Origin of the sequence: Sphingomonas populi (assembly GCF_004208535.1) — a bacterium.
Taxonomy (GTDB): domain Bacteria; phylum Pseudomonadota; class Alphaproteobacteria; order Sphingomonadales; family Sphingomonadaceae; genus Sphingomonas; species Sphingomonas populi.
Genome location: NZ_SGIS01000011.1, coordinates 1 through 113,099 on the forward strand (window position 1 = coordinate 1; position 113,099 = coordinate 113,099).

The following is a 113,099-nucleotide window of genomic DNA, read 5'->3' on the forward strand; positions in this document are numbered from 1 at the left end:
CGCTGCTGGCGAATGACCAACGCTATCTGCTCAGCTCGCGCGAGCGCATTTTCGGCTATGGCTATACCGACTCCGCCGAACTGTTGGGGGATGTTCTGGCAGGCAGGGCAGATTTCCTGCGCCGCCTCACAGTGCCGTCCGGCGAGGGGCTGGCGGGGCGTTGGGACAATGTGACGGGGGGGCTGACGATAGCGCTGGTTCCGGGTGGCAAGCTCGAAGTCCAGATCAACACCAACGAGCCGGTCACCGCGCGATGGGTTTGCGACATTCAAAGCATCGGCCGGCCGGTCGGCGGCGTGCTCGAGATCACGTCCGAGGAGGACGGCTCTACGCTCAGACTGACGCGGATCGGGCAAACGTTGAAGGTCCAGGCCGAGGCACCAGCGGGTAAAGCGACTTGGACGCCGGGATATTGCGGGCTGAACGGCTCTGTGGACGGCGATTACTTTTCGATGAAGCCGCGTCCCGGCAAGGGGTGACTGCGCGAACGTTCCACATCGGATCACCTTCTTGGATGTCAGCGCCTTATCGCCGCAGCCAAAGGCCGAGATGGTGGATAAGGCGCCACTCACCGGCTGTGCGGACGAGATAGACCTTCACCTCGTCACCCACCTGCGGGGTCAGCCGCAGCGTGTTGGTCCCGCCGAGCCAGGAATTGGGTACGACGACGTTGCGTTCACCGGTGAAGCGCAGGTTTCTCTCACCCGACGCAAGCCGGCCCTTCTCGATCGTTCCACCTGAAATTAGCGCGCGGCCGCACGATCATCGCCTGCGGGACCATGAGGAAGTGTGGGGCATCGGTAGCGAAGTAGGCGTCGGCACGCTATGCAGGGCTGGTGGCCGGTCCTACGAAATCGATCCAAATCGCCGCTGAACCGGAGGCTGCGGAGCCAGGCGCGCCCGGAGTCGTACAGGTTAAAGTCTGGCTGTTGGGGATCAGTCCGATGGTATGGCGGAGAGTGCAAATCTCCGACGGCGCCACCTTGCGCGAACTGCACGGTGTGATCCAGGTGGCGATGGGATGGGAGGGCATTCACCTTTATCAGTTTCGTCTGCGCTCCCGGTGCTGTGGCTCGTGGGAACTGTGTGCCTCTTCGCCGGACGTGACGCTGGCATCGCTGAAACAGTGGACCAGGCGCGGAGCTCATCTGTTGCTGCAAACGCGCACCCGTACCCTCGACGGCACGCTTCGACCTTTGTTCGAGCGATGGTATCCGGGCTTGGCAAATGACAATTTCAGCGACACCGCCTCTGGGCAGATCGCCGCAGCGTGAATGCCCGACTGTCCGCAGTTCGGAAGCGCAAAGAGAGCGCTGAGCTTTCATGATTAGGTCTTCAGACCGAAGCTGCCGATCGGATTCATACAGATGCAGTCGATCGATGCGAGCCCGGCCACCGTTCGGAGACAGTAGGTTTGGTCAGAAAATATGTGACCGATGCTTTTTTGAGAAAGGCGCGATGCCGCAGCGGCTACCGACGGCCCGCCTCCAAAGCGTTTCCGCGTTCGTGCTTCAAACCCGATTTACGAAAAGGGAGTGGGGCCACGGCAAGGGGCCACGAAGTTTGCTGCGGCGCAGCATCGGCAGGAAAATCAACTGGTTAGGGCGTCATTGCGATTCCCTTCACCTCGCAACTAGTGTTTACGTGAAGACTTACTCAAGTCGAAAGCGACGATTGCCGCAAGCTTCGCCTCGACTTTAATTCGCACGCCCCGCCCGGCTGGCAGTAGATTAAACGCGCTTGCGCCGCTTGCACGTTATGCTTGCTTCTGGAATTCGCCTTTAATTACCTTCCCGCCCGCCCGAAGCTGATCGAGATGGTCTGACCACCACTGCGCCATCTTCACACGCTCGGCCCAATGTGCGCCGCGGTGGTAGGCAGCCCGCACTTTGTCGCGTTCCCCGTGCGCGAGCGCGCGCTCGATCGCGTCGGGATGCCAAAGGCCACACTCGTTCAGCAGCGTGCTCGCCATTGCGCGGAACCCATGGCTGGTCATTTCATCATGCTCGTAGCCCATCCGCCTGAGCGCCGTGTTGAGGGTATTTTCGCAGATCGAACGCTTGGTCGTGTGCAACGCGGGAAACAGGAAATCGCTGGATCGACTAACCGATCGCAATTCCTGCAGCAGATAGAGCGACTGGCGCGAGAGCGGCACCGCGTGGGCCTGCTTCATCTTCATGCGTTCAGCCGGGATGCGCCAGACCTTGTCGGCAAAATCGATCTCGCTCCAGAGCGCTTGGCGCAGCTCTCCGGGCCGCAGGAAGACGTGAGGAGCCAGGCGCAGAGCAAAGAGCGTCTCCGGCCGTCCGCTGTAATCCTCAATCGCGCGCAGAAGTTCACCGACCTTGATCGGGTCGACGATCGCTGCGTGATGTTTGACGCGTGGCACGGTAAGCGCGCCGCGCAGGATGTCTGCAGGATTGCGATCGACACGAAGGGTCGCAAAGCCATACCGAAACACACGACCCGCGAAGGACCGTAGCCTCAGCGCCGTTTCGTGATGACCGCGGCGTTCGACGCGCTTCAGCACGTCAAGCAGTTCATGTGGGGTGACGGCAGCGATCGGGCGCTTTGCCAGAGCATCCAGCAACTCGAGAAACCACCGTGCCTTCTTCACGGTGGCGGGCGATTTCCCCTCCCGCTCCATCTTCTGGATGAACTCCTCGGCGACCAGCCCGAAGGTCGTCGCCGCCGCAAGTTCATCCTTGATGCGGCGCTGCCGCTTTTCCTCGACCGGATCGATCCCATCCTCAAGTTCGGCGCGCAGCGCGTCCCGCTTTTTGCGGGCATCCTTCAGCGTCACATCCGGGAAGCTGCCAAGCGACATTTTGCGCTCGACGCCGAACACCTTGTAGCGGAACCGCCACAGAAGCGCGCCAGTCGGCTGCACCAAAAGGAACAGCCCATCGGAGTCGGGAACCTTGAACGGACGCGCTGCGGGCTGCAGCGCACGAATCTGGACGGTCGTCAGCACGGTGGACCACGCCTCCTCAAAATCTCGTGGTCCACCGATTCGTGGTCCACTTTGAGTGATCCTTAGCGGAACAAAGTGAGATTTCGCGGGATCAACAGGAGGCAATATATCGCAGTTTTCTGCGGTTTTCTACAATGTTCTCAATATGTACTGGTGCCGCTTACAGGACTCGAACCTGTGACCCCCGCATTACGAATGCGATGCTCTACCAACTGAGCTAAAGCGGCATCTTCGCGGCCGGCGATAGGGATCGTCGGTCGTGAGGCCGGGCGCTTATCAGGCGGAATGTTGCGTGGCAAGCGCAGGATAGCGCAAAATCGCACGCCGCGCCGATTTACGCGGCGTTTACCAAGGCGGATGCACAACCGCTCGAGAAACGGGATTCGATGGCGAATCGCGCAAAGGGTCGAATGGCGCATGGATGATGTTTGCGGGCTCGAGGCCGACCGGAACGGAGCGGGGGATATCGACACCCGCGCTGGCGATGTCGATGAGCCGCAGTTCGATATCGGCACTGATGAGCGGCGCATGCATGTGCGTGCCTACAACCATTGGGTCTCGCTGTTGCGTGGGCGTGCCTATCCGGCGATCGCCGATCTGGACCCCGCTGGTATCGCCGATTTCGAATCGAATGGTGTGCTGCTCGATTTCTCGGCAGGTGTCGAAAATCCCGCGATTTCGTTCGTCGGCCAGGCCTTGCGCGAGGAATGCGCGATCGACGCGTCCATCACGCACATCTCGCAAGTGCCGAGCCGTTCCCTGCTGTCGCGGCTTACCGACCATTATCTCCAAATCATCGCCAATACCGCGCCGATCGGGTTCGAGGCCGAATTCGTCAACGCGCGCGGGCACAACACGCTGTACCGTGGCATCCTGATGCCGTTCTCCGCGCACGGCGAGTCGATCGACTTCATCTACGGCGTCATCAACTGGAAAGAGTTGGTCGACCACGCGACGCAGGCGAGGCTCGATACCGAACTCGCCGTAGCGGTTCGCGGTGGGCCGACGAGTGGCGCGGCGCTCGCCTGGGCCGATGGGCCGAGCGGTGCGCTCGACGCCGATCCGGTCCTGCCGATCGCTTCGAGCGCCACGACGGTGCTCGATCACCTCGCGCTTGCGCGTGAGAGCGCCGAAGCGGTGCGGGTTGCCGAGGCGAAGGCACGCGATGCGCTCTACCGTGCGCTTGATCGTGCCTATGCGTTCGCGGCCGCGGCGAATGCCGATCCGCGCGGCTATGAGGCCTTGCTGGAAGACGCTGGCGTCCCGCTTCATCTGCACGCGCCGATGGCGTCAGTGGTCCAGCTCGTCTTCGGCATCGACTATGACGGAGCCCGGCTGACCGACTATGCAGCGGTGCTCGCCTACGCACATCGCAGCGGCGTCGCCACCGAAGGGCTGCGAGCTTTTCTCGAACAGGCCAAAGATGGTATCGACGGCATCGTCAACGCGGAGCGCGGTGCGCGCGCTGATCCGTCCTGAACCATGCGACGAAATACGCGGGCAACGTGTTTGGTGAAGCGATGCCCGATATCGTTCGGGACGCACCAGACGTATCCGTGCTGCTTAATCGAGCAATCCGCCAGGCGAGTGCCCGATTTTTTCGCATAAGGTGACCCGCTATAGGGTGCCGCAACCAAATCCGCGCCCTATAGAGTTCGCACACGAACACGCATGGGACGAGGCATGGCAAAGACGATGCAGAAATCGCTGGCGGAGGCGCTCGCCGCCCGGTTGACCAAGAGCGCGCTGCCCGGCGAGTTGCAGGGATTCGACAAGGCAGCGTGCAAGGAGGCTGCGGCGTTCGTCGCGATGACGGGCGCGAAGCGGCGCCCCGGCACGCCGGTGCTCGCACTGGAGCCGCTCGCCGCGACCGATCCGCGCCGCCGCATGCGCCTCTCCATCGTCAACGACGACATGCCGTTCCTGGTCGATTCGATCGCGGCGGTGATCGGCGCGCATGACGTCGCGATTGATCGGATCATCCATCCCGTGATCGGCGCGACGCGCGATGCCGAGGGCAATCTCACCGCGATCGGCGATGCCGGAGCGGGTGGCACGTCGGAATCGATGATCTATCTCGAACTGGAACGCGCCGACGCGCGCGACCGGCGCGAGCTGATCGCCGCGCTCGAACACAGCCTCGCCGACGTGCGCGCGGCGGTGCAGGACTGGGACGCGTTACAGGCGGCAATGGCCGCCGATGCGGAAACGCTCGGCGACAGTGAGGGCGGGGCGCTGCTCCGCTGGTTCCTCGATCGCAACTTCACCTTGCTCGCGCATGAGCTGTGGCACGACGGATTGGTCTCCGCGCTCGGCATCGCGCGTAATGGCCATGCCGTGCCGATTCTCGCGGAAACCTCGCGCGACCTGGCGATGGCGTGGTTCGCGAAGGGCGGCGAGGCGCCGCTGCTGCTCAAGTCCAACCAGATTTCGGCGGTCCATCGGCAGGTGCCGCTGGATCTCGCGCTGGTGCCGGTTGTGAGCGATGGCAAGGTGGTCGGCCTCTCGATCCATGCCGGGTTGTGGACGAGCGGCGCGGTTGCATCGTCGCCGCAGGACGTGCCGGTGCTGCGCACGCGCCTGGCCGCGCTGGAGAAGAAGTTCGGCTTCGATCCCAGGGGCCATGCCGGCAAGGCGCTGACCCATGCGCTCGCCTCGTTGCCGCACGACCTCGCGACCGGGTTCGCGCCCGAGGCGCTTGAGGAGCTCGCGCTCACCGCCATGTCGCTCGCCGACCGGCCGCGGCCCAAGCTGGTGCTGGTGCGCAGCATCCTCGGCCGGCATCTGTTCGCGTTCGTATGGCTGCCGCGTGACGACCTCACCACCGGGCGGCGCGTCGCGATTGGCGAACTGCTGATCGAGGCGGCGAACGGCAGCCTGCTCAACTGGGCGATCGCGATGGACGGCGTGACCGCGCTGATGCGCTATACGCTCGATCTGCGCGGCGCGGGGGTGATGCCCGATGCCGCCGCGCTCGACGCACGGATCGCGCGGATGGTGCGCGGCTGGGCGCCGGCGGTCGAGGCTGCGCTCGGCGAACAGGTCGAGCCGGCACGCGCGACTCGGCTGGCGCTGCGCTATGCGGCGAGCTTCCCGCAAGGGTATCGCAACGCCAAACCGCCCGAGGAAGCGGCGAGCGATATCGTCCGCCTTGCGCGACTGGAAACGCCCGACGCGCGATCGGTCCGGCTGTACCGCGATGCCGCCGGCGCGCTTCGGCTCAACATCTACCGGCAGGGCGGTGCGCTGGCCTTGTCCGACGCGGTGCCGGTGCTGGAGAATTTCGGCTTCCGTGTGATCGAGGAGCAGCCCACCGCACTCACCGACGAGGGGCGGAGCTTCGTTCACGAGTTCCTCGTCGAGACGGCGGGCGATCCGCTGGCCGGGGATGTCGCGGTGCTGGAGGAGGCGATCCGCGCCGTGCTGGAGGGCGCGGCCGAGAATGACGCGTTCAACCGACTGATCGTCGAGGCGGGTGTCGCGCCGCGCTCGGTGGTGCTGCTGCGAGCCTGGTTCCGCTATCTGCGCCAGGCCGGGCTGACCTATGGCCTCGCCACCGTGTCGGATGCGCTGCGGCGCGCGCCCAAGGTCGCGGCGGCGCTGATCGAACGCTTCGACGCCGCGCATGACCCCGCGCGCAAGCGGCGCGACGTTGCCGCCGCCGACGCCGCGATCGAGCACGGCCTTGATGCTGTCTCGGCGATCGACGACGATCGCATCCTGCGCGCGCTGCGCAGCGTGATCGCCGCGACGTTGCGTACCAACGCCTTTGCCCCCGCCGGGCAGGCGGCGCTTGCGTTCAAGCTCGACAGCCATGCCATTCCGGGCCTGCCCGCGCCGCTGCCGTGGCGCGAGATTTGGGTCTATTCGCCGCGCATCGAGGGCATTCACCTTCGCGCCGGCCCGGTCGCGCGCGGTGGTCTGCGCTGGTCCGACCGGCGGGATGACTTCCGTACCGAAATCCTTGGGCTGATGAAGGCGCAGCGCGTCAAAAATGCGGTGATCGTGCCGACTGGCGCGAAGGGCGGCTTCTACCCCAAGCAACTGCCCGCGCCATCGAACCGCGACGCGTGGCTGGCCGAGGGGACCGAGAGCTACCGCGTGTTCATCCGCGCGCTGCTCTCCGTCACCGACAATATCGTCGAGGGCGCGGTGACGCACCCCGCCGATGTCGTCGTGCATGACGGTGACGATCCCTATTTCGTCGTCGCCGCCGACAAGGGCACCGCGACCTTCTCCGACGTCGCCAATGCGATCGCGATCGAACATGGCTTCTGGCTGGGCGACGCCTTCGCCAGCGGCGGGTCGGTCGGTTACGATCACAAGGCGATGGCGATCACCGCCAAGGGCGCTTGGGTGTCGGTGCAGCGCCACTTTGCCGAGAAGGGCGTCGACGTGCAGACTCAGCCGATCCGGGTGGTCGGCTGCGGCGATATGTCGGGCGACGTGTTCGGCAACGGCATGCTGCTGTCCAAGACGCTCAAGATCGTCGCGGCGTTCGACCACCGCCACATCTTCCTCGATCCCGATCCCGATCCGGCGGCAAGCTGGGACGAGCGCGCGCGCATGTTCGCGTTGCCGCGCTCGTCCTGGGCGGATTATGACGCGAAGCTGATATCCAAGGGCGGCGGCGTTTTCCCGCGCACCGACAAGGTCATCAAGCTCTCCAAGCAGGTGCGCGCGGTGCTGGGCATCGACGCGGCGGAGATGGAGCCGGGGGCGCTGATTTCCGCGATCCTGAAAGCGCCGGTTGATCTGCTCTGGTTCGGCGGCATCGGCACCTATGTGAAGGCCGCCGCTGAGAACAACATCCAGGTCGGCGATCCCGCCAACGACCGGCTGCGCGTCGATGCCGAACAGGTCCGCGCGACGGCGATCGGCGAGGGTGCCAACCTCGGCGTGACGCAAGCCGCGCGCATCGCCTTCGCGCTGAAAGGCGGGCGGATCAACACCGACTTCATCGACAATTCGGCGGGGGTCGATTGCTCGGATAATGAGGTCAACATCAAGATCGCGCTCAACCGCGAGATGATCGCGGGGCGGCTCGCCTATGAGAAGCGCAATACTTTGCTCGCCTCGATGACCGACGATGTCGCGCATATCGTGCTGGAGGATAACCGCCTCCAGACGCTGGCGCTGTCGATCGCGGAAGGTGCGGGGCCGCGCGACGTGCCGAGCTATGTGCGGCTGATCGAGATTTTCGAGGCCGGCGGCACCCTCGATCGCGCGGTCGAGGGGCTGGCGGCGAACGACATCCTCCTGCGCCGTGCGCAGGAAGGGCTTGGGCTGGCCCGGCCCGAACTGGCGGTGCTGCTGGCGACCGCCAAGCTCGCGCTGCAAGCGGCGATCGAACATGGCACGCTCGGCCAGGATGCTGATCTCGCGCCCGATCTCCACGCCGCCTTCCCGCCGGCGATGCGCAAGAAGTACAAGGCCGCGATCGACCAGCACCGGCTGCGTGGCGAGATCGTCGCGACCAAGCTCGCCAATCGCATCATTAACCGGCTCGGCATGCTTCATCCGTTCGAACTGGCCGAGGAGGAGGGCGCGGCGCTCGCCGACATCGCCGCGATGTTCGTGGTTGCCGAGCGGCTGTTCGACCTGCCGACGTTGTGGGCGGAGATCGAGACGGCAGTGATGCCTGAGGCGGCCCGCATCGCCTTGTTCGACGAGGTTGCGGTGGCGACGCGCTCGCACATCGCCGATCTGCTCCGCGTGACGAAGAGCGGCACTGGACCTGGCGCGGTGATGGCGCGGATCGGCGCGGGGATCGTCCAGCTCGATCGCGAGACCAAGGCGCTGTTGCTGGAGGAAGCGAGTAGCCAGAGCGCGCGCATCGCCGCCAATCTCGAAGCGGTCGGCGCGCCGCGCGCGCTCGCGCAGAAGGTGGTGCGGCTGTTCGAACTCGATGGCGCGGTCGGGCTTGCCGATCTCGGCCAGCGCGTCGGACTCGACGAGATCGTGCTGACGCGCGCGTTCACCCGGCTCGGGCAGGCGCTCGGACTCGACTGGGCACAGGCCAATGCCGCGCGCATCGCGTCGAGCGATCCGTGGGAGCGGCTGCTGATCGCGGGCCTCGCGCGCGATTTCCAGCAATTGCGGCTGGAGTTCCTCGCACGCGGTGCCGAAGGCGCCAAGGCGGCTGATCCGCAGGCACGCGTCGAGAGCTGGCTTGCGGACAACGCCAGCCGGGTCGCACAATTCCGTGCCGGCATCGATCGTGCGCGCAGCACGCCCGCGCCGAGCGCGGCGATGCTCGCGCAGATCGCCGGGCAGGCGCGGGTGTTGCTCGGGCGGTAGGCGGGGGCGGGCGCGCGCGCCGCCCTGCCGATCACTCCCACCGTTCGCACTGAGCTTGTCGAAGTGCGTGTCAGGAGCGGAACGTTTGCGGCACGCACTCGACAAGCTCAGGACGAACGGTGGAAGTAGATAATCTTCCCAATCCGTCCGCGCACAAAAAGGGCGCCCGGATCGCTCCGGGCGCCCTTTCTTATCTCAAGCGCGCCGCGGGCAAAGCCCGCGTCGTCGGTCGCCGCTTGCGCGGCGCCGGCCGGGCTGAGGCGTGCGCCCTTGGGGCGCACCGGCGCGGAGCGTTGCTCCGCGCCTCGCCTCAGCCGCTGTAGTACATGTCGAACTCGACCGGGCTGGGTGCCATTTCCCAGCGATACACTTCCGGCCACTTCAGCTCGATATAGGCGTCGATCTGGTCCTGCGTGAACACGCCGCCCTTGAGCAGGAAATCGTGGTCGGCGATCAGGCTCTCGAGCGCTTCGCGCAGCGAGCCGCAGACGGTCGGGACGAGCGACAGCTCGGCCGGCGGCAGATCGTACAGGTTCTTGTCCATCGCCTCGCCGGGATGGATCTTGTTCTGGATGCCGTCGATGCCGGCCATCAGCAGCGCCGAGGTGCCGAGGTACGAGTTGGCGAGCGGATCGGGGAAACGGAACTCGACGCGCTTCGCCTTGGTGCCGGCACCATACGGAATGCGGCACGATGCCGAACGGTTGCGCGCCGAATAGGCGAGCAGCACAGGGGCCTCGAAGCCCGGCACCAGCCGCTTGTAGCTGTTGGTGGTCGGGTTGGTGAAGGCGTTGATCGCCTTGGCGTGCTTGATGACGCCGCCGATGAAGTACAGGCAGGTGTCCGAGAGACCCGCATAGCCGTTGCCGGCGAAGGTGTTCTCGCCCTTGTTCCAGATCGACATGTGCGTGTGCATGCCCGAACCGTTATCAGCCTTGATCGGCTTGGGCATGAACGTTGCGGTTTTGCCGTAGGCCTGCGCGACCATTTTGACGACATACTTGTAGATCTGGATGCGGTCGCAGGTCTCGACCAGCTTGCCGAAGGTGAGGCCCAGTTCGTGCTGGCCACCGGCGACCTCGTGATGGTGCTTGTCCATCGGCAGGCCCATTTCCATCAGCGTCGAGACCATCTCGGCGCGGATGTCGGTGGTGACATCGACCGGGCCGACCGGGAAATAGCCGCCCTTGGCGCGCGGACGGTGGCCGAGGTTGCCGCTCTCATAGGTCGTGCCGGTGTTGGTCGGCAGTTCGACGTCGTCGAGCTTGTAGTAGCTCGAAGCATAGGTGTTATCGAATTCGACGCTGTCGAACATGAAGAATTCGGGTTCGGGGCCGACATAGATGGTGTCGCCGAGGCCGGTTTCCTTGAGATACGCTTCGGCGCGCTTGGCGGTCGAACGCGGATCACGCGTGTAGAGCGAACCGTCCGAAGGCTCGACGATGTCGCAAACGATGATGAGCATCGGCGTCGCGCTGAACGGGTCGACATAGACTGCATCGAGATCCGGCTTGAGGATCATGTCGGACTCGTTGATTTCCTTCCAGCCCTCGATCGAGGAGCCGTCGAACATCAGGCCGTCGGTCAGTTCATTCTCGCCGATCACGTTCGCGCACATCGTCAGGTGATGCCACGCGCCCTTGGTATCGGTGAAGCGGACATCGACCCACTCGATCTCCTGGTCCTTGATCATCTTCAGGACGTCGTTTGCGGAATTTGCCATATGCCCCAACCCTTTCTGGTTCGCTCAAAGTCCGGCTCGGCCGGAGAATCACTGTTGCTCCCGGAAGAGCATTGCCTGTCACATTATGCTGCGGCGCGTCAAACCGCGTTCGTCACACCGCATCCTCGTTGCGTTCGCCGGTGCGGATGCGCAGCACCGTTTCGACGGGAATCACGAAGATCTTGCCGTCGCCGATCCGGCCGGTCTGCGCTGCGGCGGCGATCGCCTCGACCACGCGGTCGGCGATGCCGTCTTCCACCACCACTTCGAGTTTCACTTTCGGCAGAAAATCCACGACATATTCGGCGCCGCGATACAATTCGGTATGGCCCTTCTGGCGGCCGAACCCCTTGGCCTCGGTCACGGTGATGCCCGACACGCCGACTTCGTGGAGCGCTTCCTTCACCTCATCGAGTTTGAACGGCTTGATGATCGCCTCGATCTTTTTCACGTAAACGCCCCCGGTTTGTAAACGGCACAACACCCGCGCCGCGCCTTACAACAAACGTGCCATCCGCACGCGCGGCCTGCAACCTCACAAAGCGGCGGTGAGATGCGTTGCGAATGCCTAACGCACGCGCAGTAGGGCGAGAGGTGCCGTATTTTGTGGCAGCCAAGATATGCCGCGAGCGGCCCAACACCGATCGTCACCCCAGCGCATGCTGGGCGACGAATATTGCGACGTTGCGGAAAAGCGGTAGTCGTCGGGACGCCTCAATAGGGCGGGCGATCAAAGCCTTTGGGGCTGCCGGTGAAGATTTCGCAGCCGTCCTCGGTGATGCCGATCGAATGCTCGAACTGCGCCGACAGCGAGCGGTCGCGCGTCACCGCCGTCCAGCCGTCGTCGAGCAGTTTCACGTCGGGGCGGCCGATGTTGATCATCGGTTCGATCGTGAAGATCATGCCCGGCTTCAACTCCGGCCCGGTGCCGGGGCGACCGACATGGACGACCTCGGGCGCATCGTGGAACATCTTGCCGACGCCGTGGCCGCAGAAATCGCGCACCACGCCGTAGCGGTGGCTCTCGGCATGGCGCTGGATGACATGACCGATGTCGCCGAGATACTTGCCCGGCTTGGCCTGCTCGATGCCGAGCATCAGGCATTCATAAGTGACATCGACGAGCCGCTTGGCTTTGATCGGCACGTCGCCGATCAGGTACATGCGGCTGGTGTCGCCGTGCCAGCCATCGACCAGCGGCGTCACATCGACGTTGACGATGTCGCCCGATTTGAGCGTCTTGTCGCCGGGGATGCCGTGGCAGACGACATGGTTGATCGAGATGCAGCACGAATGCGCATAGCCGCGATAGCCCAAGGTCGCCGGCACCGCGCCATGATCGAGCGTGAAGGTGCGGACCAGATCATCGATCTCGCCGGTCGTCACGCCCGGCACCATGTGCGGCACGATCAGGTCGAGCGTCTCGGCGGCGAGGCGACCAGCGCGGCGCATGCCTTCGAATGCCTCGGGGCCATGCAGCTTGATCGCGCCGGTGCGGCCGGTGTCCGAGTCGGCGGTGACGGTGATGTAGTCGGTCATCATCTTGATATAGCGACAACAGGCAGGCTTTGCGAGATCGGCCGGCACAGGCTATGCGCTTGTCCATGAACGAGCGCATCTGGACGGCCGCGCTGGCGGTGATCGGCGACGAAATCCTGTCCGGCCGGACGCAGGACAAGAATGTCGCGCAACTCGCGAGCTGGCTCAACGTGCAGGGCATCCGCCTCGCCGAGGTGCGGATCGTGCCCGACAAGACCGAGGCGATCGTCGAGGCGGTCAATATCTTGCGCGCGCGCAACGATTATCTGTTCACCACGGGCGGCATCGGCCCGACGCACGATGACATCACCGTCGATGCGATCGCCGCCGCTTTGGGGGTGGGGGTGGTGTATCATCCCGAGGCGCTTGCGGTGCTCGACGCCTATTACGCGACACGCGGCGGGCTGACCGAGCCGCGCAAGCGCATGGCGCGCGTGCCCGACGGGGCGGGGCTGATCGAGAACCGCATGTCGGGCGCGCCCGGCATCCATGTCGAGAACATCTACGTGATGGCCGGTGTACCGCACATCACTGCGGGCATGCTCGATGCGCTGACCGGCACGCTCGAAGGCGGGCGTCCGGTCGTGGCGGGGACGATCGGTTGCTGGGTGGCCGAAAGCGAGATCGCCGATCTGCTTGGCGCGACGGAGCGCGCGTTTCCGGGCGTGTCGATCGGCAGCTATCCATTCTTCCGTGATGGCCGCACCGGCGCGAATTTCGTCGTGCGCGCGACGGACGCGGTGCTGGTCGACACCTGTCTCGCCGAACTGAACGCGCGGCTGGAGGCGCTTGGGCACGCGGTGGTGGCGGGCGGCATCTAGGCAACGGCCACGCTCCCGCCACGTTGGGGCGCAAGCGCCATGTGTCGGCCTGGAGTATGCGTGTCTGTGTTCTGGCGGGTGTTCGGCGGCACGCCCAATCCGCGCAACGGCGATGGCCTTCCCGACGGGCGAATCGCCTATGCGATCTTCCCCGGCAATGGCCGCGACGCCGCGATCGACTGGCCGATCGACCATGCTGCGCTCGATCGCGAAGCGAAGGCGCGGCTCGACGCGGCGGGCGGGGCGGGGGTGCTGAGCGCCTGCGTGGGAAAGGCATCGCCGCTCCCGTCGTGGGCATCAGCGACACGCACCGGTTCGAACAGGGCCGCTGACAGTGTTCCGCCCTCAAAGGGGCAGTCGCCTGGCGCATCCGCATGCAGTGGACGCCGCGCAGCGCGAGTGCCGAGCGACGCGCGCAAACGCATTGACCTGCGCCCGAAGACGGTGCAACTGACGACGCGATGCGGGTGTAGCTCAATGGTAGAGCAGAAGCTTCCCAAGCTTACGACGAGGGTTCGATTCCCTTCACCCGCTCCATTTTCCGATCTCAGGACATCCCCCAGAGATTTGTAAACCGCAGAAATCTGCGGTATTTTTCGGGTCATCCGGCTCGTGACCGCTCGCCCCGTCCCATGAAAGCGCAAGCGCAGGTTGGGCCTTTTTTCGAGAATTTCGGGCCTTATATCAGACGGGATCTGAATAGTCAGGATCCCGCTTTCGTTCACTTGCCCGTATGCAGCGGCGCGCGAATCATGCGCATTTCCCCAAAGATACCGCAATATTCCGGCTTGAAGTCCGGCTCCGGGTTATAGAGATTGGGAAAGCGTGTGCAGACCTTGTCAAGCACGATGGCCAGAATCATCCGGGCCAGGCGGTTGCCGAGGCAAAAATGTGTGCCGGTTCCGAATGTCGTGATGTCCCGCGCCTTGCGATGAATGTCGAACTTCAACGGATCGGGATATTTGATGGGGTCGTAATTCGCGGCCTGCGGCGAGACGAGAACCGGCGTGCCCTTGGCAATCAGGGTGCCGCCCAATTCGGTATCGCAGGTGGCAAACCGGACAAAGGTATACAAGCCCGATGTCTGGTAACGAAGGCATTCCTCCACCGCGTCGGGAATCAAAGAGCGATCGGCGATGATCTCATCGAACTGGCCCCGGTGTTTGCACAGGTTGGTCAACATGGCGGCGGCGACCGCAGCCGTGGTGCCCTGTCCACCGGACAGGGTGGCCAAGAGATTAGCGACAATTTCCTCATGTGTGATCAGTCCGGCCTCGTCCATGCGCTTGACCAGTCCGGTGAACAGATCGTTCTCGCGGGGGTGGGCGCGGCGCTCTTCGAGGATCGCGTTGATCGTATTTACTACGCCGATGAAGGATTGGTTGAAATCAGGCGACCGCGCCTGCCCTGGTTTGATGTTGGAATCGACTTCCAGTTCATGCTGCAACCGACGAAAGGCAGCCTGGTGCTCAGGGTTCGTAATGCCAAGCGTACCTTCAATAAGGATTCGCTCGATCAGTCTGTACGAAAAGTCTTGATAGGCATCGAACGGACCGCCTAGCGCCTCGACTTCATCGAGCATTTTTTCGATAATCTGTTCGGCTGATTGGCGCAGTTGCTTGATCGCTTTGGGGCCGAAATATGGATCAAAGGCAGCGCGAACACGATCGTGATCTTTACCATCCTGAGCACCGATATGCATTGCGCCGTCGGCGTAGTCGAATCGCTCATATCCGGGCTGTTTGGGAATCTCCGAGGAGAAACGGGCGGCATCGATGTGGACCGTGCGAAGGTCAGCATGGCGGCCGACGACAACGTGAACGATCCCCTCGTTGACGACGTAGAACGGGCGTCGCTGGCCCCATTCGGCAAAAATGCCATCGCGAGCATGGTTTCGCAAGTAATCGCCGCCCAGGTCGATATCGACAACATTATCCGGGTCCAAGGCAATCAATTCTTTTGCGCTCGCCATAATATTATCCCCACCGTAAAGTTCTATCGAACGCGGTTTTTTATGATTTGCGCTCAGTTGTTTAGTTTAAGAAACATAATTGATCTTCCGCCAATGTGCGGGCGTGGCCTTTGTGCGGCGTCATTATGCGTGGGTTCCGCTGGCCGGACAATAAGCCGAGCGCCATTAATTCCGACAGCGCGTCAAACTTTGCGTCGGATCAGGTCGGTCCGATCATGGCGGTAGTGCCCCGGGCGAGGTGTAGGAAGCTCGTTCGTAGAGGTGAAGTGCGCGACGCTGAAGGGCGACGGCGCAATGTTGGCGCTATTCGGCCACCGCAAGGGCGCCTTCCGTGACCTGGCCGCCAGCGTGACGCGCATGGAGACTCTCTCGCCCAAGGGCCGCATCGACAGGGAATGCGTCAATGCCGAGATCGTGCGCCTGCAGCGGCTGTGGTCGGCGCAGACCGACGATGGGCGGGCATCCCTGCCGAAATCCTGGACGCAGCCGCGCTCGCCGAAATCGACCCGTTCGATCGCGTCCGGTTTGCCGAGACGGTTCACATATGCCGCGCGAATTCTTCCCCTCGCCGGTTGTGCAGGTGATCCAGAAGGACGCTTTCGAGCGCAAGGGCCTGCGCCAGATGCTGCTCGAGCCGGAGTTGCTGGCGACGATCGAAGCGGACGTGAACCTTGTCGCCGATCTCGTCGCGCTGCGCGGGGTGATGCCGGAGAAAACCAAGGAAACCGCCCGGATTGTCATCGCCAAGGTCGAGGCGGAACTGATGGAGCGGCTCGAACGCCGCACCGCCGACGCGATCCGGGGTGCGCTCGAGCGCTCGCGGCGCACCAATCGCCCGCGCTTCGCCGATATCGACTGGCCGCGTACGATCCGCGCCAACTTGCACCACTATCAGGCCGAGCACCGCACGGTGGTGCCCGAGCGGCTGATCGGCTTCCTGCGCCAGCAGCGCCGCATCGTCGATCTCGACGAGGTCGTGCTCTGTGTCGACCAGTCGGGCTCGATGGCGACCTCGGTGGTCTATGCCTCGATCTTCGCGGCGGTAATGGCGTCGCTGCCGGTGGTCACGACCAAGCTGGTGTGCTTCGACACCGCCATCGTCGACCTGACCGAAGAACTGGCCGATCCGGTCGAAGTGCTGTTCGGCGTCCAGCTCGGCAGCGGATCGCGACATCAAGCTGATCCGCTCGGACGCATAGAAGCGCCGGACGGCACCGCGCGCACGGCGTTGCGGTGCGTTTGGGTGCGGCGGTGGGCCGTGTGCCCATCGACGTTGCGCGGCTCGCGGATCGGCAGATGCCCAATTTGCATTGGTGCTGTGCCGGTTTCAGATTTGTCCTTCTCAGAACCTCTCCTACAACCCGATCAAATTAAAAAAAGAAATCGGGAGAGAATCTTGACCATGCGGAGCAAGCGCGCGCGCGGACGGCGCCACGGCCTTCTACTGCTTTCGACGGCGTGTGCGGCCGCGTTCCTGGCGGCGATGCCAGCGATGGCGCAGGAGCGGACCACCGCCCCGGCGCAGCCCGCAGCTCCCGCGGCCGACCCCGGAGCGGGGCTCGATCGCGGCCAGATCGAGGATATCATCGTCACGGCGCGCCGGCGTGAGGAAAGCGCGCAGGGCACGCCGCTGTCGATCAGCGCGATTTCCAGCGATCAACTCCAGCAGCTCAACATCGTTCGCATCGAAGGCATTAGCCAGCTCGCACCAAGCCTGCGCGTCACGCAGGCGAGCGGCAGTGGCAACGCGCCCGCTATCTATATCCGCGGCATCGGCACGCTTTCGACCGCCCTCTATGTCGAGCCCGCAGTCGGGATCTATGTCGATGGCGTGTATACGCCGCGCCCGAGCGGCAACACCTTCGACTTGCCCGACATCGCCAGTGTCGAGGTGCTGCGCGGGCCACAGGGCACGCTGTTCGGCCGCAACACCACAGGCGGCGCGATCCTGCTTTCGACGCGCAACCCGACGCCCGAATTCGGTATCAAGGCCGATTTTTCCTACGGTTCGTACAATGAGATCATCGCCTCGTCAGTCGTGCAGCTTGGTCGCATCGGCACTTCGCCCTTCATGGCCAAGGTATCGGCCCAGGTGCATTCGCGTGACGGCTGGGTGGAAGCGCCGGGCTATTCGCCGGCGAAATGGGGCGGTGCGCTCGACAGCTTCGGCGTCGGTGGCGCGATCCGGGGCGAGATGGGCGATTTCACGCTCGATCTTCGCGGCCGCTATAACGATCTGATTTCCTACACCGGCTGGGAGGCCCTGGCAGGCACCACAGTCGGGCGCGCCTATTTCGGCAATGCGGGCGTCGCCAACAATCGCCCGTTCCCGATCGGCGTCGGCCCGCGCGACTATAGCTATCGCGATCCCCGCAGCGACGGCAAATCGCAGGTCAAGACCTGGGGCGGCGTGCTGACGGCACAATATGATTTCAGCAAGGCGCTCCAGATCAAGTCGATCACGGGCTATAATAAAATCGACCAGAATCTGCGCGGCAATCTCGGCGGCGGTTCGACGCTGGGCGTCGTCGCAAATCCGGTTGTCCCCGGAAAGTTCATCGAGCCAGTGACGCCGCACGTCACGCCCAACAATCCCGGCACCCAGAAGCAGTTCACCGAAGAAGTTCAATTGCTCGGTGATGTCGGCGACTTCAACTATCTGGTCGGCCTCTATTATTACGACGAGAAGGTCGATGAGACGATCACCACGATCCTCAATTCGCCGCTCTCGGCAACCACCGCGATCCGCCTCAATCGCAGCACCAGCTATTCGATCGATTCGACCTCGCTCGCCGGCTTCGCCCAGATCGGCTGGAAGCCGTCCTTCGCGGGCGGCAAGCTCGAACTGGTCGGCGGCATCCGCTATACCGAGGACAAGAAGACGCTGGCCTCGCGGTCGGTATCGACAACCACCACCACGACGACGCTGACTCAGGCGCGCAGCGACAAATGGGACAATGTCGGTTGGATGGGATCAATCAGCTATCAAGCGTTGCCCGGAGTGCTGCTCTATGGCCGTGCCTCCTCGGCGTATCGCTCGGGCGGGTATAACGCGCCGACGGTCGGCGCACCGCCGTTCGGCCCGGAAACCGCGCGCAGTTACGAACTGGGCTTCAAGAGCGATCTGTTCGATCGGCACGTCCGCTTCAACGCCGCAGTTTACCAGACCGATTATGACGACCTCCAGGTCAATGGCTATAACATCTCGACCAACACCAACCAGCTAACCAATGCCGGCAAGGCGCGCTATCGCGGCTTCGAGGTCGAGGCGCAGGCGGGGCTGGGCGGGTTTCGGATTGACGGTAATGTCGGCTATGTCGATCCGCACTACAGCGAATACATCATCGCCGTGGGCGGGGCGCCGACCAACGTTGCGGATCAGGCGGCATTCGCCAACGTACCCAACTGGACGTATCATGTCGGCGGGCAATATGCGCTCGAGACGGCGTCAGCGGGTAAATTCACGCTGCGCGGCGATTTCACCGGCAAGGGCAATTCGCCGACCTATTCGCTGATATCGCAGGCACCCAACACCGCGCAGGTCCCGCTCTACGGCGTCGAGTCCAACGTCAGCCTGCGTCTCCTCTGGGACGGCACGGTCCGGGGCCGAAAGCTGCGGGCCCAGGTCTTCGTCGAGAATTTGACCAACAATCGCTATCTGACCTTCGTCACCGATTTCGGCGCGATCATGTCAGGCGTCTACAACCGTCCGCGCTATTTCGGAGCCTCGGTTGGGATCGATTTCTGATCGAGCTGCCAAAGCAAAAGGGTGCGTCCGGCGATCAGTCGCTGGGCGCGCTTTGGCGTCTCGACGGCAAGGTGGCGGTGGTAACGGGCGCGGCGGCAGGGATCGGCCGGGCCGTGGCCCGGCACCTCGCCGATGCCGGGGCCCGGACGATCCCGATCGATCGCCGGACGATCGAGGGCGCCGGGGCGCTAGCGATCACCGCCGACGTCTCGGACTGGGGAGGACTCGAACGCGCGGTGTCCGCGACCTTTGCCAGCATGCCGCCCGATATCCTGGTCAATGCCGCCGGCCTGTTCCCGTCGCGCGGCGTGCTCGATCTCGACGAAGCGCATTGGGACCTGCTGCTCGACGTCAATCTGAAGGGGGCGCTGCGGATGTCGCAGCTCGCCGCCCGGGCAATGATCAAGGCGGGCAAGAGCGGCGCGATCGTCAATATCGGCTCGGTCCAGGCAAACCGTCCGACCGCAGGCAAGGCCGCCTACGCCGCGTCGAAGGCCGGGCTGGAGGCGATCACCCGCGTGCTGGCGCGTGAGCTCGCCGATTCGGCGATTCGCGTCAACGCCGTCGCGCCCGGCCCGGTGCTTACCGAAGCCGCGATCGTGCGAATCGCCGAGATCGAAGCCTCCGGTGGTGCCTTTCCGCCGCGGGACAGCCGCGGCATGCCGGGCCGACCCGACGAAATCGCCCGCGTTGTCCATTTCCTCGCCAGCCCGGCTGCGTCGTTCGTGACCGGCGCGGTATGGTTGGCCGATGGCGGATCAACGCTGGATTGAGGGTGGCGCCGCTCCGGCGTCCGAACGAACCGCTTAATGATGCAGCTTCGGCACCGCAGAAATGCCCGATTGGAAACGGCCATTGCGCGAGGGCGATGCTAGCCTGCAGGATAGCTGGATAATAAAGACAGAGAGGATTGCACGTATGGCCACGATCTCGGTCTTCGCCCAGCACCCGCCGGTAACGTCGCCGGCGGCGGAATTGCCTGCGTGGCGCCGGATCCTGATCATCGTCATCCTGCTGACCGGCGGGATCAAATCGGCGCTCGCCTTCACCACGGTCGTGCCCGCGCTGCAGTTGATCGCACAGGAATATAGCGGGACCGGCGATGCGGTGCTCAGCGCGCAATTCGTCGTGACGCTCGCGCCGATCGGCATGGCGCTGGCCGGGTTGCTGGCCGGTGCGATCGTCTCCTCGACCAATTTGCGCGGCATGATGTTCGGCAGCCTTGCCGTCTGCACCATCGCCGGGCTGCTGCAGCTCATCCCGATGAACTATTATCTGCTGCTCGCCAGCCGCTTCGTGCTCGGCTTCAGCGCAGTGCTGGCCGATGTCGCGATGACGAGCATCCTCGCCGCGCAATTTGGCGGGGCGTTTCGTTCGAAGCTGATCGGTTATCGTCAGGCGATGTCGTCGATCGGCACGGTCTCGACGATGCTGCTGGCAGGCTGGCTGGCGCAGAAATATGGCTGGCGCGCGCCCGGCATCATGTTCCTGCTGCCGGGGGTCATGCTTGCGGCGGCGATCTTCGCGTTCGACAAGCCGATCACGCTCGAGCGCCAGGTTGCGGCCGCCGGCGAGCGCTTCTCGATCTGGCAGCTATGGCCGCTGCTGCTGCTGTCGCTGGTGATGTCGATCGGCCACACCATGCCCTCGTTCCAGATGCCGTTCCTGCTGCGCGAGAATGGCATCACCAGCGCGGTGCTGGTGTCGCGGGTGCCGGCATTGAGCTCGGCGATTTCGATCCTCGCGGCCTTCGCCTTCGGCTTCGTCTATGCGCGACTCGGCGCCTGGACGCTGGTGATTTCGGCGACCTTGATGGGCGCCGCCTTTATCGGCGCCGGGCTCGCGCCCAGCTACGAGTTCATCCTGTTCTGCGTGGTCATTGAGGGAATCGGCGCGGGCTGGACGATACCGTTCTTCCTCAACCGGGTTCTCGACAAGGCCAGCCCTGCGCAGCGCAATTACGGGATCGGCATCGTCCAGTCTTCGCTGTTCCTGGGCCATTTCCTCAATCCGATCCTCACCGCGCCGGTGCGCCTCAACTTCGGCATCCACGGCACGTTCGTTGCTGTCGGCGGAGCGCTGGTGCTGGTGGCGGTCCTGATCGCAGCATGGACGATCGCGATGCGCGGGGGGCGCCGCAGCATTTAAAATAGACGGCTTTTAAGGGCCAAACGGCGTGTTCGCCGCATTGACCCTTATTACGCGCAACGCTAACATATAAAAGATAGCAATGTAGGAGCTTGGATATGCCTTTAGGAAGTTCGCGGCTGATCTCGGCCGACAGCCATTTCAACGAACCCGGTGACCTGTTCATCAAGCGCGTCGCCGAGAAATTCAAAGCCCGCGCGCCGCGCATGGAGAGCTTCCCGGAAGGGGATGGCTGGATCTTCGAAGGACTCGATGGACCGCGCAATTTCGGCTGGAACGCCTGCGCCGGACTGCCGCCCGAAGAGACCAAGGCGTGGATGCGCTTCGACGATATGCGCAAGGGTGGCTGGGACCCGGCCGAGCGCCTCAAGGAGCAGGATCGCGACGGCGTCACCGCCGAGGTGATGTATCCGACTCCGTCAATCCAGGCCGCCATCGCCTTGGTCGAGGACGAGGAATTTCATCTCGCCTTGGTCCGCGCCTATAACGATTGGGTCTCCGAGTATGTCGCGCACGACCCGGCACGGTTCTGCGGGCTGGTGTTCTTGCCCAATCGCGGCGGCGTAAAGGTCGCGGTCGACGAGATGAACCGCGTGCTCGGCCGTCCCGGCATGCGCGCGGTAATGGCGCAGGCCTATCCGACCGGCACCACGGTAATGACCGACGAGCACGACTATCTGTGGGCGGCGATCCACGAGCGTGACGTCAGCTTCAACATCCATGTTGCGCTCGGCATCTACAAGCCGAGCCCGCACAAAGCGAAACTGCCCGGCTATGGCCGCTTCTTCGATGCGCCCAACCGTTGCATCGAATTCATCTTCAACGGCGTGTTCGATCGTTATCCGAACCTCAAGGTCGCCTTCGCCGAAGTCGATTTCGGGTGGGTACCCTATGTGAAGGAGCAGATCGACAACAACTACCAGCGGCTTGAGAAGGTCAACCAGTTCGGTCTCGAACGGCTGCCGTCCGAGTATATCGATGAGCATTTCTACTTCGGCTACATGACCGACAGCTTCGGGCTCAACAATCTCAACTATATGAACCCCGAGCGGGTTTTGTGGTCGACCGACTATCCGCACATCAGCGCCGATTATCCCTATAGCTGGCGCACGATTCAGGCATCGATGTCCGGCGTGCCGGGTCCGGTGAAGGCGGCGATCCTCCACGAGAATGCGGCGAAGCTGTATGGCTTCCCCGCCGTTTCGGCCCAGGTCGAAAGCCGCCCGGCGCTCGCTGCCGAGTAAGGCAATCCTGTCGATCCGTGCAGGCCGTGGGGACGGTGCTGCACGGATTGGCTTCGCGCGGTGGCGCGACTGAAGGAAGACCATGATTGACAAGAGGATGTCGGTCGACGCGATCGTCGATCAGCTCCGCGATGGCATGACCATCGCGATCGGCGGCTGGGCGACGCGGCGCAAGCCGATGGCACTGGTCCGCGCGATCGCTCGCTCCGATCTCAAGGACCTGACCGTGATCGCTTATGGCGGCCCGGACGTCGGCATGCTGGCAGCGTGCGGCAAGCTGCGCCGCGTGATCTTCGCCTTCGTCTCGATGGACCAGATTCCGATCGAGCCGCATTTCAAGGCCGCGCGTCAGGCGGGCCTGGACGTGTGGGAAATGGACGAGGGCATGCTCCATTGGGGCCTGCGCGCCGCAGCGATGCATCTGCCCTTCCTGCCGACCCGCGTCGGCATCGGCACCGCGATCGCCGAGGATCCGCGCTTCAAAACGATTACCAGCCCTTACGGCGATGGCGAGACATTGATCGCAATGCCTGCGATCAAACCGGATGTGGCGTTGCTCCACGTCCATCGCAGCGACGAGAAGGGCAATGTCCTGACCCTGTCGCCCGATCCCTTTTTCGACGAACTGATGGCGCGTGCTGCGGACAAGACCTTCGTGACGGCCGAGCAGATCGTGTCCACCGCCCAGCTCGATCTGCCCGCCAACGCCCGCTACCATCTGGTAGAGCGCCCATTGATCGCCGGTGTCGCCGAAGCGCCGTTCGGCGCGCATCCGACCAGTGCCGCGCCCGACTATCAGCTCGATCTCGCACATCTGCGTAGCTACGCCGCCGCCGAAGGCGAGGCGTGGGACGCCTATCGCGATCGCTACGTCGCCGTAGACGCGCCATCCTATCTGGCAGCGGTGGGAGGTGCCGATGCGCTCCGCGCCATTGCCGTGCCGATCTATTGAGGAGCGGCGCATGACCGACACCCAAGCCACGCTCGCCGAACTGCTGATCGCCGCCTGCGCAGACGTGTGGCGCGACGATCCCGAATGGCTCGCAACCGGCATCACCCCGATCCCGCGGCTGGGCGCGAGCCTGGCCAAGCTGACGTTCAATCCGAGGCTGATGATCACCGATGCCGAGAACATGTTTCTTGAGACGCCGGCACCGATCGGCCCGCGCGATTCTACGCCGACCGCCGAGGGCTGGGCGCCCTATGCCCGGACCTTCGACAATTTGTGGGGCGGGCGCCGGCACGCATTGGTCGCGCCGGTGCAGATCGATCGCTTCGGCCAGACCAATATCAGCGTGATCGGCGATCATGCCGCGCCCAAGGCGGCGTTGCTCGGCGCGCGCGGCTTTCCGGGCAACAGTATCTCGCATCCGAACAGCTATTTCGTGCCGCAGCACAGCAAGCGCGCCCTGGTCGCGGGCGAAGTCGATTTCGTCTGCTCGGTGGGCTATAATCCAGCGCGCTGGCCCGACGGCCGCAAGCCACACCGGCTCGAGCTGCGCCGGATCGTCACCAATTTGTGCGTGATGGACTTTGGCGGGCCGGACCATGCCATCCGATTGGTCTCGCTGCATCCCGGCGTCGGATTGGACGAAGTGCGCGACAATACCGGATTTGAGGTGCTCACCGAGGGCGAGGTGCCCGAGACGGCGCTGCCCGATGCGGAGGCTTTGGCGATCATTCGCCGGCTCGACCCGCACGATATCCGGGCGACTTTGCTGAAGGGAAATCCGTCCGCCGTTCGCGCTGCGTGATGGCTCGCGGGCCTGCGATGTCGTGAAAGCACCAGTGCCGTGTTGCGACGCTATCGCCTGCAAGGTTGACGCCCGCCAAGTTTATAATGATTGATAGTTCAAACACCGGAGAGGATCAGCAATGCGCGCGGGCACGCCGGAAGCGGCGGACATCGTCTACGAGACCGACGAACCGGTCCTCTACGAGGTTCGCGAGGGCGTCGCCTGGGTGACGATGTGCCGCGAGCGCTACAACAATGCGCAGAACAGCCAGATGACCTATGCGCTCGACGATGCCTTCCGCCGCGCGGTCGACGATCCCGAGGTCAAGGCGATCGTGCTCGGCGGCGCGGGCAAGCATTTCTCTGCCGGACACGACATCGGCACGCCCGGCCGGGATCTGGCGCGCAGCTTTCCGCGCGCGCATCTGCTGCCCGACCATGTCGGCCGGCCGGGTGCCGAACTGCTCTACACCCGTGAGCAGGAAGTCTATCTCGGCATGTGCCGGCGCTGGCGCGACATTCCCAAGCCGACCATCGCGATGGTGCAGGGCGCGTGCATTGCGGGCGGGCTGATGCTCGCCTGGGTCTGCGACCTGATCGTCGCGTCCGACGACGCCTTCTTCCAGGACCCGGTGTCGCGGATGATGGGCATTCCCGGCGTTGAATATTTCGCGCATGGCTTCGAACTGCCGCCGCGCGTCGCTAAGGAATTCCTGCTGCTCGGTGAGCGGATGCCGGCCGAACGGGCCTATAGCTTCGGCATGGTCAACAAGGTCGTGTCGCGCGCCGAACTGGCGCAGGCGACCGCCGAGATGGCCGCGAAGCTCGCGGTGCAGGCCTCGCTCGGGATGTGGCTGACCAAGCAGGCGATCCATCAAGTCGAGGACCTGCGCGGCAAGCGCAGCGCGATGGATGCCGTGTTCCACATGCACCATTTCGCCCATGCCCAGAACGATCTGATCACCGGCAATGCGCTGGGCGGTGTCACCGGCAAGAGCGCCGCCGCCGACAACAAGAAGACCGACGGATGAGCGATCCGCTCGCCACGCCGCTGACCGCCATGCTCGGATGCAGGCTGCCGGTGATCCAGACCGCGATGGGCTGGGTTGCCGAACCGGTGCTCGTCGCGGCGACGGCGGAGGCGGGCGGGTTCGGATTCCTCGGCGCAGCGGTGATGGCACCTGCCGAGGCGGCGGCGAAGATCGCCGAGGTGCGCCGGTCGACCGCGCTGCCTTTCGGGGTGAACTTTCATATGTTCCAGCCCGGCGCGCCGGAACTGGTCGATATCATCCTCGCCAATCGCGAGCAGGTGGCGGCGGTCAGTTTCGGTCGCGGGCCGGATGCGCGGATGATCGCGCGGTTCCGCGATGCCGGCATTCGCTGCGTGCCGACCGTGGGGGCGGTCAAGCATGCGCGCAAGATGGCGGGCCTAGGAGTCGACATGCTGGTGGTGCAGGGCGGCGAGGGCGGCGGGCATACCGGCTCGGTGGCGACGTCGGTGCTGCTGCCGCAGGTGCTCGACACGGTCGATCTGCCGGTCGTGGCGGCGGGCGGGTTCGCCGACGGGCGCGGGCTGGCGGCGGCGCTGGCGTATGGCGCGGCCGGTATTGCGATGGGCACGCGCTTCCTGATGACCCGCGAGAGTCCGGTGCCGGCGGCAGTGAAGCATTATTATGTCAGCGCAGGGACCGACGATATCGTCGTCACCGATGAAGTCGATGGCATGCCGCAACGCATGATCCGCAATGCCGGACTGGCGCGGATCGCCGGGCGCGGGCCGATCGGATCGTGGCTGTCGGCACTGTCTGCGGGCTTCGCGATGAAGAAGGCCACCGGGGCCTCTTGGTCGCAAGTGCTGAAGACGGCGCAGGGGATGCACAGCCACGGCGGGCTGAGCCGGTCGCAGGCGATGCGCGCCGCTGCGGCGCCGGCGCTGATCCAGCGCGCGGTGGTGGACGGCGATGCCGAGGGCGGGCTGATGGCGACTGGCCAGGTTGCCGGCCGGATCGACGATCTGCCAAGCGTCGCGGACCTGCTTGCCGCGATCGAGCGGGAGGCCCGCGCGCGGATCGCTGCACTGACCGCCGCCCCTACGCGCCAGAGAAAGATAGCCTGATGCCGGTATTGACCCGCGTCGCCGATCGCATCGGCGAGATCATCCTCGATCATCCCCCGGTCAACGCGCTCGACAGCGCCGGCTGGAACGAAGTGCCTGACATCGTCACCGCGATGGGCCGCGATCCAGAGGTGCGCTGCGTGCTGATTCGCGGCGAGGGGCGGGGCTTTTGTGGCGGCGTCGATATCAAGGAGATGCAAGCGCATCCCGAGCGGATCGTCGCGCTCAATCGCGGTAATTACCGCACCTTCCAGGCGGTCCGCGCGTGCGAGGTGCCGGTGGTGAGCGCGGTCCACGGCTTCATCATCGGCTCGGGCATCGGCATTTGCGGTGCCTCGGACGTGGTGATCGCCGCCGAGGACGCCTATTTCTCGCTGCCCGAGGTCGATCGCGGTGCAATGGGCGGGGCGAGCCATCTGATGCGGATGTTCCCGCTCCAGAAGGTGCGCGCGGCGTTCTTCACCGGGGGGCGGATCGACGCCGCCGAAGCCTATCGGCTCGGCGCTGTGGAGAAAGTGGTGCCGCGCGCGGCTTTGGTCGAGGAGGCGCGGGCGTTCTGCGCGGTGATCGCGTCGAAGAGCCGCAAGGCGCTGACCACCGCCAAGGAGGCGCTGAACGGCATCGAGCCGCGTGACGTCGATCACGGATATCGCTTCGAACAGGGCTTCACGCTCGAAATGTACCTTCACGAGGACAGCCAGCGCGCCCGCGACGCCTTCGTCCAAACCGGTAAGACGGCGGACTATTGAGCATGGACCTGCGCTACACCCCCGCCGAACGGGCCTTCCGCGCCGAAGTACGCCAATGGCTGTCCGACCATGTGCCCGCCGAGCCGTTTCCCGATTTCGATTCCTCGGTCGAAGGGTTCGAAGCGCACCGACAATGGGAACGGACGCTGCATGCCGGGGGCTGGGGCATGGTCACCTGGCCGGTCGAATATGGCGGGCGCGGGCTCGACCTGATCCGCTGGCTGATCTTCGAGGAGGAATATTACCGCGCTGGCGCGCCGCTGCGCGTCAACCAGAACGGCATCTTCCTGCTCGGCCCTACCCTGATCGACTATGGCACGCCTGAACAGAAAGCGCGCTTCCTGCCGGCCATGGCGGCGGGCGACGAGATTTGGGCGCAGGCCTGGTCCGAACCCAGCGCGGGCAGCGACCTGGCGGGCGTAAGATCGACACTGGGGCGCGATGGCGACACCTACGTGCTGTCGGGCCACAAGATCTGGTCGTCGCGGGCGGTGCATGCCGATTGGGCGTTCGGCCTGTTCCGCGAGCCCGGCTCGGAGCGCCACAAGGGGCTGTCGCTGGTGTTCTTCCCGCTCGACGCGGCGGGCGTGACGGTGCAGCCGATCGCGCGGCTCGACGGCAAGCCGGTATTCGCCGAACTCTTCCTTGATGAGGTGCGCGTGCCCGTGGCCAACCGGCTCGGCGAGGAAGGGCAGGGCTGGTCGGTGTGCATGTCCACCGCCGGCTTCGAGCGCGGGCTGATGCTGCGCAGTCCGGCACGGTTCCAGGTGGCGGCGGCGAAGCTGGTCGAACTCTATCGCGGCCGCGCCGACAGCGTCGAGCCCGAGATACGGGCGCGCGTGCTCCAGGCCTGGATGGACGCCGACGCGTATGCGCTATCGATCTATGCCACCGCCAGCCGATTGATGGCGGGCGGCACGATCGGCCCGGAGACAAGCACCAACAAGATCTTCTGGTCCGAGCTCGACCTCGACCTGCACAAGACCGCGCTGGCAATCCTCGGTGCCGAGGCCGAACTGACCGGCGCCGCGCCTGACGCTTCGGTGGATATCGGCGACTGGCTCGACGGCTATATTTTCTCGCTGGCCGGCCCGATCTATGCCGGCGCGAACGAGATCCAGCGCAACATCATCGCCGAGCGCATGCTCGGCATGCCGAGGTAGCCGCAATGGATTTCCGCCTTAGCGACGAGCAGCAAATGCTGGCCGAGATGGTCGGCCAGATGCTGGCCGAGACCTGCACCGGCGCGGACCTGCGGCGGCTCTTGGACGGCGGCGAACCGCGTGATGCGGCGCGCTGGGAGCAGATCGTGGCGCTGGGCCTGCCGGGCACGATGGCGCCGGAGACGGCGGGCGGCAGCGGGCTGGGTGCAGTCGAGATGGCGCTGATCGCCACCGCTTGCGGTTACGCCGCATTGCCCGAGCCGCTGGTCGAGCATGCCGGCGTCGCGGTGCCCCTGCTGGCGGCGGCGGGGATCGATCTTGGCCCGGCGCTATCCGGTTCGACCGTGGCGGTCGGGCATCCCGTCAATCCCTTCGTCGCGGATGCCGACACGGCGGACGCGCTGCTGCTCGCCGACCGCGACGCCGTGCATCTGGTGCCGCGCGAGCAGGTGACGCTGGTCCATCAGCCCAGCATCGATCCCTTCCGCCGGCTGTTCCGCGTCGAATGGGCGGCGTCGCCGCAAACCCGGATTGGCGTCGGCGCGCTCTGGCAGGAAACGCTCGATCGCGGCGCGCTGTCCGCAGCGGCCCAATTGCTCGGGCTGGCGCAGCGCTCTGTCGATCTCTCCGTGGCCTATGCCAGCGACCGGCAGCAGTTCGGCAAGCCGATCGGGTCGTTTCAGGCGGTCAAGCATCACCTCGCCAATGCCCAGGTCAAGATCGAGTTCGCCCGCCCGGTGATCCTCGCCGCCGCCGCGATGCCGCCGTCGCCGCTTGCCCGGGCGCGGATCAGCCACGCCAAGCTCGCCGCCACCGCCGCTGCCGAGACCGCAACCCATGCCGCAGTGCAGGTCCACGGCGCGATGGGCTATTCGTGGGAAGTCGATGTGCATTTCCTGCTCAAGCGCAGCCTTGCGCTCGCCCAGGCCTGGGGCACGCCGGCGTTCCACCGCGCCCGCGTCGCCGAGCATGTGCTGTCGGCCCCGCTCGGTGCCGACCGCACCTTCGATGCCGGCCAGATCGAGGAGATCCACCGTGAAGCCGCTTGAGGTCGCGCGCAGCCTGGGGGCCGATCCCGATGTCGCGGCGCGCTATCGTGCCAGCGGCTGGTGGAGCGAGCGGACCTTGTCCGATCGCGTTGCCGACCTCGCGGCGACGCGCGCCGAGCAGGCCGCCTGGATCACCCCGCAAGGCCGCTTTACCTGGGGCGCCTATGACCGCGCCGCGACGCGGATCGCTGCGCTGATCTCGGCCAGGGGCCTCCTGCCTGGCGCCCGGGTCGCGGTGCTGCTGCCGGATGGCCCGGCGGTGCATGCCGCATTGCTGGGGGTGGAGCGGGCCGGGATGGTCGCGGTCGGCATCGGCGCGCGCGCCGGCATCGCCGAGATCGCGCATCTGCTCAAGCGCACAGGCGCCACGCTGATCCTCGCGCACGAGGCGATGCGCGATTGCACCTTGCCCGAGCTGGTCGCGGCAGTTCGCGCGCAGGGCGCGCCGCTCGCGGACTGGCTGGTCGTCCCCGACCTGATCGCCTTTCGCAACTGGAGCGCCGGCGAGACGCCCGATCATCCGCCGTTCGCGCCTGGCGACCCTGACACGCTGTTCCTGATCAACTCGACCTCGGGCACCACCGGCATGCCCAAATGCGTGATGCACACGCAGAATCGCTGGTTCTATTTCCACCAGCTCGCTGCTCAGGCGGGCCGCTTCGGTGAGGACGAGATCTTCATGGGCGCGGTGCCGGCGCCGTTCGGCTTCGGGCTGTGGACCTCGCATTTCTCGCCGACGATCCTGGGCTGCCCGACGGTGCTGCTGCCCAAGTTCGATGCCGGCACTGCGCTCGACATGATCGAGCGCGAGCGGGTGACGGTTTTGTGCTGCGTCTCGACCCAATTCATCATGCTGCTCAACGAGCAGGCGGAGCGGCCGCGCGATCTTTCCTCGCTGCGATCGATGTTCACCGGCGGCGAGGCGGTGCCCTATCGCCGCGCCGCCGAGTTCGAGGACGTGACCGGGGCTGCGGTGCTGCAATTCTACGGCTCGAACGAGACCGGCGCTCTCAGCCGCACCACCGCATCGGACACCCGCGACCGGCGGCTGAACACGGCTGGCCGCGTCATCCCCGAAATGGAGGTCCGTTTGTTTGATCCGGCCACGGGCGTCGAGGTCGAGGGCAGGGGCCAGCCCGGCTGCCGTGGCCCGGCGACGTGCCTCGGCTATTGGGACGATGACGAGGCCAATGCCAAGCTCTTCACGTCCGATGGCTGGATGCTGATGGGCGACATCGTCGAGGTGGACGACGAGGCGTATCTGCGCGTTGTCGGCCGCACATCCGAATTCATCATCCGTGGCGGCAAAAATCTGTCGGCGCCGGCGATCGAGGCGGAGGTGGCGACGCATCCGGCGGTCGCATTGGTCGCCGCCGTGGCTGCGCCCGACGCCGTGTTCGGCGAGCGCGTCTGCGTCTACGTCTCGCCCCGGCCCAACCAGCAGGTGACGCTGGAGGGGATTACCGCCCATCTTCATGCGCGCGGCGTGTCGCGCGAATGGTTTCCCGAATATCTCGTCCTGATGGACGATCTGCCGCGCTCGTCGGGCGGCAAGGTCGCCAAGGGCGAACTCACCGCAGACGCGAAGAAGCGTTGGGCGGTGCCGGCATGACCTACCAGAACCTCAAGCTGACGTATAACGGCCGCACTGCCCGCGTAACCCTCGCGCGGGGCGACAAGCTCAACCCGCTCGACTGGTCGACGGTCAAGGACTTGAAGGCCGCCGTCGCCGAGATCGAGGCCACGCCCGGCATCGACTTCGTGCTGCTGACGGGGGAGGGGCGCAGCTTCTCAGCAGGCGGCGACCTCGACGGCTATATCCGCCTCTACCGCGAGCCGACCGAGTTCCAGGCGTTCCTAGAGGATTTCTTCGAGATGCTGACCGGCATCGAGAAGGCGCGGGCGATCTGGATCGCGGTGGTGAACGGCGTGTGCGTGGCGGGTGGCATCGAGCTGCTGCTTGCGTGCGACATGGCGATCGCCGCCGAGAGCGCGAAGATCGGCGACGGGCACCTCAATTTCGGCCAACTGCCCGGCGCTGGCGGATCGCAGCGGCTGCCGCGCGCGATCGGGCTTCTGCGCGCCAAGCATCTGATGCTGACTGGCGAATTGCTCGATGCGCGCACCAGCGAACGCTGGGGGCTGGTGACCAGGGTCGTGCCCGATGCCGAACTGATCGCTGCGGCGGAAGCCTGGATCGAGCGCATGTCCAGCAAGAGCCCGGTCGGCCTGGCCGGGGCCAAGCGGCTCGCCAATCTCACGCTCGATACGACGTATGCGGAGGGCCTGCGCGAAGAGATCGCCTTCGTCCATCGCTACGCCACCACCGAGCCGGATGCGACCGAAGGCCTTGTCGCGTTCAAAGAGAAGCGCGCTCCGCGCTTTGGCAAGGAAAACCGCGCGCCCCGCTTCGGCACGCGAAAGGAAGATTGAAACCCATGTTCAAGCTGCGCGACAAATATGCGATCGCCGGGATCGGCAACACCGATTACACCAAAGCCTCGGGCCGGACGGTGCGGAGCCTGGCGACCGAGGCGTGCCTCAAGGCGATCGAGGATGCCGGGCTGACCGTCGCCGATATCGACGGCATCGTCAGCTTCAACTTCAACGACAGCGCTCCCGCGATCGGCGTGGCGACCGAGATGGGCATCGAGAATGCGGGCTACGCAGTCGATTACGCCGCAGGCGGCAACGGCGCCAACCTGATCACGCTGGCGGCCACTGCCGCGATCGAGGCGGGGCTGGCCAAGACCGTCGTCTGCTTCCGCGCAATGAACGGCCGCTCGGGCTTCCGCTTGGGCGGCGGGCGCGATCTCTCGGCTTATGGCGTGACGCAATATACCGCGCCGCTCGGCTGGATCACCTATCCGCAGGCGATGGCGATGTGGGCACGCCGCCACATGATCGATTACGGCACCACCGAGGAGCATTGGGCGGAGATCGCCACCACCTTCCGCGACAATGCCGTGATCAACGAGCGCGCAATGCAGCGCACGCCGATGAGCAAGGACGACTATTACAATTCGCGCTTCATCGTCGATCCGTTTCGCATGTACGATATCTGTCTGGAGAGCGATGGCGCCTGCGCGGTCGTGATCACCGCGGCCGAGCACGCCCGCGATCTCAAGCAGAAGCCGGTCTATATCATGGGCGGTGCCTATGGCGGCGGGCCGACCCAGGGCGACGATCTGTTCGACGCGATCCGTTGGCCGAGCCATTCGCACAATTGTTTCAAGTACCTCGCCGACGATCTGTGGGGCAGCGCCGGCATCGGGCCCGAGGATGTCGACGTCGCCGAGATCTACGACTGCTTCACCTACAGCGTGCTGATGGCGTTGGAAGGCCTCGGCTTCTGCAAGGAAGGCGAGGGCGGTCCCTTCGTGATGGGCGGACGCATCGCCCGGGGCGGCGCGCTGCCGCTCAATACCCACGGCGGGTTGCTGTCCGAGGCGTATATCCACGGCTTCAACCATGTGATCGAGGCGGTCGAGCAACTGCGCGGCACATCCGGCGCGCGCCAGATTCAGGGCGCTGAGATCGCCCTCACCACTGCCGGCGCGATGACCTGCGGCAGCGCCATGATCCTGAGGAACTGAGATGCAATCTCCCTATAATAAGCCGCTGCCGGTTCCCGATTCCGAGAGCACGCCGTTCTGGGACGGCATGCGCGAGGGCAAGTTGGTGCTCCAGCGCTGCGCCTCGAGTGGGGATTACCTCTTCCCGCCGGTGACCTTCTGCCCCGGCTCGCTCGAACGGCCCGAATGGGTGGCGGCGAGCGGCAAAGGGACGGTGTTTAGCTGGATCACCGTCCGCCATCCGGTGCCGCGCGATATCTATGCCGGCGACGTGCCCTATGTCGTCGCGATCGTCGCGCTCGACGAAGGCTGCCGCATGACCGGCAATCTCGTCGGCTGCACGCCCGAAGCGGTGCGCGCGGGGATGCCGGTCGAGATCGTGTTCAACCGCGTCACGCCGGAGATCACCCTGCCGGCATTCCGCCCAGTCGGAGACTGAGCGATGGCGTCGCCACCGATCGCCGATCCCTTCGCGGCATCACCGCTGCTGCGCCGCTTCAGTGAGGCGACGCGCGCGGAACTGGAGGCGCATCAACTCCGCAAGGTGCAGGCGTTGTGCCATCGGCTTTATGCCAAGAGCGACTATTACCGGGCGAAGATGGACGAAGGCGGGTTGGCGAACGGCGAGGTCGATAGCCTCGATCGTTTCGCCAAGGCGTTCGGCACATCGACCAAGGCCGATTTCCTCAAGGACCAGCAGGCCGCGCCACCCTTCGGTACGCGACTGGGCGTCGATCGCGGGGAGGTCGTGCATATCAGCATGACCAGCGGCACCTCGGGCCAGGGCCAGGAAATCTACGGCCGGACCCAGCGCGACGTCCACATGCTCGGCTATCTGCATGCCTTGCCCTGGTACATGGCCGGGCTGCGCAAGGGCGATACCGCGATCAACTGCGTGCCCGCCGGCGGGATGACCACCGGCGGCTGGGGCCCGGGCGAGGCGGTCCGCGTCTTGGGTGCCACCGGCTTCCATGTCGGCGGGGCAACCTCGACCGAGTCCAAGATCGATCTGATGCTCAAGCTGGGCGGCATCCACTTCATCTACGCGTCGACCAATTATCTCCACACGCTGACCGAGGCCCTGCTGGCGCGCGGCATCGTCCCGCGCGAGGCGTTTCCGGGGATGCACGGGCTGTTCATCGCTGCGGAGGGCTACCCGCTCGAATGGGCGGCGAAGATCGAGGAGCATTGGGGCTGCCGGCTGCAGGAAGGTTATGGCAGCACACAGCTCAACGGCTTCGGCGCCTCGACCGGATCGGGGGGGGTGTTCCGCGACAATGGCGAACGCGGCCTGCTGCGATTGTTCGAGTGGGAGCATCTGGTCGAAATCCTCGACCCGGAAACCGGTGCGCCGGTGTTGCCCGGCGAGTTGGGCGAGATGGTGGTGACCAATCTCTCGGTCGAGGGCAGCCCGGCGGTGCGTTTTCGCACCGGCGACGCGGCGCGCTTCGTGCCGTGGCAGGAATGCGGCGGCGGGGCGTGGAACGCGATCGAGTGCGGCACGATCGGCCGCTTCGACGATATGATGAAGATCCGCGGCAACAATATCTGGCCGTCCATGTTCGACGCCGCCGTCTTCGCGCACCCACAGGTCGGCGAATATAAGGGCCGCGTCTACACGCGCGACGGCAAGACCGAGGTCGAGGTGAAGATCGCCGTCGCCGAGCATCAGGCCGGCCTGTCGGCAGAGGAGCGTGCGAGGCTGGTCCAGTCGGTGCGCGCGGCGATCAAGCAACGCAGCAACATGTGGGTCGAGGTCTGCGAAGTGCCGCGCGCCGAGTTCCAGGGCTTCGCCTACAAAGCGCGGCGCTGGAGCGACGAGCGGCAGGACGGATATCGGCTGTGAGGGGAACCGCGATGCCTGAAGCCGAAGGCACGATACTGGCGGAGATGCTGGCGCTGGCGGATCGGTTGGCCGAGAGCGAGGATGCGCTGATGGCGGGGCAATACGCGCACCTGCGCGCGCGCATCGCCGCGCTGATCGAAGTGCGGTCCTTCGCCGACGGGTCGGACGCGGCGTGAGCGGGGTTCAGCGCTTCGCGCTCGATGGGCAGGTCGCGGTCGTCACCGGCGGCGGCGGCGGGCTGGGTTCGGCCGGAGCGCGGGCGCTGGCCGAGGCCGGAGCGGACATCGCGTTGATCGCCCGCAATCGCGCCAAGCTGGAAGACGCGGCCGGTTTGGTCGAGGAGACCGGCCGCCGCGCGCTGATCGTCGAAGCCGATGTCTCGGACGCGGCCGGCATGGTCGCCGCTGCGGAGCAGGTCGCGGCGGCGTTCGGACGAGTCGACATACTTTTCAACAATGCCGGAATCACCAATCCGCAAACCGTGCTCGACGTCGATCCGCGAGAGTTCCTCCGCGTCCTCGAAGTCAATGTCGCCGGCGCCTTCCACGTCATCCGCGCTTTCGCGCCCAGCATGATCGAGCACGGCTATGGCCGGATCATCAACATGGGATCGATCCTGTCGGGTCGCGGCATGGCGAACCGCGCCGCGTACTGCGCGTCCAAGGCCGGTCTCGCCAATCTCGGGGCGGCCTGCGCCTTCGAGTTCGGCGGCGACGGCATCACCGTCAACACGCTCGGCGCCACCGTCATCGTCACCGATCTCAACCGCGAGCTCGTCCGCACCCAGCCTGAGCTGTATGCGCGGATCGTCCAGCGCACCCCGCTCGGCCGCCTCGGCGAGACCGAAGATGTGATGGGTGCGCTGCTCTTCCTTGCCTCTCCCGCGTCCGGCTTCATCACCGGGCAGACTCTGTTCGTGGACGGCGGCTACACCGCCGGCTGAAAGGTCGAGACCCCATGACGACATCCCTCAAGACTCTGTTCGACCTCACCGGCCGCACCGCACTTGTCACCGGCGGCTCGCGCGGGCTCGGCCTGACCATGGCCGAGGCGCTCGGCGAATTCGGCGCGAAGGTTATCGTCACCGCGCGCAAGCAGGCCGAGCTCGACGAAGCCGTGGCGCATCTCCAGGCGCTCGGCATCGATGCCAGCGCCATCGCTGCCGATGTCGGCAAGCCCGAGGAAGCCGCACGCATCGTCGAGATCGTGAAGGCGGCGGGCGGCCGCATCGACATCCTCGTCAACAACGCCGGCACCTCCTGGGGCGCCAAGACCGAGGAAATGCCGCTCGACGGCTGGAACAAGCTGATGGCGGTCAACCTGACCGGCCCATTCCTGATGGCTCAGGCGATCGCGCGCGCCTTCATGATCCCCGCCGGCTGGGGCAAGATCATCAACATCGCCTCGGTCGAGGGCCTGCTTGGCCACCACCCCCGGATGATCGGCACGATCGCCTATAACGCCAGCAAGGGCGGCCTGATCACCTTCACCCGGGCGCTCGCCGCCGAATGGGGCGGGCTGGGGATCACCGTCAATGCGCTGGCGCCGGGCTATTTCCCGTCGAAGCTGACCGGCTACGTCATCGACAAGCATGGCGACCAGCTCCGCGACGACACTCCGCGCGGCCAGCTCGGCACCGACGACGATCTCAAAGGCGCCGTGCTGCTGCTCGCATCCGACGCCGGCGCGCACATCACCGGCCAGGTGCTGGCGGTCGACGGCGGCGCTTCGATCATCTGAATCACAGGGGGGATAAAGCAGGAACGCCCCCAAGCCCTTCCATCCGCAAGTGTGCGGCTATTTTCCCGCCAGTTCGTCCAGAACCCGCGTGAACCGCGCCTCCGCTGCCTTTGTGAAGGCGGGATGCGTCAGGATCTTCGCCAATCCTGCGGTGGCCCCGGCAAAGGCGATCTCGGCAACGCGTTCCGGCGAAATCGAATCGGCGGGGGCGGTCCGGTTGGGATTGTCATGTGCAAAGATGCCGGTCGCGACTGCCCCCGGCATCAGCAGCGACGCGCCGACGCGGGTTCCGGCCAGTTCCGAAGCCAAGGCTTCGACGATCGGCCACAATGCGTATTTGGTGGCGCAATAGGCCGCGAGATCCGGCGCGGTGGTCATCGATGCGGTCGAGCCGGTCACGACGGCGCAGGCCGGTTCGCCATGCTCGATCATCGTCGGGACGAAGGCCTGGAGCGCGATGACCGTGCCGATCAGGTTGACGTCGAACAAGCCGCGCCACTGGTCCAGTGGCGTTCGCAGGACCGATCCCATGCGCAGCATCCCGGCATTGGCAAAGAGCAGCGTCACCGGCGCAAGCCGCTGCGCCGCGTCGGCAAACCCGGCCATCGCCGACGGATCGGTCACGTCCAACAGGTGCAGCGCATGCGGCACGCTCGCGGCGACCAAATCGCCGCGCAGCCGCTTCAGGCCGGCGGCGTCCCGGTCGCACGCGGCCACCGCCATGCCCTGGCGCGCGGCGTGACGCGCGAGTGCGGCCCCGATGCCCGAGGCGGCGCCGGTGATCACCGCCGTCCGCCCCGCGCGCACCGGCCCTGCCGCCGCACTCACCGGAAATGCGGGATCACATGCGTGCCAATCTTGCGCAGCGTCTCAAGCTGCGCCCATTGCGGCACGGTGCCCATGTTGGTCATGAACAGGATTTCGTCGGCGCCTGCGGCGGCGAGCTGTTCGACATAATCGATGCAGTCGGCGACGCTGCCATAAGCGTTCTTGGCGCTGAGGATGCCCGAACTCGGGCGCCGACCGCCCTCGTCGGGGCGCAGGTCCATCGTGATCGTCTCGGAGGCGAGCTTGGTGGTGATGATGGTGTCGGTGCCTGCCTCGACCAGTTCATCGCCCCAGCTATCGGGATCGGGGCGCGGGCCGCCGCCATACCAATAATTGAGCGATTCGTAGAAATAGCGCTGACCGCGAATGCCAATCTTGCGGGCCTGCTCGACATCGTCGAGCACGATCGTCGGGCACAGCGCGGCGAGATGCTGAATCGGGCGACAGCCGACCTGATCGGCGACGTCGCGCGTCGCCCAGGCGTCGCGATAGATTTTGTTCTTCTTGGCCACTTCCTCCGGCCCGCCAAAGCCAAGGACCAGCGCGCCCAGCCCGCGCTGGCCGGCGCGCCCCAGCGTGTCGAGATTGGTGCATGCCATATACATTGGCGGGTGCGGTTGCTGGTAGGGCTTGGGATGGATCGGCCGCAGCGGGATCGTGATATGCGGGCCGTTATGCTCGATCTCGTCGTTCACGAACATCTTGGGGATCAGGTACATCGCCTCGTCGATGATCGGCTGCAATTCCTTCAGGTCATAGCCATAGGCGCCGGCCTCCTGCTGGCTACCGCCCTTGCCGACGCCGAAATGGACGCGCCCCTTGGAGAGGATGTCGAGCGTGGCGACGCGCTCCGCCACCTTGATCGGGTGGTTCATCGCCGGCATCAGGCAGACTACGCCGTGGCCGATGCCGATCCGGTTGGTCTTGCCCGCGATATAGGCAAGGAATGTCTCGGGCGCGCTCATATGGGCATAATGGGTGAGCGAGGTGTGCTCGACGCTCCACACCACGTCGAAGCCGAGTTGCTCGGCGAGCAATGCCTGCTCGACCAGCTCGTCGAAGACCTGGCGCTCGCCACGCGGCGACGCATCGACGATCTGCGCCTCGAAGATCAGGGAAAAACGCATTGAAGAGAACTCTCTAGTCGGGGGCTGTTGTCGCGTTCGACCCTCGACTTGGGTGCCTCCTCTTTCAAATGCCGTTTCGCGGCGCGACCGTTTGCCTACGGGCATCGCTGCCGCCTTTTGGTGCCCGAATGTGATCGCTCGCATCGATAGTGGGCACTCGACCCCTTCGCCCGGCGAGGCATACCCGCAGCATCACACACGCTCGCAAAAGAGGAACGGGACATGGGCAGCGCGATCAAAATCGTTGGCATCGGCGGAACCGCCCGGCAGGATTCGAGCAGCGAACGGGTGGTACGCTGCGCGCTGGCGGCCGCTGCCGCGCAAGGCGCCGAGATCGAGCTGTTCGACGGGCCGTTCCTGGCGAGCCTGCCGCTTTATATTCCCGACCGCACCGAGCGGACCACGGACGAGCGGCGCTTCGTCGCGGCGGTACGGGGCTGCGATGGCATCATCGTCGGCTCGCCCGGCTATCATGGCAGCCTGTCAGGCCCGATCAAGAACGTGCTCGATCTGCTCGAAGACCTGGCCCGCGACGAGCGGCCCTATCTCGAAGGGCGCGCCTTCGGCTCGATCGTCACCGCCTATGGCTGGCAGGCGTGCGGCACCACCTTGGTGGCGATGCGATCGATCGCGCATGCGCTGCGCGCCTGGCCCACGCCGTTCGGCGCGGCGGTCAACGCGTCGGTGCCGGTGTTCGACGAGAAGGGCGATTGCCTCGATGCCAAGACCGCCGAGCAGCTCGCCATTGTCGGCAGGCAGGTAACCGAGTTCGCGCACTGGCGGCGAGCCGGCCTCGCCGCCTGATGCTGCGTGGCGACGTGGCTGATCGCCCATCGGCAATAGAGGGGGCAGGGGCGGGGCGATAGACGATCACAACCCGCGGCGCATGCGCCGGCAACCAGGAAATCCGATGCGCGAAGCCCTTATCGTCTCCACCGCCCGCACTCCGATCGGCAAGGCCTATCGCGGCGCTTATAACGATGCCGAGGCGCCCTTGCTCTCGGGCCATGCCGTTGCCGAGGCGGTGCGCCGCGCCGGCATTGATCCGGCGCGGGTCGAAGACGTCATCATCGGCTGCGCGGCGCAGCAGGGCACGCAGGGCTATAACATCGGTCGTCTGACTGCGGCGGCGGCGGGGCTGCCAGTGAGCGTTGCCGGCATGTCGGTCGACCGGCAATGCGCCTCGGGCCTGATGGCGATCGCGACCGCCGCCAAGCAGATCGTGCAGGACGGGATGGAGGTCGCGATCGGCGGCGGCGTCGAGTCGATCAGCCTCACCCAGAACGCTCACAAGAACGGCTATCGCGCCCAGTCGCGGGCGGTGACCGCGCATAGCCCGCACATGTATGTAGCGATGCTCGAAACCGCCGAACTGGTCGCCGAACGCTATGGCGTCAGCCGCGAGGCGCAGGACGCCTATGCGCTGCAGAGCCAGCAGCGCACCGCCGCAGCCTATGCTGCCGGCCGCTACGCCGCCGAGTTGGCGCCGCTGACCACCCGCATGCTCGTCACCGACAAGGCCAGCGGCGAAACCAGCGAACGAGACATCACGCTCGACCGCGACGAGGGCTTCCGCGCCGATACCACGATCGCGGGGCTGTCGAGCCTCAAGCCGGTCTGGCCCGGCGGCGATCTGGCCGGGCCGGGCAGGTTCGTGACCGCCGGCAATGCCAGCCAGTTGTCTGATGGCGCTGCCGCCTGCCTGCTGGTCGAGGCCGGGGTCGCCGCGCGCGAGGGGCTGACCCCGCTCGGCGCCTATCGCGGCATGGCGGTGGTTGGCTGCCCGCCCGAGGAAATGGGGATCGGCCCGATCTACGCGGTGCCGCGGCTGCTCGAACGAAGCGGCCTCACGGTCGACGATATCGGCCTGTGGGAATTGAACGAGGCGTTCGCCGCGCAGGTGCTGCCATGCCGTGACCGGCTCGGTATTCCCGACGATCGGCTCAACGTCGATGGCGGCGCGATCGCGATCGGGCACCCGTTCGGCATGTCGGGCGCGCGGATGGTCGGCCATGCGCTGATCGAGGGCAAGCGGCGCGGCGTCAAATATGTCGTCGTAACGATGTGCGTCGGCGGCGGCATGGGCGCCGCCGGCCTGTTCGAGGTGCTGTGATGGCCAGCCTCGCGCCAACCCCGTTGCCGCATTCGTTCCTCGCCAGCCCCGAGGAGATTATCGACGAGGCGCGCAACGGCCGCATGTTCATCCTCGTCGACGACGAGGACCGCGAGAATGAAGGCGATCTGATCATCCCCGCCCAGATGGCGACTCCGGCCGCAATCAATTTCATGGCGATGCATGGCCGCGGGCTGGTGTGCCTGGCGCTGGCGAAATCGCGCGTCGATCAGCTCGGGCTAGAATTGATGAGCCGCCACAACGGCACCCAGTTCGAGACCGCGTTCACGGTCTCGATCGAGGCGCGCGACGGGGTGACCACGGGCATCTCGGCGGGCGATCGCGCGCGGACGATCGCGGTGGCGATCGATGCCGGCAAGGGCGTCGAGCATCTCGTCACGCCCGGCCATGTCTTCCCGCTGATCGCGCGCGAGGGCGGCGTGCTGGTGCGCGCCGGGCATACCGAGGCTGCGGTCGATGTCGCGCGGCTGGCGGGCCTCAATCCGTCGGGCGTGATCTGCGAGATCTTGAACGATGATGGGACGATGGCCCGGCTGGACGATCTGATCCCCTTCGCGCGGAACCACCAGCTCAAGATCGGCACGATCCGCGATCTGATCGCCTATCGCCGCCACTACGACCATCTCGTCGAGCGCCGCGCCGAAATGCAGTTCAAAAGCCGCTGGGGCGCCGATTGGCGCATCGTCTCCTATTGCAACACGGTGACCGGCAGCGAAGTGGTCGCCTTGGTAAAGGGCGTCCTTGATCCGACCGCGCCGGTGCTGGTGCGGATGCACGTCCATTCGCCGCTCGCTGACCTGTTTGCGGAGGAGAATAGCCGCTCGGGGATGCTCGACCGGGCAATGATGGCGATCGCCGAGGCGGGCAGCGGCGTCGTCGTGGTGCTGAGCTCGCCCGCCCCGGATCTGGTCGCGTGCATCATCCGCGCCCGCAGCGACGGCCGCGAAGAGAGCGGCGGGCGCAAGGTCGCGCTGCGCGAATACGGCATTGGCGCGCAGATCCTCACTGATCTTGGCATCCATCGCATCGTTCTGCTGAGCAACAGCGACACCAATTATGTCGGCCTGGACGGTTACGGGATCGAGCTTGTCGATCAACGGCCGCTGACACACGACAACTAACCTTGCAATCTTAGATATGATGTGGCGTAATCGCCAAAAGCAAAATCAAGGAGAGGCTATGACCGACATTCTCATCCAGGGGGGCACCGTCGTCGATGGCACCGGCGCCGCCGCTTACGCCGCCGATGTGCGCGTCAAGGACGGCGTGATTGCGGAGATCGCTTCGGGCTTGGCGGCGGTGGCCGGCGAGCGGGTGGTAGACGCCGCAGGCTGCATCGTCTCGCCGGGCTTTATCGAGCCGCACACGCATATGGATGCGGTGATGTGGTGGCAGCCCAGCCTTGATCCGCTTCCCGGGTACGGCGTCAGCACGGTGGTGATCGGCAATTGCGGCTTCACCGCTGCGCCCGTCCACAAGGACCCCGAAGTGCGGATGGAGATGGTCAAGATCTTCTCCTTCTTCGAGGAAGTGGCCGAGAAGCCGTTCCTTGAGATGCTGCCCTGGGATTGGAACACCTGGTCCGAATATCGCGCCTCGATGGAGGCCAAATGCAAGACCTCGACCAACGTTGCGGGCTATGCCGGGCACATCGCCATCCGTCTCGCGGTGATGGGCATGGCCGCCTGGGAGCGCGCGGCGACGCCCGACGAGGTCCGCAAGATGTGCGCGTTGCTCGAGGATGCGATCGATGCCGGCGCGCTCGGTATGTCGTCCAATTTGATGGATCATGACAGCAAGGATCGCCCGGTCCCCAGCCTGGTCGCCGACGATGCCGAATGGTCGGCGCTGATCGGCGTCCTCGCCAGCCGCCCCGGCAGCCAACTCCAGGTTATCCTCGACACGTTCTTCAAGCTGCGCGCGCCGGAACAAATGGAACGTCTGGGCAACCTTTGCCGCGATCGCGGCGTGCGCGTCCAGATGGCCGGCGCCGGCGGGCTGCTGCGCTTCCAGGATTCGATCCGAGAGAAGATGTGGGAGATTACTGCCCAGCAGAAGGCCGAGGGCTTGGATTTCTGGCCGAGCTTCGCGCATGTGCCGCCGACCACCGCGCTCAACTTCTTCAGCAGCTCGTCCTTCGCCCAGGCCAATGAATATGTCTGGCACGAAGTCGTCCAGGCCGAGACCGAGGAAGCCAAGCTTGCAATGCTGCGCGATCCCGAGTTCCGCGCCCGCGCCCGCGAAAGCTGGGACAACAAGGCATTCAAGCAGTCGCTGGTCGCCAATCCCCACATGATGCTGCTGATGGATTCCGAGACCGGGGTCGGCCCGCTCGGCCTGAACCTCAAGGACTTGGCCGAGCAGCGCGGCGTGCATCCCTCCGATGCACTGGCCGATTGGGTGCTCGCCAACGGCGTGCAATCGATCATCAGCCGCGTACCGCATCCGATGGCCTATGAACAGACGATCGAGATGCTCAAGGACAGCAAGACCGTCGCCAACATCTCCGATGCCGGCGCGCATGGCCAGATGCTGTGCGGGGGCGGCGAGAACATCCTGTTGCTCACCCAGTTCGTCAAGAACAACGACCTGACCTTGGAAGAGGCGATCCACGTCCAGACCGGCAAGCAGGCCGAGCATTTCAACTTCGCCGATCGCGGCGTGCTCAAGCCGGGCTATCGCGCCGATATCGCCGTATTCAACCTCGACGAGATCGAGCCGCGGCCGCTGCGGCGATCGTTCGACGTCCCCGACGGGAAGGGCGGCTTCACCTGGCGCTTCACCCGCGATGCGGCCCCGATGCGCCTTACTTTGGTCAATGGCGTGCCGACCTTCGAGAATGGCGCATTCACCGGCGCATTGCCGGGCGAATTCGTCAGCCCGGTGATCACCAGGGCCGAAGCGGCGGCAGCGTGAAGGATACCGTCATGAATGAAGACGATCTGCCTTACCTTCAACGCGGGCGCCAGACGGTCGAGACGACGAGCAGCGTGCTCATCAGCTCGTCCAAATATCTGAACGACTATCGCATCCGCGAATGGGTCACGAGCCAGTCGCTTAGACGCAACGGGCGCGACTATCCGCCGACCTACGGCATTCCGATGCTGATCGAGGCAGTGCGCGAGGTGCAGGACCACGAGCGCATCGAGACCTTGTTCAACGCGGCGCGCCAGGACTGGCCCGCGTTCGACAGGTGGCTCGACGATCGTTGGCTGGCACGGCTGACGCGCGAGGACATGAAATCGTGCCCCGAAGGATCGGTTGGCGGACTCTGGTATAAGCAATTGGTCGGTGCCGGCATGCAGGTCGACATCATCCCGACCTTCGAGCCGCGCTCAAGCTTCGAATATTTCTTCCTGCGCGGCGTGCAGATCCACGACATCATGCACATTCTAAGCGGCGGCGGGTTCGACGCGCTGGGCGAAATCATGCCGGCGTTCCTGAAATACGGGAATCTCTTCAGGCATTTCACGCCCGAATTGGCGGGGCTGCTCAACGTCCAGAATACGCTGCTGACGATACCGATGTTCATGCGCGGCCCGCTCCATTATCCAGAGCTGTTCGTGCAGATGTGGGACCTGGCGCATTATGCGATGAAGCTCGGCCAGGATTCGGATGCGCTGTTCCTGCCGCGCTACGAGGAATGGCTCGATCTGCCGCTGGAAGAGGCGCGCGCCAAGTTCGGCGTTCGGGGCGCGAAGACGATCGACACCTCGCGCGAATCCGATGTCTTCGACCAGCGGATCGCATCGCTCAACCCGGAGCCACAGGCGGCGGCCGCGGAATAGATTACCCCTCGGGCGCAACCTTGGGATGGAAGGCGAGGGGCTTCGGCTCCCTCGCCTTTTTCGCGTCACCAGCCCTCGATGTCCGCCAATCCGATTTCCTCTACCGTCGCCAGCGCCTTGGCCAGCGAGTCGGGCTCGGCGGGCAGGCGTGGTGGGCGGGGATAGCCACCGGCCAGGCCGAAATGATCGAGCAACGCCTTGGTCACGCGGATGCCGCCATTGCCATAGAGCGCCATGAACAGGCGCATCAACCGGCCCCATCGATCGAGGAACAGGGCGTTATCGCCTGCCTTCGCGGCTGCGATCACGCTCATGCACAGCCGTGGCGCGATATTGCCCTCGGACGAGAGGAACCCCTGCGCGCCGAAGGCCAGCGCCATCGGCGCCTGGTGCGGGCCGCCGACGCAGATGTCGATCCGCTCGCCCAGCGCATTGGCCAGCGTTCGCAGATAGCCGGGGTCCTGGTGGCTGACGTTGAGCCCGATCAGTTGCTTGTGGCGGGCGAACAATTCGATGATCACCTGCGGCGGGATGACATAGCCGACCGACTGGTGGGTTGAGAGCACGGACGGCATATCGCTGTTCGACAGGACCTCGTCGAAATAGGCGTCGAGTTCGCGCGGTGTCGGCGCATGGCCATGGCCGACATCGAGCGAATAGACCTGCGCCGCATCGACGCCGGCGCGCGACGCGGTTTCGAGGAATTCGATCATCTGCTTTGCGGTACGCGGCTCGACCCCCATCGCCCGGATCGGGGCTTGCCCCTTCAGCTCTTCGACCGCGATCGCCAACAGCCGGGCGGTTTCGTCGTGCGTCAGCGTATAGCCTTCGCCGCTGCCCCCGCCGCCGACATAGACGCCGACCCCGGCTTCGCCCAGCTTGCGCAGGTGACGCCGTAATGCCGCCTCGTCGATCGCGCCGTCTTCGGTGAAGGGTGTAATGCTGATCGTGAAGGTCTGGTAACGCGAAACATCGGGGTTCATCCGTCTCTCCTGGCGTATTTTCTGGTCGAGTGGCTGGACTTGCAAAGATTTAGTGCGCGCCTATTGCAAAAAGGTCGAATGCGATAAGGCCGAGGGGGCGATGTGAGCGAGGTCACGAAGAAGCGGCGATTGCGCCAGCCGAGGGTGGCGGAGATCGTTGCCTCCAGCCTGCGTTCGCGCATTCTGTCGGGCGCACTGGCCGATGGCGACATGCTGCCCAAGCAGGAGGACCTGCTCGCCGAATTCGGCGTCAGCCCGCCGTGCATCCGCGAGGCGTTCCGCATTCTCGAGACCGAGGGGTTGGTCACCGTGATCCGCGGCAATGTCGGCGGCGCGGTGGTCCATGTGCCTCATCCGGGCACCGCCGCCTATATGCTGGGCCTGGTGCTGGAGGCGCGCGCGGTCTCGCTCTACGATCTGCTCAACGGGATGCGGCTGCTCGAGCCGGCCTGCGCCGCCGAGGCAGCGCTTCGTCCCGATCGCGAGACGACGGTGCTGCCCAAGCTGCGCGCCAATATCGATGCGAGCATGGCGGCGATCGACGACCCCAAGACGTTCATCGTGCTGGCCCGCGATTTTCACACCGAACTGGTCAGCAATTGCGGCAACGAGACGATGAGCCTGGTCGTCGGGGCGCTCGAGCGGCTGTGGTCGGCGCAGGTCGAAGTGCTGGCGGTCGATCGCTCGGTTCATGGCAGCTTCTCCGATCGCTCCGTGCGGCTGTCGCTGCAGCGCGAGCATGAGCGGATCTATCGCGCGATCGAAGAAGGCGATGCGCCGAGCGCCGAGCGCGCGATTCGCGAGCATTTTTCGGGCGGAATCGGCGAGCGGCGGCATGGCTTCGATACCGGCGTGACGATCAAGGCCGAGATGCTGCGGGCCTGAGCGGATCAGAGCGTCAGCCAGCGCGCGATGTCTTCCGGTTTTGCGCGCGGGCGGGGCGGGGCTGTCTCGGCAACGCTTCCAACCAGCACGACTCCGGCGACCTTCTGACCCTCGTCCAGGCCGAGCAGCGCAGTCGCTTGGGCGTCGTAGGCATGCCAGCCGGTCAACCAATTGGCGCCATAGCCCAAAGCGTGCGCGCCGTTGAGCAGGTTCATGCACACCGCCCCGGCGGACAAGATTTGCTCCCATTCGGGAACCTTGTGGCCAGGTGCAGCGGCGGAGACGACGACCACCACCAATGGCGCCGACGCCAATTTGCGCGTGCTGACGCGGACCTTGGCGGCGTCCTCCCGCGTCTCGGCCAGCGCGAGAAGCCGCTCGACCCAGCGGTCCTTGGCGTCGCCCGCGATCAGCACCAGCCGCCACGGGTTCAGCCGGCCATGATCGGGCACGCGCAGCGCGATTTCGACCAGGCGATCGATCTCGGCGCGACTCGGCCCCGGCGTCACCAACGCATCGGGCATCGGCGAACGGCGCAGTGCCAGGATATCGGCAGCGGATAGATCGGATAGGGTGGGTGCTGTCGATGCCATGCGATATTCTCCCCCGTGCGGTGCGACCCTGTCGTCGCATCCCCGTTTGACGATCGTAGCTGAATGGTCTAACATTTAAAAGATAGCACATATAACAAGTGTGCAATTTAAGGAGAGGTTTGGATGAAAGCTGCCATTCGGTTTACCGATGTGTTGCTGGGCCAGCCGGTCGAGCTTGACGAGCGCGCCGACAGCGGCGCCTCGCTGGCAGAGCGCGCCTGTTCGATGGTCCGCCAATGGTCGGGCGCTGCGACGGCGTCGCTGGTGTCGATGCATCCCCAAGACGAGCGCTTTGCTCCCGATCGGGTCGCCGGCCGGGTGATGGCGCGGCATCTCGATGGCAGCAATCGCGCCGATGTCGAAATTCTGATGCGCGCGCAGGATCGCTGCGCCAGGGCCGTCGTCCGTGTGGCGCTCGGGTGAGCGGGCCGCGCCGGAACACCGGCCTGCGGCCTCGGCAAACACCATAGCGGCGAGCATGTCTGGCTCGCTTTCCTCCTCGGTCCCGCGCGAGGTGGCGACCCTGCGCACGCTGCGCATCGCCAAGCATTTCCCGTTCTTCCTCGCCGTTGCAGAAGAGCAGAACCTTCACCGCGCCGCCGAACGCCTCAATATTGCGCAATCGGCCTTGTCGCGCCGCATCGCCGATCTCGAGCGCGAACTGGGCGGTATCGAATTGTTCGAGCGCCAGGCGCGGGGCGTGGCGATCACGCCGGCCGGCGAGACGCTGGCGCATGATGTGCGGCGTATCCTGTTGTCGATCGAGGAGGCGCGCCGCAACGTCCGCCGCATGGCCGAGGGGGATACCGGCACGTTGCGGGTTTCCTTCTCCGAGGCGATGTTGCGGCGGCCGGTGCTGCCGGCGGTGCTGCGCGAGTTCCGCACGGTGCATCCCGAAGTGGAATTGCGCGCCTATCCGTTGACCTCGGACGCGCAGCGGAGCCGTCTCCTTGCCGAAGAGATCGATGTGGCCTTCGTCATCGACGAGGCGACCGACCGCGATCAGTTCGAAACGCTCGCCGTCGGATGCGACAAGTTCGTACTGGTATTGCCTGCGGACCATCCGCTCGCGGTCAAAGAAATGGTATCGCTGCAGGACATTGCCGCCGAGCCCTTGTTGTGGCCGGCGCGGCATACCTCGCCGCGGCTGTTCGACCGGATGATCGCGGCGTTCGATGCCCAGGGGATTTCGCCCAACATCGCCGTCGAAGTTTCCGCGGTCGATATCGGTTACGAACTTACGGCAGCCGGCATCGGGCTGGGCATCGTCACCGCTGCCCGCGCGGATCGCACCCCGCCGGGCGTGGTGCTGCGCGACCTCGCCGACCTCGATCTGCCGCTGCCGCTCAGCATGCTGTGGTCGAAGAACGGCACCTCGCCGCTGATTCGGCGGTTCGTGGAGATGGTCCAGCAGCGCCTGAAGGAGACCGAGGGCTAGCGTCCCGTTAACGGGTGTCGGATGGCGCCGTGCGGGCGCTTGCGAACGCACCCGCGATCAAGCCGCCGATCGCATCGATTTCGCGGTTGGCGGCGGAGAGCAGGTCGATCAGCGTGCAGAAGCCGTGCGCCATCCCCGGATGGTCGCGCAGCCTGACCGCCACGCCTGCCGCGCGCAGCCGGGCGGCATACGCCAGCCCCTCGTCGTGCAGCGGATCGCAGCCGCCGAGCACGACGATCGCTTCGGGCAGGCCGGCCAGATCGGCTAAAAGGGGCACCGCTTCGGGATTGGCTCGGTCGGCTACGGGAACATAGTGGTTCCAGAACCAGCGCATGTCCTCGGTCGAAATCAAATAGTCGCCGCGGCCAAATTGGGCGTAGGACGGTCGTTCGAAATCGGGCGATAATACCGGATATAGCAGGACCTGGAGATCGATGTGCGGCCCCCGGTGATCGCGTGCGCGGATCGCGAGCGCGGCGGCGAGGTTCCCCCCCGCGCTGTCGCCCATCACGGCGACCGGCCCCGCGCCGGCCAGCGCCAGCAGCGCCGTCCAGGCGTCGTCCAGCGGGCCGGGAAAGGGGTGTTCGGGGGCGAGGCGATAGTCGACGCTGACCACCTCCGCGCCGGTGACAAAAGCGAGTTGGCGGCAGACGGGGTCGAAAGCGTCGAGCGTGCCGAACACCCAGCCGCCGCCGTGGAGATAGAGGATCAGGCCGTGCGCGGTGGCGCCGGCGACGTAACGGCGCGCAGGGACGGCGCCGTGCGGAGCGGGGATCGAGAAATCCTCGATCCGCGCGACCTTTGCGCCGCGGTCCGGGGGCAATGCCGCCTGCGATTGCGCGAAGGTGCGGCGCACGTCGGCCACCGTCCCCGCGCTGAAGCCGGGCAGGTTCAGCGCATTGCGGCGATCGAGCATCGCCTGCATTTCGGGATCGAGCGGTCCCATCCGGCCTCCTGACGTGACCCCGACGATGCTCGGCACATGCCCTCGCGCGCAATTGCCCAATTGCGATGCCTTCGATGAGGCCTTGGTATTCGACGCTTCGCGAGCCTGCGGCCTATGGCGTGGACCTTGGGAACGGAGTGGAATGAGCGAATATCTGATCGCGCGCGAGGAACTGGAGTTCCTCCTCTGGGACTGGCTGGACCTTGCGGAGGATTGCGGCGATGCGATCGACCGCGAGAGCGCCGACGCGATCCTCGACCTTTCCGCGCGGCTCGCCGCCAGCGCCTTCCTGCCCCATTACAAGACGGCCGACCGCATCGAGCCGTATCAGAATGAGAGCGGCGTCCTTGCGCTGCCCGAGATCGGCGCGGCGCTGCGCGAATATGCTGCGCTGGGCCTGTTCTCGGCGAGCTTTCCGCCCGAACTGCGCGGGTTGGGCCTGCCCAGCCTGCTCGCCAATGCCTCTTTTGCGCAATTCCTCGCGGCGAACGTGTCCACCGCCGCTTATGTGATGCTGACGACGGCCAATGCGCGGCTGCTGGCGGCGTTCGGCAATCCGGCGCAGATCGAGCAGTTCGCGCTGCCGCAGATCGAGGGGCGGTGGTTCGGCACCATGTGCCTGTCCGAACCGCAGGCAGGATCGAATTTGGGCGATGTCGCGACGCGCGCCGTGGCGGACGGCGAAGATGCGCTGGGCGAGCGCTATCGCTTGACCGGCAACAAGATGTGGATCTCGGGTGGCGACCATGATCTGAGCGAGAATATCGTCCACCTCGTGCTCGCCAAGGTGGCCGCGCCGGGCGCGCCGCCGGCGGAGGGGACGCGCGGGCTCTCGCTGTTCGTGGTGCCCAAGATACTGCCCTCGGGCGAGCGCAATGACGTCGCCGTGGCGGGGCTCAACCACAAGATGGGCTATCGCGGCACGACCAACTGCCTGCTCAATCTGGGCGAAGGCGAGGGGGCGATCGGCTGGATCGTCGGCCCGCCGGGGCAAGGCCTGCCGCAGATGTTCAAGATGATGAACGAGGCGCGGATCGGCGTGGCTTTGGGCGCGGCGGCGCTCGGCTATCGCGGCTATCGCCATGCGCTGGTCTATGCCCGCGAGCGGACGCAGGGACGGCCGTTTGGCGCGGGCGGCGGACCTTCGCAGGCGATCATCGGCCATCCCGATGTGCGCGATATGCTGCTTGCCGCCAAATGCTATGCCGAGGGCGCGCTGGCGTTGGTGCTCTATTGCGCCAAGCTGGTCGATCGCGCCGAAGAGGATGTCGAGGCCGAGGCGCTGCTGGGGCTGCTGACGCCGATAGCCAAGACCTGGGCGTCCGAATATGGGCTGGCGGCGAACGACATCGCGATCCAGGTTCATGGCGGCTACGGCTATACGCGCGACTTCGACGTCGAGCAGCTCTGGCGCGACAATCGGCTGAACACGATCCACGAGGGCACCACCGGCATCCAGGCGCTCGACCTGGTGGGGCGCAAGCTGCGCGACGGCGCGGCGCTGGCGCTCCTGCGCGGGCGGATCGCACAGACGGCGATTGCTGCCGCTGCGCTGCCAACGCTTGCCGGGCACGCGTTGGTGCTCGATGCCTGGTGGCAGCGGATCGCGGACGCGGTCGAAACGCTTCGCGATGCCGGGCCGGGAGGGATGGCAGCCAACGCCACCGCGCTGCTGCGCGCGTTCGGGCATGGCGTGGTGGGCTGGCAGTGGCTGGACCGGGCCTTGCTCAGCGTCGATGCGCCCGAGGATGCGTTCCGTAGCGGCAAGCTATGGGCCTGCCGCTATTTCTTCGAGCGAGAGTTGCCAAAAATCGATGCATGGCTGCGCCCGATCGCGGCGGGCAGCGATATCGGCGCTGCGGTTCCGGCCGAATTTCTGTGAGTAGGGAGAGTAAGAGAATGCGGATCGATCTGAGCGGCCGTGTGGCGATCGTGACCGGCGCGGGCGGCGGCCTGGGCCGGGCGCACGCGCTGCTGCTGGCGAAGCGCGGCGCCAAGGTGGTCGTCAACGATCTTGGCGGTGCTCGCGACGGCAGCGGCGGCAGCGCGACCATGGCCGAACGGGTGGTCGAGGAGATCCGCCAGGCCGGCGGCGAGGCGATCGCCAACGGCGCCAATGTGACCGAATTCGACGAGGTGCGCGCGATGGTCGACCAGGCGATGTCCGCCTGGGGCCGCATCGACATTCTGGTCAACAATGCCGGCATTCTGCGCGACCGCACCTTCGCCAAGCAGGATCTGAGCGATTTCCGCACCGTGATCGACGTGCATCTGATGGGAACGGTCCATTGCACCAAGGCTGTGTGGGACATCATGATCGCACAGGGCTTCGGACGGGTCCTGATGACGACCTCGTCGTCGGGGCTCTACGGCAATTTCGGCCAGTCGCAGTACGGCGCGGCCAAGATGGGGCTGGTCGGGCTGATGAAGACGCTGAGCCAGGAGGGGCGGAAATATGACATCCGCGTCAACGCGCTGGCACCGTCTGCGGCGACCCGGATGACAGCGGACATCATGAGCGAAGCGGAGCTGGTTGCGCTCGATCCGGGGCGGGTGTCACCGGGGATGCTGGCGCTGGTGTGCGACGATGCGCCGACGGGCACGATCCTGTGCGCGGGCGCGGGCAGCTTCGAAATCGCGCACATCACGCTCACCAAGGGGCTATATGTCGGCGCGGGCGAGGACGCGGCGGAGCAGGTGCTGGCCGGGCTCGACCGGATCGCCGACCGCAGCGGCGAGATGGTGCCGCCGACCGGGCCGGAGCAGCCGCGCCACGAATTGTCGCGGGTGCCCGGGTTAATGCTCGCTGCCGCCAATGGCTGAGGCGCTGGCCGGCGTCCGGGCCGAGCATCGTTTCGACGAGGCAGCGCTGCTGCGGTGGATGGAGAATCATGTTACCGGGTTCGATGGACCACTGGCGGTCGAGCAGTTCTCGGGCGGCCAATCCAACCCGACCTATCGCCTGCGCACGACCGAGCGCGATTACGTGCTGCGCCGCAAGCCGCCGGGCATCTTGCTCAAAGGCGCGCATGCAGTGGATCGCGAATATCGGGTGATCTCGGCCTTGCACGCCACCGGCTTTCCGGTGCCGCGCCCGTTCGGTCTGTGCCTGGACGAAAGCGTGATCGGCACGATCTTCTACGTGATGGAGATGGTGGAGGGCCGCAATTTCTGGGACACGGCGTTCCCCGAGGTCTCGCGCGAAGAACGGCCCGCCTATTTCGACGCGATGAACGCGACGATCGCGCGGCTACACGCGATCGATCCTTCGGCAATCGGACTCGGGGATTTCGGGCGGCCGGGTAATTATTTCGAGCGCCAGGTGGGGCGCTGGTCGCGGCAGTATCTGGAAGACGCCGACGCTGGCCGGGTGCCGGCGATGGACGCGCTGATCGAGTGGCTGCCCGCCAATATTCCGCCCGGCGACGACGTCAGCATCGTCCACGGCGATTTCCGCTGCGACAATATGCTGTTCCACCCCACCGAGCCGAGGGTGATCGCGGTGCTCGACTGGGAGCTGTCGACGCTCGGGCATCCGCTGGCCGATTTCGCCTACCATTTGATGATATACCGGATGCCGCCGGGCTTTTCGACCGGGCTGGCCGGGCTCGATTTGCCGGCACGGAACATCCCGAGCGAAGAACACTATATCGCCGATTATTGCCGCCGGACGAACCGCGACGGGATCGAGCGGCTGGATTTCCACCTCGCGTTCAGCCTGTTCCGGCTGGGCGCGATCATCCACGGCATCAAGGGGCGGATGATCCGCGGCACCGCGTCGTCGCCCAATGCCGCAGCGGCGGTGGAGCAGCTCGAACGGATCGCCGAACTCGCGCTGGCACAGACAAGAGGCTGATCGATGGATTTTACCTATTCGGAACGCCAGACGCACTGGCTGGAGCGCGTGCGCGCCTTCATGGCGGCCCACGTCACCCCTGCCGAGGCACGCTATCATGCCGAGATTGCCGAGGGTCCGACGCGGTGGCGCGTGCTGCCGGTGATCGAGGAACTCAAGGCCAAGGCGAAGGTCGAGGGGTTGTGGAACCTGTTCTTGCCACCGGCCGCGCATGACGAGGGCGGCTATCGCGGGGCGGGGCTGACCAACCTCGAATATGCGCCCTGCGCGGAGGAGATGGGTCGGATTCCCTGGGCGTCTGAGGTGTTCAACTGTTCCGCCCCCGACACCGGCAACATGGAGGTGCTCCACCGCTATGGCACCGCCGAGCAGAAGGCGCGCTGGCTCACGCCGCTGATGGCTGGCGAAATCCGCTCGGCCTTCGCGATGACCGAGCCGGGGGTGGCGAGTTCCGACGCGACCAATATCGAGACGCGGATCGATCGGCAGGGCGACGATTATGTGATCAACGGCAAGAAATGGTGGATTTCGGGCGCGGGCGATCCGCGCTGCAAGCTGCTGATCGTGCTGGGGGTCAGCAACCCCGATGCCGAGCGGCACGCGCGGCACAGCCAGATCTTCGTGCCGGTGGATGCGCCGGGGGTGACGATCGGGCGGGCGCTGCCCGTGTTCGGCTATGACGATGCGCCCCACGGCCATTGCGAGGTGATCTTCGACAATGCGCGGGTGCCTGCCGAGAACATCGTGCTGGGGGAGGGCCGGGGCTTCGAGGTTGCGCAAGGGCGGCTTGGGCCTGGCCGTATCCACCATTGCATGCGCGCGATCGGGCTTGCCGAGATGGCGCTGGACGCGATGGTCGTGCGGCTGCTGAGCCGCGAAGCGTTCGGTAAGACGATCGCCGACCAATCGATCTGGGAGCAGCGTGTCGCCGAGGCGCGAACCGAGATCGAGATGACGCGTCTGCTGTGCCTCAAGGCTGCGGACATGATGGATAAGGTCGGCAACAAGGTCGCCCAGCGCGAGATCGCGATGATCAAGGTCGCCGGCCCCCGGCTGGCGCTCAAGGTGATCGACGACGCGATCCAGGCGCATGGCGGGGCGGGGGTGTGCAGCGATTTCCCGCTTGCCGCCGCCTATGCGCTGGCGCGGACGCTGCGCCTGGCCGACGGACCGGACGAGGTCCACAACCGGGCAATCGCTCGGCTCGAATATCGGCGCTTCAAGGAGAGCGTGCGTGGCTGAGATCAAACGTCTGGCAAGCAATCCGCGGATGAGCGGCGCCGTGGTGCATGGAGGCGTGGTCTCGCTGTCGGGACAAGTGGCGATCGATCATCGCGGCGGCGCGGCGGCGGACCAGATTCGCGAAGTGCTCGAGCGGATCGACCTGTTGTTGGCGGAAGCGGGGACCGACCGATCGCGGCTGCTGACCGCCAACCTTTATCTCACCGATATCGGTTCACTGCCTGCACTCAACATCGCCTGGGACCGCTGGGTCGTACCCGGCTGCGCGCCGACGCGGACGACGATCCAGACCGCCCTGGCGTCGCCGGATTACGCGCTGGAGATCGCCGTCACCGCTGCGGTGAACTGAGCATTTCGCTTGCCAGTGCGCCGAGCCGGGCGACGCCTTGGCGCGCGGGCTCGGACGGAATCATCGAGAAGCTGAGACGCATCGTGTTGCGTTCGGCGGGGATGCCGCGCGGGTAGAAAGCGGCACCGGCGATGGCGGAGACACCGTGCTCGGCAAGGGCGCGCTGGGTAAGGCGCGTTGCGTCGAGGTGCTTGGGGAGTTCGACCCACACGTAGAGTCCGCCTTCGGGCCGGGTCCAGCGGACGCCAGCAGGCATATGCTCCGCCAGCGCTTCCAGCATCGAATCGCGGCGTCCGCGATAGGCCGCGCAGGCGGTCGCGGTCGAATCCGCCAAATGATGCTGAACCACATCGAGCAGCAGCATCTGGTTGAGCGCGCTGGTGGCGAGGTCGCTGGCCTGCTTGATCAGCACAAGCTTGCGGATCACCGCCGCAGGCCCGGCGATCCAGCCAATGCGGAGCGACGGGGCGATCGTTTTGGAGAAGGTGCCGGTGTAGAGCACGGGCACGTCCTCGATGCTACCGTGGCGGGCACAGGCCAGCGCGAGCAGCGACTGGATCGGCTGGCCGTCATAGCGGAGGCGCTCGTAGCAACCGTCCTCGAGGATCGCCATGCCGCTGGCATCGGCCATGTCGAGCAAGTCCTCGCGCTCGGCGAGCGACATGGTGGTGCCGGTGGGGTTGCGGAAATCTGGACCGGCATAGCAGAATTTCACGCCGGTCGGATCGCCGCCGGCGAGGCCGACATAGTTGGGTTCATAAGCGTCGAATGCGCGCAGCGCGCCGATGAAGCTGGGGATCTCCACCATCGCCCGGTCGACCGGGGAGAGCAGCAATTTCGCGACGAAATCGAGGCCTTGCTGCGATCCGCTGGTGATCAGGATATTCTCGACACCGCAGGGGGCGCCGATGCCTGTCATGTAGTCGGCAATCCAGGCGCGAAGCGGCCCATGCCCTTCGCTTGGCGAATATTGAAGCGCGGTGCGGGCGAGGGTGGGGTTGCTCCAGATGCGGTCCGACGCGGCGGCGACCGCAGCGTAAGGGAAGATATCGGGATCGGGCAGGCCGCCGCCGAGGTGGATGATCTCCTTTGCGGCGAGCAGCTTCATCCGCTCGCGGATGTCGGAGGCGACCACATCGCGCATTCGTGACGCATAGAGAGCGTGCCAGTCCGTCATCCAATCCTCCGTCTCAAGCGGCCAGCACCACCGGCATATGCTTGATGCCGCCGACGAAGTTGGAGCGCAGGCGATCGATCGGGCCGGCCAATTCCATGCCGGGAAAGCGCGTCAGCAATTCGCTCAGCACCGCGCGCAACTCGATCCGGGCGAGATCGTTGCCGAGGCAGCTATGACGGCCGAAGCCGAAGGTTAGGTGCCGATTGGGACGGCGCGCGAGGTCCAGCGTGAACGGGGCGTCGAACACGCTCTCGTCGCGATTGGCGGATGGGTAGAACAGGACGACCTTCTCGCCCTGGCGCACGGTCTGGCCGCCTATCTCGATGTCGCGCGTGGCGGTGCGGGCCATATAGACGATCGGGGTTACCCAGCGCAGCAATTCCTCGACCGCCGTCGGCATCAACGCCGGATCGGCGGTGAGTGCGGCCCTGGCTTCGGGATTTTCGATCAAGGCGAGCATCGCGCCGCTGGTGGCGTTGCGGGTGGTCTCGTTGCCGGCGATGGCGAGCAGGAAACAGAAGCCGAGAATCTCGCGATCGCTCAGCGGGGTCCCGTCGATCCGCGCCTCGACCAGCAGGCTGACCAAGTCCTCGCGCGGCGCGGCGCGGCGCGCGGCGATGAAGCGCGCGAAATAGCCGAACATCGCCTGCTGCGCGGCGACGATCGCCTCACGGGGGGTATCGACGTCCCCATATTCGGGGTCTTCGCTGCCGATCACGGCGTTGCTCCAGAGATACATCTGGTCGCGGTCCTCGCCTGGCACGCCGAGCAATTCGAGGATCACGTCGAGCGGCAGGCGCATCGCGATCGCCTCGACGAAATCGATCCGGCCGTCGCCCTCGGCGGTACGCACCCGCGCTGCTGCGACCTCGTCGGCGATCTCGCGGCAGCGCGCGATGATATGCGCTTCCAGCGCGCGCATCACGCTGGGCTTGAATCGGTCGCGCAGGACCATGCGGCTCTTGTGATGTTCGGGCGGGTCCATGGTGAGCAGCAACGGCACGCGCGGCGCATCCGCCGCTACGATCTGGTCCTTGCGCAGGATGGTGACCCCGGGTGCGTTGATGAAGCTGTCGCTGTCCTTTCCAATCGCGGTGATGTGCTCGTAGCGGGTGATTGCCCAGAACGGTTCGCGAATGCCGTCGTCGTGCCAGGCGACCGGCGTGTCGCGCCGCATCTTGGCCCAGATGTCGTGGGGATAGCCATGACGCGCGAAGCCATCAGGATCGAAACAGGCGTGGTCGGCCAGCGGACGCGCGGTTGCCATGCTAAGGACTCCTTAAATGAACGATCGTTTACTAGCATCGCCAACAGGAGTCTGCTAGCCGGAAATGCGATGAGAAAAGTGCGAACGCGCATGGCACCCGACGAGCGGCGGGCAGTTATCCTGGCGGCGGCGGCGGCTATGTTCCAGGAGCGTGGGTATGCGGCGTCGAGTATCGATGCCATCGCCGCAGCCGCAGGAATCAGCGGTCCGGGAATCTACCGCTATTTCGCGCGCAAGACCGAATTGCTGGTCACCCTGTTGGAAGGCGCGGCGCGGACCGCGATGGGGGAGATTGCGGATGCGGTGGCGGGGGCAGGGGAAGGCGAGCGACTGGGCGCAATGGCCGACGCGTTGGCGCGCCACGCACAGCGGGAAGGCGCTGTGATCGGGCTATTGCAATCGACCGTGGCGGAGATGGAACCGGCCGACCGCGCGCGGCTGGACGAGATCCGTTCGCGACTTGTCGCGCAGCTCGCCGAGCTGCTCCTCACCGAGCGAGCGGAGTTGAACGCCGCCGAAGCGCAACTTCATGTCGAAGCGGCTCTGGGCTTAATCGGGCAGTGGGCACGGCGACCCGACCCGCAACATACAATACGGTTCCGCCGGCTGCTTCTGGCGATCCTCGGAGCGTAACCTCGATATCAGCACGCGACATATGTCTTGCCGAACGGGTCCCGGTCGCCAAGCGGCCGGACCGCATTGCGCCCAATGCACGAAGCCGCTGCGCGCCAGTGGCATTCGGACTGCTGCGGCGAGCGTTCGACCATATCCTTGAAGGGTGCAATCAGGGTTCGGGAGCCGCCTGATGCTTATCGGGTGTGTGAATCGAGGATCGAGTTAGTCTATATCGTTGATCTTACGTCAATCACACGCTTTCCCGTGGAGGAGCGAGGATGTTCGTCCCAGTCCCTATCCTGATTCTCATCGGGCTGGTCTTCTTGCTGATGACCGCCCGAATCCTGAGCACGTCACGCCGCACCGATCCTTTGCTTGGTAGCCCGAAGTCGGTGTATCAGCCGGAGACGCCAGCCGCCCCGCTGACCACCTTGCCGCCCGAAATCGCAGAGCAGGTGCGTGCTTTGCTTGCAGCGGGCCGCAAGCTGGAGGCGGTCAAAATTGCCCGAGAAGCAACCCGTCTCGGGTTGCAGGAGTGCAAAGACCTGGTTGAGGCGCTTGCATGATCCGAAGCCGCAGCCGCATCAATCGCGACGTCGAGCTGCGGTGAATGCGACAAGCGGCCCGGAGCCGAGCCGCCGACACTAGAAAGACGTCGGTCATCTACACTCGTGAGAAAAGCTACGCGTTGAGATCCGCGAACCGGCCCCCGTCGGCGGCGAGGCGCTCGATCAGTGGGGCCGGCGCCCAGGCCCAGCCGTTGCGACGGGTGGCATAGTCGCGCAGCCGCGCGAGGAGCGGCGATGCGCCGATAAGGTCTGCCTGGAATAACGGGCCGCCGCGTTCGCGGGCAAAGCCATATCCGTTGAGGTACACGACATCGACGTCCACCGGGCGATAGGCGATGCCTTCGCCAACGATACGCGCACCCTCGTTGATGAGCGCGAGCAGGCAGCGATCGACGATCTCCTCGTCGGCAATAGCGCGCCGTTCCAATCCGATCTCGCGTGAGTATTCGACGATGAGCGCAGCAACGTGGGGATCGGGTGTCGCGGTGCGACCGTCAGGATAGGCGTAGATGCCCTTTCCGGTCTTTTGTCCGAAACGGCCGAGTGCGCAAATTCGGTCGATCACGCCCGAATAGGGCCGGTCAGGTTGCTCCACCCCACGGCGCTTGCGGATTGACCAGCCGATATCCTGACCGACCAGATCCATCGTCCGGCACGGCCCCATCGCCATGCCCCAGCGTTCCAGCGCGCCGTCGATCTGTTCGGGCAGCGCGCCTTCTTCCAGCAGCAGCCACGTCTGCCGCAGATATTCTTCGAACATGCGATTGCCGATGAAGCCGTCGCAGACACCCGAAACGACGCTGATCTTGCCGACGCGTTTGCCGAAGGCCATCGCCGTCGCCAGAACATCGGGGGCGGTGCGATCGGTTCGCACCACTTCCAGCAGCCGCATGATGTTCGCGGGCGAAAAAAAGTGGAGGCCGACCAGCCGTGACGGATCGGCGATCAGGTTCGCCATCGCATCGAGATTGAGCGTGGACGTGTTGCTGGCAAGAATCGCGTCGGGCCGGGTGATCGCGTCGAGCGCCGAAAAGACCTGCTGCTTGACGGCCATGTCCTCGAACACCGCCTCGATCACGAGATCCGCCTCGGCGAGCGCTTCGAGCGCGGTCGCGGCGGTAAAGGCGCCGATCCGTGCGTCGGCGACCGATTGTTCGATACGGCCTTTCTCCACATCACGCGTGATCGTCTTGCGGATCGTCGTTTCGGCGCGGGCAAGCGCGTCGTTGCCGCGCTCGACCATCGTGACCGGAAACCCGGCGTTAAGCAGCGCGATCGTGATCCCGGTTCCCATCAGCCCGCCGCCGACGACACCGACCTTGCCGATTGCGCGTGCCCGTACATCAGGGGTGAGGCCGGGGATGCGCGCCACCGCGCGTTCCCCGATAAAGGCGTGGCGCAACCCGCGCGATGCCTCGGACCGCATCAGCGCTCCAAATGCCGAGGCCTCCCCCGCCAGCCCGGTTTCCAGATCGTCGCTGAGCGAGGAGACGCAATCCAGGATGCGCGCTGGCGCGGCGTTCAACCCGGTGCGCTGGCCGACCCGGTGCAGGCTGACCGCATCCGCGACATCACCCGGCACCGCGAGCGAACCGGTCCGCCGCAGCGCAGGCGGTGCCGCCGCCGTCACCGCAAGCGCGGCCTCGACGATGTCACCATCGACGACCGCATCGACCAGCCCCAGTGCTTTGGCGCGCTCGGCCGTGATCGGCTTGCCGGACAGCATCATGTCGAGCGCGGGGCCTGCGCCGATCAGCCGTGGCAGGCGTTGCGTGCCGCCCCCACCGGGGAGCAGTCCCAATGTCACTTCGGGCAGGCCGAAGCGCGTGCCCCCCTGCGCGACGCGGTAATGGCCCGCGAGCGCGAGTTCCAGGCCGCCACCCAGCGCCATGCCGTGGATCGCCATAATGACCGGGGTGTCGCACGCCTCGACCATGTTCATCAGGTCGCGCAACGCATCGACCCGCTCCGGGTCGCCGTCGAAATCCGTAATATCGGCGCCACCGCAGAACATGCGACCCGCCCCCGCCACAATGATCGCAGTGCAGGCCGGGTCGGCTGCGGCGTCGCGGATCGCCGCGTCGAGGAGGCCGACGAAGCCGTTACCAATCGACAGCGCGTTCACCGCACCATTGGCGAACCGGATTACAGTCGTGGCGCCCGACCGAGACACTTCGACCGACATCCTCTCGTCTCCCTTTGCTCAGAATGCTGCGGCGTCGAGCGCCATGATCGATGTCTCACCGGCGGCGATGCTCGCGGCGAGGCCGCGCGCCTGCGGCAGCACGCGCTGCGCGAAGAAATTGGCGACGATCGGCTTCGCGCGGTGCAGAGGCGTGTCGCCCCCCGCTGCCGCCGCCGCCATGCGCGCCCACATCCAGCCAAGGCAAACCAATGCGAACAGCCGAAGATACTCAACCCCCGCCGCGCCGATCGCGTCGACGCTCGCCCCGTGCAACGTCACCGTGGATTCGCGCAGCAATTCCAACGCCTCGCGGGTTGCCTCGGCGATCTGGACCGCCTGTGCCGTTTCGCTCGCCTGATCGAGATCCGTGGCGATCAGATCGAAGAATCCGGTCGCGACCGCGCCACCGGCGAGCGCCAGCTTGCGGCCGACCAAATCCAGCGCCTGGACGCCGTTCGTGCCTTCGTAGATCTGCGCAATCCTTGCATCCCGGACATATTGCTCCATGCCCCATTCGCGGATGTAGCCGTGGCCGCCGAACACCTGCTGCGCCTGCACCGCGCTCTCGAATCCGAGATCGGTGAAGGCAGCCTTGATGACGGGCGTGAGAAGCGCAACGTGCGAATCCGCCTCGGCGCGCACGCGCGCATCGGCATGGCTGCGCGCGCGATCGGCCTGCAGGGCCGTCCAACCAGCCAAAGCGCGACCGCCCTCGACGAAGCTGCGGATGCCGAGCAGCATCCGGCGAACGTCCGCATGTTCGATGATCGCCACCGGTCCTGACGACCCTTCCGCGCCGCGACCCTGCAGGCGCTGCTGCGCGTAGGCAGCCGCTTGCTGATACGCAGCGCCGGCAAGGCCGAGCCCCTGGATGCCGACCATTAACCGCGCGGCGTTCATCATCGTGAACATGGCAGCGAGGCCGCGATTGGGCTCTCCGACCATCCAGCCGGTTGCCTCGTCATAGTTTATGACGCAGGTCGGCTGCGCGTGAATGCCCATCTTCTTTTCGAGCGCACCGACCGACAGCGTGTTGCGGACCGTGAAGCCGCCCGCCGCGTCGGGGAGGAACTTGGGCACGAGGAACAGGCTTATTCCCTTCACCCCGGGGGGGGCATCGGGCAGCCGGGCGAGGACCAGATGCACGATGTTCCCACCGAAATCGTGATCGCCCGACGAGATGAAAATCTTGGTTCCGGTCACCGCATAGCTGCGGCCGCCGGTCTCGACCGCCTTCGTCTTTAACAACGACAGATCCGTGCCGGCGCCGCTTTCGGTCAGCGCCATAACGCCGGTCCAAGCACCGCTGACCAGAGGTTCGAGGTAGATCGCCTTCAGATCATCGGATGCGTGGTGCGCGATTGCTTCCGTGGCGCTGCGCGTTAGGCCAGGGAACAGACCGAACGACACGTTGGAAGCCGAGATCATCTCGTCGAGCCAGAGCTGAAGCACGTAGGGAAGGCCTTGGCCGCCATGAGCCGGATCGGCGGACAAAGCGGTCCATCCGGCATCAGCAAAGTCGCGATATGCAAGTGCGAGGCCGGGTGGCGTATGCACCGTACCGTCAACGAGCTGGCAGCCGACCTCATCGCCATCCCGGTTGATGGGATGCAGCCGCTCGGCGCACATTCGGCCAGCCTCTTCGAGCACCGTGACGGCGAAATCGGTATCTACGGATTTGTGGAGCTCGTCCATAACCGCGTCGAAGCCGAGCACCTCGCCAAGCAGAAAGCGGTAATCTTCCGTTGGCGGTGTGTAGCCCTGCATCGCAAACCTCGGCGTTGATGGTGACAAGAAGATACACCAAACATCTGTTACAGTCAAATGCGTACGGCGGGCCGGCATGCCACCGACGCTCAGTCGTGTTTGAAAATAGCCAGGATCTGCGTCGCGATTTCGTCGCGTGACAGCCGCCCCGGTCGATACCAATCGGAGACAGAATTTAACTGCGAAAGCAATAGGTTGCGATAAATTGCGCGGTCGAATTCGGGAGCGAGGGGCAGTGCTTCGACCAGCTCTCGGAACTGGTCTTCGAAAGCGTCACGGCGGGCGATAAGCTGCTGCCGAACCGCAGGAGGCACTTCCCGAAAGTCGTTCATCATTGGCAGGGTCAAAGACTCTGGATCGAGCTGAATCTCGAGCAATGCCGCGCATGCTGCGTGCAGCTTCTCCCACGGATCGCTCCGGGTCGCGACGTGGCGCGCAATCCGCCTCGCCGCATCGTCGAGCGCGGCATTATGAAGCTCTACGAACAGCGCGTCCTTCGAGCGGATATGATGATAGAGCGACCCACCCATAACTCCGGCTTGCTCGCCGATGTCTCGCATCGATGTCCCGCGATATCCCTTCGCTGCAAACAGGCGGGCGGCAATCTCAAGTATCTGGCGACGGCGCGGACGCGTCGTTTCCTCAAGGAGAGCCGCAGGCTGATCGGAAGGTGCGTCGGTCATCCCTTATCCGCTAACACACGCGGGGGATGGTCGGAATGCCTTCCGCCGCTATGCTGGCGAGCGGCGCCTCGACCAAGCGATGGAAAGCTCTCCAAGGGCAGGCTCACTTAGGGAGACCATGAGGAAGTGTGGGGCATCGACGCTGCGGCGATCTGCCCGAAGGCCCTGTCGCTCCAATTGTCGCTTGCCAGGCTAAATCTGTAGGACCATATTTTCGCTGCAGTGCGGCATTTCTATTATGTAAACCTGTTGTAGGCGCATTGTGATTCTCTTCACTGCGGTAAATCAGCTTTTTTATCGTTGAAGATTTTTTGCTAAGAGGTTGGGATGTTCCAATCGCTTACCGCTCGGATCGCCGCACTGGGTGCTATTATCGTGGTCGCCTTGCTTACGCTGGCGTGGCTGCTTGCCGGGGCGTCGGCGGAGACTCGCGAAAATTTCCGGTGGGTTACCCATTCGGGCGACGTAATCGGATCGATGAGGACGGCGCTCATCGATTTGCGCGAAGCCGAATCGGGGCAGCGCGGCTTCGTCCTGACGGGTAACAATACTTTCGTCGGATCGTTCGAACGGCATATTTCCGATGCACACCGGGCGATCGCGCGTGTGGTGGGGACGACGACGGACAATCCCGTTCAGAATGCTCGCGCGCGTGAGTTGCTCAGGCTGATGGATCAGCGCGCGGTCGGGCTGCGGTCGATCCTCAAGATCGCCCGGCAAGGCGGTTTGGACCAAGCCCGCGCCGTAGTGGCCAGCGGGCACGGTCTCGAACTGATGAATGCGATCTCGTTGCTCGCCGACGGGTTTCTGGAGGAGGAGCGCTCGCTTCGGGATTCCCGAATCGCGGTGGCGGGCGAGCGGCTTACCCGATTGCAGAGACTGGCATTGGTCGGCGGGTCGCTACTGTCGCTGCTGGTCGTGCTGGTGTCGGCGCTGGTCATTCGCGGCATCCGCCGCCCGGTCGATGTCATCCGCGATGCGATGACCGCTCTGGGCCGGGGCGATCACGACGTGCGGATCACCGCTGCGATGGGATCTCGCGAGTTCGGACAACTTGCCGACGGCTACAACCGGATGGCCGATCGGCTCGAAGCCGCCATCGCCGATCAGGGCCGTAGCGAGCGCGACCTCAAGATCGCCAATGACGAGCTGTTGCGCAACAGTGATGCCTTGCAGGACCGCGGCGAAGCGATCGAGTTGCTCGGCGGCATGGCGCATCGCATGCAGGCGGCGCGCACCGATGATGAACTGGGGCAGGTGATCCGGGTGTTCGTTCCGCTCGTGCTGCCGGGGATCGCGGGCGCGCTCTACGCCCACAACAACTCGCGCAACATGCTGCTCCCGATCGCCGGCTGGGGCGGGCTGGCGCCAGAGCGCGAGGGCTTCGCGCCGAACCAATGCTGGGCATTACGACGCGGGCAGAGCCATTTCGTCAGCGCGCCGGGCAGCGATATCGTCTGCGCGCATGTCGCGGATGCGGAGATGATCTACCATTGCGAGCCGCTGCTGGCGGGCGGCGAGGTGATCGGAACGCTCTGTCTGCTCGGCGCGGTGACCACCGAGAATCGCTTCCGCTTGACCGTCATGGCCGAGAATATCGCCTCGGCGCTCGTCAACCATCGTCTCCAGCGCGACTTGCGCGAGCAGACGATCCGCGACCCGCTGACCGGGTTGTTCAACCGCCGCTATATGGAGGAAGCGCTCTCGCTCGAAATCGCCCGCGCGCGTCGATCAGGCGCGCCGCTCAGTGTCGTCATGTGCGACGTCGATCATTTCAAGCGCTTCAACGACGAGTTCGGGCACGACGCAGGCGACACCGTGTTGCAGGCGGTCGCCACGGAAATGCAGAGCCGCTTCCGCGATGGGGATCTCGTCTGTCGTTTCGGCGGCGAGGAGTTCACCATCATCGCGCCGGGCACCACCGCCGAGGCGCTTGCCGGGCGGGTCGAATCGGTCCGTCAGGCGATTTCCGAGATCAGCTTGCGCCAGGGTGGGCGGCTGCTCGGCAGCACCAGCATGTCCTTCGGCATCGCGACCTGGGACGCCAGCATGAACAACGACGGATCGTCGCTCGTCCAGCTCGCCGATGCCGCCCTGTATCGCGCCAAGCGCGACGGGCGTAACCGCACGGCGATAGAACCGACCGAGGAGGCGTGATTCACGCTCCGGTGCTCACCTAACCGCCATGCCGTTGGTAATAGGTCGCGAGCACGTCGAACGCCTGCTTGCGCTGCCCGGTCTCGGAGATCAGCCCCTTGCGGTTCCAGCCTTGCTGGAAATCGGGATTCTGCCGGCGGGGCGACCGAAAATCCTTCAGAATCCAGGGTGACAGGCCGCGCAGCGTCGGAACCTTGTCGGCCATTTGCAGCGTGTAGCGGTAATAATCGGCCTGAAAATCTTCGGAGAACTTTTGGCTTTTGATCGGATCGTGGAAGCCCGCCCGCGCATCCGCGCCCAGTTCGGAGAAGATCAGCGGCTTGTTCGCCGGCACCCGCCATTCGCTGGTGGGGAGATCGGTCAGCCGGTCCTGCGTGTACCAGCCGTTATAGGTGTTGATCGCCATGACATCGAGCACATCGGCCAACGGGTCGGCGAGCGTCATGACGGGATGATCCGCCGTCTTCGACCGTTCGACGAGCAACGCGGCGCTGACGAGGCGTGTGTCGTCGAGCCGGCGGACATCCGCGACCAGCGTCCGCAGGAATGCGTTGCGCGCGTCGGTAACGGGGGTTTCGTTGGCCACGCTCCAGATCGCCACCGATGCCCGGTTGCGATCGCGCCGGATGTTTTCGGCCAGCATGGTTCGCGCGCGCGCCAGCGTATCGGGGTTGGACCAGGCGACGCGCCAGTAGACGGGGATTTCGCTCCACACCAGCAGGCCCATTTCGTCCGCCAGCCGCAGCGTCACATCCGAATGCGGGTAATGCGCGAGGCGAACGAAGTTGCCGTGAAGTCCGTCCTTGATCTCGCCGAGCAAGGCGCGGGCGGCGGCGGTCGTCATCGCGCGCGTCGGATCGACCCCGAGTTCCTCTTCGTGCATCGAGATGCCACGCAGGAAAATCGGCTTGCCGTTAAGCAGGATGTCCGCGCCACGCACCGCGATCGTGCGGAAGCCGATACGGTCCTGCCAGCTATCCTCGCCCGCAACGACACCGACGTCGTACAGTTTCGGCCGGTCGGGAGACCAGCGGACGAGCGCACGCGGCGCGGTCATCGTCGCACGCCAATCGCCATTCGCGTCGGTTACGCCGGCGCGATCGAGTTTAAGCTCGGCGATGCGGAGATGCACGGGGCGGTTCGCGGCCTGTGGACCATCGAGATGGACATCGACGGCCAGCCGCCCGTCGCCCAGCAATCGCACCCAGGCGTCATCCACATAGGTATCTGGGGTCGTGATGAGGCGGATCGGCCGGGTGATGCCGCCGTAATTCTCCCAATCGGTGACGGCGGGCGGCACCGTCGTATCGCTCGCCTCGGAATCGACGCCAACGGTGATCTGGTTGTCGCCGTCGCGCAGCAACTTCGTCACGTCGAAGGCGAAGGGCGTGAAGCCGCCTTCATGGCGGCCGACCTGCTGGCCGTTGAGGTACACAATTGTCGCATAGTTCGCCGCGCCGAAGCGCAGGAAAGTGCGGCCCTGTCGCCGCGGTGGCGCGGCGAAGGTCCGTTGATACCACATCAGCCCCTGATAGTGGCGCAGCTCCGGGGCTTCCGTCAGCCAGGAGGAGGGGAGGGTCGTGATCGGCGAATGGCCGAGGTCGAACTCGTAGAGCACGCGGTTGTCGGAGGCCATCGCCGCGCGCGGATCGATGTCGCGCCAGCGTTGCTGGCCGACATCAGGCGCCTCGCCGTGAAACCCGGCGATGCCCGAGCGGAACGGATCGATCGAATAATGCCACGGCCCCGACAGGTCGGTGCCCGCCCTCAAATCGCCGGCGGCAAGCACCGGCGTGGGTGTCGGTGCGGGAGAGGCGTCCTGGGCGGCGAGCGGCGCGAAGGCTATCGCGATCGGCATCGTCAAGCCAAGCATGTGGAACAGCGGTTTCATGCGTCTCTCCCGTCCCGTCACGATGCGGGCTTGTGTTCGAACATCATGCCAGTCGCCTTGCTCGGCTGGAAGCCCTTCCAGACGGTCGCGGTCGGCGCGCCGGGGCTGAAGGCGGCGATGCGGCCGCGCGGAAGGCCGGGCCAGGTGCCGGCATCCGAAGCGGGCACCAGCCCATCGAGGAAGCCCGTCTTGGTCGCATCGTCTTTCACGTAGCGGTCGAGAAAGGCGGTGATGAAATGCGCCTGCACCGCCAGCAGCCGGTCCTTGCGCCAGACGGCATCCTCCAGCCAGTCGATGTCCCAGAAGGTGCGGCGCATCTCGGGCGGCGCGCCGCTCAACGCGATGCTGTGGCCGGCTTCCTTGAAGGTCAGCAGGTAGCGGGAGGCGTGGACCTGTTGATCGAACGCGGTGCGGACGCCGGGATCATAGCCGACGACATGATCCTGACTGCCGACGATGAACAGGGTGGGGGCGGTGATTGTCGCCACGCCCGATCCTGCCCATATCGCCTTGTCCTGAAGGCGCACCGCCGGCGCGATCGCCACCACCGCCTTGAGATGCGCGACCTTGAGCCGGTCCGCGTTCGCGCCGCCCGTCGCATAAGGCGCAAGCACTCCGCGCGTCGCGCCGCCAAGCCACGGATCGAGCGGCGCGCCCGCCGCCGTGAGGACGCCGTAGCCGCCCATCGAATAGCCGATTAACGCGGTGCGATCCGGGTCGACGGCCGCGAAGGGGGCCTGCCCGGCGCGGGCGCGCCGCTGTACCTCCGCCGCGACGAAGGCGATGTCGAGCGGCCGCCGGGCGAGCGGACCAGCGAACGCGCTCCGGTCACTGATCGGCGGGTCGCGAAAGGCGGGGGCGACGACGATATAGCCCTTGCTCGCCAGGTTCTCGCCCAGCCACGCCAACAGTTCGGGCGCGTTGCCGTAGCCATGCGCGAGGATGACGAGCGGGAAACGCCCGTTGCTGTCCGGCGCGCCCGGTGTCGCGATGCCCGGGATCGTGAACGGCACATCGGCGCCGGTCTCGCCCGAAAGCGCCGTGTGGTACATCGTACCGGGGCCGGCGCTCGTCGCAGGATACCAGATTTTGAGCGGAAGGTGCCGGTCTTCCACGAGTGGCCGGTCGGCGCCCTTGAGCGGGTTCGGCTGATCGGGCTGAACCAGTTCGAGGTCGGCGACCCCGACCGGATAGGCGCCGAGCCGGGCGAGTTCGGGCGCATCCACCCCCGGCCGCGCCGGGGGTTCGGCCCCCGGCGCGGCACCGATCAGCGCCGCTGCGGCCGCAATCGCCATCAGCGCCCTTGTTGATGTCCGCATGTCAGCCCCGGCTCAAAAGTTCAGCGCCAGCCGCACGCCGCCATAGCGACGGAAGTCGCGTGGCAGCAGCGCCTGGGTTGCGATCTGAGGGCTACCGTTAGGGCTGAAGTTGGCTGAGGTGTTGACCAGCGAGCTGTAATATTGCTGATCGAACAGGTTGTTGACGAAGCCGACGATTTCCCAGCGGCGATCCTCGTCCCGGACGCCGAGGCCGACGTTGACGATGTGGAAGGCGGGCTGGAAAGTCTCGGGATCGCGGGCGGCATAATAGAGGCTGCTTTGATACTGCCAGTTCACCTGGGCCACGCCGCGCAGGGTATCGGTCAGTCGGGGCGAATAGTCCGCGTTGACGTTGAACTTCCACTCTGGCGCCTGCGGGACGCGGGTGCCCGTGAGGTTCTGGCGCATGGGCGTGCCGGTGCAACCCAGCGCCGGCGTCTGTAGCGGATAGCACTGCGCCGCCGCGAACGAGGTGTATTTGGCGTCGAGGTATGTCACCGAGGCGCCGAGCGTGAAATCGCTGGCGAGAGTCGCCGAACCTTCGAACTCGATGCCCTTGGTGTTGAGGCCGCCGACGTTGGTAAGGCGGAAGTTCGACGTTCCGTTGATCGTCTCGATCGTCTGCGCCTGAAGGTTGTCATAATCGGTATCGAACAAGGTGACATTGAGCGTGAGCCGACGCCCGAAGAACTGCGTGCGCAGGCCAAGCTCCTTGTCGCGTGAACGCTCAGGGCGGATCGGCCCGGCCTGCGCGCGGCCCTGGTTGAAGCCGGTGGTCAGATCATAGGTCTGGCCCTTGTACCCGGTCGAATAGGTGAAGAAGCCGCTGACCGTCGGCGTGAATTCGTAGCGGACGCTGCCGCGATACGTGCCGGCGGTGTCATAGGCCTTGCCGCTGAACGCCGCATTGCCCGCCGCATGATCGACGAAGGTGTACGATACGCGCTCGTTCTGCACGCGTCCGCCGCCGGTCAGCGTCAGTCCCGGATACACCGTCCAGTCCGCCTGAACGAAGCCGGCGACCTGTCGCGACTTCGAGGAGGCGTCCCAGTTCGCGATCGAGAAATTCGGTCCGCGAACGAAGGCGCGTGAGAAGGCGTTGGTCGCCGCATAGGCGCCCACCGTATAGCGGAACGGCTTGTCGCCAGGTGACTGGAGCCGAAGTTCCTGCGTAAACTGCTCCGAATCGAACGAGCCGATCTGATTGTTGTTGCCGAACGTCGTCGTCGAAGATGTGTCATCCTGATCGAGATAATCGTCGAGGTGATAGCGATCATAAGACGAGATCGAGATGAGGTTCATGTCGCCGAACACCCCGAACTCGCCGCGCAGATAGCCGCCACCGCCCTGATATTTGGTGCGTGAGTCGAAGTTGTTGCTGATGTCCTGATTATCCGGGCTGATCGTCACACCGGGAAAGACCGTCGCCGGATCGAGCGTGGCGACCCCACGCAGCCGCGCGCCGGGCGCGACATGGATGAACGGCCGACCGACATCGGTGTTACCGTTGACGTAGTTGAGCGACAGCGTGATCGCAGCGTCGTCGGTCGGTTTCCAGCGCAGCTTGCCCCGGACGTTCACCGCTTCGCGACCGCTGACCTGCTTGTCGTTGAAGACGTTGTGGACGTTGCCATCCCAGAAATTATATGCCGCCGAGAAGACGTAGCCGACATCCGGCGACAGCGGGCCGGAGACGCTGACATTGGCGCCACGTTCCTGATCGGTCGTCACCACGGCGTTGGCGCGCACATGCAACGTGTCGGTCGGATCGCGCGTGATGAGGTTGACGAGGCCAGCCGAAGCCGACTTGCCGTATAGCGTGCTCTGCGGCCCGCGCAGCACCTCGATCCGCTCGATGTCGGGCAGGTCGGTGAACGCGCGCGCGGTGAGCGGCACCGGCACTTCATCGACCAGCACCGCGACGCTCGATTCGACGCCGATGCCGAACGCGAGCGTGCCGACGCCGCGCAGCGAGATGTTGGAATTCTGCGGCTGCTCGGCCGGGCGCACGATCAGCGACGGCGCGATCTTGCCGAGATCCGCGAAGTTCCGCACGCCCGCGACGGCGAGCTGGGCCGGCGCGATGACCGAGACGGCGAGCGGCACGCTCTGGATGTTCTCCGCGCGCTTGTTGGCGGTGACGATGATGTCGCCGACCGCAACCTCATCCACAGGTGTGGCCGGCGCAGTCGCGGTATCGGCGCGCGGGGTGGCGTCCGGCGCGGTCTGGGCGAGTGCCGGTGGCGCGCCCAGGGCCAGGATCGCGGCGATGGCGGCGCTCGAAACGTTGGTACGATAGGTCAACATAGTCCCCTCCTCATGATGCCGCGCGATTCACTGTCGGCGGCGTGGTTGTGAATGATCGATCAGGTCGTTGGGTCAGTGCGGATGGTCTCTCGGCGGTATTGTCAGGAGCACGCCATCGCGGCCGTCGATGGTCACGCGCTCGCCCTTGCCGCCGTTGACCAGCAGCGTTCGAGCCTCGCCCGGCGGAAGCAGTAGCGCCATGCGGTCATCGCCGATCGTGCCTGGACCTTCACGGCTAAGCGTCACGTCGATCTGCGTGGCGTCGGCGCTGCCGCTCAGGCACCATCGGTCGATCGGGCCGTCGCCGTCGCCGGCGTCCTCAAGCGCGTCACAGGCAAAGGCACCCGCCTGTGGCGGAAACAGCCACAGGCCGCGCCGGTAGGGCTGGGGGCGCCAGCCGCCGACCGCAAGATCGACGAGCATCGCCGAACCTTCCCGCGCGAGGAGCGGTGGCGGGCCGTCCGGCGGCGCGTCCAGCGTGATCTCTTGTCCGCCGGTGACTCTCATGCCGGTCCAGACGTCAATCCAGTCCGCGCCCGCAGGCGGCCGCACACTCCGCATCGTCACACCCGGCTCGCACACCAGCGGCACCAGCAGGGACGTCCCAAGCAGATGATCGTCGCTCTCCGCCCAGCAGCACGCGTCATCAGGAAAGGCGAGCCAGGTCGGCCGCACCATCGGCTCGTACTCGGCGTGGTAACGGTGGAGCAGATCGTACAGGAACGGCAGCAGTGTCTGGCGCAGTGCCATCAACCGCCGGATCGCGGGCAGCACTTGCGGGTGCATCCACGGCTCGTTCACGGTGCGGTCGTCGTTCCAACTGTGGATGCTGAAGCGCGGCATCAGCACGCCCGCCTGCATCCACCGCACCAGCAGTTCGGGCGAGGGCGCCGGCCCCGAAAAACCACCGATATCGTGCCCGCTGTTCGACACGCCCGACAGCGCGAGGCCGATCGACTGGCGCGCATTGTAGCGGATCGTCTTCCATTCGGTGCGGTTGTCGCCGCTCCACGTCTGGGCGTAGCGGTGCAGCCCCGCCGTCCCCGACCGCGTCACCACATAGGGGCGGCGATCGGGTCGGGCTTCCCGCTGCGCCCGGCGCGAGGCGCGAGTCATCAGCATCGGCTGGACGGGCCGCATCGCCGCCGCCGCGCGCGGCGTGCCGAAGCCGGCGAAGCGCGCGCGGGCGTCCCACAGCTCATATTCGTTATTGTCGTTCCAGCTCGCCTCGATGCCGGTGTCGAGCAGCGCGGTCGTGACTTGGTCGCGCCACCAGCGCGCCGCCTCGGGCTTGGTGAAATCGATATAACTGCCGACTTCGTCCCAGAATTGCGCCTCGACCGGCGCTCCGTCCGCATCCGAGACGAACAGGCCGGCGGCGGCGACCTCATCATAGCGCGGGTGGCTGCGCAGCAAGACGGGTTTTATGTTGGGGACGAGGCGCACCCCCGCGTCCGCATAGGACGCCACGAACGCCGCCGGATCGGGGAATTTGTCCCGGTTCCAGTGGAAGACGTAGCGTTTGTCGCCGATCGAGGTGTAGCCCGACGACAGATGGAACGAGGTGCAGCCGAGATCATGCTCGGCGCATTTTGCGAGGAAGCCCGCCATTTGCGCCGACGCATCGGGCGCGTCGGTGTACGACATCGTCGAACCCGAATAGCCGAGCGACCAAAGCGGCATCAGCGCCGGGCGGCCGGTCAGCCATGTGAACCGGCGCGTTACCGTAAGCGGATCGGGACCGGCGATCATCCACAGATCGAGGTCGCCGGTGTCGGCCACGACATGGCGGTAAAGGCCATGATAATTGTCGAGCTCGCGGCCGAGATCGACCGTCACGTCGGCGACGCTGTCATAGAACGCGCCGTGGCAGCGCCCCGCCGCGTCCGCGACCAGCAGATAGGGGATCGATTTGTAGAGCGGGTCGCCATGCTCCGCGTCGAAGCCCATCGGATCGAGATTGGTCAGCCGAAACCGTCGGCCGGCACGATCGACGTCGCCGGTGCGATCACCGAGACCAAAGAACCGGTCACCGGGTTGGCGAGCGACGTAATGATGCGCGCGACCGTCCCACCAGCCGAAGTCATAGGCCTGGGTGGGACGATCGGCGGCCATTGCCGCCCAGGCGTCGCCGTCGCGCTGTTCCCAGGTGCAATGCAGGCCGTGCAACCGGATCGTCAGCCGCAGCCGCGTCGTCTCGATCCGCAACATGCCGTCGTGATCTTCGATGTCGGCGTCCGGGCAGGAGAAATCCTCGACGCTCATCCGGTCGCGTCCCGGTTCGGCGATGTCATCGGCGCCCGGTGCTATCGCCCAGCTTGGCGGGCTGGTGACGGCGCCGGTCGGCAGCAGGAGAAGGCGCATCACATCGTCTTCGAGGACGAACAGATGGGCGATCGCTCCCGTATCGGCGGTCAGCGTGACGCGGCCGCGCGCGCGCTCGGTGAGCGAGAAGCGCGGCGGATCGGACAGGGTGGCGCGTTTCATCGCACGGTCTCCGGTAAACGAAGCTGCTTCATGCCGAGCAGCAGGACGGCGGCGCCGATCAGATCGAACACCGACAAGGCGGCGAACAGCGGGGCGTAGCCGATCGTGTCGGCAAGCTGCCCGATCAGCAGCGAGAACAGCAGACCGCCCAGCCAGCCCGCCTGACCGATGAAGCCGTTGGCGGTGCCCACCTCCTCCGGGGTGAAGACGTCGGCGGACAGCGTATTGATAAGGACGGACAGCATCTGGTGCGCAAAGCCGCCGACGCAGAACAACGCGATGGCGAGATACGGGCTAACCGCGAGGCCGATGCACCCCGGCGCGATCATCAGCACAGCGGCGAGCACCACGCCGGCGACGCGCGACGGCACCAGCCGCAACCCCGCACGGCGCATCAGGAAGGGGGAGAGATAGCCGCCCAGCACGCCGCCAAGATCGGCGGCGAGGAACGGCAGCCAGGCGAACAAGGCGATCTGCTTCAGGTCCATGCCGCGCTCGGTCGCGAGGTACAGCGGAATCCAGAAGCTGAACGTCTGCCACGCCGGCTCGGCCAGAAAACGCGGGATCGCGATGATCCAGAAGCGCGACGTGCGAACGATCTCGCCTGCGCTCGCGGGGCGCGACGGCGTTGCCGGCCGATCGGCCGCGATCAGCGCGCGTTCGTCTTCGGTGATGGCGGGATGCTGGCCGGGCGGACGATAGAACACCCACCACGCCGCCGCCCAGACCAGCCCGATCGCGCCGGTGACCGCAAACGCGACACGCCAGTTCGCCCACAGCGACACCGCGACAACGAGCGGCGGGGCGATCAGCGCGCCAAGCGACGTACCGGCGTTGAACCATCCCACCGCGACCGACCGCTCACGCGCCGGAAACCATTCGGCGATGGCCTTGATGCCCGACGGCACGGCGGCGGATTCGGCCAGGCCCAGCAGCCCGCGAAACAGCGCGAGGCTGATCCAGCCGAACGCCAGCGCGTGCAGCATGTTGGCCAATGACCAAGCCACGCCGAACAAAGCGAAGCCGGCGCGCAGACCGAAACGATCGACGATGAACCCCGCGACTGGCTGCATCACCGTATAGGCAAACTGGAACGCGCCGACGACATAGCTATATTGCTGCGTCGTCATCGCGAGACGGACCTTGAGCTCGGGCGCGAGCACGCCCAGCGAGTTGCGGGCGAGGTAATTGGCCACCGTACCTGCGCAGATCAATGCCACGATCCACCAGCGAAGATGCCGCACACGCCCCAAGTCCGTCTCCCTTTCCTTCAATCCAACCGCCGGTTCTTTTTTTGACCGGTCGTTCAGGCGCCAATGTCAGCCGGTTCAATCAACCTCTGTTTCGATCACATGCACACCCGCCGCCGCACAGGCGGCGGCAAGCTCCGCGTCGTCGAGCCGGTCGGTGACGAAGTGATCGATCGCATCCAGCCCGGCGATCCGCACCGGCGCGGCCCGGCCGAACTTGGTTCGATCGACACCCAGGATGACGCTGCGGGCCTGTGCGATGATCGTCTGTGCGACGCGCACCTCATCGACGTCGAAATCCAGCAGAGTCCCGTCGGGATCGACCGCCGACGCGCCGATCAGCGCGATATCGACCTTGAACGCGCGGACGAAATCCATCGCCAGCGCGCCGACGATCGCGCGGTCGCCCCGGCGCACCCTGCCGCCGGCCGCGATCACCTCGATCGACGGCTGATCGACCAGAATATCGACGACGTTGAAATTGTTGGTGACGACGAGCAGATCGCGATGATCGACCAGCGCGCGGGCCATCGCTTCAGTCGTCGTGCCGATGTTGATGAACAGGCTGGCGCCGTTGGGAACGATCCGCGCCACGGCTGCGGCGATCCCCGCCTTGGCGTCGGCCGCGACCTGACGTCGCGCGTCGTGATCGAGATTGTCGACCCCGGAGGTGACCACCGCCCCGCCATGTACGCGCGACAGCATCGAGCGGCTGGCGAGCATGTTGAGATCACGCCGCACTGTCTGCGGTGTCACGCCGAGTTGTGTCGCCAGCAGCTCGACCGACACGCTGCCGGTCTGGCGCGCGAGTTCGAGGATGCGGCGGTGCCGCCGCACGACGATATCATCGGTATCGATGGCGCTCATGCCGCGACGCTCCGCAGGTCGGAACGGGTCGCGAGCAAAGCGTCGATGCGCGACGCCGTCTCGGCCGGTACGTGCAGGCCGAGCTTCGAGCGGCGGAACAGGATGTCCTCCGCCGTGCGTGCCCATTCGGCGCGGACGAGATAGTCGATCTCCGCTTCGTGCAGGCCACCGCCCAGATCGGCGCCGAGCGCGGCAGGATTCGCCGCCGGGCCGAGGATTTCGGCGATGCGGGTGCCATAAGCGCGCGCGAGCCGCCGCAGCAGCGGGCGCGGAAAGTTCGGCCGCTCCGCCTCGGCGGCAGACAGGAACCGTTCGAAATCCCCGCCCGGCATCGCGCCGCCGGGGAGCGCCGCGCCGGCGGTCCAGGCGGGGCCGGTGGCGGGCAGGAACCGGGCGAGCTCGCCCAATGCGTGCTCGGCGAGTTTACGATAGGTGGTGATCTTGCCACCGAAAATGCTCAGCATCGGTGCCTTCCCCGGACCGGCGTCGAGATCGAGCACATAGTCGCGGGTCACTGCCGATGCGCTGCCCTTGCGATCGTCGTAGAGCGGGCGGATACCCGCATAGCTCCACACGACATCGCTCGGGGTGAGCTGGTGGACGAAATAGCGGTTGGCGGTTTCGAGGATATAGGCAGTCTCGTCCGCGTCGATCGCGGCTTTCGCGGGCGCGCCCTCCCAGGGCTGATCGGTCGTGCCCAGCAGCGTGAAGCGCCCTTCATAGGGAATGGCGAAGACGATCCGCCGGTCGGCATTCTGGAGCATGAAGGCATGATCGCCCTCGTAAAGCCTCGGAACGACGACATGGCTGCCTTTGATCAGGCGGACACCGCGCTCGCTTTTCGCGCCCGCCGCACGACCGATCACATCCGCCACCCAGGGGCCGGCTGCGTTGACCAGCGCGCGGGCCCGCACGCGGCGTTCGCCCACCGCATCGGCGATCGTCGCGGTCCAGCCATCGGCCTCGCGCGCCGCCGCGACGAGGCGGGTGCGCGTCAGGATCGTCGCCCCGCGTTCGGCCGCGTCGAGCGCGTTCAGCACCACCAGCCGGCTGTCTTCCACCCAGCAATCCGAATAGACGAACGCACGGCCATTCCGCGCCGACAGTCCGGCGCCATAGGGCGTCTGGTCGAGCCGCACCGTCTTGGTGCCCGGCAGCTCGTCGCGTCCGCCGAGGTGATCGTACAGGAACAGTCCGGCGCGGACCTGCCAGGCGGGCCGGGGCGAATGGGTTTGCGGCAGCACGAAGCGAAGCGGCCAGATGATATGCGGCGCCATCTTCCACAGCCGCTCACGCTCGATCAGCGCCTCGCGCACCAGCCGAAATTCGCCATATTCGAGGTATCGCAGCCCGCCGTGGATCAGCTTGGTCGATGCGGAGGAGGTGTGTCCGGCGAGATCGTCCTGCTCGACCAGCAGCACCGACACGCCACGGCCAGCCGCATCGCGCGCGATGCCGGCACCATTGATGCCGCCGCCGACGACCAGAAGGTCGACCATCTCCCCTTGCGCTATGCCGGCACCATTGATGCCGCCGCCGACGACCAGAAGGTCGACCATCTCCCCTTGCGCTATGCCCGACGTCATCGGTTCGCTTGCTCCCGTTGCGACTCGCTATACCCTAAGAAACCTCGATGTGAAAGCGTTGACGCGCGAACGAAAATGATAAATCGTGAAAGCGAAAACGAACGAACGGGAGAGCGATGATGGCGGGCACGCATATTCTGGCGATCGACCAAGGGACGACGTCGACGCGCAGCCTGATTTTCGATTCCCAGGCAAAGCGCGTTGCCGCCGCCCAGCGCGAGTTCGAACAACTCTATCCCGAGCCAGGGTGGGTCGAGCACGACCCGGAGGTGATCTGGCGAGACACGCTCGCGACCGCGCGCGAGGCGATCGCGACGAGCGGCCTGCGCGCCGCCGACATCGCCGCGATCGGCATAACCAACCAGCGCGAAACCACGTTGGTGTGGGATCGCCGCACCGGCGAGACGATTCATCATGCGATCGTCTGGCAGGACCGGCGCACCGCCGAACGCTGCCAGCAATTGAAGGCGGCGGGCGCCGAGCCGATGGTGCGCGAACGCACTGGATTGTTGCTCGATCCGTACTTCTCGGGAACCAAGCTCGCGTGGATTCTCGATCATGTTCCGGGTGCCCGCGCGCGCGCCGAACGTGGCGAGCTTGCTTTCGGTACGATCGACAGCTTCCTGCTGTGGCGTCTGACCGGCGGGCAGGTGCATGCGACCGACGTCACCAACGCCGCGCGCACGCTGCTGTTCGACATTCGCCGGGGGTGTTGGGATGCGGAACTGTGTCGGCTGCTCGACGTGCCGATGGCGCTGTTGCCGGAGGTGCATGACAACGCGCATCTGTACGGGGTGACCGCGCCGGATCTGTTCGATGCGGCTATCCCGATCGCGGGCATGGCGGGCGATCAGCAAGCGGCTTTGTTCGGCCAGGCCTGTTTCACGCGCGGCAGCGCCAAATCGACCTATGGCACCGGCTGCTTCATGCTGCTCAACACCGGCGAGGAGGCGCTGCGATCAGCCAATCGGCTGCTGACCACGCCTGCCTACCGGCTCGGCGGCCGCACCACCTATGCGCTGGAAGGCTCGATCTTCGCGGCGGGGGCGGCGGTGAAGTGGCTGCGCGACGGGCTGGGCGTCATCACCCACGCCAGCCAGAGTCACGATATGGCGACGCAAGTGCCCGACAGCCACGGCGTTTACATGGTCCCGGCGTTCGTCGGGCTTGGCGCGCCGCATTGGGACCCCGACGCGCGCGCCTCGATCCACGGTCTCACCTTCGGCGCGGGCGCCGCGCACCTCGCCCGTGCCGCGCTGGAGGCGGTCGGATACCAGACGCTGGACCTGATCGAGGCGATGGTCGCCGACGGGGGCGCGCGGCCGGCTGCGATGCGCGTGGATGGCGGCATGGCCGCGAACGACTGGCTTGGGCAGTTCCTGGCCGATTTGCTCGAAATGCCGGTCGAGCGTCCGGGCGATCTCGAGACGACGGCGCGTGGCGCCGCGTTCCTTGCCGGGCTCGCGGTCGGATTATGGTCGGACCTGCCGGAGCTTGCGGCGCTCTGGTCTCGCGCGCGGTGTTTCATGCCAGCGATGGCACAGGACAAGCGCGACGTGCTGGTCGCCGGTTGGCACGACGCGCTTCGGCGCACCTTGAGCGCTTCGCATTTCGCAGGGGAGTAAAGTCGCACTTTGGGGGGAGCATCGGCCTACCACGATCGCGGTTCACGCTTTCGATTGAGTCGGGGCGGGGGGTGACGCGGGCGCGGCCAAGCGCTATCGGCGCGCACCATGATAAAGCACGCCCTTTCCGTCTCGCGCGAAGCCGATTTCGCCGCCTGGTATCAGACCGTCATCACCGAGGCCGACATGGCCGAGGAATCTGGGGTGCGCGGCTGCATGGTGATTCGCCCGTGGGGCTATGGCATCTGGGAGCGGATGCAGCGGCTGCTCGACGATCGCATCAAGGCGACGGGGCATGAGAATTGCTATTTCCCGCTGTTCATCCCGCTCTCGTACTTCGAGAAGGAGGCCGAGCATGTCGACGGCTTCGCCAAGGAGATGGCGGTCGTCACGCATCACCGGCTGATTTCGGACGGCAAGGGTGGCCTGATCCCCGATCCGTCCGCCAAGCTGGAGGAGCCGCTGGTGGTGCGGCCGACCTCCGAGACGGTGATCGGCACCGCCTTCGCGCGCTGGGTGCAGTCTTGGCGCGATCTGCCGGTGCTCATCAACCAATGGGCGAACGTGGTGCGCTGGGAAATGCGTACGCGCATGTTCCTGCGCACCGCCGAGTTCCTGTGGCAGGAAGGCCATACCGCGCACGCCAGCGAAGCCGAGGCGCGCGAGGAAACGCTGCGCATGCTCGAAGTCTATCGCGAGTTCGCCGAGGATTGCGTCGCGCTGCCGGTGATTGCCGGCGAGAAGCCCGAGAACGAGCGCTTCCCCGGCGCGGTCGCGACCTATTCGATCGAGGCGATGATGCAGGACGGCAAGGCGCTCCAGGCGGGCACTTCGCACTTCCTCGGCACCAATTTTTCCAAGGCCCAGAACATCACCTTCCAGAATGCGGAAGGTCAGGTCGAACTGGCGCACACGACGAGCTGGGGCGTGTCGACGCGGATGATCGGCGGGCTTATCATGGTCCACGGCGACGATGACGGTCTGCGCGTGCCGCCCCGCGTGGCGCCGTGGCAGGTGGTGATCGTGCCGATGCTGCGCGACCAGCCCGAAGATGCGGCGATCGTCGACTATTGCAAGGCGCTCCGCGCTGAACTGGGCGCGCTGACCGCGCTCGGCGAGCCGGTGCGCGCGTTGCTCGATCTCAAGGCGGTCAAGGCCGCGACCAAGCGCTGGGGCTGGGTGAAGAAGGGCGCGCCGATCGTGATCGAGGTCGGCGGGCGCGACGTGGCGGGCGGCAACGTCTCGGTGATCCGCCGCGACCGGCTGTACCGCGAAGATGGCAAGCTCGACAGCGCGGTGGTGGCGAAGGGCGATTTCGTTGCCGGTGCAGCGGCGATGCTGGCCGAGATCCAGCAGGCGCTCTACGCCGATGCCAAGGCGCGGCTCGATGCCAACATCGTGCGCGACGTGACCGATTTCGCGGGCGTCGAGGCGTTCTTCGCGGAAGGGGTGAAGAACCCCGGCTTCCTCGAAGTGCAATGGTCGAAGCCGACCGGCGCCGCGTTGGACAAGGTCGTCGAGCGTTTGAAAGCGCTCAAGCTGACGCTCCGCAACGTTCCCGCCGATGCCGCGCCGGTCGATGGCGTGTGCGTGTTCACCGGCGACGCGGCGGTGGAGCGGGTGATCGTGGGGCGCTCTTACTGATGCACCGTCGCCCCGGCGCAGGCCGGGGCCGCTGCGTGTTGCGCGTACCGACCACCCCAAACAAACCGGCCCCGGCCTGCGCCGGGGCGACGTGTAGGGCTTTTGCCTACGCCTTCAAGAAAGTGTGTCGGACCTCGGGGTAGCGCCGACATGCGCCAGGCCGCGCGACTCGGCGAGTTTCACTTGCCGGTGGCGCTCGGCGAGGTTCGCGCGTTTGGTGGCATCACGCGTGCCGTGGCAGGCAGGGCAGCTTACGCCTTCCTCATAGAGAGGCGACGCCCGATCCTCACGGCTGACCGGCATTCGGCACGCGCGGCATAGTGCATGGCTGCCCGGTGCAAGACTGTGGCCGACCGCGACGCGTTCGTCGAACACGAAGCATTCGCCCTCCCAGCGGCTCTCGGCGGCGGGCACCTCCTCGAGATATTTGAGGATGCCGCCATGCAGGTGGAACACCGAGTCGAACCCCTGCGCCTTGACGAACGCCGTCGCCTTTTCGCAGCGGATGCCGCCGGTGCAGAACATCGCGATCGTCTTGCCGGCGAGCTCGCTTTGATGGTCCCGGAACCAGCCGGGGAAATCGCTGAAGCTGTCAGTGCCGGGGTCGATCGCGCCCGCGAAGCTGCCGACGCGCACTTCGTAAGCGTTGCGGGTGTCGATCACCACGGTGTCGGGGCGTGCGATCAGCGCGTTCCACTCGGCGGGTGCGACGTAGGTGCCGACGTCTTCGAGCGGATCGATCTCGGGTTCGCCCATCGTCACGATCTCGCGCTTGAGCCGCACCTTGAGCCGGTGGAACGGCATTTCGGCGGCGTGCGAATATTTGATCTCGGCTTCCGCGCAGCCGGGCAGGGCTCGGATCGCCGCGACGACGTCGTCGATCGCGGCGTCGCTGCCCGCGATCGTGCCGTTGATCCCTTCGCGGGCGAGCAATAACGTGCCCTTCACGCCAAGCCGCGCGCAGAGATCGTACAGCGGTGCGCGCAGTGCTGCGGGATCGTCGAATCGGGCGAATCGATACAGTGCGGCGACGCGGACGGGCAGGGGGGTATTCATCGCCCGCTCGCTAGAATAGATTGCCCGGTGCCGTCAAAGATACCGTCGCCCCCGCGCAGGCCAGGCCGCTGAGTATAGGCCGATCGTTGGGCAACGCTGTGCAACGGCGCAGGCCGGGGCGACGCACGTATCCGTCCACGGCATTGACCGTATTCGACTCCCCCTGTATAGGCGCCGCTGCTCGCATGAGGACTAACGTTCTCGTGCGGGTGCTTGAACATTGCTGGATGCATTCAGGGCCAGGGGGAATCACTCGATTCCCGAAGGCCCTTTTGTATTCCCCAAATTGTTCGGGGGGGCGTTATGGCTCCAGCAAAGTAACCAATATTCCAAGGTGAAGAGATTCATGCCGACGATCAACCAGTTGGTCCGCAAGGGCCGCGATCCGCAGAAGGCCAAGTCCAAGGTTCCTGCGATGGAAGCCAATCCCCAGAAGCGCGGCGTTTGCACGCGCGTCTACACGACGACCCCGAAGAAGCCGAACTCGGCTCTGCGCAAGGTGGCCAAGGTCCGCCTGACCAACCAGCGCGAAGTCATCAGCTACATCCCGGGCGAGGGCCACAACCTGCAGGAGCACTCGGTCGTGCTGATCCGTGGCGGTCGTGTTCGCGATCTTCCCGGCGTGCGCTACCACGTTCTGCGCGGTGTGCTCGATACGCAGGGCGTCAAGGACCGCAAGCAGTCGCGTTCGAAGTACGGCGCCAAGCGTCCTAAGTAATTAGCCAGAGTAAGCCCCGGACGTGTTCCGGACCGGCTGAAGCACAGACAAGGAATTTGAAATGGCACGTCGTCGCAGGCCCGAAAAGCGGGTCATCCTGCCCGATCCCCAGTACGGGGACGAGGTTCTCTCCAAGTTCATGAACAGCGTCATGCTGGACGGCAAGAAGTCCGTCGCCGAAGGGATCGTCTACACCGCGCTCGCCACCGTCGAGCAGCGTGCGAAGAAGGACCCGATCGGCGTGTTCCACGACGCGCTGGCGAACGTGAAGCCGGGCATCGAGGTCCGCAGCCGCCGCGTCGGCGGTGCGACCTATCAGGTGCCGGTCGAGGTTCGCCCCGAGCGTGCGCAGGCACTGGCGATCCGTTGGCTGATCACCGCGGCGCGCTCGCGCAGCGAGAACACCATGTCGGCGCGCCTCTCGGGCGAACTGCTCGACGCTTCGAACAACCGTGGCAACGCGGTGAAGAAGCGCGAAGACACGCACCGTATGGCGGAGGCCAACCGCGCCTTCTCGCACTACCGCTGGTAAGCCTATCGGTCATGGCAGGTTTGTAAGACCTGTCGTGATCCCTTATATGGGTGGCGAGACCGGGAGGTTTCGCCCCCACATTTGTATTCCACCGTCCGCGTCGAGCCGCTATCGCGCGGCGTGGCGTGTCCGGGAACCCTCCCGCCGCCCGTTTTTACCGCCGTCCAGGCACCCAGGAGTGACGCATCATGGCCCGCAGCCATCCGCTCGACCGCTATCGCAACATTGGCATCATGGCGCATATCGACGCCGGCAAGACGACGACGACCGAGCGCATCCTCTATTACACCGGCAAGTCCTACAAGATCGGCGAAGTGCATGAAGGCACCGCGACGATGGACTGGATGGTCCAGGAGCAGGAGCGCGGCATCACGATCACGTCGGCTGCAACCACCTGCAAGTGGCGTGCTGAAGACGGCAAGGGCGAAGAGCACCTCATCAACATCATCGACACGCCGGGCCACGTCGATTTCACGATCGAAGTCGAGCGTTCGCTGCGCGTGCTCGACGGCGCGGTCGCGTGCTTCGACGGCGTTGCCGGTGTCGAGCCGCAGTCCGAGACGGTGTGGCGCCAGGCGGAAAAGTACAAGGTTCCGCGGATGTGCTTCGTCAACAAGCTCGACCGTACCGGCGCCTCGTTCGTTCGCTGCGTCGACATGATCAAGGATCGTCTCGGTGCGCGTCCGGCGGTGCTGTACCTCCCGATCGGCCTCGAGGGGGACTTCAAGGGCCTGATCGATCTGGTCAACAACCGCGCGATCGTGTGGCTCGAAGAATCGCTTGGCGCGAAGTTCGAGTACAAGGACATTCCGGCCGAGTACGCCGATGCCGCCGCGACCGCGCGTTCCGAGCTGATCGAGATGGCGGTCGAGCAGGACGACGAGCTGATGGAAGCCTATCTCGAAGGCAACGAGCCGAGCGCGGCCGACCTGAAGAAGCTGATCCGCAAGGGCACGCTGAACTTCTCGTTCGTCCCCGTCACCTGCGGTTCGGCGTTCAAGAACAAGGGCGTGCAGCCGCTGCTCGACGCCGTCGTCGACTATCTGCCGAGCCCGCTCGACGTTCCCGCCATTCAGGGCCTCAAGCTCGACGGCGAGACGCAGGACGAGCGTCCTTCGTCGGACGAGGCGCCTTTCTCGGCACTGGCGTTCAAGATCATGAACGATCCGTTCGTCGGCACGCTGACCTTCGCGCGCATCTATTCGGGCAAGCTCGAGACCGCTTCGACCGTCATCAACTCGGTGAAGGACAAGAAGGAAAAGGTCGGTCGCATGCTGCTGATGCATGCGAACGAGCGTGAGGACATCCAGGTGGCCTATGCCGGCGACATCGTCGCGCTGGCGGGCCTAAAGGACACGACCACCGGTGACACGCTCTGCGCGTCGTCGGCGCCGATCATCCTTGAGCGGATGGAATTCCCCGAGCCGGTGATCGAGCTGTCGGTGGAGCCGAAGACCAAGGCCGACCAGGAGAAGATGGGCGTCGCGCTCAACCGTCTCGCGCGCGAAGATCCGTCGTTCCGCGTGTCGTCGGACGCCGAGAGCGGCCAGACGATCATCAAGGGCATGGGCGAGCTTCACCTCGAAATCCTCGTCGATCGCATGAAGCGCGAGTTCAAGGTCGAGGCCAATGTCGGCGCGCCGCAGGTGGCGTATCGCGAATATCTCGGCAAGCCGGTCGATGTGGATTACACCCACAAGAAGCAGTCGGGCGGCACCGGTCAGTTCGGTCGCGTGAAGGTTAAGGTCACGCCGGGCGAGCGCGGTTCGGGCATCATCTTCAAGGATGAGATCAAGGGCGGTAACATTCCGAAGGAATATATCCCCGCGATCGAGAAGGGCTTCCGCGAAACGGCGGCCACGGGCTCGCTGGTCGGCTTCCCGATCATCGATTTCGAGATCCTGTTGTATGACGGTGCCTACCATGACGTCGATTCGTCGGCGTTGGCGTTCGAAATCACCGGTCGCGCAGCGATGCGCGAAGTAGCCCAGAAGGCCGGCATCAAGCTGCTCGAGCCGATCATGAAGGTCGAAGTCGTCACCCCCGAGGATTATCTCGGCGACGTCATCGGCGACATGAACAGCCGTCGTGGCCAGATTCAGGGCACCGACAGCCGCGGCAACGCGCAGACTGTCGAGGCGATGGTGCCGCTGGCGAACATGTTCGGCTACGTGAACGCGCTCCGCTCGTTCAGCCAGGGCCGGGCACAGTACAGCATGCAGTTCTCGCATTATGACGAAGTCCCCGCGAACGTGGCGGACGAAGTCAAGGCGAAGCTGGCCTGACGCGGGCCGGCACGCGGCGCTCAGGCCCGCGTGCCGATCCACAAGGCGCTTGACGTTGCATGCTGATGCACGCAGGGCTGGCGCAATTCAATTTGAGCCGCTATGGGGCCGCTTTCGCGCGGCAATCCCGGCACGGAAACGATCAATTAAGGTAGGGAATCATGGCTAAAGCAAAGTTCGAGCGGACTAAGCCGCATCTCAACATCGGCACCATCGGTCACGTCGATCATGGTAAGACCTCGCTGACCGCAGCGATCACGAAGGTTCTGGCCGAGACCGGCGGCGCCACGTTCACCAGCTATGCCAACATCGACAAGGCTCCCGAAGAGCGCGAGCGCGGCATCACGATCTCGACCGCACACGTCGAGTATGAGACGCTGGCACGTCACTACGCGCACGTCGATTGCCCGGGCCACGCCGATTATGTGAAGAACATGATCACCGGCGCGGCGCAGATGGACGGCGCGATCCTCGTCGTTTCGGCGACCGACGGCCCGATGCCGCAGACCCGCGAGCACATCCTGCTCGCCCGCCAGGTCGGCGTGCCGACGATGGTGGTGTTCATGAACAAGGTCGATCTGGTCGACGACGCCGAGATCCTCGAGCTCGTCGAGCTCGAAATCCGCGAGCTGCTCTCGTCTTATGATTTCGACGGCGACAACATCCCCGTCATTCCGGGTTCGGCTGTTGCCGCGCTGAACGACGTCACGCCTGAGATCGGCCACGACGCCGTGCTCAAGCTGATGGAAGCGGTCGATACCTACCTACCGCAGCCCGAGCGTCCGCTCGACAAGCCGTTCATGATGCCGATCGAAGACGTGTTCTCGATCTCGGGTCGCGGTACGGTCGTCACCGGCCGCGTCGAGACCGGCATCGTCAAGGTTGGCGAGGAAGTCGAGATCGTCGGTATTCACCCGGCAGTCCGTAAGACCACCGTCACCGGCGTCGAAATGTTCCGCAAGCTGCTCGATCAGGGCCAGGCAGGCGACAACATCGGCGCGCTGATCCGCGGCGTCGGCCGTGAAGAGGTCGAGCGTGGCCAGGTGCTCTGCAAGCCCGGCTCGATCAAGCCGCACACCGACTTCTCGTCGGAAGTGTACGTGCTGTCGAAGGACGAGGGTGGCCGTCACACGCCGTTCTTCGCCAACTATCGTCCGCAGTTCTACTTCCGCACCACGGACGTGACCGGCACCGTCGAGCTGCCTGAGGGCACCGAGATGGTCATGCCTGGCGACAACATCGCGCTCGGCGTGAAGCTGATCGCACCGATCGCTATGGACGTGGGCCAGCGCTTCACGATCCGCGAGGGTGGTCGTACGGTTGGTTCGGGTATCGTCAGCGGTATCACGAAGTAATCTTACGCTAAAAAAAGTTAGCCGCCCGTGCCTCTCCAGAGGCGCGGGCGGTTGCTTTTTGTAGGAGGCCGCTGTAATGGCCCGCCTCCGGTTTTGAACTGAACAACCAGCGGTGGCCCCCGAGGCCGTCATCCCGTCGCAAGCCGGGATCTTTTGGTGGAGCGCATGGCGCTTCACCGCGAGAGACCCCAGCGTTCGCTGGGGTGACGATCTTGGGCAAAGTCACCCCGCTCTTTCGCATTGGTAGGGTACATGGACAGCAACATCCGCATTCGCCTTAAGGCGTTCGATCATCGCGTGCTCGATCAGGCTGCCGGCGACATCGCCGACACCGCCCGCCGCACCGGCGCACTCATCCGTGGCCCGATTCCTTTGCCGACTCACATCGACAAGTTCACGGTCAACCGCGGCCCGCACATCGACAAGAAGTCGCGCGAGCAGTTCGAGACGCGTACCTACAAGCGCCTGCTCGACATCGTGCAGCCGACCCCGCAGACGGTGGACGCGCTGATGAAGCTCGATCTCGCTGCTGGTGTTGACGTTGAGATCAAGCTCGCGTAAACGCGCCGCTCCAAGAGATTCGGCCCCGTAACCGGGGCAGATAGGGATACCGCCGGACTTGTCCGGGTCTGCGTCCCCCGACATGCTTCCTGCCTTCAGGAAGCGCCAGCCCGGGTCGGGGCCGACGCAGTATAAATGTTTTCGGGTTGAGCACGCACGCTACGGAATCGTCCGTGGCGTGCCTCTGTTATGGAAAGGGATCAGATCATGCGCACTGGCGTGATCGCGAAGAAATTGGGGATGACGCGTCTGTTCCAGGACGATGGCCGGCATGTGCCGGTAACCGTTCTGCAGCTCGACAATCTCCAGGTCGTGGCCGTTCGCGAGGCCGATCGTGATGGGTATGTCGCCGTCCAGTTGGGCGCCGGCGTTGCCAAAGCAAAGAATGTCGCCAAGCCGCAGCGCGGGCACTTCGGCAAGGCCGAAGTCGAGCCCAAGGCGATCGTCCGTGAATTCCGTGTCGCCGAGGATGCTGTCCTCGAAGTCGGCGCCGAGATTTCGGCCGATCACTATGTCGCCGGCCAGATCGTCGACGTTCAGGGCTATACGCAGGGCAAGGGCTTCCAGGGCGGCATGAAGCGCTGGGGCTTCGGCGGTTTGCGCGCGACGCACGGCGTTTCGGTTTCGCACCGTTCGCTCGGTTCTACCGGCCAGCGTCAGGATCCGGGCAAGGTCTTCAAGAACAAGAAGATGGCCGGCCACATGGGTGACGCGCAGCGCACCCAGCAGAACCTCGAGATCGTTTCGACCGACGTCGAGCGCGGCCTGATCTTCGTCAAGGGCTCGGTGCCCGGCTCGAAGGGCGGCTGGCTGCTCGTCAAGGACGCGGTCAAGATCGCACGTCCCGAGGCTGCTCCGTACCCCGCCGGCCTCAAAGCCGCTCAGAACAACAACGATGCGCCCGCAGAGACGCCCGCCGAGACGGTGGACGACGCAGCGGCCACCGACGGCCAGGAGGGCTGATCGTGAAGGTTAAGCTTCAATCCTTCGCCGATACCGCGGACAGCGATATCGAGCTCAACGACGAGGTCTTCGGCCTCGATCCGCGCGGCGACATCCTGCACCGCGTCGTCACCTGGCAGCTCGAAAAGCGCCGTGCGACCGCAAGCGGCACGCGTGAGCGTGCCGATGTTGCCCGCACCGGCAAGAAGTTCGGTCGCCAGAAGGGCGGCGGTACGGCGCGTCACGGCGATCGCCGCGCTCCGATCTTCGTCGGTGGTGGTAAGGCGCACGGTCAGCGGACCCGCGACTTCAATCCGTCGCTGAACAAGAAGATCCGCGCGCTTGGTCTCAAGATGGCGCTCAGCAGCCACGCCAAGGCTGGCTCGCTGGTCATTCTCGACAGCCTCGCGGTTTCCGAGGGCAAGACCAAGACGCTGATCGCCGACTGGGCCAAGCTCGGCACCGGCAAGACCGCGCTGGTCATCGACGGTGACACGGTCGAGACGACGTTCGTTCTCGCAGCGGGCAACCTCTCGACGATCAACGTGATGCCGGCCGCCGGCGCCAACGTCTACGACATTCTGAAGCACGACACGCTGGTTCTCACCCGCGCTGCCGTTGAAAAGCTGGAGGCGCGCTTCAATGGCTAAGAAGCAGAAGGGCGATATCGCGGTCCGTCATTACGACGTGATCGTTGCGCCGCACATCACCGAAAAGGCGACCCTGCTCTCCGAGCACAACGCCGTCGTGTTCAAGGTTGCGAACGACGCCACCAAGCCTGAAATCAAGGCTGCGGTCGAGGCGCTGTTCGGGGTGAACGTCACTGGCGTGAACACCATTGTCCAGAAGGGCAAGACCAAGAAGTGGAAGGGCGCGGATTACACGCGCTCGGACGTCAAGAAAGCGATCGTTACGTTGAAGGACGGACAGTCCATCGACGTGACGACGGGGATCTGATCCGATGGCATTGAAGCATTATAACCCGACGAGCCCGGCGCGCCGTGGCCTCATCCTGGTCGACCGTTCCGGCCTGCACAAGGGCGGCCCCGTCAAGGCGCTGACCGAAGGCAAGCGCAAGACCGGTGGCCGCAACAACAAGGGCCATGTCACGTCGCGCGGCATCGCCGGCGGCCACAAGCAGCGCTATCGTATCATCGATTTCAAGCGCCGCCTGTGGGATGTCGAGGGTACGGTCGAGCGGATCGAATATGATCCCAACCGCACCGCGTTCATCGCGCTCGTCAACTACGCCGCTGATGCCGAAGGCAAGGTCGTTCAGGCTTACATCATCGCTCCGCAGCGTCTCGCTGTCGGCGACAAGGTGATCGCCGGCAAGAAGACCGACGTGAAGCCCGGCAACGCGATGGAGCTCGGCCAGATCCCGGTCGGAACGATCGTCCACAACGTCGAGATGAAGCCCGGCAAGGGTGGTCAGCTCGCACGGTCGGCCGGCACCTATGTGCAGGTCGTCGGTCGCGACAAGGGCATGGTGATGGTTCGCCTCAATTCGGGCGAGCAGCGCTATATCCACGCAGGCTGCATGGCGACGATCGGTGCGGTGTCGAACCCCGACAACGGCAACACCAACCTCGCCAAGGCCGGCCGCAACCGCTGGTTGGGCAAGCGCCCGCTGACGCGCGGCGTCGCCAAGAACCCGGTCGACCATCCGCACGGCGGTGGTGAAGGCCGGACCTCGGGCGGCCGTCATCCGGTCACGCCTTGGGGCAAGCCGACGAAGGGTGCGCGCACCCGTCACAACAAGTCGACGGATAAGATGATCATCCGTTCGCGTCATTCGACGAAGAGGAAGGGCTAAGATGGCTCGCTCAGTCTGGAAGGGTCCGTTCGTGGACCTTCATCTGCTGAAGAAGGCAGAAACCGCGCAGGACACCAACGCGCGTGGTGCGATCAAGACCTGGTCGCGTCGCTCGACGATCCTGCCGCAGTTCGTCGGCCTCACGTTCAGCGTCTATAATGGCCGCAAGTTCGTGCCGGTCTCCGTCAACGAAGACATGGTGGGCATGAAGCTCGGCGAGTTCGCGCCGACGCGCTATTTCCCCGGCCATGCCGCGGACAAGAAGGGCAAGCGCTGATGTCGAAGCCGAAATCCCCCCGCAAGGTCGGTGAGAAAGAAGCTCTCTCCGTCGGTACGCAGATCCGTGGTTCCGCGCAGAAGCTCGGCCTCGTCGCCGCGCTCATTCGCGGCAAGAAGGTCGGCGATGCGATGAACATCCTGCAGTTTTCGACCAAGGGCATGGCCATCGACGCGCGCAAGGTGCTGGCTTCGGCCATCGCCAACGCCGAGAACAACCATAACCTCGATGTCGACGCGCTCGTCGTTCACGAGGCTTCGGTTGGCAAGTCGATCGTGATGAAGCGGTTCGCCACGCGCGGCCGCGGCAAGTCGACCCGCATCCTCAAGCCGTTCAGCCGTCTGCGCATCGTCGTGCGCGAGCAGGAAGAAGCATAATGGGTCAGAAATCGAACCCGATCGGTCTGCGCCTGCAGATCAACCGCACCTGGGATAGCCGCTGGTACGCGGAGGGCGCCGATTACGGCCGTCTTCTCCTCGAAGATCTGCGGATGCGCCAGTTCATCATGAAGTCGCTGCCGCAGGCGGCGATCTCCAAGGTGGTGATCGAGCGTCCGGCCAAGCTGTGCCGCGTGTCGATCTATGCCGCCCGTCCGGGCGTCATCATCGGAAAGAAGGGCGCGGACATCGAGAAGCTTCGCAAGAAGCTCGGCGCGATGACCACGTCTGACGTGTCGCTGAACATCGTCGAGATCCGCAAGCCGGAAGTTGATTCGAAGCTCGTCGCGCAGGGCATCGCCGATCAGCTCGAGCGTCGTATCGCATTCCGCCGCGCCATGAAGCGTGCGGTGCAGTCGGCGATGCGGCTCGGTGCCGAAGGTATTCGGATCAACTGCGGTGGCCGTCTCGGCGGCGCCGAGATCGCGCGGACCGAATGGTATCGCGAGGGCCGGGTGCCGCTTCACACACTGCGCGCGAACGTCGATTATGCCGAAGCGCAGGCGCACACCGCCTATGGCGTGTGCGGCGTCAAGGTGTGGATCTTCAAGGGTGAGATCCTCGGCCACGACCCGCTCGCGCAGGAGCGCATCATGATGGAGGCTCAGACCTCCGGCGTGCGCCCGGCGCGCGACGACCGTCGCTAAGGACTGAATCATGCTGCAACCGAAAAAGACCAAGTTCCGCAAGGCCTTCAAGGGCCGCATCCACGGTGACGCCAAGGGTGGTTCCACGCTCAACTTCGGGTCGTATGGCCTGAAGGCGATGGAGCCGGACCGGCTCACCGCCCGCCAGATCGAAGCGGCCCGCCGCGCGATCACGCGTCACATCAAGCGCCAGGGGCGTTTGTGGATTCGCGTGTTCCCGGACGTGCCGGTCTCGGGCAAGCCCGCCGAAGTCCGCATGGGCTCGGGTAAGGGTTCGCCGGAATTCTGGGCGGCGCGCGTCAAGCCCGGCCGCATTCTGTTCGAACTGGACGGCGTGCCCGGCGACATTGCTGCAGTGGCGTTCAGCCGCGCGGCGATGAAGCTGCCGATCAAGGTTAAGGTCGTCGCCCGTCTCGGCGACACCTCGCATCTGGGAGTCGTGTAATATGGCACGGATCGACGATTTGAAGGCGAAGTCCGAGGACCAACTGTCCGAGGAACTCGGCAACCTGAAGCGCGAGGCGTTCAACCTCCGTTTCCAGGCGGCGACCAACCAGCTCGAAAAGCCGAGCCGGGTTCGCGAAGTCCGCCGTGACATCGCCCGTATCAAGACGCTGCAGACCGCTCGCTCGCGCGACGCGGCTGCCAAGTAAGGATTTAGACATGCCGAAGCGCGTGCTGACGGGGCTGATCGTCTCGGACAAGGGCGACAAGACGGTGGTCGTGAACGTGGAGCGCAAGGTCAAGCACGCGCTCTACGGCAAGATCATCCGCCGTTCGAAGAAGTATCACGCCCATGACGAGGCGAACGAGTACAAGCAGGGTGAAACCGTGCGGATCGAAGAGACCGCGCCGATTTCCCGGCTGAAGACCTGGAAGGTGATCGATCGGGTTAACACCCATGCGACGCCGGAGCGGGTCGACGTCGACGCGTAAGCGTCACTTTTAGGCGGGGTCCGGTCGGAATCGGCCCCATATGAGAAGGAAGCGGATCTATGATCCAGATGCAGTCCAATCTCGAGGTCGCTGACAACAGCGGCGCGAAGCGGGTCATGTGCATCAAGGTGCTTGGGGGTTCCAAGCGTCGGGTTGCAGGCGTCGGCGACATCATCGTCGTCAGCGTGAAGGAGGCCGCACCGCGCGGCCGTGTCAAGAAGGGCGACGTGCATCGTGCCGTCATCGTGCGCACTGCGAAGGACATTCGCCGCGCCGACGGTTCGGTGATCCGCTTCGACGGCAACGCTGCGGTGCTGGTCAACAAGAACGAGGAGCCGATCGGCACCCGTATCTTTGGCCCAGTCGTGCGCGAACTGCGCGGCAAGAAGCACATGAAGATCATCTCGCTCGCGCCGGAGGTGCTGTAATGGCCGCCGCAAAGATCAAGAAGGGTGACCGCGTGATCGTCCTGTCCGGCAAGGACAAGGGCCGCACCGGCGAAGTGACGCAGGCGTTCCCGAAGGACGGCAAGGTCGTCGTCTCGGGCATCAACGTCCACGTCCGCCACACCAAGCCGACCCAGGGCGACCCGCAGGGCGGCCTGAAGCGTTCGGAAGCGCCGCTCGACGTTTCGAACGTCGCGCACGTTACCGCCGACGGCAAGCCGACGCGCGTCCGTTTCGAGACGCAGGACGGCAAGAAGGTCCGCGTCGCCGTCAAGACCGGGGAGAAGATCAGTGGCTGATGCCTATAAGCCCCGGATGAAGGGCATCTATGACGACAAGATCGTCAAGGCGATGACCGAGAAGTTCGGCTACAAGAACGCGATGGAAGTTCCGCGCATCGACAAGATCGTCCTGAACATGGGCGTTGGCGAAGCGACGCAGGACAAGAAGAAGGTCGACAAGGCGGCTACCGAAATGGAGCTGATCGCCGGCCAGAAGCCCGTCGTCACCAAGGCGAAGAAGTCGATCGCGCAGTTCAAGCTGCGTGAAGGCATGCCGATCGGCGTGAAGGTCACGCTGCGTCGCGAGCGCATGTACGAGTTCCTCGATCGCTTCATCACGATCGCCCTGCCGCGCGTCCGCGATTTCCGTGGGCTGAACGACAAGAGCTTCGACGGACGCGGCAACTATGCCTGCGGCCTGAAGGAGCAGTTGATCTTCCCGGAAATCAGCTACGACCAGGTCGATCAGATCCGTGGCATGGACGTGATCGTCGCGACGACCGCGAAGACCGACGACGAGGCGCGCGAGCTGCTCCGTCTGTTCGGTTTCCCGTTCCCGATTGAAGCCGACGCAGAAAAGAAGGCGGCATAAGATGGCAAAGCTGAGTTCGATCAACAAGAACGAGCGCCGTAAGCTGCTCGTCAAGAAGTACGCCGGCCGCTATGCGAAGCTGAAGGCGATCGCCGCCGACGCGACGCTCGATGATGGCGAGCGCATGATCGCGCGCCTGAAGATGGCCGAGATTCCGCGCAACGGCAATCCGACGCGCATTCGCAACCGGTGCGAGCTGACGGGTCGTCCCCGCGCTTACTACCGCAAGTTCCGCCTCTGCCGCGTGCAGCTTCGCGATCTGGCCAACAAGGGCATGATCCCGGGCGTCACGAAGTCGAGCTGGTAAGGATCACGAGATGGCATTGACCGATCCCCTGGGTGATATGCTCACCCGCATCCGCAACGGCCAGCGCGCGCGCAAGGACTCGGTCCTGACGCCGGGCTCCAAGTTGCGTGTCCGCGTGCTCGACGTGCTCCAGCGCGAAGGCTACATTCGTGGCTATAGCGAAGAGCAGATGGGCCCTGCGGCCGGCATCCGCATCGAGCTGAAGTATTTCGAGGGTCAGCCCGCGATCAAGCATGTCGCGCGCGTCTCCAAGCCGGGCCGCCGCGTCTATTCGGGTTCGACCGAACTGCCGCGGGTCATGAACGGCCTCGGCATCACGATCGTTTCGACGCCGAAGGGTGTTCTGTCAGACGCGGAAGCGCGCGAGCAGAACGTCGGCGGCGAAGTGCTGGCGGAGGTATTCTGATGAGCCGCATCGGTAAAAAGCCGGTCGCGATCCCAAGCGGTGTTACCGCGACGATCGACGGCGGCAAGCTCAACGTGAAGGGGCCTAAGGGCACCCTCCACCTCGCGCTTCGTGAAGAGATCACCTACACGCTCGAGGACGACGGCATTTCGGTGCAGCCGGCCAATGACAGCAAGGCGGCGCGTGCCTTCTGGGGCATGCAGCGCACGATGGTGCAGAACCTCGTCACCGGCGTGACGACGGGCTTCACCAAGAAGCTGCTGATCAACGGCGTGGGTTACCGCGCCGCCGCGCAGGGCAAGGTGCTCAACCTGAAGCTCGGCTACAGCCATGACGTCAACATCGACGTGCCCGAGGGTCTTGAGGTCAAGACCCCGGACAACACGACGGTCGAGATTTCGGGTGCCGACAAGCAGAAGGTCGGCCAGCTCGCCGCAGAGGTCCGTCGCTGGCGTAAGCCCGAGCCGTACAAGGGCAAGGGCATCAAGTACGACGGCGAGTTCATCTTCCGCAAGGAAGGGAAAAAGAAGTAATGTCGACCAAGGGTATGTCTCTCTTCGAGAAGCGGCGTCGCCGCAACCGTTCCGCGCTTCGTGCGCGCAGCGGAGGCCGGCCGCGCCTTTCGGTGCATCGCTCGGGCAAGCACATCTACGCGCAGGTGATCGACGATGCGGAAGGCCGCACCATCGCTTCTGCCTCGACGTTGGAAAAGGACGTGCGCGGCACGTCCGGCGCCAACATCGACGCTGCGACGGCAGTCGGCACGCGGCTCGCCGAGGCGGCGAAGGCCGCTGGCGTGACGCAGGTCGTGTTCGATCGCGGCGGCTTCCTGTTCCACGGACGCGTCAAGGCGCTGGCGACTGCCGCGCGTGAAGCCGGATTGGAGTTTTAAGAATGGCTGACGAAATCCCCCAGACCGGCGCTCCGGTCGAGGCCGGCAGCGCTCCTGCCGGTGATGCGCCGCAGAACCGTGGTCCGCGTGGCGGCCGTGGTCGTGGCGGCCCTCCGGGCGGTGGCAACAACCGTGGCGGTCGCGACAATCGCGGCGGTCGCGATAACCGTGGCCGTGGCGGCCCCGGTGGCGCCGACGACGGTGGCGAAGAGCTGATCGAGAAGCTGGTTCACATCAACCGCGTCTCGAAGACGGTGAAGGGCGGCAAGCGCTTCGGCTTCGCGGCGCTCGTCGTCGTCGGTGACGGCAAGGGCCGGGTCGGCTTCGGTCATGGCAAGGCGCGCGAAGTGCCGGAAGCCATCTCGAAGGCGACGGCCGCTGCCAAGAAGGCGATGGTCCGCGTTCCGCTCAAGGAAGGCCGCACGCTGCACCATGACGGCAACGGTCACTTCGGTGCCGGTCTCGTCACGCTGCGTTCGGCGCCGCAGGGCACCGGCATCATCGCGGGTGGCCCGATGCGCGCCGTCTTCGAATCGCTCGGCGTTGCCGACGTGGTGACGAAGTCGGTCGGCACGTCCAACCCGTACAACATGATCCGCGCAACCTTCGAGGCGCTGACCTCGCAGACCAGCCCCAAGGCTGTCGCGCAGCGTCGTGGCAAGAAGATCGCCGATCTGCTGGGCCGTGGCGGTTCACAGACCGCCGAGGCTGATGCCGCGGCTGTGGTGGAGTAAGACACGATGGCAACCATCAAGATCACGCAGACCGGCTCGCCGATCCGCCGCGAGAAGGATCAGCGCGCGACGCTGATCGGTCTCGGCCTCAACAAGATGCACAAGACGCGCGAACTGGAAGATACCCCCGAGGTTCGGGGCATGATCCGAAAGGTCGCGCATATGGTGAAGATCGAAGCGTAAGCTTCCCTCTGCATCGACAATAGGGAAGGGCCGTCACATCCGTGGCGGCCTTTTCTGTGTAAGGCTGCGGTGTTCTTCGCGGCCCAGAAACAGCGTGACAAAGGCGGTGCGTCTCGTTAGACGCTCCGCCTTCTATTCCATCAGCGCGACAAAAGCGAAAGCGAGTGCATCCCATGAAGTTGAACGAAATCCGCGACAACGCGGGCGCCCGTAAGTCGAAAATGCGTGTCGGCCGTGGTATCGGTTCCGGCAAGGGCAAGACCGCCGGACGCGGCCAAAAGGGCCAGAAGAGCCGTGAGGGCGTCAGCATCGCCGGCTTCGAAGGCGGCCAGATGCCGCTCCACATGCGTCTGCCGAAGCGCGGCTTCAACAACATCTTCGCCAAGGATTATGCCGAGGTGAACCTCGGCGCAATCCAGAAGGCGGTCGACGCCGGCAAGATCGCCGCTGGCGCATCGCTCGATCACGAGTCGCTCAAGGCCGCTGGCCTCGCGCGCGGTGGCAAGGATGGCGTCCGTTTGCTCGGCAAGGGCGAACTGACCACCTCGCTGACCTTCACCGTCGCTGGCGCGTCGAAGGGCGCGATCGAAGCAGTCGAGAAGGCTGGCGGTTCGGTTTCGGTGATCGCGGTCGTTCCCGCCGCTGAGAAGGCTGCCGCTAAGAAGGGCGTCAAGTACCGCGAGCGCAAGGCCGACAAGGCCGCCAAGATCGCCGCCAACGCGTGATCTTTATGCCCCGTCGCGGCCAAACGCGACGGGGCGAACGTGGCGCGGGAACGCTCCCGACCACAATCGCGCTAGGCAACCCCAAACGCATGACTATATGAGCGGCGGGGCGGTTAAACGCTTTCCGCCGCTTTTGTTTCCTACGACCGTAGTTCGGGACGATTTCCAGCATGGCATCCGCAGCCGACCAGATGGCATCCAGCATCAGCCTGTCGAAGTTCGCACAGGCGACCGATCTCAAGAAGCGCCTTTGGTTCACGATCGGCGCGCTGATCGTTTTCCGGCTGCTCAGCTATGTGCCGCTGCCGGGCATCGACCCGACCGCGCTCAGCCAGCTCTCGCAATCGACGAGCGGCGGCGTGCTCGATTTCTTCAATGCGTTTTCGGGCGGCTCGCTCAAGCGCATGAGTCTGACCGCGCTCGGCGTGATGCCCTACATCACCGCCTCGATCGTGATCCAGCTCGCCACCTCGCTGTCGCCGACGCTGGCGGCGATCAAGAAGGAAGGCGAGAGCGGGCGCAAGCGCCTCAACCAATACACCCGCTACGGCACGGTCGCGCTGACGGCGGTGCAGGGCTATTTCATCGCGGTTGGCTTGGAGACGCTCGGCGCCAACCAGGGCGTTCAGGCGGTGGTCGATCCCGGCATGATGTTCCGCGTCGCCGCGGTTATCTCGCTGATCGGCGGCACGATGTTCCTGATGTGGATTGGTGAGCAGATCACCAGCCGGGGCATCGGCAACGGCATGTCGCTCATCATCATGGCCGGCATCGTCGCCAACCTGCCGACCACGCTGTACAATCTGTTCGAGGGTGGCCGGTCGGGCAATCTCGACGGCTTCCGCATCGTCGGCATCATCGTCGCGGTGGTAGGGCTGGTGTTGTTCATCTGCTTCATGGAGCGCGCCCAGCGCCGCATCCTGATCCAATACCCCAAGCGCCAGACCCAGCGCGGCATGCAGGCCGATCGCAGCCATCTGCCGCTCAAGATCAACACCGCCGGCGTGATCCCGCCGATCTTCGCCTCGTCGCTACTGCTGATGCCGCTGACGATCATGCAGTTCGCCGGCAAGCGCGTCGAGGGCAATAGCTGGTGGAGCGACGTCATCCTGACGCTCAACCAGTATCTCCAGCACGGTTCGCCGGTCTACATGCTGCTCTATGGCGCGGGCATCATCTTCTTCTCGTTCTTCTACACCGCGGTTGTGTTCAACCCCGAGGAGACGGCGGACAATCTGAAGCGCTACGGTGGTTTCATTCCCGGCATCCGGCCCGGCAAAAACACCGAAATCTATTTCGATTATGTGCTGACGCGCATCACCGTGATCGGTGCGGGCTATCTGGCGATCATCTGTCTGCTGCCCGAAGAGCTCGTGTCGATGCTCCAGATTCCCTTTTATCTGGGCGGGACCAGCCTGCTGATCGTGGTGAACGTGACGATGGACACGGTGACTCAGATCCAGAGCCACTTGCTTGCGCATCAATATGGCGATCTAATCAAGAAATCGAAGCTGAAGGGCGGCCGCCTGCGTTAAGCGGGGCGGGGTAGAGAATAGGGGACGGACACTCGTGAACATCATTCTGCTTGGCCCGCCGGGAGCGGGCAAGGGCACGCAAGCGAGCCGGCTTGAGACGACGCGCGGGATGGTGCAATTGTCGACGGGCGACATGCTCCGCGCGGCGCGCAAGGCCGATACGCCGCTTGGGGCTCAGGTTGCGGCAGTGATGGACTCGGGCGCGCTCGTCTCCGACGAGATCGTCTCGGCGCTGATCGACGACAAGCTCGGCACGCTGTCGCCCGATCAGGGCACGATCTTCGACGGCTATCCGCGCACCGCAGCGCAGGCCGAATCGCTCGACGCGATCCTCGCGCAGCATGGCCGCAAGCTCGATACGGTGATCGAACTCGACGTGAACGAGGATGCGCTCGTTGAGCGGATCGTCGGTCGCTACACCTGCGCCAAATGCAGTGCGGGCTATCACGATCATTTCAAGCAGCCCGCCGTGGCCGGGGTGTGCGACGTGTGCGGCTCGACCGAGTTCAAGCGCCGCCCCGACGACAATGAAGAGACCGTCCGCACCCGCATGGCCGAATATCGCGCCAAGACGCTGCCGATCCTGCCGCTCTACGAAGCGCGTGGCATCGTCGCCAAGGTCGATGGCATGGCCGATATCGACGACGTGAGCGCGCAGATCGCCGGCGTGCTCGACCGATAACGGCCGGCACTTGCCAACCGGGCGTTAGAACGCGCGCGACCCGGCTGCGCCTTCGGTCGTCAGCAGGAACTGCGGATCGGATGATGTAGCCGGGCGCTCGGGAAAGTGCCTGTCCCATTTGCCGTGCTGCCGCGACGCGATCGCGAAGGTGTAGACCGCTGCGTTCGGTTCCTGCGTCCACGAGAGATACAACAGCTCGAACCCCTCTTCTTCGAACAGCCGCGTGGTCGATTGCGGCGAGAACCGCCAGTAATCGCCGTAATCGGCATGTTGCGGCTGGAGCCACGGCAGCACGATGATGACGATGTCGGACGACATCGCGCAGAGGTTGTGGAACGCGCGTCGGAAGTCCCAGATGTGTTCCAGCGTCGTGTGGTTGAAGACGGTGGCGAACTTCCCAGACAAATCGGGCGGCAGATCGGCCTCCAGATCGAGAAAGATCTCATTGTCCGCGCCCTGCAGCGTGCCCTGATCGGTTCCGTAGTTGGTGATGCTCCACGACGAGGCCGAAGGGAAATAGCTTCGGTAAAAGCCGCCCTCCTTGTCGCGATCCTCCCATGCACTCACGTTGACCGCAGCGCCTCCGAACAAAGGTGCGAAACGGCGCAACTCCGCGTTCGACCAGCGCCTCGGCACGCTGAACGCGGCCGATGCGGAATCGCGCGGCAACAATCCGGCTCGGCGTGCGACATGTCGAACGATGGACGTAACGCCTGTCATGGCAAGCTTCCTCTCCTGCGTGGTATCAGAGGCGGCTACAGCGGCCGGGCCGGCGTGTCCGGCGGTTCTTCATCCGATCCGGTGGCAACGGCCACATGACAGCTTCGTCATCCTCGCTTCACCGAATCGCGCCCGCACTGCCGTTAGAAGCTTGGCATGGCTAATGTGCTTTGGCCGATACCATTTCCGAGATCGGCGTCCGCACTCCCGGGGGCGCCGTTGGCCGGCGGAAGGTTATCTTTCCGCCGGCCTCAATCCGTTCTAGGCTAGAGGGCCCGTCTGGAATGTCGCAGCCCATGACCCGCAAGATCCTGATCGTCGAAGATGACGCCGCCACCGCCGCCTATCTGGCCAAGGGGCTGGGCGAGGCCGGCTTCTCGATCGAGACTGCGGTCGACGGGCGCGACGGGCTGTTCCTCGCCAGTGAGGGCATTTTCGATCTCGTCATCGCCGATCGGATGTTGCCGGGGCTCGACGGTTTGGCGATGATCGGTGCGATCCGCGCGGCGGGCATCCGCACGCCGGTGCTGATGCTCTCCGCGCTGGCGACGGTCGATGACCGCATCGACGGGCTGAAAGCGGGTGCCGACGATTATCTCTGCAAGCCGTTCTCCTTTGCCGAACTGTTCGCGCGGATCGAAGCGCTGCTGCGCCGGGTCGATCTCGCGGTATCCAAGAACCAGGTGACCAAGCTCAGCGTCGGCGATCTCGAGATCGACCTGCTCGCGCGCACGGTGACGCGCGAGGGGCGGGCTATCCCGCTTGGCGCGCGCGAATTCAACCTGCTCGAATATCTCGCGCGCCATGCCGGGCAGGTGGTGACGCGCACGATGATGCTGGAGAAGATCTGGAACTACCATTTCGATCCGGGCTCGAACGTGGTCGATGTCCATATCGGGCGGCTGAGACGCAAGATCGAGGATGGCTTCCGCGCGCCGATCCTGCATACCGTGCGCGGTGCCGGATATCGACTCTCTGCCGACGGTTAAGCGCCCGTTCCGCCTCACCGTCACCGCGCGGATCGCGTTGCTGGCGATCGCGCTGGCGTTGATCTCGAACCTCGTGCTGGTCGCGTTCGTGTGGCGGCAGATTCACGACGATTCGATCGATGCGTTGCGCCGCGACACGATTGAACAGTCGGATGCGCTCGTCTCGGTGTGGCGCTCGGGCGGGATGCCGGCGCTGTCGCGGGCGATCGCCGAGGCGCGCGCGCCGGGGGATATTTCGCTGATCCTCGCCGTCGTCGACGGCGGTGGGGTACGGCGGATCGGTGTCGGCCCGCGGGATATCACGCTGGTCGGCGCGCCCGAACCCACGACTTTCCGTATCGGCACGCTCGGCGGCGCCCGGCCCTGGTCGGAGCGCGAGGCCGGGTATGCGGTACGGCGGATCGGGATGGATTTCCTCATCAGCGGGCGCTTGCTCGATGATTGGGAGCAGGAGCAGCGCGGTATCGAACAGGCGATGGTCGCGGCGACGTTGCTGTCGTTGGTGCTCGGCATCCTGGTCGGGCTGGCGGTGACGCGCTACGTCGGCCACCGCCTCAATGAAGTGTCTGACGTGATCGAAGGCGTCGCCGCTGGCGACCTGACTCGCCGGGTGGGCGGACTGGCCGGCGGCCAGGACGCATTCGACCGGCTCGCCTCGCGGCTCAACGCGATGCTCGACAAGGTCGAACGGCTGATGACAGAATTGCGTGTCGTTACCGACGGTTTCGCGCACGATCTGCGCTCGCCGCTAGCGCGGTTGCGCAGCAAGGCCGAGGCGGCGGTGCTCCACAGTGACCCGGAGCAGCGCGAGGCGGCGATGAGCGGGCTGCTCGTCGAGACCGATCTGGTGATGCGGATGCTGACCACGCTGATCGAGATCAGCCGCGCCGAGTCGCTCTCACGCGACCGTTTCACCAGCGTCGATCCGGCGGCGTTGGTCGAGGAGATCGCCGAACTGTACGCGCCGGTGGTGGAGGATGCCGGCATGGCGTTCACCACCGCGATCGAGGGCGACGGCGCGCGGGTGATCCTGCACCGCGAATTGATGATACAGGCGATCACCAATCTGATCGACAACGCCTTGCGGCACGCCGGGGCGGGTGGCGCGGTGACGCTGCGGTTGATACCGGACGAGGGCTGGCTGCGCTTCCAGGTCGAGGATCGCGGCCCGGGCATCGCCGAGGCGGACCGTGCGCAGGCGCTGCGCCGTTTCGGGAGGCTCGACCGCGCACGTACCACGCCCGGCGCAGGGCTGGGGATGGCGCTGGTCGAGGCGGTGGCGCGGCTGCATGGCGGGCGGCTGGAACTGGGCGACAATGCGCCGGGTCTGATCGTCGCGATCGTGGTGCCGCTTTAGCGACCGCGAGCCGGCTTGATCCGCTTGACAGCGTGGAGCCGAGTCCTTACGTGCGCTTCTCTCCGACACACCGGCTACGGCGGCGCTCATGGCGCGCGCCGCAATTGTGCGTCTTGGAACAGGCAACGCGTTGAGATGGGGTATGCAGCCATGCAGACCCTGTGGAGCAGGAGAACAGATTTCATGGCACGTATCGCGGGCGTCAACATCCCGACCAACAAGCGCGTGGTGATCGCGCTCACCTATATCCACGGTATCGGTAATACCAAGGCACAGCAAATCACCGCCAAGCTGGGCATCGCGCCGGAGCGCCGCGTTCAGGATCTCACCGATTCGGAAGTGCTGCAGATCCGCGAGACGATCGACGCAGATATCACCGTTGAGGGCGATCTGCGCCGTCAGACCGCGATGAACATCAAGCGTCTGATGGACCTCGCCTGCTACCGCGGCCTGCGTCACCGCAAGGGCCTGCCGGTTCGGGGCCAGCGCACGCATACCAATGCGCGCACCCGCAAGGGCAAGGCGAAGCCGATCGCGGGCAAGAAGAAGTAATCAGTCCGGGGGACTGATTCAGCTTTTTCTCCGCCGGAGGCGCGCCGGGCGCTACCGCCCGCCGCCTTCCGTCTCAGGATATAGGAATAGGACGAAAAAATGGCACGCGAACCACAGCGCATCAAGCGCCGCGAGCGGAAGAACATCACGTCGGGCGTGGCCCATGTGAACGCCAGCTTCAACAACACCATGATCACGATCACCGATGCCCAGGGCAACGCGATCTCGTGGTCGTCGGCAGGCATGATGGGCTTCAAGGGCAGCCGCAAGTCGACTCCGTATGCGGCGCAGGTCGCAGCCGAGGACGCCGGCAAGAAGGCCGCCGAGCACGGCGTCCGCACGCTCGAAGTCGAGGTCAAGGGCCCCGGCTCGGGCCGCGAATCGGCGCTGCGCGCGCTCCAGGCGGTCGGCTTCCAGATCACCTCGATCCGGGACGTCACCTCGATCCCGCACAACGGCGTTCGCCCCTCGAAGCGCCGCCGCGTCTGAATTCGTCTCGTCCGTGCGCGGTTGATCGCCGCCGGTCGCGGACGATTCGCCCAAGGCCGGAGTTGCCCTCCTGCTCCCGCCCAAAACCAAGGGGAAGCCCGTGTCCGTCAATGCTAAGAACTGGCAGGAATTGAAGAAGCCCAACGGCCTCGAAGTGAAGCCGGGCGGCGATGCCAAGCGCAAGGCGACCTTCGTTGCCGAGCCGCTCGAGCGTGGCTTCGGCCTGACGCTCGGCAACGCGCTGCGCCGTGTGCTGCTGTCGTCGCTCCAGGGTGCCGCCGTCACCTCGATCAAGATCGAGAACGTCCTGCACGAATTCTCCTCGCTCGCCGGCGTGCGCGAGGATGTGACCGACATCGTCCTCAACGTGAAGCAGATCGCGCTGCGTATGCAGGGCGAGGGGCCGAAGCGCCTCCAGCTCTCGGCGACCGGCCCGGCCACCGTCACGGCGGGCGACATCGCGGTTACGGGCGACATCGAAGTGATGAATCCCAAGCTCGTGCTGTGCCATCTCGATGACGGCGCGACGCTCAACATGGAACTCACCGCCGATGTCGGTAAGGGCTATGTCGCAGCGGTCGCCAACCGTCCGGCCGATGCGCCGATCGGCCTGATTCCGGTCGATGCGCTGTATTCGCCGGTGCGGCAGGTGTCGTACAAGGTTGAGAACACCCGCGTCGGGCAGGAACTCGATTACGACAAGCTCACGCTGACGATCGAGACCGATGGCACCGTCACCCCCGAGGACGCGGTCGGCTATGCCGGGCGCATCCTGCAGGACCAGTTGGCGCTGTTCGTCCACTTCGACGATTCGGCGATGACCCGCTCGGCGCCGGTCGGCGTTGCGGCACCGGCCGCGACCAGCGAGGTTTCGGGCGATACCCAGCAGATCAACCGTTACCTGCTCAAGAAGGTCGACGAGCTCGAACTGTCGGTGCGCTCGGCCAATTGCCTCAAGAACGACAACATCATCTACATCGGCGATCTGGTCCAGAAGACCGAAGCCGAGATGCTGCGCACGCCGAACTTCGGCCGCAAGTCGCTCAACGAGATCAAGGAAGTGCTTTCGTCGATGGGTCTCCGTCTCGGTATGGAAATCCCCGGCTGGCCGCCCGAGAACATCGAAGAGATGGCGAAGAAGCTCGAGCAGGAAATCATGGGCTAAGTCGCACCGGGTTAGCGCAAGCTAACCCGGAGACGACGTCAGCCCGGCCGGCGGTGCCGACAGGCACCGTCCGACGACGCGGCTTCGCTGCGGCGCTGTTTGCAAGAACTGGCCCCCCGCCTTCGCGGGGGAACATGGCGGTGGTGGCGGCCTCAACAGCCACCAGGTCTGGGGTTCCGTGACACGGCCCCTTAACGAACGAAAAGGATATACCAATGCGTCATCGTGTAGGCGGCCGTAAGCTTCAGCGGACCTCGGCCCACCGCATCGCGCTGTTCCGCAACATGTCGGCAGCGCTCATTAAGCACGAGCAGATCACCACCACCGTCGCCAAGGCGAAGGAACTGCGTCCCTACGTCGAGAAGCTCATCACGCTCGCCAAGAAGGGTGGTCTTTCGAACCGCCGTCTCGCGCACGCGCGGCTGCTCGATGATGCGCAGTTGGTGAAGCTGTTCGACGTGCTGGCCGATCGCTACGCCTCGCGCAACGGCGGCTATACCCGCATCGTCAAGGCCGGCATCCGCGCTTCGGACGCGTCGCCGATGGCGATCATCGAGTTCGTCGATCGCGACGTTTCGGCCAAGGGCCAGGATTCCGGCCCGGTAATGTCGGACGAGGATTACGAGGCCGCGTAAATCTCCGTTCGCCCCGAGCGAAGTCGAGGGGCAGGCGTTGTGCCCTGTGTCTCGACTGCGCTCGACACGAACGGTTTGAGATCGAGTTGAGAAAGGAGTCGCACCTGCTACGGTGCGGCTCCTTTTTTCGTTTTCGGAGTGTCCGATGCGCCGCGCCATGCCGTTGATCGCGCTTGTTCTTTCCGCCCCCGTTCTCGCCCAGACCAGCAAGGCCCCGACCATGACCTATCCCGCCACCCCCCGCGTCGATCAGGTCGATGAGCAGTTTGGGGTCAAGGTCGCCGATCCGTATCGCTGGCTGGAGAACGACGTTCGCACCGATGCGAAGGTGAAAGCGTGGGTCGATGCGCAGACCGCGACCACCAGCGCATATCTCGCGACCTTGCCGGGCCGCGATATTCTCGCCGCGCGGCTCAAGACCTTGCTCGATTACGAGCGGTTCGGGATTCCGGTGAAGAAGGGCGGGCGGTATTTCTACACGCACAACGCCGGCTTGCAGAACCAGGCGGTGCTGTTCGTCCGCGACAGCCTGACAGGCACGGGCCGCGTGCTGATCGACCCGAACACATGGTCGAAGGACGGGGCGACCGCGCTGTCCGAATGGGTGCCATCGGAGGACGGCAGCAAATTGCTCTACGGCGTGCAGGATGGTGGCACCGACTGGCGCACGCTCAAGATTCTCGATGTCGCCAGCGGCACGGTGCTGCCCGATACGGTCGAGTGGGTGAAGTTCTCCGGGCTGGCCTGGGCGAAGGACGGTTCAGGCTTCTATTACTCCCGCTTTCCGGCGCCGCCGTCGGGCGAGAAATTCCAGGCACTCAACGAGAACCAGAAAGTCTATTTTCACAAGCTCGGCACGCCGCAGGCGAGCGACCGGCTGATCTACGAGACGCCCGATCATCCCAAGCGTGGCCACGGCGCGCAACTGACCGAGGACGGCAAGTGGCTGGTCATCACCACCACCGAAGGCACCGACAATCGCTATGAGATCACCGTCATCGATCTGACCGCGCCGACGCCGACCCCGCGCACCATCGTCAAGGGGCTGGTCAACGAGTGGACCCTGGTCGGCAACGCAGGCGGCACTTTCTACTGGTCGACCAACAAGGACGCGCCGCGATTGCGGATCGTCTCCACCAACCTCTATGCGCGCTCGGCCGACGTGCTGATCCACGAGGTCGTGCCCGAGGACAAGAACGGCGCGGTGCTGGAGAGTGCGTCGATCCTCGGCGGCAAGATCGTCGCCGACTATCTGGTCGATGTGAAATCCGAAGTGCGCCGCTACAGCCTCGACGGTACGCCCGCAGGCAAGGTCGCGCTGCCCGGCATCGGTGCGGTGACCGGCGGCAGCGGCACGCAGGATGACAGCGAGGCGTTCTACGCCTTCACCAGCTTCGCCACGCCGACGACGATCTACCGTTACGACGTGAAGACCGACACGTCGACCGTCTGGGCGCAACCGAAGGTCGCGTTCGATCCCGCCGCGTACGCGGTCGAGCAGCGTTTCTACGCATCGAAGGACGGGACGAAGGTGCCGATGTTCGTCGTCCGTCGCAAGGATGTGACCGCGCCGGCGCCGACGTTGCTCTATGCCTATGGCGGGTTCAACATCTCGGTAACGCCGGCGTTCTCGGCGACGCGGATCGCGTGGCTGGAGCAGGGCGGGGTGCTCGTGGTCGCCAATATTCGTGGCGGCGGCGAATATGGCAAGGCGTGGCACGACGGCGGTCGGCTCGCCAACAAGCAGAACGTGTTCGACGATTTCATCGCGGCGGGCGAATATCTCAAGGCGGAAGGCATCACGTCGAAGGACGGCCTCGCCATTCAGGGCGGATCGAACGGCGGCCTGCTGGTCGGCGCGGTCACCAACCAGCGGCCCGATCTGTTCGCGGCGGCGCTGCCAGCGGTCGGCGTGATGGATATGCTGCGCTTCGATCGGTTTACGGCCGGGCGCTATTGGGTCGATGATTACGGCTATCCCTCGAAGGAAGCCGATTTCCGCACGCTCTATGCCTATTCACCCTATCACAACATCAAGGGTGGCCGGGCGTATCCCGCGATCCTCGCGGAAACCGCGGACACCGACGATCGTGTCGTGCCGGGGCACAGCTTCAAATATGCGGCGGCGTTGCAGGCGGCGGATATCGGCCCGAAGCCGCATCTCATCCGTATCGAGACCCGCGCGGGCCACGGCAGCGGCAAACCGACCGACAAGGTGATCGCCGAGACGGCGGACGCATGGGCGTTCGCGGCGAAATGGACCGGGCTGGCGATCAAGCCGGTCGAATAGAACGAGCAGGGGCGCCACGGCGCCCCTGCCGATAGGTCAACGCGCCGAGAGCGCCGTCACGGTCTTGAGCGCTTGCCGCGCGACCGTATGCGACCAGATCGCGTCGCCGAAGCGTGTTTCCAGCATGACATTGTCGAGCGCGAGCGCGCGACGATAGTGGTTCATCGCCTCGCCTGGGCGGTCGGCGCGCAGATAGGCCTGCGCGAGTTCGATCGCGGTGCCGCCATCGTTCGGGTTCACCGAGGCAACGGCCTCGAGCGTGGAGATTGTGCCGATATTGGCGGGGGCGGCCACTGCCGGAACCGCCGACAGCGGCGCGGCGACAAGCAATGCGAGAGCAATCATCTTAGCCATGAGATCATCCTTCCAAATCACCGCGTTTTGCGATGTTACAGAATGATGACACATATGGGTCATATTTGTGAAATGGTTTTTTGTTACAGTTTCCCAACCCACGGCGCGGGCTGGCGCGATGGGGCGCGAGCCGGTATCGGCTCGCCATGACACATCCCACTGATTCGATACTGCCCGACTCCGTCCTGATCGTCGATTTCGGCAGCCAGGTGACGCAGCTTATCGCCCGACGCGTTCGCGAAGCGGGCGTCTATAGCGAGATCGTACCCTTCACGACTGCCGCAGAGGCGTTCGCGCGAATGCAGCCCAAGGGCGTGATCCTCTCGGGTAGCCCGGCCTCGGTGCTGGACGAGGGTTCGCCGCGTGTGCCGCCGGTGGTGTTCGAAAGCGGCGTGCCGGTGCTCGGCATCTGTTACGGTCAGCAAGTGATGATGCAGCAGCTCGGCGGGCAAGTGGTGCTCGGCGAGTCGGGCGAATTCGGGCAGGCGTTCATCGAAATCCAGGATGATTGCGTGCTGTTCGACGGGCTGTGGGCTCCGCAAGAGCGTCATCAGGTCTGGATGAGCCACGGCGACAAGGTGATCGAATTGGCACCCGGCTTCCGCCCGGTCGCGGTCAGCCCCGGTTCGCCGTTCGCGGTCGTCGCCGACGATGCGCGCCGCTATTATGCGACGCAGTTCCACCCCGAGGTGGTCCACACGCCCGACGGCGCCAAATTCCTCGCCAATTTCGTCCGCCACGTCTGCGGTCTTTCCGGCGAGTGGACGATGGCCGAGTTCCGCGCCGCCAAGATCGCCGACATCCGCAAGCAGGTCGGCGTTGGAAAAAATGGGGGCCGGGTGATCTGCGGTCTGTCGGGTGGCGTCGATTCGGCGGTGGCGGCGGTGCTGATCCACGAGGCGATCGGCGAGCAGCTCACTTGCGTGTTCGTCGATCATGGGCTGATGCGCAGCGGCGAGGCCGATCAGGTCGTCAGCCTGTTCCGCAATTCGTACAACATCCCGCTCGTCCATGTGAATGCCGAGGCGACCTTCCTTGCGGGCCTCGCCGGCGTTACTGACCCGGAGAAGAAGCGCAAGTTCATCGGCGCGGCGTTCATCGATCTGTTCGAGGCTGAGGCGAAAAAGGTCGGCGGCGCCGATTTCCTCGCGCAAGGCACGCTCTACCCCGACGTGATCGAGAGCGTCAGCTTCACCGGCGGCCCTTCGGTGACGATCAAGAGCCACCACAATGTCGGTGGCCTGCCCGAGCGGATGAACATGCAGCTCGTCGAGCCGCTGCGCGAATTGTTCAAGGACGAGGTCCGCGCGCTCGGTCGTGAACTTGGTCTGCCCGAAGCGTTCGTCGGGCGGCATCCATTTCCGGGGCCGGGCCTCGCAATCCGCATCCCCGGCGAGGTGACCAAGGAGCGCTGCGACATTCTGCGCAAGGCCGATGCGATCTACCTCGAGGAGATCCGCAATGCCGGCCTGTACGATACGATCTGGCAAGCCTTTGCGGTCCTGCTGCCGGTGCGCAGCGTCGGCGTGATGGGCGACGGCCGCACCTACGACAACGTGCTGGCCTTGCGCGCCGTCACCTCGACCGACGGCATGACCGCACAGGCCTTCGAGTTCCCCGGCGGCTTCCTCGCGCGCGTCTCTACCCGCATCGTCAACGAGGTGCGGGGCGTCAACCGCGTAACGTACGACTATACGAGCAAGCCGCCCGGCACGATCGAGTGGGAATGATTTAGGCCCTCCAGAGGGGGCCGAGACTACGCCGGAATACGACGTAAGTACCTGATAAAATTTATTTTTATCACAGAGACATTCAATGACAATCGGTGGGCAGCATTCAAATCCGTCGGGTGATCCGACGGTATCGCCTCCTCTTGTCCGTCGCCAAAATCGCGGTTACCGTCAGGGATACAACAGCCCCTGACGGTAATTTGTTCCGCCTAAGTCACTGGAAACGGTGCGCTTTTTGGGTCGGGAGAGGTGCGTTTTAGGGGTGACGGTAAAAATGATCGGAGGCCCTTGCGATGTTGACCGATGCAGCACTCAAGCATTTGAAACCAAAAGAGAAAGCCTACAAGGTTTCGGACCGTGACGGCATGTATGTGCGGGTCGGGACGAATGGCACCATCTCCTTTCGCCTGGATTACCGTCTGAACGGCAGGCGCGAGACCGTAACTATTGGAAAATATGGGCCTTCCGGCCTTTCGTTGGCGCGTGCGCGTGAGAAGTGCATCGACGCCAAGCGTATGGTCCAGGAAGGGCTATCGCCTTCAATTGAAAAGCAAAGGGACAAGCGCCGGATCAAGGAAGCCACGAGCTTTAGCCAGTTCGGCGAGAAGTGGCTGGCTGCGGCGCCTATGGCCGATAGCACCCGCGCGATGCGCCGCTCGATCTTCGAGCGTGAGTTGCTGCCTGCGGGGTCGCGCCCTTCAAACGATCACGGACGTTGAAAACGGCTACCTTCAGCGCGCCGATAACCGCGGCACGGTCCTGCTGGATGCCGCGCTCCGGGAGCGGTTCATCGTTCGGGAGCATCTGAGAGACGGGCGCCTCAACATTCACCTTCCGCCGGCCGATCCGACGTTCGTTGTGGGCGACGAAATGGATGTGATCATTGGGCTGACCGACCGGGCCATGCCTGAAGCCCTGTTTACCGCGCCGATCCGCATCAAGCTCGTGCCGGAGCGCGTAACGGAAGAGGACAACGCTGCGCCGCGCCTTGATCGCCCCAAGCCGAAAAAGGAAGCAGGGTCAGGGCACCCACCCATGGGCTTCCGCATTTTGCTCTGCTGACGCGCGACGGACGCACCGTCGCGAATGTCGAGACCGAGAAATGGCCGGAAGGGTTTACCGAGCATGACGGCGGCGAGGTAACGGACCTCGGCAACGGCGAGACGCTCTACAAGATCAATTACGACAATGCCTACCATCTCCGGTGTCGTACGACCCAGCGCAGCAGCGTTGCAAAGGAAGTCGTGACCGAGAAGTTCGTGCTCGGGATGCGCATCCTTTTGCTGGGATATGAGCACGCGCTACGATCGCTCAGGGAAAAGAGCGATGACCCGGCCGGCCTTGGCGAGTTCGCGGACGATTTCCGGCGAATGGCTGCCCGCGGTGCCGCATCGACCGTGCTGGCGCTGGCGGAGAATCTCCCGAGGATTGTTGATTCGTCATCCCTGGCAGCAGAGGATGCGGAATAGTGTCCGTCGACCGGCGGTCGCCGCTGCCGATTATAGGCCGAAGCTGACTATGGAGTGCGCGCGTGGATTTGGCGACGAAGACCGACCCTGAGATTGAGACGTGGATCAAAAACCACGAAAATAGCCGTGCGACGACCGCGCCGTTGTATCACCTGCTGTTGGAAGAACGCGTGCGCCGTTTCCAGCTCAAGCAGCTCCTCGATTTTGATCGGTCGCTCGATCATCTCAAGCAGGCGGCAATCGACAGGGTTTGCACATCCTATGGGTCCTTGGCCGCCGCAAGCAGTGTGGACTGGTCCAAAGCTCGCCATCAAATGAACGGACCAAACGGTCATCTCGATCGACTACTCGACATCTGCCATGTTCGCGGCTTGCCTTTGCTGACGGCGATTTGCGTCAATCAGGGCAATGTGACCGACGGCGAGCTCGGCGAAGAGGCGCTCGCGGGTTTCGTCGCCGGTGCGCAGCGGTTGGGGATCGGCGTGAGTGACGGGCTGGCCTTTCATCACCAATGTCGTGACGAATGCTGGGCATGGGGGCTTGAGCAACACCGGCCCAAGCGGGCGTCCTAGCTCAAACCGAGCACGCCGAATGACCCAAAGATCGCCGTCCGCCAACGCGCGCGTGATGATCGATCGGTTGCACCAGAACCCTTCACCGTTGTCCTCAGCATATTCGCGCTCGAGCCAGCCGAGCGCGGTGGCGAGATCTGCCGAAATGGCCTTCTGCACAGCACATCGTCACTTCTTCTGCCAAGGACCGCCACTGGGCCATTCGCCGGCAAAGGCGGCACCTTGGCTCAGCGCCGGCGGCATCACCAGCGCCGCGATTTGCGCCTGGATCGCCGCGAATGGTTCGGGCGCCAGCGCGATTTCGGTCCGCCGCAGGAACGTTGTCCATTGAGCCTGCTTCTCGTCCGCGAAGGCGGGCGTGAGCGCCGGGGGCGTCTCGGCGGGCAGCGGGGTTTGGCGGCGATTGAAGGTGGCCTGGATGGCGCGCGACAGCACGGCGCCATCAAACGCGAACGATCCCGCGATCGCCCAGATGTCGTAGAAATCCTTGAGGCGCGTGCTCAGCATGCCGAGCGCGACCATGGCGTGGAATTTCTCGGCCACGACCATTTCGGGCGGATAGGCCCGAAGATGCGCGGTGGGCTGGCCGAGCAGCGACGGATATTCAATCTCGTGCGCGCCCGGTGTGATCGCGTCGCCATAGCCGATATCGACGTGCATCGGCAGGCGCGCGCCGGCGAGTTCGGCGACGAAGTCGATACGGACGCCGGCATATTCATCCTCGGCGCGGGCTGCGGCTGCGCGCTGGGTTTCGGGCCGGAACACGATGCCGTCGTCATCGACTGCGACGCCAAGGATTTCCTGAAAAACCGCTGCGAGCTGCTCGGGCGCGTTCTCGCCGATGCCGAGCAGATCGAGGTCGCCGGTGGCGCGATAGGGGGCGGCCGCCCACAGGCTGAACAGCATCGCGTCCTTGAGTACGAACCGCTCGCGATGTGGCGACACGCTCAGGCGGAAGAGCAGGCGTTCGATGACATAGCGAGTCATCAACAGCTGTGCGTTTTCGCGGCGCTCGCGGGCGCGCGCCGTCAGCCGGTCGTGCACTGAGATCGCCATGTTCTTGGGCGGCCGGCTCATGTCATGGCTTCGAGATAGGGCCGGATCACCGATTGGACCCGATCGAGCTGCGCATAACGGTAGATCGCATTGAGGTCCGGCCGGGGCCGGGACTTCATGAAATCGCGCAGCGCCTCGACCGCCACGTCGATACCGATCTTGTTGCGGTGCTTGAAGCAATCGGCGACGGTCTTGGCCGGTACGGTGATGGGCACGGGAACGCCGTCGATGATGTACGTCTCCACGCCCGCTGTCAGCGCTTCGCCGCTCGCGCGGACGATCTTCAGCGCCACGGACGGATTCACCGGTGCCCACTCCTTTTGGCCGAGCATCATCCACACCGCATGGGGGATCTGCGTGGTCAGCTCGTGGAACTGCAGCGCCGAGAGCAGGCAGATGATTCCGCGTGGCTGGATACGCACTGCCTCGGCCAGGCTCGTCGCACTGTCGACGTCCGCATCGGCCAGCTTGTAGAGGCCGCGGCCGATCTGCTGGAGGACGCCTTCATCGCGCAGTCTTTGCAGGGTCGCGCGCGTGACGCCGGCCGCGTCGAAATCGCGGCCGCGCGCAATGCCGCGGTGGCGGACGACCTCCAGGGCCCGTTCTCTATGAGTGGTCGGTTCCATGCGGCATGATATAAGTCCTCGGTATTTACATACAATGACCAAGGTTTTGTATCATTCCGTCGGATGCGGCCTGACCCGACCTTAGCCACCGATGCGTGGGGGGAATGCTTTCCCCTGACGGCCAGCCGAGGGCTGGCCGTACCCCTTCTGCGGGGGGCCGCCCCCCACAACGCCCCGGATGGCACGCGGAATCGAGGGAGCGCACACTGCCAGCTTCTGGTGAAGCCGGTCAGGGTGCGCGCGTTCTCGCGCCCGCGTTGCACTCTTTCTCTGTCCGGAGGGCACGGCGGCGGCTGGCCCCCAGGCCCGCGCGCACGCCGCCGCGCCGGCCGGCCGGCCGCCGCAAGGGTGCGTTTCTGTGGCGCCGCGAGCGGCGCGGCTGCTTGGGGCTCTGCCCCCGGCGCCCTTCGGATCGTCTTCCGCCCAGCTTCCTCCCCCCGGCTCAAGGCCGGGGTCCGTGCAGCCGGTTCCCCGCGAAGCCGCCCCTCCGGTTGCACCCCCGGGTCTCGCCGACGGGCAGGGTTTCAGCGCGGCGCTCCGCTGCGCGGAAACCCAAGCCCAAGGAGCAGCAAGATGACCGATACCGTTCAGATCGAAACGACCGAGCAGGACAGCCGCATCCTTTTCGTGCCGCTGAACAAGCTCAAGAAGTCGCCCAGGAATGCCCGTAAGGTGCCGCATAGCGAGGCCACGATCGAAGCGCTGGCCGCGTCGATCGCGCACAAGGGCCTGATCCAGAACAT

Annotated in this window: 109 protein-coding genes, 2 tRNA genes and 2 pseudogenes (1 of these 113 running past the window's edge); 85 read left to right on the forward strand and 28 right to left on the reverse strand. The window is 65.1% G+C overall.

Annotated features, from left to right (window positions below; genetic code table 11):
- The 4 genes and pseudogenes from EWE75_RS24955 to EWE75_RS25510 all read left to right on the forward strand — a co-directional run.
- On the forward strand, positions 1-479 hold a 479-nt coding region (locus tag EWE75_RS24955), incomplete at its 5' end, for a hypothetical protein (RefSeq protein ID WP_165388310.1).
- Between the two features lie 31 nt (positions 480-510).
- Entirely contained in the window at positions 511-741 is a 231-nt protein-coding gene (locus EWE75_RS08840) for a hypothetical protein (protein WP_130156576.1), read from the forward strand.
- Positions 742-836: 95 nt separating this feature from the next.
- Positions 837-1,064, forward strand: a pseudogene (locus EWE75_RS26050) (IS1096 element passenger TnpR family protein); the annotation flags it as partial.
- Between the two features lie 60 nt (positions 1,065-1,124).
- Positions 1,125-1,274, forward strand: a pseudogene (locus tag EWE75_RS25510) (ISKra4 family transposase); the annotation flags it as partial.
- A gap of 482 nt (positions 1,275-1,756) precedes the next feature.
- Here EWE75_RS25510 and EWE75_RS08855 read toward each other — a convergent pair.
- Both EWE75_RS08855 and EWE75_RS08860 read right to left on the reverse strand, forming a co-directional pair.
- Positions 1,757-2,974: a tyrosine-type recombinase/integrase gene (locus tag EWE75_RS08855; protein WP_130156578.1), complete on the reverse strand. Its 1,218-nt coding sequence runs from the start codon at positions 2,972-2,974 to the stop codon at positions 1,757-1,759.
- 151 nt (positions 2,975-3,125) lie between these two features.
- A tRNA-Thr gene (locus EWE75_RS08860) sits at positions 3,126-3,201 on the reverse strand.
- A gap of 190 nt (positions 3,202-3,391) precedes the next feature.
- On the opposite strand from EWE75_RS08860, the gene EWE75_RS08865 reads away from it, so the two are divergent.
- Both EWE75_RS08865 and EWE75_RS08870 read left to right on the forward strand, forming a co-directional pair.
- Positions 3,392-4,453 carry a PAS domain-containing protein gene (locus EWE75_RS08865; RefSeq protein WP_130156580.1) on the forward strand — a complete coding sequence of 354 codons (1,062 nt, stop codon included), beginning with the start codon at positions 3,392-3,394 and terminating at the stop codon, positions 4,451-4,453.
- A gap of 204 nt (positions 4,454-4,657) precedes the next feature.
- On the forward strand, positions 4,658-9,274 hold the full coding sequence (locus tag EWE75_RS08870) for an NAD-glutamate dehydrogenase (protein ID WP_130156582.1): 4,617 nt from the start codon (positions 4,658-4,660) through the stop codon (positions 9,272-9,274).
- Positions 9,275-9,584: 310 nt separating this feature from the next.
- Here EWE75_RS08870 and glnA read toward each other — a convergent pair whose 3' ends face one another.
- From glnA to map, 3 genes are all read right to left on the reverse strand, one after another.
- A complete protein-coding gene (gene glnA / locus EWE75_RS08875; RefSeq protein ID WP_130156584.1) occupies positions 9,585-10,997 on the reverse strand; it encodes a type I glutamate--ammonia ligase in 1,413 nt (470 codons plus the stop codon).
- 112 nt (positions 10,998-11,109) lie between these two features.
- Complete coding sequence (locus EWE75_RS08880) at positions 11,110-11,448, reverse strand: P-II family nitrogen regulator (protein WP_069206832.1); 339 nt, start codon at positions 11,446-11,448, stop codon at positions 11,110-11,112.
- Positions 11,449-11,711: 263 nt separating this feature from the next.
- Positions 11,712-12,536: a type I methionyl aminopeptidase gene (gene map, locus EWE75_RS08885; RefSeq protein WP_130156586.1), complete on the reverse strand. Its 825-nt coding sequence runs from the start codon at positions 12,534-12,536 to the stop codon at positions 11,712-11,714.
- Between the two features lie 65 nt (positions 12,537-12,601).
- Here map and EWE75_RS08890 point away from each other — a divergent pair, with 65 nt between their 5' ends.
- Positions 12,602-13,357, forward strand: coding sequence for a competence/damage-inducible protein A (locus tag EWE75_RS08890; protein WP_206364728.1), 756 nt, complete (start codon positions 12,602-12,604; stop codon positions 13,355-13,357).
- 463 nt (positions 13,358-13,820) lie between these two features.
- A tRNA-Gly gene (locus EWE75_RS08895) sits at positions 13,821-13,894 on the forward strand.
- A gap of 184 nt (positions 13,895-14,078) precedes the next feature.
- Here EWE75_RS08895 and EWE75_RS08900 read toward each other — a convergent pair.
- Positions 14,079-15,329 carry a cytochrome P450 gene (locus tag EWE75_RS08900; protein ID WP_130156590.1) on the reverse strand — a complete coding sequence of 417 codons (1,251 nt, stop codon included), beginning with the start codon at positions 15,327-15,329 and terminating at the stop codon, positions 14,079-14,081.
- 544 nt (positions 15,330-15,873) lie between these two features.
- Here EWE75_RS08900 and EWE75_RS08910 point away from each other — a divergent pair.
- From EWE75_RS08910 to EWE75_RS08995, 19 genes are all read left to right on the forward strand, one after another.
- Positions 15,874-19,077 carry a TonB-dependent receptor domain-containing protein gene (locus tag EWE75_RS08910; RefSeq protein WP_130156592.1) on the forward strand — a complete coding sequence of 1,068 codons (3,204 nt, stop codon included), beginning with the start codon at positions 15,874-15,876 and terminating at the stop codon, positions 19,075-19,077.
- A gap of 71 nt (positions 19,078-19,148) precedes the next feature.
- On the forward strand, positions 19,149-19,850 hold the full coding sequence (locus EWE75_RS08915) for an SDR family NAD(P)-dependent oxidoreductase (protein ID WP_165388311.1): 702 nt from the start codon (positions 19,149-19,151) through the stop codon (positions 19,848-19,850).
- A 145-nt stretch (positions 19,851-19,995) separates the two neighbouring features.
- Complete coding sequence (locus tag EWE75_RS08920; RefSeq protein ID WP_165388312.1) at positions 19,996-21,225, forward strand: MFS transporter; 1,230 nt, start codon at positions 19,996-19,998, stop codon at positions 21,223-21,225.
- Positions 21,226-21,323: 98 nt separating this feature from the next.
- Positions 21,324-22,469 carry an amidohydrolase family protein gene (locus tag EWE75_RS08925; protein WP_130156598.1) on the forward strand — a complete coding sequence of 382 codons (1,146 nt, stop codon included), beginning with the start codon at positions 21,324-21,326 and terminating at the stop codon, positions 22,467-22,469.
- Positions 22,470-22,551: 82 nt separating this feature from the next.
- Positions 22,552-23,421 carry a CoA transferase subunit A gene (locus EWE75_RS08930; protein ID WP_130156600.1) on the forward strand — a complete coding sequence of 290 codons (870 nt, stop codon included), beginning with the start codon at positions 22,552-22,554 and terminating at the stop codon, positions 23,419-23,421.
- 10 nt (positions 23,422-23,431) lie between these two features.
- Positions 23,432-24,223 carry a CoA-transferase subunit beta gene (locus EWE75_RS08935; RefSeq protein ID WP_130156602.1) on the forward strand — a complete coding sequence of 264 codons (792 nt, stop codon included), beginning with the start codon at positions 23,432-23,434 and terminating at the stop codon, positions 24,221-24,223.
- Between the two features lie 121 nt (positions 24,224-24,344).
- Positions 24,345-25,235, forward strand: coding sequence for an enoyl-CoA hydratase (locus EWE75_RS08940; protein ID WP_130156604.1), 891 nt, complete (start codon positions 24,345-24,347; stop codon positions 25,233-25,235).
- Positions 25,232-26,320, forward strand: coding sequence for an NAD(P)H-dependent flavin oxidoreductase (locus tag EWE75_RS08945; RefSeq protein ID WP_130156606.1), 1,089 nt, complete (start codon positions 25,232-25,234; stop codon positions 26,318-26,320). The genes EWE75_RS08940 and EWE75_RS08945 overlap by 4 nt, the downstream gene beginning before the upstream one ends.
- Positions 26,320-27,069: an enoyl-CoA hydratase family protein gene (locus tag EWE75_RS08950; protein WP_130156608.1), complete on the forward strand. Its 750-nt coding sequence runs from the start codon at positions 26,320-26,322 to the stop codon at positions 27,067-27,069. Before EWE75_RS08945 ends, EWE75_RS08950 begins: the two co-directional genes overlap by 1 nt.
- A 2-nt stretch (positions 27,070-27,071) precedes the next feature.
- On the forward strand, positions 27,072-28,232 hold the full coding sequence (locus EWE75_RS08955; protein ID WP_130156610.1) for an acyl-CoA dehydrogenase family protein: 1,161 nt from the start codon (positions 27,072-27,074) through the stop codon (positions 28,230-28,232).
- A gap of 5 nt (positions 28,233-28,237) precedes the next feature.
- Positions 28,238-29,281, forward strand: coding sequence for an acyl-CoA dehydrogenase family protein (locus tag EWE75_RS08960; protein WP_130156612.1), 1,044 nt, complete (start codon positions 28,238-28,240; stop codon positions 29,279-29,281).
- Positions 29,268-30,893, forward strand: coding sequence for a class I adenylate-forming enzyme family protein (locus EWE75_RS08965; RefSeq protein ID WP_206364729.1), 1,626 nt, complete (start codon positions 29,268-29,270; stop codon positions 30,891-30,893). Before EWE75_RS08960 ends, EWE75_RS08965 begins: the two co-directional genes overlap by 14 nt.
- The gene (locus EWE75_RS08970) at positions 30,890-31,714 is read left to right on the forward strand and encodes an enoyl-CoA hydratase/isomerase family protein (protein ID WP_165388313.1); all 825 of its coding nucleotides are present in this window, start codon (positions 30,890-30,892) and stop codon (positions 31,712-31,714) included. The genes EWE75_RS08965 and EWE75_RS08970 overlap by 4 nt, the downstream gene beginning before the upstream one ends.
- Positions 31,715-31,719: 5 nt before the next feature.
- Positions 31,720-32,877, forward strand: a complete 1,158-nt coding sequence (locus EWE75_RS08975) for a thiolase C-terminal domain-containing protein (RefSeq protein WP_130156619.1) — start codon at positions 31,720-31,722, stop codon at positions 32,875-32,877.
- Position 32,878: 1 nt separating this feature from the next.
- Positions 32,879-33,295 (forward strand): Zn-ribbon domain-containing OB-fold protein, encoded by a 417-nt coding sequence (locus EWE75_RS08980; RefSeq protein WP_130156621.1) that lies wholly within the window; start codon positions 32,879-32,881, stop codon positions 33,293-33,295.
- 3 nt (positions 33,296-33,298) lie between these two features.
- On the forward strand, positions 33,299-34,702 hold the full coding sequence (locus EWE75_RS08985; RefSeq protein ID WP_130156623.1) for a phenylacetate--CoA ligase family protein: 1,404 nt from the start codon (positions 33,299-33,301) through the stop codon (positions 34,700-34,702).
- A gap of 11 nt (positions 34,703-34,713) precedes the next feature.
- Positions 34,714-34,878 (forward strand): hypothetical protein, encoded by a 165-nt coding sequence (locus EWE75_RS24960; protein ID WP_165388314.1) that lies wholly within the window; start codon positions 34,714-34,716, stop codon positions 34,876-34,878.
- Complete coding sequence (locus tag EWE75_RS08990) at positions 34,875-35,645, forward strand: SDR family NAD(P)-dependent oxidoreductase (protein ID WP_165388315.1); 771 nt, start codon at positions 34,875-34,877, stop codon at positions 35,643-35,645. The genes EWE75_RS24960 and EWE75_RS08990 overlap by 4 nt, the downstream gene beginning before the upstream one ends.
- Before the next feature lie 14 nt (positions 35,646-35,659).
- Positions 35,660-36,442: an SDR family oxidoreductase gene (locus EWE75_RS08995; RefSeq protein WP_130156627.1), complete on the forward strand. Its 783-nt coding sequence runs from the start codon at positions 35,660-35,662 to the stop codon at positions 36,440-36,442.
- 57 nt (positions 36,443-36,499) lie between these two features.
- Here EWE75_RS08995 and EWE75_RS09000 read toward each other — a convergent pair whose 3' ends face one another.
- Complete coding sequence (locus tag EWE75_RS09000; protein WP_130156629.1) at positions 36,500-37,270, reverse strand: SDR family NAD(P)-dependent oxidoreductase; 771 nt, start codon at positions 37,268-37,270, stop codon at positions 36,500-36,502.
- Positions 37,267-38,397, reverse strand: a complete 1,131-nt coding sequence (locus tag EWE75_RS09005) for an LLM class flavin-dependent oxidoreductase (protein ID WP_130156631.1) — start codon at positions 38,395-38,397, stop codon at positions 37,267-37,269. Before EWE75_RS09005 ends, EWE75_RS09000 begins: the two co-directional genes overlap by 4 nt.
- A 222-nt stretch (positions 38,398-38,619) precedes the next feature.
- On the opposite strand from EWE75_RS09005, the gene EWE75_RS09010 reads away from it, so the two are divergent.
- From EWE75_RS09010 to EWE75_RS09030, 5 genes are all read left to right on the forward strand, one after another.
- The gene (locus tag EWE75_RS09010) at positions 38,620-39,201 is read left to right on the forward strand and encodes an NADPH-dependent FMN reductase (protein WP_130156633.1); all 582 of its coding nucleotides are present in this window, start codon (positions 38,620-38,622) and stop codon (positions 39,199-39,201) included.
- Between the two features lie 106 nt (positions 39,202-39,307).
- On the forward strand, positions 39,308-40,510 hold the full coding sequence (locus EWE75_RS09015) for an acetyl-CoA C-acyltransferase (protein ID WP_130156635.1): 1,203 nt from the start codon (positions 39,308-39,310) through the stop codon (positions 40,508-40,510).
- Positions 40,510-41,652, forward strand: a complete 1,143-nt coding sequence (gene ribB / locus EWE75_RS09020; protein ID WP_130156637.1) for a 3,4-dihydroxy-2-butanone-4-phosphate synthase — start codon at positions 40,510-40,512, stop codon at positions 41,650-41,652. The genes EWE75_RS09015 and ribB overlap by 1 nt, the downstream gene beginning before the upstream one ends.
- 58 nt (positions 41,653-41,710) lie before the next feature.
- Positions 41,711-43,447 carry an N-acyl-D-amino-acid deacylase family protein gene (locus EWE75_RS09025; RefSeq protein WP_130156639.1) on the forward strand — a complete coding sequence of 579 codons (1,737 nt, stop codon included), beginning with the start codon at positions 41,711-41,713 and terminating at the stop codon, positions 43,445-43,447.
- Positions 43,448-43,458: 11 nt separating this feature from the next.
- Complete coding sequence (locus tag EWE75_RS09030) at positions 43,459-44,319, forward strand: hypothetical protein (RefSeq protein WP_130156641.1); 861 nt, start codon at positions 43,459-43,461, stop codon at positions 44,317-44,319.
- Positions 44,320-44,384: 65 nt separating this feature from the next.
- Here EWE75_RS09030 and EWE75_RS09035 read toward each other — a convergent pair whose 3' ends face one another.
- Positions 44,385-45,302, reverse strand: coding sequence for a dihydrodipicolinate synthase family protein (locus EWE75_RS09035; protein WP_130156643.1), 918 nt, complete (start codon positions 45,300-45,302; stop codon positions 44,385-44,387).
- 102 nt (positions 45,303-45,404) lie between these two features.
- Here EWE75_RS09035 and EWE75_RS09040 point away from each other — a divergent pair, with 102 nt between their 5' ends.
- Entirely contained in the window at positions 45,405-46,187 is a 783-nt protein-coding gene (locus EWE75_RS09040) for a FadR/GntR family transcriptional regulator (protein WP_130156645.1), read from the forward strand.
- Positions 46,188-46,192: 5 nt separating this feature from the next.
- Here EWE75_RS09040 and EWE75_RS09045 read toward each other — a convergent pair whose 3' ends face one another.
- Positions 46,193-46,780, reverse strand: coding sequence for a nitroreductase family protein (locus EWE75_RS09045; protein ID WP_130156647.1), 588 nt, complete (start codon positions 46,778-46,780; stop codon positions 46,193-46,195).
- Positions 46,781-46,903: 123 nt separating this feature from the next.
- Here EWE75_RS09045 and EWE75_RS09050 point away from each other — a divergent pair, with 123 nt between their 5' ends.
- Both EWE75_RS09050 and EWE75_RS09055 read left to right on the forward strand, forming a co-directional pair.
- The gene (locus EWE75_RS09050) at positions 46,904-47,203 is read left to right on the forward strand and encodes a hypothetical protein (protein ID WP_130156649.1); all 300 of its coding nucleotides are present in this window, start codon (positions 46,904-46,906) and stop codon (positions 47,201-47,203) included.
- A gap of 55 nt (positions 47,204-47,258) precedes the next feature.
- Complete coding sequence (locus EWE75_RS09055; RefSeq protein WP_130156651.1) at positions 47,259-48,218, forward strand: LysR family transcriptional regulator; 960 nt, start codon at positions 47,259-47,261, stop codon at positions 48,216-48,218.
- A gap of 7 nt (positions 48,219-48,225) precedes the next feature.
- Here EWE75_RS09055 and EWE75_RS09060 read toward each other — a convergent pair whose 3' ends face one another.
- Entirely contained in the window at positions 48,226-49,164 is a 939-nt protein-coding gene (locus EWE75_RS09060) for an alpha/beta hydrolase (protein ID WP_130156653.1), read from the reverse strand.
- A gap of 142 nt (positions 49,165-49,306) precedes the next feature.
- On the opposite strand from EWE75_RS09060, the gene EWE75_RS09065 reads away from it, so the two are divergent.
- From EWE75_RS09065 to EWE75_RS09085, 5 genes are read left to right on the forward strand one after another with little or no spacing between them, the layout of a single operon-like run.
- Positions 49,307-51,046: an acyl-CoA dehydrogenase family protein gene (locus EWE75_RS09065; protein WP_130156655.1), complete on the forward strand. Its 1,740-nt coding sequence runs from the start codon at positions 49,307-49,309 to the stop codon at positions 51,044-51,046.
- A gap of 17 nt (positions 51,047-51,063) precedes the next feature.
- A complete protein-coding gene (locus EWE75_RS09070; protein ID WP_130156657.1) occupies positions 51,064-51,987 on the forward strand; it encodes an SDR family NAD(P)-dependent oxidoreductase in 924 nt (307 codons plus the stop codon).
- Positions 51,980-53,020 carry a phosphotransferase family protein gene (locus EWE75_RS09075; RefSeq protein WP_130156659.1) on the forward strand — a complete coding sequence of 347 codons (1,041 nt, stop codon included), beginning with the start codon at positions 51,980-51,982 and terminating at the stop codon, positions 53,018-53,020. Before EWE75_RS09070 ends, EWE75_RS09075 begins: the two co-directional genes overlap by 8 nt.
- Positions 53,021-53,023: 3 nt before the next feature.
- Positions 53,024-54,262: an acyl-CoA dehydrogenase family protein gene (locus tag EWE75_RS09080; protein WP_130156661.1), complete on the forward strand. Its 1,239-nt coding sequence runs from the start codon at positions 53,024-53,026 to the stop codon at positions 54,260-54,262.
- Complete coding sequence (locus tag EWE75_RS09085; protein WP_130156664.1) at positions 54,255-54,611, forward strand: RidA family protein; 357 nt, start codon at positions 54,255-54,257, stop codon at positions 54,609-54,611. The genes EWE75_RS09080 and EWE75_RS09085 overlap by 8 nt, the downstream gene beginning before the upstream one ends.
- Here EWE75_RS09085 and EWE75_RS09090 read toward each other — a convergent pair.
- Positions 54,592-55,788: an aminotransferase-like domain-containing protein gene (locus EWE75_RS09090; RefSeq protein WP_206364730.1), complete on the reverse strand. Its 1,197-nt coding sequence runs from the start codon at positions 55,786-55,788 to the stop codon at positions 54,592-54,594. The genes EWE75_RS09085 and EWE75_RS09090 overlap by 20 nt on opposite strands.
- A gap of 13 nt (positions 55,789-55,801) precedes the next feature.
- Positions 55,802-57,055 carry a cytochrome P450 gene (locus EWE75_RS09095; protein ID WP_130156666.1) on the reverse strand — a complete coding sequence of 418 codons (1,254 nt, stop codon included), beginning with the start codon at positions 57,053-57,055 and terminating at the stop codon, positions 55,802-55,804.
- A gap of 69 nt (positions 57,056-57,124) precedes the next feature.
- Here EWE75_RS09095 and EWE75_RS24965 point away from each other — a divergent pair, with 69 nt between their 5' ends.
- Together EWE75_RS24965 and EWE75_RS09105 are read left to right on the forward strand one after the other, a co-directional pair.
- The gene (locus tag EWE75_RS24965; protein WP_165388317.1) at positions 57,125-57,688 is read left to right on the forward strand and encodes a TetR/AcrR family transcriptional regulator; all 564 of its coding nucleotides are present in this window, start codon (positions 57,125-57,127) and stop codon (positions 57,686-57,688) included.
- Between the two features lie 260 nt (positions 57,689-57,948).
- Complete coding sequence (locus EWE75_RS09105; protein ID WP_130156667.1) at positions 57,949-58,236, forward strand: hypothetical protein; 288 nt, start codon at positions 57,949-57,951, stop codon at positions 58,234-58,236.
- 115 nt (positions 58,237-58,351) lie between these two features.
- Here EWE75_RS09105 and EWE75_RS09110 read toward each other — a convergent pair whose 3' ends face one another.
- The 3 genes from EWE75_RS09110 to EWE75_RS09120 form a co-directional block, all read right to left on the reverse strand.
- Positions 58,352-60,424 (reverse strand): 3-hydroxyacyl-CoA dehydrogenase NAD-binding domain-containing protein, encoded by a 2,073-nt coding sequence (locus tag EWE75_RS09110; RefSeq protein WP_130156669.1) that lies wholly within the window; start codon positions 60,422-60,424, stop codon positions 58,352-58,354.
- Positions 60,425-60,442: 18 nt separating this feature from the next.
- Positions 60,443-62,191: an acyl-CoA dehydrogenase family protein gene (locus EWE75_RS09115; RefSeq protein ID WP_130156671.1), complete on the reverse strand. Its 1,749-nt coding sequence runs from the start codon at positions 62,189-62,191 to the stop codon at positions 60,443-60,445.
- 89 nt (positions 62,192-62,280) lie between these two features.
- Positions 62,281-62,874, reverse strand: a complete 594-nt coding sequence (locus EWE75_RS09120; RefSeq protein ID WP_130156673.1) for a TetR/AcrR family transcriptional regulator — start codon at positions 62,872-62,874, stop codon at positions 62,281-62,283.
- Between the two features lie 327 nt (positions 62,875-63,201).
- On the opposite strand from EWE75_RS09120, the gene EWE75_RS09125 reads away from it, so the two are divergent.
- A complete protein-coding gene (locus tag EWE75_RS09125) occupies positions 63,202-65,031 on the forward strand; it encodes a diguanylate cyclase (RefSeq protein WP_206364731.1) in 1,830 nt (609 codons plus the stop codon).
- Positions 65,032-65,050: 19 nt separating this feature from the next.
- Here EWE75_RS09125 and EWE75_RS09130 read toward each other — a convergent pair whose 3' ends face one another.
- From EWE75_RS09130 to EWE75_RS09160, 7 genes are all read right to left on the reverse strand, one after another.
- Positions 65,051-66,922 carry a glycoside hydrolase family 2 protein gene (locus EWE75_RS09130; RefSeq protein ID WP_231708287.1) on the reverse strand — a complete coding sequence of 624 codons (1,872 nt, stop codon included), beginning with the start codon at positions 66,920-66,922 and terminating at the stop codon, positions 65,051-65,053.
- 17 nt (positions 66,923-66,939) lie between these two features.
- Positions 66,940-68,217 carry an alpha/beta hydrolase family protein gene (locus EWE75_RS09135; RefSeq protein ID WP_231708288.1) on the reverse strand — a complete coding sequence of 426 codons (1,278 nt, stop codon included), beginning with the start codon at positions 68,215-68,217 and terminating at the stop codon, positions 66,940-66,942.
- Between the two features lie 36 nt (positions 68,218-68,253).
- Positions 68,254-70,548: a TonB-dependent receptor gene (locus EWE75_RS09140; RefSeq protein ID WP_130156677.1), complete on the reverse strand. Its 2,295-nt coding sequence runs from the start codon at positions 70,546-70,548 to the stop codon at positions 68,254-68,256.
- 72 nt (positions 70,549-70,620) lie between these two features.
- A complete protein-coding gene (locus EWE75_RS09145) occupies positions 70,621-73,035 on the reverse strand; it encodes a glycoside hydrolase family 31 protein (protein ID WP_130156679.1) in 2,415 nt (804 codons plus the stop codon).
- Positions 73,032-74,288, reverse strand: coding sequence for an MFS transporter (locus tag EWE75_RS09150; protein ID WP_130156681.1), 1,257 nt, complete (start codon positions 74,286-74,288; stop codon positions 73,032-73,034). The genes EWE75_RS09145 and EWE75_RS09150 overlap by 4 nt, the downstream gene beginning before the upstream one ends.
- A 75-nt stretch (positions 74,289-74,363) precedes the next feature.
- On the reverse strand, positions 74,364-75,152 hold the full coding sequence (locus EWE75_RS09155) for a DeoR/GlpR family DNA-binding transcription regulator (RefSeq protein ID WP_130156683.1): 789 nt from the start codon (positions 75,150-75,152) through the stop codon (positions 74,364-74,366).
- Positions 75,149-76,651: a glycerol-3-phosphate dehydrogenase gene (locus EWE75_RS09160; RefSeq protein ID WP_206364732.1), complete on the reverse strand. Its 1,503-nt coding sequence runs from the start codon at positions 76,649-76,651 to the stop codon at positions 75,149-75,151. Before EWE75_RS09160 ends, EWE75_RS09155 begins: the two co-directional genes overlap by 4 nt.
- Positions 76,652-76,854: 203 nt before the next feature.
- Here EWE75_RS09160 and glpK point away from each other — a divergent pair, with 203 nt between their 5' ends.
- Together glpK and proS are read left to right on the forward strand one after the other, a co-directional pair.
- Positions 76,855-78,363 (forward strand): glycerol kinase GlpK, encoded by a 1,509-nt coding sequence (gene glpK / locus EWE75_RS09165; protein ID WP_427915779.1) that lies wholly within the window; start codon positions 76,855-76,857, stop codon positions 78,361-78,363.
- A gap of 108 nt (positions 78,364-78,471) precedes the next feature.
- The gene (gene proS / locus EWE75_RS09170) at positions 78,472-80,007 is read left to right on the forward strand and encodes a proline--tRNA ligase (protein WP_130156687.1); all 1,536 of its coding nucleotides are present in this window, start codon (positions 78,472-78,474) and stop codon (positions 80,005-80,007) included.
- 114 nt (positions 80,008-80,121) lie between these two features.
- Here proS and trhO read toward each other — a convergent pair whose 3' ends face one another.
- Entirely contained in the window at positions 80,122-81,063 is a 942-nt protein-coding gene (gene trhO, locus EWE75_RS09175) for an oxygen-dependent tRNA uridine(34) hydroxylase TrhO (RefSeq protein ID WP_130156689.1), read from the reverse strand.
- A 346-nt stretch (positions 81,064-81,409) separates the two neighbouring features.
- On the opposite strand from trhO, the gene rpsL reads away from it, so the two are divergent.
- From rpsL to EWE75_RS09310, 27 genes are all read left to right on the forward strand, one after another.
- Positions 81,410-81,781, forward strand: a complete 372-nt coding sequence (gene rpsL / locus EWE75_RS09180; protein ID WP_069206815.1) for a 30S ribosomal protein S12 — start codon at positions 81,410-81,412, stop codon at positions 81,779-81,781.
- Positions 81,782-81,842: 61 nt separating this feature from the next.
- Positions 81,843-82,313, forward strand: coding sequence for a 30S ribosomal protein S7 (gene rpsG / locus EWE75_RS09185; protein WP_069206814.1), 471 nt, complete (start codon positions 81,843-81,845; stop codon positions 82,311-82,313).
- 188 nt (positions 82,314-82,501) lie between these two features.
- Positions 82,502-84,598: an elongation factor G gene (gene fusA / locus EWE75_RS09190; RefSeq protein ID WP_069206813.1), complete on the forward strand. Its 2,097-nt coding sequence runs from the start codon at positions 82,502-82,504 to the stop codon at positions 84,596-84,598.
- Between the two features lie 161 nt (positions 84,599-84,759).
- Entirely contained in the window at positions 84,760-85,953 is a 1,194-nt protein-coding gene (tuf, locus tag EWE75_RS09195; protein WP_130156691.1) for an elongation factor Tu, read from the forward strand.
- A gap of 252 nt (positions 85,954-86,205) precedes the next feature.
- On the forward strand, positions 86,206-86,514 hold the full coding sequence (rpsJ, locus tag EWE75_RS09200; RefSeq protein WP_069206811.1) for a 30S ribosomal protein S10: 309 nt from the start codon (positions 86,206-86,208) through the stop codon (positions 86,512-86,514).
- 207 nt (positions 86,515-86,721) lie between these two features.
- Positions 86,722-87,477: a 50S ribosomal protein L3 gene (rplC, locus tag EWE75_RS09205; protein WP_069207594.1), complete on the forward strand. Its 756-nt coding sequence runs from the start codon at positions 86,722-86,724 to the stop codon at positions 87,475-87,477.
- 2 nt (positions 87,478-87,479) lie between these two features.
- Entirely contained in the window at positions 87,480-88,106 is a 627-nt protein-coding gene (rplD, locus tag EWE75_RS09210; protein WP_130156693.1) for a 50S ribosomal protein L4, read from the forward strand.
- Positions 88,099-88,413 (forward strand): 50S ribosomal protein L23, encoded by a 315-nt coding sequence (locus EWE75_RS09215; protein WP_069206809.1) that lies wholly within the window; start codon positions 88,099-88,101, stop codon positions 88,411-88,413. The genes rplD and EWE75_RS09215 overlap by 8 nt, the downstream gene beginning before the upstream one ends.
- 4 nt (positions 88,414-88,417) lie before the next feature.
- Positions 88,418-89,272 (forward strand): 50S ribosomal protein L2, encoded by an 855-nt coding sequence (gene rplB, locus EWE75_RS09220; RefSeq protein ID WP_130156695.1) that lies wholly within the window; start codon positions 88,418-88,420, stop codon positions 89,270-89,272.
- Between the two features lies 1 nt (position 89,273).
- Complete coding sequence (gene rpsS, locus EWE75_RS09225; RefSeq protein WP_130156697.1) at positions 89,274-89,549, forward strand: 30S ribosomal protein S19; 276 nt, start codon at positions 89,274-89,276, stop codon at positions 89,547-89,549.
- On the forward strand, positions 89,549-89,926 hold the full coding sequence (gene rplV, locus EWE75_RS09230; RefSeq protein WP_130156699.1) for a 50S ribosomal protein L22: 378 nt from the start codon (positions 89,549-89,551) through the stop codon (positions 89,924-89,926). Before rpsS ends, rplV begins: the two co-directional genes overlap by 1 nt.
- Positions 89,926-90,633: a 30S ribosomal protein S3 gene (gene rpsC, locus EWE75_RS09235; RefSeq protein WP_130156701.1), complete on the forward strand. Its 708-nt coding sequence runs from the start codon at positions 89,926-89,928 to the stop codon at positions 90,631-90,633. Before rplV ends, rpsC begins: the two co-directional genes overlap by 1 nt.
- 10 nt (positions 90,634-90,643) lie before the next feature.
- The gene (rplP, locus tag EWE75_RS09240; protein WP_130156703.1) at positions 90,644-91,078 is read left to right on the forward strand and encodes a 50S ribosomal protein L16; all 435 of its coding nucleotides are present in this window, start codon (positions 90,644-90,646) and stop codon (positions 91,076-91,078) included.
- 1 nt (position 91,079) lies between these two features.
- Positions 91,080-91,286, forward strand: coding sequence for a 50S ribosomal protein L29 (rpmC, locus tag EWE75_RS09245; RefSeq protein WP_069206804.1), 207 nt, complete (start codon positions 91,080-91,082; stop codon positions 91,284-91,286).
- A gap of 10 nt (positions 91,287-91,296) precedes the next feature.
- Entirely contained in the window at positions 91,297-91,569 is a 273-nt protein-coding gene (rpsQ, locus tag EWE75_RS09250) for a 30S ribosomal protein S17 (RefSeq protein ID WP_069206803.1), read from the forward strand.
- 59 nt (positions 91,570-91,628) lie between these two features.
- Positions 91,629-91,997 carry a 50S ribosomal protein L14 gene (rplN, locus tag EWE75_RS09255; RefSeq protein ID WP_069206802.1) on the forward strand — a complete coding sequence of 123 codons (369 nt, stop codon included), beginning with the start codon at positions 91,629-91,631 and terminating at the stop codon, positions 91,995-91,997.
- A complete protein-coding gene (gene rplX / locus EWE75_RS09260; RefSeq protein WP_130156705.1) occupies positions 91,997-92,314 on the forward strand; it encodes a 50S ribosomal protein L24 in 318 nt (105 codons plus the stop codon). Before rplN ends, rplX begins: the two co-directional genes overlap by 1 nt.
- Positions 92,307-92,888 carry a 50S ribosomal protein L5 gene (gene rplE / locus EWE75_RS09265; protein ID WP_130156707.1) on the forward strand — a complete coding sequence of 194 codons (582 nt, stop codon included), beginning with the start codon at positions 92,307-92,309 and terminating at the stop codon, positions 92,886-92,888. The genes rplX and rplE overlap by 8 nt, the downstream gene beginning before the upstream one ends.
- Position 92,889: 1 nt before the next feature.
- On the forward strand, positions 92,890-93,195 hold the full coding sequence (rpsN, locus tag EWE75_RS09270; RefSeq protein WP_093226339.1) for a 30S ribosomal protein S14: 306 nt from the start codon (positions 92,890-92,892) through the stop codon (positions 93,193-93,195).
- 10 nt (positions 93,196-93,205) lie between these two features.
- Positions 93,206-93,601 (forward strand): 30S ribosomal protein S8, encoded by a 396-nt coding sequence (rpsH, locus tag EWE75_RS09275; protein ID WP_069206798.1) that lies wholly within the window; start codon positions 93,206-93,208, stop codon positions 93,599-93,601.
- The gene (rplF, locus tag EWE75_RS09280; protein WP_130156709.1) at positions 93,601-94,134 is read left to right on the forward strand and encodes a 50S ribosomal protein L6; all 534 of its coding nucleotides are present in this window, start codon (positions 93,601-93,603) and stop codon (positions 94,132-94,134) included. Before rpsH ends, rplF begins: the two co-directional genes overlap by 1 nt.
- On the forward strand, positions 94,134-94,493 hold the full coding sequence (gene rplR, locus EWE75_RS09285) for a 50S ribosomal protein L18 (RefSeq protein WP_130156711.1): 360 nt from the start codon (positions 94,134-94,136) through the stop codon (positions 94,491-94,493). The genes rplF and rplR overlap by 1 nt, the downstream gene beginning before the upstream one ends.
- 2 nt (positions 94,494-94,495) lie before the next feature.
- Positions 94,496-95,227, forward strand: coding sequence for a 30S ribosomal protein S5 (gene rpsE / locus EWE75_RS09290; protein WP_130156713.1), 732 nt, complete (start codon positions 94,496-94,498; stop codon positions 95,225-95,227).
- A gap of 6 nt (positions 95,228-95,233) precedes the next feature.
- Positions 95,234-95,410: a 50S ribosomal protein L30 gene (gene rpmD / locus EWE75_RS09295; RefSeq protein ID WP_069206795.1), complete on the forward strand. Its 177-nt coding sequence runs from the start codon at positions 95,234-95,236 to the stop codon at positions 95,408-95,410.
- A 173-nt stretch (positions 95,411-95,583) separates the two neighbouring features.
- A complete protein-coding gene (gene rplO / locus EWE75_RS09300; RefSeq protein WP_130156715.1) occupies positions 95,584-96,135 on the forward strand; it encodes a 50S ribosomal protein L15 in 552 nt (183 codons plus the stop codon).
- A 170-nt stretch (positions 96,136-96,305) separates the two neighbouring features.
- Positions 96,306-97,670, forward strand: a complete 1,365-nt coding sequence (gene secY, locus EWE75_RS09305; protein ID WP_130156717.1) for a preprotein translocase subunit SecY — start codon at positions 96,306-96,308, stop codon at positions 97,668-97,670.
- A 34-nt stretch (positions 97,671-97,704) separates the two neighbouring features.
- On the forward strand, positions 97,705-98,352 hold the full coding sequence (locus EWE75_RS09310; RefSeq protein WP_130156719.1) for an adenylate kinase: 648 nt from the start codon (positions 97,705-97,707) through the stop codon (positions 98,350-98,352).
- Positions 98,353-98,376: 24 nt separating this feature from the next.
- Here EWE75_RS09310 and EWE75_RS09315 read toward each other — a convergent pair whose 3' ends face one another.
- Positions 98,377-99,021: a hypothetical protein gene (locus EWE75_RS09315; RefSeq protein ID WP_130156721.1), complete on the reverse strand. Its 645-nt coding sequence runs from the start codon at positions 99,019-99,021 to the stop codon at positions 98,377-98,379.
- Between the two features lie 347 nt (positions 99,022-99,368).
- Here EWE75_RS09315 and EWE75_RS09320 point away from each other — a divergent pair, with 347 nt between their 5' ends.
- The 7 genes from EWE75_RS09320 to EWE75_RS09350 all read left to right on the forward strand — a co-directional run bounded on the left by EWE75_RS09320 (position 99,369) and on the right by EWE75_RS09350 (position 106,549).
- On the forward strand, positions 99,369-100,061 hold the full coding sequence (locus EWE75_RS09320; RefSeq protein WP_130156723.1) for a winged helix-turn-helix domain-containing protein: 693 nt from the start codon (positions 99,369-99,371) through the stop codon (positions 100,059-100,061).
- Positions 100,030-101,418, forward strand: coding sequence for a sensor histidine kinase (locus EWE75_RS09325; protein WP_231708289.1), 1,389 nt, complete (start codon positions 100,030-100,032; stop codon positions 101,416-101,418). The genes EWE75_RS09320 and EWE75_RS09325 overlap by 32 nt, the downstream gene beginning before the upstream one ends.
- Before the next feature lie 183 nt (positions 101,419-101,601).
- Positions 101,602-101,970 carry a 30S ribosomal protein S13 gene (gene rpsM, locus EWE75_RS09330; RefSeq protein ID WP_130156727.1) on the forward strand — a complete coding sequence of 123 codons (369 nt, stop codon included), beginning with the start codon at positions 101,602-101,604 and terminating at the stop codon, positions 101,968-101,970.
- 99 nt (positions 101,971-102,069) lie between these two features.
- Positions 102,070-102,459 (forward strand): 30S ribosomal protein S11, encoded by a 390-nt coding sequence (gene rpsK / locus EWE75_RS09335; protein WP_034161671.1) that lies wholly within the window; start codon positions 102,070-102,072, stop codon positions 102,457-102,459.
- A 100-nt stretch (positions 102,460-102,559) separates the two neighbouring features.
- Positions 102,560-103,624 (forward strand): DNA-directed RNA polymerase subunit alpha, encoded by a 1,065-nt coding sequence (locus EWE75_RS09340; protein WP_130156728.1) that lies wholly within the window; start codon positions 102,560-102,562, stop codon positions 103,622-103,624.
- 215 nt (positions 103,625-103,839) lie between these two features.
- Positions 103,840-104,259: a 50S ribosomal protein L17 gene (gene rplQ, locus EWE75_RS09345; RefSeq protein ID WP_069206788.1), complete on the forward strand. Its 420-nt coding sequence runs from the start codon at positions 103,840-103,842 to the stop codon at positions 104,257-104,259.
- A 145-nt stretch (positions 104,260-104,404) separates the two neighbouring features.
- Positions 104,405-106,549, forward strand: coding sequence for a prolyl oligopeptidase family serine peptidase (locus EWE75_RS09350; RefSeq protein WP_130156730.1), 2,145 nt, complete (start codon positions 104,405-104,407; stop codon positions 106,547-106,549).
- Positions 106,550-106,585: 36 nt separating this feature from the next.
- On the opposite strand, the gene EWE75_RS09355 is transcribed toward EWE75_RS09350, so the two are convergent.
- Positions 106,586-106,903 carry a tetratricopeptide repeat protein gene (locus tag EWE75_RS09355; RefSeq protein WP_231708290.1) on the reverse strand — a complete coding sequence of 106 codons (318 nt, stop codon included), beginning with the start codon at positions 106,901-106,903 and terminating at the stop codon, positions 106,586-106,588.
- Between the two features lie 146 nt (positions 106,904-107,049).
- Between EWE75_RS09355 and guaA the strand changes: the two genes are divergently transcribed.
- The 5 genes from guaA to EWE75_RS09380 all read left to right on the forward strand — a co-directional run bounded on the left by guaA (position 107,050) and on the right by EWE75_RS09380 (position 110,674).
- Positions 107,050-108,633 (forward strand): glutamine-hydrolyzing GMP synthase, encoded by a 1,584-nt coding sequence (guaA, locus tag EWE75_RS09360; RefSeq protein ID WP_130156732.1) that lies wholly within the window; start codon positions 107,050-107,052, stop codon positions 108,631-108,633.
- 293 nt (positions 108,634-108,926) lie between these two features.
- Complete coding sequence (locus EWE75_RS09365) at positions 108,927-109,352, forward strand: Arm DNA-binding domain-containing protein (RefSeq protein ID WP_165388318.1); 426 nt, start codon at positions 108,927-108,929, stop codon at positions 109,350-109,352.
- Entirely contained in the window at positions 109,303-109,695 is a 393-nt protein-coding gene (locus EWE75_RS09370; RefSeq protein WP_130156734.1) for a hypothetical protein, read from the forward strand. The genes EWE75_RS09365 and EWE75_RS09370 overlap by 50 nt, the downstream gene beginning before the upstream one ends.
- Before the next feature lie 182 nt (positions 109,696-109,877).
- On the forward strand, positions 109,878-110,102 hold the full coding sequence (locus tag EWE75_RS09375) for a hypothetical protein (RefSeq protein ID WP_130156736.1): 225 nt from the start codon (positions 109,878-109,880) through the stop codon (positions 110,100-110,102).
- A gap of 62 nt (positions 110,103-110,164) precedes the next feature.
- Positions 110,165-110,674: a hypothetical protein gene (locus tag EWE75_RS09380; protein ID WP_130156738.1), complete on the forward strand. Its 510-nt coding sequence runs from the start codon at positions 110,165-110,167 to the stop codon at positions 110,672-110,674.
- Positions 110,675-110,842: 168 nt separating this feature from the next.
- Here the strand turns inward: EWE75_RS09380 and EWE75_RS09385 are convergent, their stop codons facing one another.
- Both EWE75_RS09385 and EWE75_RS09390 read right to left on the reverse strand, forming a co-directional pair.
- Positions 110,843-111,751, reverse strand: coding sequence for a nucleotidyl transferase AbiEii/AbiGii toxin family protein (locus EWE75_RS09385; RefSeq protein ID WP_130156740.1), 909 nt, complete (start codon positions 111,749-111,751; stop codon positions 110,843-110,845).
- Positions 111,748-112,356 (reverse strand): type IV toxin-antitoxin system AbiEi family antitoxin domain-containing protein, encoded by a 609-nt coding sequence (locus EWE75_RS09390; RefSeq protein ID WP_130156742.1) that lies wholly within the window; start codon positions 112,354-112,356, stop codon positions 111,748-111,750. Before EWE75_RS09390 ends, EWE75_RS09385 begins: the two co-directional genes overlap by 4 nt.
- Positions 112,357-112,929: 573 nt before the next feature.
- On the opposite strand from EWE75_RS09390, the gene EWE75_RS09395 reads away from it, so the two are divergent.
- Positions 112,930-113,099, forward strand: the 5' end (the start) of a protein-coding gene (locus EWE75_RS09395; protein WP_130156744.1) for a TrbG/VirB9 family P-type conjugative transfer protein. It continues 601 nt past the right edge of the window; the window shows 170 of its 771 coding nt (coding positions 1-170); the start codon lies at positions 112,930-112,932; its stop codon lies off the right edge, out of view.

Excerpts from the sequence above, each read along its gene's own strand:
- tuf (WP_130156691.1), top strand. The coding sequence starts at position 84,760 with ATGGCTAAAGCAAAGTTCGAGCGGACTAAGCCGCATCTCAACATCGGC.
- EWE75_RS08870 (WP_130156582.1), top strand. The coding sequence starts at position 4,658 with ATGGCAAAGACGATGCAGAAATCGCTGGCGGAGGCGCTCGCCGCCCGG.
- EWE75_RS24960 (WP_165388314.1), top strand. The coding sequence starts at position 34,714 with ATGCCTGAAGCCGAAGGCACGATACTGGCGGAGATGCTGGCGCTGGCG.
- EWE75_RS09080 (WP_130156661.1), top strand. The coding sequence starts at position 53,024 with ATGGATTTTACCTATTCGGAACGCCAGACGCACTGGCTGGAGCGCGTG.
- glpK (WP_427915779.1), top strand. The coding sequence starts at position 76,855 with ATGATGGCGGGCACGCATATTCTGGCGATCGACCAAGGGACGACGTCG.
- rpsH (WP_069206798.1), top strand. The coding sequence starts at position 93,206 with ATGGCATTGACCGATCCCCTGGGTGATATGCTCACCCGCATCCGCAAC.
- rpsQ (WP_069206803.1), top strand. The coding sequence starts at position 91,297 with ATGCCGAAGCGCGTGCTGACGGGGCTGATCGTCTCGGACAAGGGCGAC.
- EWE75_RS09050 (WP_130156649.1), top strand. The coding sequence starts at position 46,904 with ATGAAAGCTGCCATTCGGTTTACCGATGTGTTGCTGGGCCAGCCGGTC.
- rplO (WP_130156715.1), top strand. The coding sequence starts at position 95,584 with ATGAAGTTGAACGAAATCCGCGACAACGCGGGCGCCCGTAAGTCGAAA.
- rpsG (WP_069206814.1), top strand. The coding sequence starts at position 81,843 with ATGGCACGTCGTCGCAGGCCCGAAAAGCGGGTCATCCTGCCCGATCCC.
- secY (WP_130156717.1), top strand. The coding sequence starts at position 96,306 with ATGGCATCCGCAGCCGACCAGATGGCATCCAGCATCAGCCTGTCGAAG.
- EWE75_RS08950 (WP_130156608.1), top strand. The coding sequence starts at position 26,320 with ATGCCGGTATTGACCCGCGTCGCCGATCGCATCGGCGAGATCATCCTC.
- EWE75_RS09005 (WP_130156631.1), bottom strand. The coding sequence starts at position 38,397 with ATGCGTTTTTCCCTGATCTTCGAGGCGCAGATCGTCGATGCGTCGCCG.
- rplP (WP_130156703.1), top strand. The coding sequence starts at position 90,644 with ATGCTGCAACCGAAAAAGACCAAGTTCCGCAAGGCCTTCAAGGGCCGC.
- EWE75_RS09390 (WP_130156742.1), bottom strand. The coding sequence starts at position 112,356 with ATGGAACCGACCACTCATAGAGAACGGGCCCTGGAGGTCGTCCGCCAC.
- rplV (WP_130156699.1), top strand. The coding sequence starts at position 89,549 with ATGTCGAAGCCGAAATCCCCCCGCAAGGTCGGTGAGAAAGAAGCTCTC.
- EWE75_RS09110 (WP_130156669.1), bottom strand. The coding sequence starts at position 60,424 with ATGTCGGTCGAAGTGTCTCGGTCGGGCGCCACGACTGTAATCCGGTTC.
- EWE75_RS09350 (WP_130156730.1), top strand. The coding sequence starts at position 104,405 with ATGCGCCGCGCCATGCCGTTGATCGCGCTTGTTCTTTCCGCCCCCGTT.
- EWE75_RS08980 (WP_130156621.1), top strand. The coding sequence starts at position 32,879 with ATGCAATCTCCCTATAATAAGCCGCTGCCGGTTCCCGATTCCGAGAGC.
- EWE75_RS08940 (WP_130156604.1), top strand. The coding sequence starts at position 24,345 with ATGCGCGCGGGCACGCCGGAAGCGGCGGACATCGTCTACGAGACCGAC.
- ribB (WP_130156637.1), top strand. The coding sequence starts at position 40,510 with ATGGCCAGCCTCGCGCCAACCCCGTTGCCGCATTCGTTCCTCGCCAGC.
- EWE75_RS09075 (WP_130156659.1), top strand. The coding sequence starts at position 51,980 with ATGGCTGAGGCGCTGGCCGGCGTCCGGGCCGAGCATCGTTTCGACGAG.
- trhO (WP_130156689.1), bottom strand. The coding sequence starts at position 81,063 with ATGAATACCCCCCTGCCCGTCCGCGTCGCCGCACTGTATCGATTCGCC.
- glnA (WP_130156584.1), bottom strand. The coding sequence starts at position 10,997 with ATGGCAAATTCCGCAAACGACGTCCTGAAGATGATCAAGGACCAGGAG.
- EWE75_RS08955 (WP_130156610.1), top strand. The coding sequence starts at position 27,072 with ATGGACCTGCGCTACACCCCCGCCGAACGGGCCTTCCGCGCCGAAGTA.
- EWE75_RS08935 (WP_130156602.1), top strand. The coding sequence starts at position 23,432 with ATGACCGACACCCAAGCCACGCTCGCCGAACTGCTGATCGCCGCCTGC.
- EWE75_RS09010 (WP_130156633.1), top strand. The coding sequence starts at position 38,620 with ATGGGCAGCGCGATCAAAATCGTTGGCATCGGCGGAACCGCCCGGCAG.
- proS (WP_130156687.1), top strand. The coding sequence starts at position 78,472 with ATGATAAAGCACGCCCTTTCCGTCTCGCGCGAAGCCGATTTCGCCGCC.
- rpsE (WP_130156713.1), top strand. The coding sequence starts at position 94,496 with ATGGCTGACGAAATCCCCCAGACCGGCGCTCCGGTCGAGGCCGGCAGC.
- EWE75_RS09015 (WP_130156635.1), top strand. The coding sequence starts at position 39,308 with ATGCGCGAAGCCCTTATCGTCTCCACCGCCCGCACTCCGATCGGCAAG.
- EWE75_RS08865 (WP_130156580.1), top strand. The coding sequence starts at position 3,392 with ATGGATGATGTTTGCGGGCTCGAGGCCGACCGGAACGGAGCGGGGGAT.
- EWE75_RS08900 (WP_130156590.1), bottom strand. The coding sequence starts at position 15,329 with ATGGCGAGCGCAAAAGAATTGATTGCCTTGGACCCGGATAATGTTGTC.
- EWE75_RS08930 (WP_130156600.1), top strand. The coding sequence starts at position 22,552 with ATGATTGACAAGAGGATGTCGGTCGACGCGATCGTCGATCAGCTCCGC.
- EWE75_RS09365 (WP_165388318.1), top strand. The coding sequence starts at position 108,927 with ATGTTGACCGATGCAGCACTCAAGCATTTGAAACCAAAAGAGAAAGCC.
- rpsJ (WP_069206811.1), top strand. The coding sequence starts at position 86,206 with ATGGACAGCAACATCCGCATTCGCCTTAAGGCGTTCGATCATCGCGTG.
- EWE75_RS08985 (WP_130156623.1), top strand. The coding sequence starts at position 33,299 with ATGGCGTCGCCACCGATCGCCGATCCCTTCGCGGCATCACCGCTGCTG.
- EWE75_RS09140 (WP_130156677.1), bottom strand. The coding sequence starts at position 70,548 with ATGTTGACCTATCGTACCAACGTTTCGAGCGCCGCCATCGCCGCGATC.
- guaA (WP_130156732.1), top strand. The coding sequence starts at position 107,050 with ATGACACATCCCACTGATTCGATACTGCCCGACTCCGTCCTGATCGTC.
- EWE75_RS08970 (WP_165388313.1), top strand. The coding sequence starts at position 30,890 with ATGACCTACCAGAACCTCAAGCTGACGTATAACGGCCGCACTGCCCGC.
- EWE75_RS09155 (WP_130156683.1), bottom strand. The coding sequence starts at position 75,152 with ATGAGCGCCATCGATACCGATGATATCGTCGTGCGGCGGCACCGCCGC.
- EWE75_RS09320 (WP_130156723.1), top strand. The coding sequence starts at position 99,369 with ATGACCCGCAAGATCCTGATCGTCGAAGATGACGCCGCCACCGCCGCC.
- EWE75_RS09215 (WP_069206809.1), top strand. The coding sequence starts at position 88,099 with ATGGCTAAGAAGCAGAAGGGCGATATCGCGGTCCGTCATTACGACGTG.
- EWE75_RS09035 (WP_130156643.1), bottom strand. The coding sequence starts at position 45,302 with ATGAACCCCGATGTTTCGCGTTACCAGACCTTCACGATCAGCATTACA.
- rplQ (WP_069206788.1), top strand. The coding sequence starts at position 103,840 with ATGCGTCATCGTGTAGGCGGCCGTAAGCTTCAGCGGACCTCGGCCCAC.
- EWE75_RS09135 (WP_231708288.1), bottom strand. The coding sequence starts at position 68,217 with ATGGCGATTGCGGCCGCAGCGGCGCTGATCGGTGCCGCGCCGGGGGCC.
- EWE75_RS09070 (WP_130156657.1), top strand. The coding sequence starts at position 51,064 with ATGCGGATCGATCTGAGCGGCCGTGTGGCGATCGTGACCGGCGCGGGC.
- rpmD (WP_069206795.1), top strand. The coding sequence starts at position 95,234 with ATGGCAACCATCAAGATCACGCAGACCGGCTCGCCGATCCGCCGCGAG.
- EWE75_RS09065 (WP_130156655.1), top strand. The coding sequence starts at position 49,307 with ATGAGCGAATATCTGATCGCGCGCGAGGAACTGGAGTTCCTCCTCTGG.
- rpsK (WP_034161671.1), top strand. The coding sequence starts at position 102,070 with ATGGCACGCGAACCACAGCGCATCAAGCGCCGCGAGCGGAAGAACATC.
- EWE75_RS09095 (WP_130156666.1), bottom strand. The coding sequence starts at position 57,055 with ATGGCAACCGCGCGTCCGCTGGCCGACCACGCCTGTTTCGATCCTGAT.
- EWE75_RS08975 (WP_130156619.1), top strand. The coding sequence starts at position 31,720 with ATGTTCAAGCTGCGCGACAAATATGCGATCGCCGGGATCGGCAACACC.
- rpsM (WP_130156727.1), top strand. The coding sequence starts at position 101,602 with ATGGCACGTATCGCGGGCGTCAACATCCCGACCAACAAGCGCGTGGTG.
- EWE75_RS09060 (WP_130156653.1), bottom strand. The coding sequence starts at position 49,164 with ATGGGACCGCTCGATCCCGAAATGCAGGCGATGCTCGATCGCCGCAAT.
- EWE75_RS08910 (WP_130156592.1), top strand. The coding sequence starts at position 15,874 with ATGCCGCGCGAATTCTTCCCCTCGCCGGTTGTGCAGGTGATCCAGAAG.
- rplB (WP_130156695.1), top strand. The coding sequence starts at position 88,418 with ATGGCATTGAAGCATTATAACCCGACGAGCCCGGCGCGCCGTGGCCTC.
- rpsC (WP_130156701.1), top strand. The coding sequence starts at position 89,926 with ATGGGTCAGAAATCGAACCCGATCGGTCTGCGCCTGCAGATCAACCGC.
- rpmC (WP_069206804.1), top strand. The coding sequence starts at position 91,080 with ATGGCACGGATCGACGATTTGAAGGCGAAGTCCGAGGACCAACTGTCC.
- rplX (WP_130156705.1), top strand. The coding sequence starts at position 91,997 with ATGGCCGCCGCAAAGATCAAGAAGGGTGACCGCGTGATCGTCCTGTCC.
- EWE75_RS24965 (WP_165388317.1), top strand. The coding sequence starts at position 57,125 with ATGAGAAAAGTGCGAACGCGCATGGCACCCGACGAGCGGCGGGCAGTT.
- rpsN (WP_093226339.1), top strand. The coding sequence starts at position 92,890 with ATGGCAAAGCTGAGTTCGATCAACAAGAACGAGCGCCGTAAGCTGCTC.
- EWE75_RS09115 (WP_130156671.1), bottom strand. The coding sequence starts at position 62,191 with ATGCAGGGCTACACACCGCCAACGGAAGATTACCGCTTTCTGCTTGGC.
- EWE75_RS08920 (WP_165388312.1), top strand. The coding sequence starts at position 19,996 with ATGGCCACGATCTCGGTCTTCGCCCAGCACCCGCCGGTAACGTCGCCG.
- EWE75_RS09160 (WP_206364732.1), bottom strand. The coding sequence starts at position 76,651 with ATGGTCGACCTTCTGGTCGTCGGCGGCGGCATCAATGGTGCCGGCATC.
- rplC (WP_069207594.1), top strand. The coding sequence starts at position 86,722 with ATGCGCACTGGCGTGATCGCGAAGAAATTGGGGATGACGCGTCTGTTC.
- map (WP_130156586.1), bottom strand. The coding sequence starts at position 12,536 with ATGACCGACTACATCACCGTCACCGCCGACTCGGACACCGGCCGCACC.
- EWE75_RS08995 (WP_130156627.1), top strand. The coding sequence starts at position 35,660 with ATGACGACATCCCTCAAGACTCTGTTCGACCTCACCGGCCGCACCGCA.
- EWE75_RS08925 (WP_130156598.1), top strand. The coding sequence starts at position 21,324 with ATGCCTTTAGGAAGTTCGCGGCTGATCTCGGCCGACAGCCATTTCAAC.
- rpsS (WP_130156697.1), top strand. The coding sequence starts at position 89,274 with ATGGCTCGCTCAGTCTGGAAGGGTCCGTTCGTGGACCTTCATCTGCTG.
- rplF (WP_130156709.1), top strand. The coding sequence starts at position 93,601 with ATGAGCCGCATCGGTAAAAAGCCGGTCGCGATCCCAAGCGGTGTTACC.
- rplN (WP_069206802.1), top strand. The coding sequence starts at position 91,629 with ATGATCCAGATGCAGTCCAATCTCGAGGTCGCTGACAACAGCGGCGCG.
- EWE75_RS09090 (WP_206364730.1), bottom strand. The coding sequence starts at position 55,788 with ATGACGGACTGGCACGCTCTCTATGCGTCACGAATGCGCGATGTGGTC.
- EWE75_RS09030 (WP_130156641.1), top strand. The coding sequence starts at position 43,459 with ATGAATGAAGACGATCTGCCTTACCTTCAACGCGGGCGCCAGACGGTC.
- EWE75_RS09105 (WP_130156667.1), top strand. The coding sequence starts at position 57,949 with ATGTTCGTCCCAGTCCCTATCCTGATTCTCATCGGGCTGGTCTTCTTG.
- EWE75_RS08960 (WP_130156612.1), top strand. The coding sequence starts at position 28,238 with ATGGATTTCCGCCTTAGCGACGAGCAGCAAATGCTGGCCGAGATGGTC.
- EWE75_RS08890 (WP_206364728.1), top strand. The coding sequence starts at position 12,602 with ATGAACGAGCGCATCTGGACGGCCGCGCTGGCGGTGATCGGCGACGAA.
- fusA (WP_069206813.1), top strand. The coding sequence starts at position 82,502 with ATGGCCCGCAGCCATCCGCTCGACCGCTATCGCAACATTGGCATCATG.
- EWE75_RS08945 (WP_130156606.1), top strand. The coding sequence starts at position 25,232 with ATGAGCGATCCGCTCGCCACGCCGCTGACCGCCATGCTCGGATGCAGG.
- EWE75_RS09145 (WP_130156679.1), bottom strand. The coding sequence starts at position 73,035 with ATGAAACGCGCCACCCTGTCCGATCCGCCGCGCTTCTCGCTCACCGAG.
- rplR (WP_130156711.1), top strand. The coding sequence starts at position 94,134 with ATGTCGACCAAGGGTATGTCTCTCTTCGAGAAGCGGCGTCGCCGCAAC.
- EWE75_RS09355 (WP_231708290.1), bottom strand. The coding sequence starts at position 106,903 with ATGGCTAAGATGATTGCTCTCGCATTGCTTGTCGCCGCGCCGCTGTCG.
- EWE75_RS09055 (WP_130156651.1), top strand. The coding sequence starts at position 47,259 with ATGTCTGGCTCGCTTTCCTCCTCGGTCCCGCGCGAGGTGGCGACCCTG.
- EWE75_RS09125 (WP_206364731.1), top strand. The coding sequence starts at position 63,202 with ATGTTCCAATCGCTTACCGCTCGGATCGCCGCACTGGGTGCTATTATC.
- EWE75_RS09385 (WP_130156740.1), bottom strand. The coding sequence starts at position 111,751 with ATGAGCCGGCCGCCCAAGAACATGGCGATCTCAGTGCACGACCGGCTG.
- EWE75_RS09025 (WP_130156639.1), top strand. The coding sequence starts at position 41,711 with ATGACCGACATTCTCATCCAGGGGGGCACCGTCGTCGATGGCACCGGC.
- rpsL (WP_069206815.1), top strand. The coding sequence starts at position 81,410 with ATGCCGACGATCAACCAGTTGGTCCGCAAGGGCCGCGATCCGCAGAAG.
- EWE75_RS09130 (WP_231708287.1), bottom strand. The coding sequence starts at position 66,922 with ATGAAACCGCTGTTCCACATGCTTGGCTTGACGATGCCGATCGCGATA.
- EWE75_RS09120 (WP_130156673.1), bottom strand. The coding sequence starts at position 62,874 with ATGACCGACGCACCTTCCGATCAGCCTGCGGCTCTCCTTGAGGAAACG.
- EWE75_RS09045 (WP_130156647.1), bottom strand. The coding sequence starts at position 46,780 with ATGGCATCGACAGCACCCACCCTATCCGATCTATCCGCTGCCGATATC.